The organism is Bacillus sp. FSL E2-8887, assembly GCF_038007205.1.
Classification (GTDB): Bacteria; Bacillota; Bacilli; order Bacillales; family Bacillaceae_G; genus Bacillus_A; species Bacillus_A mycoides.
Genome location: NZ_JBBOWS010000002.1, coordinates 288,358 through 403,700 on the forward strand (window position 1 = coordinate 288,358; position 115,343 = coordinate 403,700).

Annotated in this window: 78 protein-coding genes, 11 pseudogenes and 1 riboswitch (1 of these 90 running past the window's edge); of the genes and pseudogenes, 62 read left to right on the forward strand and 27 right to left on the reverse strand. The window is 34.7% G+C overall.

What is annotated here, in order from left to right; genetic code table 11:
- Nucleotides 1-674: 674 nt before the first annotated feature.
- The 3 genes from NSQ08_RS29995 (at nt 675) to mgtA (ending at nt 6,216) form a co-directional block, all read left to right on the forward strand.
- The gene (locus tag NSQ08_RS29995) at nt 675-731 is read left to right on the forward strand and encodes a helix-turn-helix domain-containing protein (RefSeq protein ID WP_445686763.1); all 57 of its coding nucleotides are present in this window, start codon (nt 675-677) and stop codon (nt 729-731) included.
- 634 nt (nt 732-1,365) lie between these two features.
- Nucleotides 1,366-1,542, forward strand: a riboswitch (M-box (ykoK) riboswitch).
- A gap of 214 nt (nt 1,543-1,756) precedes the next feature.
- Nucleotides 1,757-3,085, forward strand: a complete 1,329-nt coding sequence (gene mgtE / locus NSQ08_RS28690) for a magnesium transporter (RefSeq protein ID WP_340780518.1) — start codon at nt 1,757-1,759, stop codon at nt 3,083-3,085.
- A gap of 437 nt (nt 3,086-3,522) precedes the next feature.
- Entirely contained in the window at nt 3,523-6,216 is a 2,694-nt protein-coding gene (gene mgtA, locus NSQ08_RS28695) for a magnesium-translocating P-type ATPase (protein ID WP_340780519.1), read from the forward strand.
- A 296-nt stretch (nt 6,217-6,512) separates the two neighbouring features.
- Here the strand turns inward: mgtA and NSQ08_RS28700 are convergent, their stop codons facing one another.
- The 3 genes from NSQ08_RS28700 to NSQ08_RS28710 are packed head-to-tail and all read right to left on the reverse strand — an operon-like array spanning nt 6,513 to nt 10,235.
- Nucleotides 6,513-7,640 (reverse strand): Ger(x)C family spore germination protein, encoded by a 1,128-nt coding sequence (locus NSQ08_RS28700; protein ID WP_002203957.1) that lies wholly within the window; start codon nt 7,638-7,640, stop codon nt 6,513-6,515.
- Entirely contained in the window at nt 7,637-8,740 is a 1,104-nt protein-coding gene (locus NSQ08_RS28705) for a GerAB/ArcD/ProY family transporter (protein ID WP_340780520.1), read from the reverse strand. The genes NSQ08_RS28700 and NSQ08_RS28705 overlap by 4 nt, the downstream gene beginning before the upstream one ends.
- Nucleotides 8,727-10,235, reverse strand: coding sequence for a spore germination protein (locus tag NSQ08_RS28710; protein ID WP_002191461.1), 1,509 nt, complete (start codon nt 10,233-10,235; stop codon nt 8,727-8,729). Before NSQ08_RS28710 ends, NSQ08_RS28705 begins: the two co-directional genes overlap by 14 nt.
- Nucleotides 10,236-10,609: 374 nt before the next feature.
- On the opposite strand from NSQ08_RS28710, the pseudogene NSQ08_RS28715 reads away from it, so the two are divergent.
- Nucleotides 10,610-10,978, forward strand: a pseudogene (locus tag NSQ08_RS28715) (PTS transporter subunit EIIC); the annotation flags it as partial.
- Between the two features lie 360 nt (nt 10,979-11,338).
- Nucleotides 11,339-12,047, forward strand: a pseudogene (locus NSQ08_RS28725) (IS6 family transposase).
- 278 nt (nt 12,048-12,325) lie between these two features.
- Here NSQ08_RS28725 and NSQ08_RS28730 read toward each other — a convergent pair.
- A complete protein-coding gene (locus tag NSQ08_RS28730) occupies nt 12,326-13,615 on the reverse strand; it encodes a glycosyltransferase family 2 protein (protein WP_340780521.1) in 1,290 nt (429 codons plus the stop codon).
- Between the two features lie 307 nt (nt 13,616-13,922).
- Between NSQ08_RS28730 and NSQ08_RS28735 the strand changes: the two genes are divergently transcribed.
- Genes NSQ08_RS28735 through pseI form a run of 9 tightly spaced genes read left to right on the forward strand, consistent with a single transcriptional unit; the run spans nt 13,923 to nt 23,061 of the window.
- On the forward strand, nt 13,923-14,690 hold the full coding sequence (locus tag NSQ08_RS28735; RefSeq protein WP_340780522.1) for a glycosyltransferase family 2 protein: 768 nt from the start codon (nt 13,923-13,925) through the stop codon (nt 14,688-14,690).
- 4 nt (nt 14,691-14,694) lie between these two features.
- On the forward strand, nt 14,695-16,098 hold the full coding sequence (locus NSQ08_RS28740) for a CDP-glycerol glycerophosphotransferase family protein (RefSeq protein WP_340780557.1): 1,404 nt from the start codon (nt 14,695-14,697) through the stop codon (nt 16,096-16,098).
- 33 nt (nt 16,099-16,131) lie between these two features.
- Nucleotides 16,132-17,157 (forward strand): SDR family NAD(P)-dependent oxidoreductase, encoded by a 1,026-nt coding sequence (locus tag NSQ08_RS28745; RefSeq protein WP_340780523.1) that lies wholly within the window; start codon nt 16,132-16,134, stop codon nt 17,155-17,157.
- Entirely contained in the window at nt 17,154-18,116 is a 963-nt protein-coding gene (locus tag NSQ08_RS28750; RefSeq protein WP_340780524.1) for a dTDP-glucose 4,6-dehydratase, read from the forward strand. The genes NSQ08_RS28745 and NSQ08_RS28750 overlap by 4 nt, the downstream gene beginning before the upstream one ends.
- Complete coding sequence (gene pseC / locus NSQ08_RS28755; protein ID WP_340780525.1) at nt 18,116-19,321, forward strand: UDP-4-amino-4,6-dideoxy-N-acetyl-beta-L-altrosamine transaminase; 1,206 nt, start codon at nt 18,116-18,118, stop codon at nt 19,319-19,321. The genes NSQ08_RS28750 and pseC overlap by 1 nt, the downstream gene beginning before the upstream one ends.
- On the forward strand, nt 19,322-20,317 hold the full coding sequence (locus tag NSQ08_RS28760; protein WP_063226553.1) for a cytidylyltransferase domain-containing protein: 996 nt from the start codon (nt 19,322-19,324) through the stop codon (nt 20,315-20,317).
- A gap of 39 nt (nt 20,318-20,356) precedes the next feature.
- A complete protein-coding gene (gene pseG / locus NSQ08_RS28765) occupies nt 20,357-21,457 on the forward strand; it encodes a UDP-2,4-diacetamido-2,4,6-trideoxy-beta-L-altropyranose hydrolase (protein WP_340780526.1) in 1,101 nt (366 codons plus the stop codon).
- A 1-nt stretch (nt 21,458) separates the two neighbouring features.
- On the forward strand, nt 21,459-22,019 hold the full coding sequence (gene pseH / locus NSQ08_RS28770) for a UDP-4-amino-4,6-dideoxy-N-acetyl-beta-L-altrosamine N-acetyltransferase (protein ID WP_002016604.1): 561 nt from the start codon (nt 21,459-21,461) through the stop codon (nt 22,017-22,019).
- Nucleotides 22,012-23,061, forward strand: coding sequence for a pseudaminic acid synthase (gene pseI, locus NSQ08_RS28775; RefSeq protein WP_002169371.1), 1,050 nt, complete (start codon nt 22,012-22,014; stop codon nt 23,059-23,061). Before pseH ends, pseI begins: the two co-directional genes overlap by 8 nt.
- A 125-nt stretch (nt 23,062-23,186) precedes the next feature.
- On the opposite strand, the gene NSQ08_RS28780 is transcribed toward pseI, so the two are convergent.
- From NSQ08_RS28780 to NSQ08_RS28790, 3 genes are all read right to left on the reverse strand, one after another.
- The gene (locus NSQ08_RS28780; RefSeq protein ID WP_199627644.1) at nt 23,187-24,164 is read right to left on the reverse strand and encodes a CgeB family protein; all 978 of its coding nucleotides are present in this window, start codon (nt 24,162-24,164) and stop codon (nt 23,187-23,189) included.
- Between the two features lie 31 nt (nt 24,165-24,195).
- The gene (locus NSQ08_RS28785; protein WP_002169373.1) at nt 24,196-24,441 is read right to left on the reverse strand and encodes a hypothetical protein; all 246 of its coding nucleotides are present in this window, start codon (nt 24,439-24,441) and stop codon (nt 24,196-24,198) included.
- A 224-nt stretch (nt 24,442-24,665) separates the two neighbouring features.
- A complete protein-coding gene (locus tag NSQ08_RS28790; protein WP_002191474.1) occupies nt 24,666-24,899 on the reverse strand; it encodes a hypothetical protein in 234 nt (77 codons plus the stop codon).
- A 143-nt stretch (nt 24,900-25,042) separates the two neighbouring features.
- Here NSQ08_RS28790 and NSQ08_RS28795 point away from each other — a divergent pair.
- From NSQ08_RS28795 to NSQ08_RS28805, 3 genes and pseudogenes are all read left to right on the forward strand, one after another.
- A pseudogene (locus NSQ08_RS28795) lies at nt 25,043-25,213 on the forward strand (ABC transporter permease); the annotation flags it as partial.
- 911 nt (nt 25,214-26,124) lie between these two features.
- Complete coding sequence (locus NSQ08_RS30000) at nt 26,125-26,355, forward strand: DNA cytosine methyltransferase (protein WP_445686765.1); 231 nt, start codon at nt 26,125-26,127, stop codon at nt 26,353-26,355.
- 1,901 nt (nt 26,356-28,256) lie between these two features.
- Nucleotides 28,257-28,589: a siphovirus Gp157 family protein gene (locus NSQ08_RS28805; protein WP_240381177.1), complete on the forward strand. Its 333-nt coding sequence runs from the start codon at nt 28,257-28,259 to the stop codon at nt 28,587-28,589.
- 220 nt (nt 28,590-28,809) lie between these two features.
- On the opposite strand, the gene NSQ08_RS28810 is transcribed toward NSQ08_RS28805, so the two are convergent.
- Both NSQ08_RS28810 and NSQ08_RS28815 read right to left on the reverse strand, forming a co-directional pair.
- The gene (locus NSQ08_RS28810; RefSeq protein WP_340780558.1) at nt 28,810-29,454 is read right to left on the reverse strand and encodes a WYL domain-containing protein; all 645 of its coding nucleotides are present in this window, start codon (nt 29,452-29,454) and stop codon (nt 28,810-28,812) included.
- A complete protein-coding gene (locus tag NSQ08_RS28815) occupies nt 29,355-29,774 on the reverse strand; it encodes a helix-turn-helix transcriptional regulator (protein WP_240381178.1) in 420 nt (139 codons plus the stop codon). The genes NSQ08_RS28810 and NSQ08_RS28815 overlap by 100 nt, the downstream gene beginning before the upstream one ends.
- A gap of 80 nt (nt 29,775-29,854) precedes the next feature.
- Here NSQ08_RS28815 and NSQ08_RS28820 point away from each other — a divergent pair, with 80 nt between their 5' ends.
- The gene (locus NSQ08_RS28820) at nt 29,855-30,364 is read left to right on the forward strand and encodes a ClbS/DfsB family four-helix bundle protein (RefSeq protein ID WP_002191562.1); all 510 of its coding nucleotides are present in this window, start codon (nt 29,855-29,857) and stop codon (nt 30,362-30,364) included.
- 253 nt (nt 30,365-30,617) lie between these two features.
- On the opposite strand, the gene NSQ08_RS28825 is transcribed toward NSQ08_RS28820, so the two are convergent.
- Entirely contained in the window at nt 30,618-31,475 is an 858-nt protein-coding gene (locus tag NSQ08_RS28825) for a glycine betaine ABC transporter substrate-binding protein (protein WP_002187328.1), read from the reverse strand.
- Nucleotides 31,476-31,722: 247 nt separating this feature from the next.
- Here NSQ08_RS28825 and NSQ08_RS28830 point away from each other — a divergent pair, with 247 nt between their 5' ends.
- Together NSQ08_RS28830 and NSQ08_RS28835 are read left to right on the forward strand one after the other, a co-directional pair.
- Entirely contained in the window at nt 31,723-32,928 is a 1,206-nt protein-coding gene (locus tag NSQ08_RS28830) for a quaternary amine ABC transporter ATP-binding protein (protein ID WP_002144231.1), read from the forward strand.
- Nucleotides 32,921-33,751 carry an ABC transporter permease gene (locus NSQ08_RS28835; protein WP_002144230.1) on the forward strand — a complete coding sequence of 277 codons (831 nt, stop codon included), beginning with the start codon at nt 32,921-32,923 and terminating at the stop codon, nt 33,749-33,751. Before NSQ08_RS28830 ends, NSQ08_RS28835 begins: the two co-directional genes overlap by 8 nt.
- A 252-nt stretch (nt 33,752-34,003) precedes the next feature.
- On the opposite strand, the gene NSQ08_RS28840 is transcribed toward NSQ08_RS28835, so the two are convergent.
- The gene (locus NSQ08_RS28840; protein ID WP_002169661.1) at nt 34,004-34,234 is read right to left on the reverse strand and encodes a transposase; all 231 of its coding nucleotides are present in this window, start codon (nt 34,232-34,234) and stop codon (nt 34,004-34,006) included.
- Nucleotides 34,235-34,296: 62 nt separating this feature from the next.
- Nucleotides 34,297-34,492, reverse strand: a pseudogene (locus NSQ08_RS28845) (IS3 family transposase); the annotation flags it as partial.
- A 745-nt stretch (nt 34,493-35,237) separates the two neighbouring features.
- Here NSQ08_RS28845 and NSQ08_RS28850 point away from each other — a divergent pair.
- Nucleotides 35,238-36,203 (forward strand): hypothetical protein, encoded by a 966-nt coding sequence (locus NSQ08_RS28850; RefSeq protein WP_340780529.1) that lies wholly within the window; start codon nt 35,238-35,240, stop codon nt 36,201-36,203.
- 661 nt (nt 36,204-36,864) lie between these two features.
- Here the strand turns inward: NSQ08_RS28850 and NSQ08_RS28855 are convergent.
- Complete coding sequence (locus tag NSQ08_RS28855; RefSeq protein ID WP_002144227.1) at nt 36,865-37,239, reverse strand: hypothetical protein; 375 nt, start codon at nt 37,237-37,239, stop codon at nt 36,865-36,867.
- A gap of 203 nt (nt 37,240-37,442) precedes the next feature.
- Here NSQ08_RS28855 and NSQ08_RS28860 point away from each other — a divergent pair.
- Both NSQ08_RS28860 and NSQ08_RS28865 read left to right on the forward strand, forming a co-directional pair.
- Nucleotides 37,443-38,000: pseudogene (locus NSQ08_RS28860) on the forward strand (recombinase family protein); the annotation flags it as partial.
- 84 nt (nt 38,001-38,084) lie between these two features.
- A pseudogene (locus tag NSQ08_RS28865) lies at nt 38,085-38,965 on the forward strand (Rpn family recombination-promoting nuclease/putative transposase).
- A gap of 567 nt (nt 38,966-39,532) precedes the next feature.
- On the opposite strand, the gene NSQ08_RS28870 reads toward NSQ08_RS28865, so the two are convergent.
- The gene (locus NSQ08_RS28870) at nt 39,533-39,832 is read right to left on the reverse strand and encodes a hypothetical protein (RefSeq protein WP_033706798.1); all 300 of its coding nucleotides are present in this window, start codon (nt 39,830-39,832) and stop codon (nt 39,533-39,535) included.
- Between the two features lie 518 nt (nt 39,833-40,350).
- Here NSQ08_RS28870 and NSQ08_RS28875 point away from each other — a divergent pair.
- The 4 genes from NSQ08_RS28875 (at nt 40,351) to NSQ08_RS28890 (ending at nt 43,169) form a co-directional block, all read left to right on the forward strand.
- A complete protein-coding gene (locus NSQ08_RS28875) occupies nt 40,351-41,259 on the forward strand; it encodes an acyl-ACP desaturase (RefSeq protein ID WP_002065481.1) in 909 nt (302 codons plus the stop codon).
- Between the two features lie 217 nt (nt 41,260-41,476).
- The gene (locus NSQ08_RS28880; protein ID WP_002130368.1) at nt 41,477-41,938 is read left to right on the forward strand and encodes a CarD family transcriptional regulator; all 462 of its coding nucleotides are present in this window, start codon (nt 41,477-41,479) and stop codon (nt 41,936-41,938) included.
- A 556-nt stretch (nt 41,939-42,494) separates the two neighbouring features.
- On the forward strand, nt 42,495-42,659 hold the full coding sequence (locus NSQ08_RS28885) for a BC1881 family protein (protein WP_002187312.1): 165 nt from the start codon (nt 42,495-42,497) through the stop codon (nt 42,657-42,659).
- Between the two features lie 276 nt (nt 42,660-42,935).
- A complete protein-coding gene (locus tag NSQ08_RS28890; protein ID WP_016095018.1) occupies nt 42,936-43,169 on the forward strand; it encodes a hypothetical protein in 234 nt (77 codons plus the stop codon).
- A gap of 112 nt (nt 43,170-43,281) precedes the next feature.
- Here the strand turns inward: NSQ08_RS28890 and NSQ08_RS28895 are convergent, their stop codons facing one another.
- The gene (locus tag NSQ08_RS28895; RefSeq protein WP_016095019.1) at nt 43,282-43,557 is read right to left on the reverse strand and encodes a hypothetical protein; all 276 of its coding nucleotides are present in this window, start codon (nt 43,555-43,557) and stop codon (nt 43,282-43,284) included.
- Between the two features lie 405 nt (nt 43,558-43,962).
- Here NSQ08_RS28895 and NSQ08_RS28900 point away from each other — a divergent pair, with 405 nt between their 5' ends.
- The 5 genes from NSQ08_RS28900 (at nt 43,963) to NSQ08_RS28920 (ending at nt 48,676) form a co-directional block, all read left to right on the forward strand.
- Nucleotides 43,963-44,514: a GNAT family N-acetyltransferase gene (locus tag NSQ08_RS28900; RefSeq protein ID WP_340780531.1), complete on the forward strand. Its 552-nt coding sequence runs from the start codon at nt 43,963-43,965 to the stop codon at nt 44,512-44,514.
- Between the two features lie 526 nt (nt 44,515-45,040).
- Entirely contained in the window at nt 45,041-45,184 is a 144-nt protein-coding gene (locus NSQ08_RS28905; protein ID WP_340780532.1) for a hypothetical protein, read from the forward strand.
- Between the two features lie 111 nt (nt 45,185-45,295).
- Nucleotides 45,296-46,054, forward strand: coding sequence for a MerR family transcriptional regulator (locus NSQ08_RS28910; RefSeq protein ID WP_340780533.1), 759 nt, complete (start codon nt 45,296-45,298; stop codon nt 46,052-46,054).
- A gap of 13 nt (nt 46,055-46,067) precedes the next feature.
- Nucleotides 46,068-46,724, forward strand: a complete 657-nt coding sequence (locus NSQ08_RS28915; protein ID WP_172852259.1) for a GAP family protein — start codon at nt 46,068-46,070, stop codon at nt 46,722-46,724.
- A gap of 524 nt (nt 46,725-47,248) precedes the next feature.
- Nucleotides 47,249-48,676 carry a serine hydrolase domain-containing protein gene (locus tag NSQ08_RS28920; RefSeq protein WP_016119338.1) on the forward strand — a complete coding sequence of 476 codons (1,428 nt, stop codon included), beginning with the start codon at nt 47,249-47,251 and terminating at the stop codon, nt 48,674-48,676.
- 747 nt (nt 48,677-49,423) lie between these two features.
- On the opposite strand, the gene NSQ08_RS28925 is transcribed toward NSQ08_RS28920, so the two are convergent.
- The 4 genes and pseudogenes from NSQ08_RS28925 to NSQ08_RS28940 all read right to left on the reverse strand — a co-directional run bounded on the left by NSQ08_RS28925 (nt 49,424) and on the right by NSQ08_RS28940 (nt 52,955).
- A complete protein-coding gene (locus tag NSQ08_RS28925; RefSeq protein ID WP_328026438.1) occupies nt 49,424-50,332 on the reverse strand; it encodes a VanZ family protein in 909 nt (302 codons plus the stop codon).
- A 137-nt stretch (nt 50,333-50,469) separates the two neighbouring features.
- A pseudogene (locus tag NSQ08_RS28930) lies at nt 50,470-50,550 on the reverse strand (bacitracin ABC transporter ATP-binding protein); the annotation flags it as partial.
- A 1,321-nt stretch (nt 50,551-51,871) separates the two neighbouring features.
- On the reverse strand, nt 51,872-52,402 hold the full coding sequence (locus NSQ08_RS28935) for a YsnF/AvaK domain-containing protein (RefSeq protein WP_328026422.1): 531 nt from the start codon (nt 52,400-52,402) through the stop codon (nt 51,872-51,874).
- A gap of 76 nt (nt 52,403-52,478) precedes the next feature.
- Nucleotides 52,479-52,955, reverse strand: coding sequence for a YsnF/AvaK domain-containing protein (locus tag NSQ08_RS28940; RefSeq protein ID WP_159146853.1), 477 nt, complete (start codon nt 52,953-52,955; stop codon nt 52,479-52,481).
- Between the two features lie 410 nt (nt 52,956-53,365).
- Between NSQ08_RS28940 and NSQ08_RS28945 the strand changes: the two are divergent.
- The 3 genes and pseudogenes from NSQ08_RS28945 to NSQ08_RS28955 form a co-directional block, all read left to right on the forward strand.
- Nucleotides 53,366-53,494, forward strand: a pseudogene (locus tag NSQ08_RS28945) (recombinase family protein); the annotation flags it as partial.
- A gap of 235 nt (nt 53,495-53,729) precedes the next feature.
- A complete protein-coding gene (locus tag NSQ08_RS28950; protein WP_340780535.1) occupies nt 53,730-54,314 on the forward strand; it encodes a hypothetical protein in 585 nt (194 codons plus the stop codon).
- Nucleotides 54,315-55,351: 1,037 nt separating this feature from the next.
- Nucleotides 55,352-56,131 carry a DUF2935 domain-containing protein gene (locus tag NSQ08_RS28955; RefSeq protein ID WP_340780536.1) on the forward strand — a complete coding sequence of 260 codons (780 nt, stop codon included), beginning with the start codon at nt 55,352-55,354 and terminating at the stop codon, nt 56,129-56,131.
- A 21-nt stretch (nt 56,132-56,152) separates the two neighbouring features.
- Here NSQ08_RS28955 and ku read toward each other — a convergent pair whose 3' ends face one another.
- The gene (gene ku, locus NSQ08_RS28960) at nt 56,153-56,977 is read right to left on the reverse strand and encodes a non-homologous end joining protein Ku (RefSeq protein ID WP_159146851.1); all 825 of its coding nucleotides are present in this window, start codon (nt 56,975-56,977) and stop codon (nt 56,153-56,155) included.
- Between the two features lie 129 nt (nt 56,978-57,106).
- Between ku and NSQ08_RS28965 the strand changes: the two genes are divergently transcribed.
- The 3 genes from NSQ08_RS28965 to NSQ08_RS28975 all read left to right on the forward strand — a co-directional run bounded on the left by NSQ08_RS28965 (nt 57,107) and on the right by NSQ08_RS28975 (nt 58,928).
- Entirely contained in the window at nt 57,107-57,670 is a 564-nt protein-coding gene (locus NSQ08_RS28965; RefSeq protein ID WP_199627528.1) for a spore coat protein, read from the forward strand.
- Between the two features lie 226 nt (nt 57,671-57,896).
- On the forward strand, nt 57,897-58,109 hold the full coding sequence (locus NSQ08_RS28970; RefSeq protein ID WP_061655165.1) for an alpha/beta-type small acid-soluble spore protein: 213 nt from the start codon (nt 57,897-57,899) through the stop codon (nt 58,107-58,109).
- Nucleotides 58,110-58,412: 303 nt separating this feature from the next.
- Complete coding sequence (locus NSQ08_RS28975) at nt 58,413-58,928, forward strand: DUF3231 family protein (RefSeq protein ID WP_159146848.1); 516 nt, start codon at nt 58,413-58,415, stop codon at nt 58,926-58,928.
- A 28-nt stretch (nt 58,929-58,956) separates the two neighbouring features.
- Here the strand turns inward: NSQ08_RS28975 and NSQ08_RS28980 are convergent, their stop codons facing one another.
- The gene (locus tag NSQ08_RS28980; RefSeq protein WP_340780537.1) at nt 58,957-59,451 is read right to left on the reverse strand and encodes a YndM family protein; all 495 of its coding nucleotides are present in this window, start codon (nt 59,449-59,451) and stop codon (nt 58,957-58,959) included.
- Nucleotides 59,452-59,724: 273 nt separating this feature from the next.
- Here NSQ08_RS28980 and NSQ08_RS28985 point away from each other — a divergent pair, with 273 nt between their 5' ends.
- The gene (locus tag NSQ08_RS28985; RefSeq protein WP_088004665.1) at nt 59,725-59,937 is read left to right on the forward strand and encodes an alpha/beta-type small acid-soluble spore protein; all 213 of its coding nucleotides are present in this window, start codon (nt 59,725-59,727) and stop codon (nt 59,935-59,937) included.
- A 131-nt stretch (nt 59,938-60,068) separates the two neighbouring features.
- On the opposite strand, the gene NSQ08_RS28990 is transcribed toward NSQ08_RS28985, so the two are convergent.
- Both NSQ08_RS28990 and NSQ08_RS28995 read right to left on the reverse strand, forming a co-directional pair.
- A complete protein-coding gene (locus tag NSQ08_RS28990) occupies nt 60,069-60,836 on the reverse strand; it encodes a polysaccharide deacetylase family protein (RefSeq protein ID WP_340780538.1) in 768 nt (255 codons plus the stop codon).
- Nucleotides 60,837-61,351: 515 nt separating this feature from the next.
- A complete protein-coding gene (locus NSQ08_RS28995; protein ID WP_097809064.1) occupies nt 61,352-61,546 on the reverse strand; it encodes a hypothetical protein in 195 nt (64 codons plus the stop codon).
- A 152-nt stretch (nt 61,547-61,698) separates the two neighbouring features.
- Here NSQ08_RS28995 and NSQ08_RS29000 point away from each other — a divergent pair, with 152 nt between their 5' ends.
- Nucleotides 61,699-61,902 carry a hypothetical protein gene (locus NSQ08_RS29000; RefSeq protein WP_340780539.1) on the forward strand — a complete coding sequence of 68 codons (204 nt, stop codon included), beginning with the start codon at nt 61,699-61,701 and terminating at the stop codon, nt 61,900-61,902.
- Between the two features lie 708 nt (nt 61,903-62,610).
- On the opposite strand, the pseudogene NSQ08_RS29005 reads toward NSQ08_RS29000, so the two are convergent.
- A pseudogene (locus NSQ08_RS29005) lies at nt 62,611-63,319 on the reverse strand (IS6 family transposase).
- A gap of 405 nt (nt 63,320-63,724) precedes the next feature.
- Between NSQ08_RS29005 and NSQ08_RS30005 the strand changes: the two are divergent.
- The 7 genes from NSQ08_RS30005 to NSQ08_RS29035 all read left to right on the forward strand — a co-directional run bounded on the left by NSQ08_RS30005 (nt 63,725) and on the right by NSQ08_RS29035 (nt 92,919).
- Nucleotides 63,725-63,856, forward strand: coding sequence for a DnaB-like helicase N-terminal domain-containing protein (locus NSQ08_RS30005; RefSeq protein ID WP_002035044.1), 132 nt, complete (start codon nt 63,725-63,727; stop codon nt 63,854-63,856).
- Between the two features lie 22 nt (nt 63,857-63,878).
- A complete protein-coding gene (locus NSQ08_RS29010) occupies nt 63,879-65,141 on the forward strand; it encodes an MFS transporter (protein ID WP_016119225.1) in 1,263 nt (420 codons plus the stop codon).
- Between the two features lie 14 nt (nt 65,142-65,155).
- Complete coding sequence (locus NSQ08_RS29015) at nt 65,156-69,712, forward strand: amino acid adenylation domain-containing protein (RefSeq protein ID WP_340780540.1); 4,557 nt, start codon at nt 65,156-65,158, stop codon at nt 69,710-69,712.
- Nucleotides 69,713-69,714: 2 nt separating this feature from the next.
- Nucleotides 69,715-76,185, forward strand: a complete 6,471-nt coding sequence (locus NSQ08_RS29020; RefSeq protein WP_340780541.1) for an amino acid adenylation domain-containing protein — start codon at nt 69,715-69,717, stop codon at nt 76,183-76,185.
- Entirely contained in the window at nt 76,182-91,088 is a 14,907-nt protein-coding gene (locus tag NSQ08_RS29025; RefSeq protein ID WP_340780542.1) for a non-ribosomal peptide synthetase, read from the forward strand. Before NSQ08_RS29020 ends, NSQ08_RS29025 begins: the two co-directional genes overlap by 4 nt.
- 417 nt (nt 91,089-91,505) lie before the next feature.
- Nucleotides 91,506-92,180, forward strand: a complete 675-nt coding sequence (locus tag NSQ08_RS29030) for a 4'-phosphopantetheinyl transferase family protein (RefSeq protein ID WP_043314397.1) — start codon at nt 91,506-91,508, stop codon at nt 92,178-92,180.
- 16 nt (nt 92,181-92,196) lie between these two features.
- Entirely contained in the window at nt 92,197-92,919 is a 723-nt protein-coding gene (locus NSQ08_RS29035) for a thioesterase II family protein (protein ID WP_340780543.1), read from the forward strand.
- A gap of 675 nt (nt 92,920-93,594) precedes the next feature.
- Here NSQ08_RS29035 and NSQ08_RS29040 read toward each other — a convergent pair.
- Nucleotides 93,595-96,574: pseudogene (locus NSQ08_RS29040) on the reverse strand (Tn3 family transposase).
- A gap of 11 nt (nt 96,575-96,585) precedes the next feature.
- Complete coding sequence (locus tag NSQ08_RS29045; protein WP_340780544.1) at nt 96,586-97,137, reverse strand: recombinase family protein; 552 nt, start codon at nt 97,135-97,137, stop codon at nt 96,586-96,588.
- A gap of 301 nt (nt 97,138-97,438) precedes the next feature.
- Between NSQ08_RS29045 and NSQ08_RS29050 the strand changes: the two genes are divergently transcribed.
- Together NSQ08_RS29050 and NSQ08_RS29055 are read left to right on the forward strand one after the other, a co-directional pair.
- Nucleotides 97,439-99,769 (forward strand): glycoside hydrolase, encoded by a 2,331-nt coding sequence (locus NSQ08_RS29050; protein ID WP_002144024.1) that lies wholly within the window; start codon nt 97,439-97,441, stop codon nt 99,767-99,769.
- 680 nt (nt 99,770-100,449) lie between these two features.
- Nucleotides 100,450-102,060, forward strand: a complete 1,611-nt coding sequence (locus NSQ08_RS29055) for an S-layer homology domain-containing protein (protein ID WP_340780545.1) — start codon at nt 100,450-100,452, stop codon at nt 102,058-102,060.
- A 306-nt stretch (nt 102,061-102,366) separates the two neighbouring features.
- Here the strand turns inward: NSQ08_RS29055 and NSQ08_RS29060 are convergent.
- Nucleotides 102,367-102,573, reverse strand: a pseudogene (locus tag NSQ08_RS29060) (Tn3 family transposase); the annotation flags it as partial.
- A 150-nt stretch (nt 102,574-102,723) separates the two neighbouring features.
- On the opposite strand from NSQ08_RS29060, the gene NSQ08_RS29065 reads away from it, so the two are divergent.
- From NSQ08_RS29065 to NSQ08_RS29125, 13 genes are all read left to right on the forward strand, one after another.
- Complete coding sequence (locus NSQ08_RS29065) at nt 102,724-103,572, forward strand: HesA/MoeB/ThiF family protein (protein WP_002144027.1); 849 nt, start codon at nt 102,724-102,726, stop codon at nt 103,570-103,572.
- A gap of 13 nt (nt 103,573-103,585) precedes the next feature.
- Nucleotides 103,586-104,452, forward strand: coding sequence for a HesA/MoeB/ThiF family protein (locus tag NSQ08_RS29070; RefSeq protein WP_002107139.1), 867 nt, complete (start codon nt 103,586-103,588; stop codon nt 104,450-104,452).
- A 15-nt stretch (nt 104,453-104,467) separates the two neighbouring features.
- Complete coding sequence (locus tag NSQ08_RS29075; RefSeq protein ID WP_002144029.1) at nt 104,468-104,905, forward strand: DUF441 family protein; 438 nt, start codon at nt 104,468-104,470, stop codon at nt 104,903-104,905.
- 14 nt (nt 104,906-104,919) lie between these two features.
- Nucleotides 104,920-105,984, forward strand: coding sequence for an alpha/beta hydrolase (locus NSQ08_RS29080; protein WP_340780546.1), 1,065 nt, complete (start codon nt 104,920-104,922; stop codon nt 105,982-105,984).
- Entirely contained in the window at nt 105,981-107,399 is a 1,419-nt protein-coding gene (locus NSQ08_RS29085; RefSeq protein WP_002144032.1) for a homocitrate synthase/isopropylmalate synthase family protein, read from the forward strand. The genes NSQ08_RS29080 and NSQ08_RS29085 overlap by 4 nt, the downstream gene beginning before the upstream one ends.
- Nucleotides 107,400-107,802: 403 nt before the next feature.
- A complete protein-coding gene (locus NSQ08_RS29090; RefSeq protein ID WP_340780547.1) occupies nt 107,803-108,816 on the forward strand; it encodes an LCP family protein in 1,014 nt (337 codons plus the stop codon).
- Nucleotides 108,817-109,063: 247 nt separating this feature from the next.
- Complete coding sequence (locus NSQ08_RS29095) at nt 109,064-110,050, forward strand: UDP-N-acetylglucosamine 4,6-dehydratase family protein (RefSeq protein WP_340780548.1); 987 nt, start codon at nt 109,064-109,066, stop codon at nt 110,048-110,050.
- Nucleotides 110,047-110,949 carry an NAD-dependent epimerase/dehydratase family protein gene (locus NSQ08_RS29100; RefSeq protein WP_340780549.1) on the forward strand — a complete coding sequence of 301 codons (903 nt, stop codon included), beginning with the start codon at nt 110,047-110,049 and terminating at the stop codon, nt 110,947-110,949. The genes NSQ08_RS29095 and NSQ08_RS29100 overlap by 4 nt, the downstream gene beginning before the upstream one ends.
- Nucleotides 110,950-110,963: 14 nt before the next feature.
- Entirely contained in the window at nt 110,964-111,314 is a 351-nt protein-coding gene (locus NSQ08_RS29105) for a DUF6572 domain-containing protein (protein WP_002144039.1), read from the forward strand.
- Between the two features lie 78 nt (nt 111,315-111,392).
- The gene (locus tag NSQ08_RS29110; RefSeq protein ID WP_002144041.1) at nt 111,393-111,851 is read left to right on the forward strand and encodes an NUDIX hydrolase; all 459 of its coding nucleotides are present in this window, start codon (nt 111,393-111,395) and stop codon (nt 111,849-111,851) included.
- 72 nt (nt 111,852-111,923) lie between these two features.
- Nucleotides 111,924-112,994 carry an undecaprenyldiphospho-muramoylpentapeptide beta-N-acetylglucosaminyltransferase gene (locus NSQ08_RS29115; RefSeq protein ID WP_002144043.1) on the forward strand — a complete coding sequence of 357 codons (1,071 nt, stop codon included), beginning with the start codon at nt 111,924-111,926 and terminating at the stop codon, nt 112,992-112,994.
- 66 nt (nt 112,995-113,060) lie between these two features.
- Nucleotides 113,061-114,137 carry a phosphodiester glycosidase family protein gene (locus NSQ08_RS29120; protein WP_033716523.1) on the forward strand — a complete coding sequence of 359 codons (1,077 nt, stop codon included), beginning with the start codon at nt 113,061-113,063 and terminating at the stop codon, nt 114,135-114,137.
- Nucleotides 114,138-114,505: 368 nt separating this feature from the next.
- Nucleotides 114,506-115,343, forward strand: partial view of a HAMP domain-containing sensor histidine kinase gene (locus NSQ08_RS29125; protein WP_340780550.1) — the 5' portion only. 545 nt of this gene lie beyond the right edge of the window; the window shows 838 of its 1,383 coding nt (coding positions 1-838); its start codon is at nt 114,506-114,508; the stop codon falls past the right edge of the window.

A 115,343-nucleotide genomic window follows, 5' to 3' on the forward strand; every position in this document is an offset into this window, starting at 1 on the left:
GCCTAGTTGATATTTTTGATGGAGGAATTTTAATGTTACATCAGTATTTATTAAATCTAAAAATTAATACAGATGGATATTTAAATTTAATTTTTAAATGAATTTTAAAAAAGTGATTGAGGTATATAAAGTGAAAAATTCTTATAAAGTGTTTATATGTATTTGGATAATTATTTTATTATTTTTTGTAATTTATTTTGGATACAAAATGACATCTGATAATAATCAGATATCAATACAAGAAAAACAGGTAAAACAAGAAGTTCAAAATATGTCAGAAGAATCAAATGAGAAAGAAATAGAATCTTTTGAAATACTCTAAAAGAAACCAGTAATAAAAGTGAATTGAGGGGTTCTGGTGCAAAAAGATAATAAATAAAAAAAAGAATAATAGATTCCTAACGGAATCTCCAGTTATGCCGTTACTCCAAACAGCTGGTTGATAAAGATATTCTGCTTTTGAACGGACTGATCCCGTAAATTTATCATTTTAGCCAAGAAGACTCCTTCCTCAAGGAGCGCGAAGTAAGTAGGTGGGAGATGAATTGGCTTCGGACAAGGGATGGTAGGAAGCCATCTTAATTGTTCGACATACATAAAGTGTTACTTCACTACCTATCGAATGTATGTTCGTTGTATAATAGACGCATACCGAAATGGAGGTGAAATGAATGATGATTAATAAAGCATATAAATTTCGTATCTATCCAAATAAAGAAAGCAACAAATAACCCAATGTTTAAAAGTAGCTTTTTTGTTATTTGGGGAGAGAAAGATGAAATTGTTTCTCCGGCAGAAGGTATAAATTTTATTAAAGTTTTGAAGGAATATAATGTTAATACTGAATCTTTTTCTGTACCTGATCAGGGGAATTTTTGGTTATGTGTCGATAATATACGAGGTTCTTGCTCGATAGATGAATATCCAAATACAATAGTGTCCCCTGAAATTTTGAAGTTCTTAAAGGCAGAACTAACCTATTAGAGATAATTATAAGTAGGAGCTTCTTGGGAGGTAGATGATTGTTTATAGCCATCTAAGTTTACCAACCTATAAGGGGAGTTCCTACCCTAAAAAACAATGCCAATTACATTGTTAATTTCAGTGAATTAATACTGGTATTTACATCTCTATCATTATGCGTGTGGCACATTAAGCAATCCACTCACGAAGGTTTAGATATTGTATAACTTAGAAAATCAAATGCATAAATTGTGAAATTTGTTGTATAAATATAAAATGTTAATATCTAGCATTTGGTATTGGATTGACACCGAAAAGTGGAATAATAAGTTTTATATGTACTTGACAAGTCTAAAAATAGTGGATATTCTTTAACATGAAACAAGCAAAAAAATTTTAATATTTATAACCTGTTAGGTGAGGCTCCTATACAAACACAGGCTATTGCCCAAAAATATCGAAAGATGCCAATGGGTAGAACAGGAATTGTCGGATTAAGGCTCTTCTTAAGATAGCTAAGTGATGAATGATTCATCCTTTACGTTGTATAGTGCCAAAACTCAACTAGGGGGGAATGAGCTTTATTTAGCTATGTCTTTTTTAAATCAACCTCCTTTAGTTGAATCACTAGGGGAGGTTTTTTATATGCAAAATTTTATTTGTAATAAATCTCTTAAAAAAAGGGGGGGAAACTAATGATTGATGATATTGATCCCATATTTATTAAGAAATCTGTTTTCCCAGAAGTGGGAAAATGAATAAATAGTACTACTGTCCTTAAGGAGGAATTACGATGAAAAAATGTTTACAACAATTATTAACGACAAAAGACATACACCTAGTGCGAGAACTTTTAAAAACTCAGTCCTATGATATTGCAATGGGAATGAAAGATTTTCATCATGAAGATCAGATATCTTTAATGAAATGTTTTCCTATTGAAAAAGGAGCGAAAATTCTTAGTTACCTTACTCCAGAGGAGCAATATAATATTTGCACCAACTTGTCTGTGGATAAAGGGGAAAAGCTATTAGCTAGGCAATCCATTGATGACCTCGTTGATGTAATTCTTTCAATTCATCCACTTCAGGCTGAAAAATTGATACAACTTTTATCTGAAGAATCTCAACAAAAAATTAGAGATCTGCTGGTTTTTCAACCTGGAACAGCGGGCAGCCTGATGACAATTGACTATATCGCTGCCAGGGAAAATTGGAAAGTGAAAGATACGCTGTCGCATATTAGGAAAATTGGGGCAGGGGTAGAATCTATATCGTATATTTATGTTCTTGATACACGTGGCCAGCTTAATGGAATTGTTTCTATTCGTGAATTATTGCTAGCATCAGATGATAAGACTTTATCATCAATAATGGCATCAGATGTTATTTCAGTTTCAGTAGACTCAGACCAACAGGAAGCTGTACAAAAGCTAATGGATTATGATTTATCCGCTATACCTGTAACAACGATGGAAAATCGGATGATAGGTATTATAACCTTTGATGATGCAATGGATGTTTTCGAAGAAGAAGCAACCGAAGATATTCAAAAATTAGGAGGAAGTACCCCATTAGATAAGCCATATTTCGAAACCTCTATTTGGCATATATACCGTAAACGTATAGGTTGGTTATTACTTCTGTTTGTAGCAGAAGCATATACTGGTTCTGTACTTCGACATTATGAAGAAACTTTGACTCATGTAGTTGCACTGGCTTTCTTTATTCCATTGTTAATCGGAACTGGTGGAAATACAGGTACACAAGTTGTAACTACATTGGTGCGTGCTGTAGCTCTAAATGAGGTGAAATTTAAAGATATATTTCGTGTCATGAAAAAAGAGGCATTAGTAGGTGTTTTACTTGGGCTTACATTAGCCGTGGCAGCATTAATTCGTGCATACACTTTAGGCGTAGGTACTGAAGTCGCACAAGTTGTAGCTATTACAGGATTATTCATTGTTATTTGGTCGTCTATTGTTTCATCTGTATTACCTTTGATTCTAAATAAGTTAAAGCTGGATCCAGCTGTTATCTCGGGTCCGTTCATTACGACGTTAGTCGATGGGACGGGGTTAGTTCTGTACTTTACCATTGCAAAAATGCTATTAGGTTTATAAAAAATTTATTTTTCGTTTTTATACCTAAGTTAGTTTCCACAAAGTTTGCAAACAAGCATGTTGGAAGTTTAGAGAAAGAGAGAATAGAAATGAAAAAAGTATTAAAGTTAATAGATTATCCGTTGGATGTATTAATAGGAACTGTTTAAGGATTTTTATGGGCCTTAATAACTCATTATATAGTTAAAACTAACTTCAAAAAAAATAAATAAAGCGTCTACACTATACTAGCGACAGACCACATTATATTCTAAAGTTTTGCTGCTAATAAAAGTAAAACTTATAAATAAATATTACTTTTTATGGTGAAAATAATACTATTTAAGTGCAATAGCGCTTCTAAATTTGATTAAAAATTCATGGTAGTTAAAAAAATGTAGTTTTAAAATTATATTTTGAAAAACAGGGGAATTTTATTAAATGGATAGGAGGTAAAGTTGTTGCGAATTAATAAAAAAAAATCTTTTTATAATCAGGAAGTACTAAGCAAAAATTATAAAATGCTAAGTGAGATTGCAAAATGTGATGTTGAGTCGACGCTAGCTTTTTTTAAAACAACGTCTCATGGACTTTCTCAGGAGGAAGCTACTAAGCGGCTTGGAGTATACGGAAAAAATAAAGTGGTTTATCAACAAAGAATCAAATGGTATATAACATTATTTAATTCTTTTAGAAGTCCATTTATTTTTCTTTTAATCATATTAGGAATATTATCTTTTCTTACTAATGATAAAATAGGTACTATTATTGTAGGTATTATGGTGGCTTTAAGTGTGTTAATTCGGTTCATACAAGAAATTCGTTCTCAAAAGTCTATAGAAAAATTAAAAAATCTTGTATATGAAAAGGTAACTGTTCTCAGGGGAAAAAATGTTTCGTATAGGGAAAATAAGAGGGCGTTATTAGAAGAAAGTGAAAAGGTAAAAGTTATTCTTGAGGATCTTGTACCAGGAGATATTATAGAATTATCTGCTGGGAACATTGTACCTGCAGATGTACGAATTATCTCATCAGAAAATTTACTTGTAAATCAATCTTCTCTAACAGGGGAAGCATTACCCATTGAAAAATCAAATCAATATTTCCATATGTACAAAAAACGTAAAATTAGAAAAATCCAGAATTTAATTGAATTAGAAAATCTTTGTTTTATGGGAACACATATTATAAGTGGTACCGCAACAGCGATAGTTGTATGTACTGGAACAGATACTTACTTTGGTTCAATAGCAAAGAATCAGTTTAAACTGAACAAGAAATCTGATTCTAGATTCGATAAAGGGGTAAGCAAAGTTAGCTGGCTATTAATTAAATTTATGATTATCATGACACCTATTGTTATGATGATACATGGAGTTATAAATGGGAATTGGTATGAGGCATTTTTATTCGCTTTAGCTGTAGCGATTGGACTTACTCCAGAGATGCTTCCAATGATTGTAACCGCTAATTTGGCTAAAGGTTCTATTAATATGAGTAAAAAGAAGGTACTTGTAAAACAACTATCTTCTATCCATAATCTCGGAGCTATGGATATTCTCTGTACCGATAAAACAGGCACATTGACAGAAGATAAAATGGACCTGGTATGCCATACAGATACTAATGGAGAGAAGTCGGATGAGGTTTTGAAATTAGCGTATTTAAATGGTTACTTTCATACAGCATATAAAAATGAAATTGATCTATCGGTTATGCGTTATGTAAGAGATAGTAGTAAATTTGATATATCTCAATACTCAAAAATAGATGAATGCCCATTTGATTTTGATCGAAGACGAGTTTCTATTGTAATAGAAAAAAATGCTAACGAACGAATATTGTTATGTAAAGGTGCTGTTAGAGAAGTTACATCATTTTGTAGTTATATAAAAGAAAATAATAAGATAATTCCTATTACAGATGACATTCAACGTAAAAATAAACACTTAATTGAGCTCTGGCATGAACGGGGGATGCGTGTTGTTGCAGTTGCATATAAGGAGTTAAAGAGTGATAAAGTAGGGGGTTACTCTATTAATGATGAATCAGATATGACACTTGTTGGATATGTAGGTTTTTTAAATTCACCCAAACAATCTGCTATCGCTGCACTTCATACTCTACAAAAGAAAGGAGTACAAGTAAAAATTTTAACTGGTGATAATGAGTCCGTTACAAGAAATATATGTAGGAAAATGGGCTTGTATATAGGAGAACCAGTACTTGGTTATGAAATTGATAGTCTTCCTGATAAGGTATTAGTAAAACTTGCAAGTAATACGAGTGTGTTTGCAAAATTAAATCCTAGTCAAAAATTCCGTATTATAAAGGCACTACAAATGAATGGGCATACAGTTGGGTTTATGGGAGATGGAATTAACGATGTGTTTGCTTTAAAGCAGTCTGACGTTGGTATATCTATCCATACAGCAGATGATATTGTTAAAGAGTGTTCAGATATTATACTTATAGAAAAGAACTTATATGTATTAGAAGATGCTATTGTGGAAGGTCGTACAACGTTTGGGAATATATTAAAGTATATTAAGATGACAGCAAGTTCAAATTTTGGAAATGTATTAAGTTTATTAATTGCTAGTGCCTTTATTCCTTTTCTTCCAATGCTACCAATTCAGATATTATGTCAGAACTTACTATATAATCTATCCCAACTTTCAATTCCATGGGATAAAGTAGACAATGAATTTTTAGTAAAACCAAGAAGTTGGGATAAGAAAGATTTATTTCGCTTTATCATTTTTATTGGGCCGGTAAGTAGTATTTTTGATATAACCATTTTTATTGTAATGTGGAATATATTTGGTGCAAATATTCCTGAAATGCAATCCTTATTTCAAACGGGTTGGTTCTTAGTAGGATTATTAACACAATTATTGATTGTGCATATGATTCGTACTCAACATATTCCTTTCCTACAAAGTAGGGCTGCTAGACCTGTTTTGATACTTACAGGTTTAGTTATGATTATAGGAATTTCCCTTCCATTTACCAGGTTAAGTACCCAAATTGGCTTAACTCCACTTCCGTTGTATTATTTCCCGTGGTTATTTGGAATTTTAACAATATATGCTCTAGTTACTGAAATTATAAAGAGAATATACATCAGGAAGTTTAATCGCTGGCTTTAAAACTAAAACATTTTGTTGAAGTTCATTGTACGTTGAAAAGGCGGAGTCTCTTTGGAGACTTCGCCTTTTCGGTATATCATGAATTACAGGAATTACTAGTAGCCTCATAATATTTCCTCATATATTCATGCCTCTGTTTATCTCTTGAGAAACTTTGCACCAGAACCATATATACCCTAGAAACACATGTTTCCCTACAGAAAAGGTGGATTCATCTTCCACTTAACTTATTGGTGCTATGCACCTTCACACAAATTGAGGGGTAAGTTTTCTTGGCTAAAAATAATCTAGATAGTTTAATTTCTAATTGTTCCTGTATCTTTTATTTTAACATGTGTATTCACACGTATTTTAGCTTTTGAAAAAGCGCGCAACCAATCTTCTTTTACCTTTTTCCATTCTTTATATTGAAAAGCTCTAGCGTGTAATGATAAACCAATTGGATCAATTTTATTTCTCTGCATATCCTGTAACATGCCTTGTAATTTTTTATTGAACTCTTCCTGGATTTCATGTTCCAATCTACCTATATTCTTATTACCATGTAAACGAGTTTTAGTTAAGTTTCCGTTGGTTTTTTCAATTAAGGATACATTCATACTTACATCTATATTAAAAATAAATTTACCTTTTTGAAAATCAACACTAATTTTTCTCTTTGCATTTTGTACGAAAACAGACGTATTTGGCTTTTTATCAGATTTTTTTGGAGAAAGAACAAGGTGTAGTATCATCCGACCTGTATTTTTTGACTTATTAATAAGGTTGAAAAACTTCACATCGGTTTTAGGAATCTTCGTTAAGTACTTTCCTTGATGATTTAAAAATGCAATTCCTACCGTATCAATTTCATTATTTGTTTTCTTGATAATGGGAACAGTTTGCGTCATTCCCTGTTCATTTTTTTCTCTCATTAATTGTTGAATCGTGGAAGAGACGGATTGATTATTTTGAATAGACGATTCGATTACACCATTTATATAAGATGGAAGTGATGGCTTATCAGGCCTATTAACTTTAAACATATCTTCTGCCGGTCCATCAACAAGCACCACTTTAGCATTGATGGTAGCGTAAGGATCACGGTAAGAGGAATCGAGCGCCTGTATCCAATTTTCTTCTTGTGCTAATTTATCCCCAATTAAAATAACTTCAGCTTTGGATGATGTCACATACCCTGTTAATTTCGTATCCATTTTGCTAAATCCATCATATATGGTTGACGCCTGAACCCAATGCTCTACAGTACTGCTTTGCTGTTTATGATGAAAGAGTGGTATGCTTGTGCCCACTTTTATGTTTCCATTAGAAGTACTATCTAAGCCGATTAAAAGGATTAAAGAAACTTTTTCAAGAGGAATTCTCTGACCACAACCAATTAAACATACACAACAGATTACAATCCATATCCATTTTCGAATCAAAGCTGTTTCCTCCTAGTAAACCAAGTAAAAACAATGCTGTAAGCGAAAAAGAAGATTGGTAATAGAATAAAGAAAATGATATTTAAGATATCCATAAGAGAATATATAAATAAATATTGATCCACATCGGGATTTAGAAAAACGAATAAGCCGACTATTAATAGCATAAAACCAACCAGCACCCAATTGCGAACGGTTTTTTGAAATAAAATGGTCACAGATTCGAAACTGAAAAATAAATACGGATATATTGTAGTGGAAAATACAATCAAATAGTAAGCAATATATATAATTTCTAATCGTTCTATGAAAGAAAAACGAACCCCTTTTAACAGATGAAATACTGGCCAAATCACTTCCTTTATACCTTCAGGGCTAAAATATATATAAGAAAGAATAGTAGCATATAGGTAGAAAAACATGGTTCCTGTATTCGCTATAAGTATTCCTTTTATCGCTTTATGTTTTTTTTGTAAAAACGGATAAATAAAATATGCAATTTCTAAGCCGGCATAAGGGGTAATTGTTTCTTTAGTTGCCTTTACAATAGGATATATACCATCTTTTAAAATGGGTAGTAGGTGTATTGGATTGTAATTACTCTGTAATGAGAAAAGGAGAAAGATTGGCATCCAAGTAGTGAAGAGGAAAACAAGCATAGAGTAACTAGTAAGAGCCCTTATCCCACTCAGTGATAAAATAATAAAAGGCAATAGTAATAATATGGCAATTTGATAAGCAGGAGTGGAAGGGAATATCCACACTTTTACAATATCAGTTGCCTTTAATAAAGTATTAAATCCAGCAAAAAATAGATAAAAGGCATATAAAAGAATAAATATTGTCCCCAGCCATTTACCAAAATAAGTTGTTAAAATCTGTGAGAAATTTTTGTTAGGGTTTTTTTGTAACATTAATATAATAAATACGCCAATTATAGAAGTGATTATCCATCCCAGAATGATAGAAATCCAGCCATCTGTGCCAGCGGTAGTGGCAAGTGGACTTGGCATAATTAACATACCTGATGCTAGTTGTAGTGAATGGATAAAAATAATATATTCGAATAAAGTTATGTTTTGGAATTTAAGATTCCCCATGCGAACCACCTTCTTTTTTCTTTCTTTGTTTCGGTTGTCCTGTACTAGAACGGGTGGTGATCATAGAAATAGGAAATCTTACAAAAGAATCTTTTAATTCTTGGAAACGAAAAGGTGCAATTGGCAATCCATATGGTGAACCATAGGAAGTTAGTGAAACAAAATGAGCAAATAAGAGCATTAATCCACTAACAATACCTACAATTCCAAAAAAGTAGGCAAATAACATCATTGGAAAACGAATAAGCCGAATACAACTTGATAAATCATAATTAGAAACAACAAATGATGCAATGGCAGTAATAGATACGATAATAACCATAACATTACTCACAAGCCCTGCTTGAACAGCCGCTTGCCCAATTACAATACCTCCAACAATTCCAATTGTTTGTCCAATTGGTTGTGGTAGACGAATACCAGCTTCACGAAGCATTTCTAATGTGATTTCCATAATAAATGCTTCTAGTAAAGGCGAGAAAGGGACTTTAATTCTTGACGTTGCAATAGAAGTATATAGATCTAAAGGAATGATTTCAAAGTGGAATGAAACCATTGCAATATATATTGCGGGTAAAAATATAGCTATAATAAATCCTAAAAATCGTAATAAGCGAAAAGATGATGCAATCAGCCAATGTACATTATAATCATCGGGAGTCTGAAAAAATCCAATTAAATTCATTGGAACGATCATTGCACCAGGAGATCTATCAATTAACACTGCTACTTTACCATCAAGAATATGATTAGAAATAGCATCTGGGCGTTCACTTAAATAAGCCTGTGGAAAGGGAGTCCAATTTTGATCTTTTGTAAAGTTGGACAATTCTCCTATGCTCAATACTGTATCAGTTTTAATTTTACAGATTCTTGTCTCCACTTCCTGTACCACATCTTCGTTAGCTACATCGCCTAAGTAAAGTAAATATACAAAAGTAGTGGCCCGTTCTCCGATTGTCAATTTTTTGATTTTTAACTCAGTAGAAGGAATATATCTACGAATGAGACCTATGTTTTTAGTGGCATTCTCAATAAACCCATCATGAGAACCTTTAATGGTAACTTCTGAAATAGGTTCCTGAATCGATCTTTCTGCCCATCCCTTTGTATTTATGAGAAGGGCTTTCTTTTCTCCTTCCATAAACAGTACACATTGTCCCTCGAGCAGCCCTTTTTTAATTTCATTCCATGTATATACTGTTTTTGTATAAGTAGCAATAATATTAGAATTAAATACTTGCCTGTCTTCATTTACTTCTTGTAATAATGGTGTAACGACATTTCCTTTTAGTGCAAAACCATCTGTCAGACCTTCAAAATAATATAGTAAAACATTCGTTTTTGTTTTTAATTGTAATGGATGTTCAACTAAATCGGCACAAATATCAAAGATCTGTTCTAATGTATTCTTAAGTTCTTGTAAATTATTTGTCTGGATAGTTTCAACAATGGTATTTTCCATGGTTTCTAAGGTCTTTTCATTTAAAGACATGATTTACACCTCTTTACGTATAACAGTCGTGTTTTTATTATTTTTATATAATCAAATTTTATTCATGGGGATAGCAACACATCGCTATCAACTTGAAATTTTGTGGCACCCCCAGAACGAAATTTTAAAGCCTTCTTGAAACAAAGAATTTCATTTTATCATTATTTTTGTGGTGACCTGTTTGCTTGGTTTGATGGCCCCGTATATAAAAGTTTAAAGAACATTAATTTTACATATTACAAAATCGTACAAGCATATTAGCATATAGAACAATTCGATATTGTTGTAGCACAAGGGAAAGAGAAGTATGTTGGCTCAGCAGCACCTTCCGCTGAAGATTTACAAGCAAAAGGTGCAGAAATGAAGGCTGAACAAAAGAAAGAAATAATACACCTTTTAAAACATTTTTAAGAAAAATCGGGAATATATTCACCCCTTTAATTCCAGCTTTTGTTGGGGCTGGTTTAATCGCGGGTATTGCAGTAATTTTGTCAAACAATATTACTGCAGGAAATTTAGACAGTGCTACATGGCAGCAGTATGTAACTATTTTTAATGTTATTAAAAATGAGATATTTAGTTATTTGGTTATTTATGTAGGGATTAATGCTGCAAAAGAATTTGGAGCAACACCATCTCTTAGTGGATTCATTGGTGGTGTAACCCTTTTAACAGGAGTAACAGCTGATCTACCAATAAACAATATATTCAACAGTGAACCATTATCACCAGGTCAAGGAGGGGGAAACAAATTTAATTCATATTCTAATCTAGGTCTAAATTAAGGTAGTAACCAAATAAGAAATGGAGAAGATTTTATTATGAAAATAAAAAAACAAAAACCTAGAGGAGCATGGAAAAAATTCTTATATCTTTCCTCATAGTTTTTGGATTAAAAAAGCATTCGAAGGGGGAACGTTCATTCCGTCACTGGGTTATGAAAAAGCCCTACAAGAAACAAAAATCGTTAAGGATATAAGTTATAAATCTAACTTTCCAGATGGCACATTAGACATCGTTTATCCGAAAGAGGTTCTGGTGCAAAAAATCTATAAAACTTGGACATACTGATATTACTACTCTAGAAAAGGTGTGTGATCAGTATGAAAAAGGAAAATTTGTTCAAATGGAAGCATTATCAGCCTGATATAATTTTGTTAACGGTAAGATGGTACCTAAGGTATAACCTCAGTTTTCGTGATTTGGTGGAAATGATGAAGGAACGGGGCTTATCTATTTCTCATACCACGATTATGCGTTGGGTTCATCAGTATGGCCCGGAATTGGACAAACGAATTCGTCGTCACCTCAAGCAAACCAATGACTCTTGGAGAGTTGATGAAACATATATAAAAGTTAAAGGGCAATGGATGTACCTGTACCGGTGCTGTTGATTCGAAAGGAAACACAATCGATTTTTGTCTAAGCAAAACAAGAGACCGAAAGGCTGCAAAGCGCTTTTTCAAGAAAGCTTTGCGGTCTTTTCATGTATCAAAGCCACGTGTGATGACAGTCGATAAGAATCCGGCTTATCCTATAGCAATTGAACTGTTGAAAAAAGAAAAAAGCATACCTGATGGTATGCAACTTAGACAACAAAAGTACTTGAATAATATAGTAGAACAAGATCATCGCTTTATAAAGAAGCGTATCCGTTCTATGCTAGGGCTCAAATCTTTTGACACAGCTATATCCATTCTTTCTGGAGTAGAAGCCATGCATATGATTAAAAAAGAACAGATTAATTTACGGAACCAGTCTATCCAAAATCAGAAAGAATTCGTCCATCAATTGTTTGGACTTGTAGCATAAGATACGATTCCGTTAGGAATATATATGCTTTATTCTCTTTTACTTTATTTTTGCACCAGAACCGTTTTATTCGATAGGATGATGTTATCTGCATTACTAATATTGATAGATAGTGACCCCTACTAGTAAGCTAAGGTTTTGAAGTACCCCCTAAATGAAAACTTTCTTTCTCTACAGGTAGATATTTTGAGAAAACAGCTCATTTTTTTGTTTTGGGGTGTTTACTTTTCTTAAGTTGATGGGCATGGGGATAGTCCTTCTTGGCACAATCTCGTTTGTCAGTCTTCTTGGTACTCTTCAGCTAAGTGAGATGGATATGATGAAATAGGAGGACCAATTTTAAAGTAGGATAAGCTAGTTTTTGAAATCGGTATACAGTTCTTTAATAGATACAGTTTTTGTAACATGTCTTTATCTATTGGGTGAAGCATGCGATCTGTCATAATGAAATAATTGTGATGATAGATAAATACTTTCCCTTCAGGTAGAATCGTGTAATTAGATAAATTCGGGTAAATAGGTGGTCCATCTGAAAATTCATCTAAACTACGTTGCGAAACTTTAATAATTTCTTGAGCTGAAAATTTAAACTTGCGAAATGCTGTAGTGTTAATAAATGGACGTTTTTGATTATTTTCTATATAAAATAATTCTCCTTTTTCATTTTTTACAACACGTAAATTTGGAATGGGTTCTGTAAGAGATATAGGTGGTCCTTCTGTGTATTTGTAAATAAATGGTTCAGGAATTGGGACAATTTGATTTTGATTATATTTGAAGTAAGAAAGCATTTCTTTTGATAGGGACCTACGTTTATAATTATCAACTAAAAATACGTCACCTTGTGAATTTCTAAGCAATATACCATTTAAATCTTTAGATGGGAGGTTGGCATATAGATTTTGGAAGGAAAAAGGTGTTTTGAAAGTAATATCGAGCACTTTGTTAATAGGATAGAAAGGTTGGAATGTATTTAGACGTTTCCAAAACATTGCATCTCCGTTAAACCAATATAGAGAATCGGTCTCCCAATAATTACTGTATTTTTGATAAACCTTTAATAAAATTCTTCTTGTATGCATAACTGAACAGTGATCCACAACATTTGCAGCTGTATATAAAATTTCCGAGGCTTTTCTTACATATTCATGAGTAGGTTGTAGATTATAATCAACACATTTTACGTGCTGAGAAGAATACACCACATCTATTTCAGGACTTTTTTGTAAGAAAGATAACATTTCAGCTAATCTATTTGGAACGTACATAGTATCATCGGTTAAATAGCAAATAAAATCTCCGCATGTTAATGGAAGCGCCTCATTAATGAGCGTTGCATATCTTGTGGTTTTATATCTTTCATTACCTTGTATAAAACTATTCTTATAATAAATTCGAGGGTCATCTAAATACTTTTTTATGATATTTATAGTATCTGGATAAGAGTTATCATCCATAATGAAAAGTTCCCATTCTTTAAAAGTTTGCATCTGAACACTTTCAATAACTTGATTAATTAAAGAAGGTTTATTATAGCTAGTGAGGATAATTGAAATTAGGGGTTTCAAAGTTGTCACCTCTTGTGAGAATTTTGGATAGCTTAATATTTTCAGGTGGATATTAATTGAATCTTTGGAGTTAGTTGTTTCTAACTATTGATATTTTCTTTTTTGTACTTAAATAGATTATTACTTGTTCATAGATATGGTATAGACTATAGCGGATTATAAAAAAGATGCATGGACAAATAAAATAGCTACTTTATCATTTTATTACATATATAAATCTTTTTTAAAATTATCGGAACGGTTCGTCCTTTCTCTTTATATAATAACGTAACTATTTTTTATTTAATGATAAGGAGGAGAGTAATATTTGCCTAAAATTACAGTTATTATGACGAGTTATAATAAGCCCACATTTGTAGAAAAATCGATATTAAGTGTATTAAACCAAACTTTCCAAGATTTTGAACTTTTTATTATGGATGATGATTCTAACGAAATGACTCAGAAAGTGATTCAACCATTCATAAACAAGAAAAATGTACACTTTTATAAAAGTAATGTAGCCCATATTTCTGAACGAACAAAAAAAGTCAGATATGCTGCTTTAATTAACGAGGCACTTAAACATGCAAAAGGGGAGTATATTACTTATATTACAGATGATAATCAATACGAAAAAGAGCGACTTAAAATGATGTCTAGTTATCTTGATGAGAATAAAGATGTTCAAATTGTATATTCTGCATCAAAAACGATCCATCTAGATGAATCAGATTTACCTATCAAAACTGTTGAAAGGCCTGCAAAAAAAGTCACTAATAATGCGCCATGCGCAATTGATCATTGTTCTATAATGCATAGAGCATCTGTTTTGCCGATTCTTGAAAAAAGGTGGAGTTCTTACTGGGATGAAGATCCTCAGTTTTATCGTATTGGAGATGCACGCTTTTTTTGGAGATTAAATCATTATTGGGATTTTCATCCTTTAGATGAAGTTTTAGATATCAATTATATAACTTCACATTCAATCCATGCGCAGATATTTGCGGAAGAAAAAAATGAATTTGTACAATTATTACCACCACAAAGAACATGTAAAGAATTAAGAGAAGACTTAAGAAAAAAAAGAGGGTGAAATGTTGAGTGACATCTATTTGAAAAATTATTGGTTATTAAATCTAGAATATATAAATGTTTTTTCAGAATTAAAGCATTATAATGTTGCTTTACCATTACTGAGTAATTTCTATCAATATTTGGACGAAGATGTAAAAAATAAAATGAAAGAAAAAGATTTTTATAAACAACTGTTAATTGAACCTATAGAGGAAACACAGTTGCAGTTAGAGTTTGAAAAAAGAATGTCTTCATTTCAATCAAAGATAAAAAGAATAAATCAAAATGGAGTGATTCTCCTGAATTCAGATTATCTCCGTTTTTCAGTAAGTAATTTTACTCACTTTAATCCAAATCATACAAAGATATTAACTAGATCAAAAAAGACAGAACTTTATGGTCTTCCTACAATTTGTGCACCAGATTATATAAATAAAGCCCCTAATACGGCACATGTTTTCATCGAAAAGGCTAAAAAAATCTATTCAAAGTTTAATAAACATCCACTATTTTCAAACATGTTTTTTCAAAAAAAATTACTCAGCGACCTCCCTATTATGATTGAGAAACTTAATATGGCATATTTCATTTTTAAAGAACAAGTTATTTCGGGTGTGATTGTTGGCACAACGGAGGATATAGCAAGCAGAGCTCTTACTTTTCTATCTAAAAGTGAAGGGATACCGAGTTATTGTCTTCAGCATGGTGCGATAATGGGTGAAGAAGCATACTTTCCAGTTTTCGCTACAAAACAGGTTGTATATGGAAGATATGAACGAGATTGGTACCTTCAAAAAGGGGTCAGTGAATCTCAAATTGAGATTATAGGGCATCCCAGGTATGATGATATCTTTGATATGGTATATATGGATAAAAAGAATCTTTTTAAACAATTAAAAATAGACCCCTCTACAAAAGTGGTTTTTATTGCAACCCAGCCATTTAAAACTTCATTTTATATTGAATTGACAGAAAAATTAGTGAAAGACAAAAATATCACAGTTATTATAAAGCCTCATCCTTGGGAAAAAGGGCGTAACCTAGTGGGAGAATATGTTCGGTTAAGTAACGTATATCCTAATGTTAAATATATAACAAATGAAGTGAACATGTATGATGTTATTTTACATGCGAATCTTGTGGTTATTTCTAATTCAACAGTAGGGTTAGAGGCAATGTTATTAGATATACCTGTAGTTGTTTATAAATCGTTATTAGAGGATAGAGATTATAAGTATTATGATAAATTAGATTGGCTTGTAAATCAATCTATTGAAGATATGGTGAGCACGATTGAAAAGGTCCTAAACGATTCTTTGCAGTCAAGTCTAGCAAAAGAATTAAGACAACAATTTATTAGTGAAAATTATCCACAAGAAGTAAGCACCAAAAAGTTGCAAGGCTTAATTCAAAGCGCACAAGGATAAACATTATTTTAAAAAGAGGAGGTATTCATATCTATGTTTTTTAAAAATAAAAACGTTTTAATTATTGGTGGAACAGGAACAATTGGAAAAAGCATTCTTTCTAATGTTTTAGAGGGAAAGCCAAAAGTTATAAGAATTTTTAGTAGAAGTGAATATAATCAATTTTTATTACAAGAAGAGTTTAGGGGTGAAAATCAAAATATTCGCTATTTAATTGGGGATATTCGAAATTATGATCGCCTATATAGCGCAATGGAAAATATTGATTATGTGTTCCATGTTGCGGCGATGAAGCATGTTTCATTTTGTGAATATAATCCGTTTGAAGCGGTATTGACCAACATTTTTGGAACACAAAATGTAATAAAAGCAGCAATTGCCCAGAAAGTAAAAAAGGTGATTTTCACAAGCTCTGATAAAGCAATTTCACCAACAAATAATTACGGTGCAACAAAACTAACAGCTGAAAGATTGATAACATCAGCGGAATATTCAAAAGGATCTAGTGAAACAATATTTGCAAGTGTACGTTTCGGAAATGTTATGGGATCGAGAGGTTCTGTTATTCCCTTATTTGAAAATCAAATTAAAGAAAATCACAAAATAACTGTAACTGATCTTAGTATGAGCAGATTTATGATGACACTGAAACAAGCAACGATGTTAACCATTGAAGCAATGAAAATAGCAAAGGGCGGTGAAACTTTCATATTGAAAATGCCAGTTATTTCATTAAAAGATTTAAGTGAAGTGATGATAGAAGAAGTTACAAAGTTGTATAGTTTGTCCAAGGATAGTATTAAGATTGAAGAAATTGGATTAAAACCTGGTGAAAAAATGTATGAAGAACTTATGACACATGATGAATCTTTACAGGCTTTTGAATTACCGGATATGTTTATCATACCAAGTCCACTAAAAAAGGGTGCTCAATATGAAAATGCCAATAGAGCGAAGCCAGGATTTTATCGCTCTGATCATCAAGATGCGATTTCAAAAGAAGAACTTAGAAATTTGATTATAAACCAGCAACTACTAGCAGGAGGGGGGAAATTATGAAAATATTAGTAACTGGTGGTGCAGGATTTATTGGTAGGTGGGTTGTAAAGCGATTATTGCAAGATAAGCATGAAGTATGGATATTAGACAATTTAGCGAATTCAACTACAGCAAATATTATCGAGTTCGTTCATGATTTAAACTTGAAGCAATGTATACAAGGAGATATTAAAGATAAAAAATTGGTTGACCAATTATTTGAAAATCATTCATTTGACCTTTGTTATCATTTAGCAGCAAGTATTAATGTTCAAGATAGTATAGATGATGCTAGAACGACTTTTGAAAATGATACAATAGGTACTTTTAATTTGTTAGAACAATGTCATAAGCATAATGTCAAAATGGTCTTTATGAGTACTTGTATGGTATATGATAAAGCTACTAATACACAAGGAATATCAGAATTAGACCCCATTAAACCAGCTTCTCCATATGCTGGATCAAAAATAGCTGCTGAAAATATGGTTCTATCTTACTATTATGCTTATAAGCTTCCAGTTGTGGTAATTCGTCCATTTAATACGTACGGACCATTCCAGAAAACTGGAGGTGAAGGTGGGGTTGTTGCCATTTTTATAAATAATAAATTAGATAAAATACCAGTAAATATTTATGGAGATGGGAAACAAACGAGAGACCTTTTATACGTTGAAGATTGTGCAGATTTCGTTGTGAAAGCAGGCTATTCTTCTAAAGCAAATGGTCATATTATCAACGCAGGAACAGGACAAGATATATCAATTAATAAATTAGCAGAATTGATTTCGGGAAATAAAGTAAGGATTCAACATGTAACTCATATCCATCCACAAAGTGAAATTCAAAAATTATTATGTAACTATGAAAAAGCAAAAACAATATTAAATTGGGAACCGAAAGTTTCTTTAGAAGATGGAGTTATTAAAACAGAAGAGTGGATTAAATCTTTAAAAATTAACCCTAAGGAGAAAGAATAATGGCCAGGGAAATTCTCGGTATACATGGGGGAAATCCTGTTAGAGGAACATATTTGCCTTATGGTCAACAACAAATTGATGACCATGATATTCAGGCAGTTATAGATATATTAAAAGGAGACTTTTTAACGACAGGACCAACGATTCAACAGTTTGAGGAGGCTATAGCAAAATACGTTGGGGCAAATTACGCTGTTTCTTTTTCAAGTGGTACAGCTGCTTTGCATGCTGCCTGCTATGCAGCTGGAATCACAGAGGGAGACGAAGTAATTACAACCTCAATGACATTTGTAGCAAGTGCAAATTGTATTTTATACCAGGGTGGAAAGCCAGTTTTCGCTGATATAGACTATGAAACATACAATATCAGTACTAAGTCTATAGAGGAAAAGATTACAAACAAAACAAAGGCTATTATTCCCGTACACTTTACTGGGCAGCCTGTAGAATTAGATAAAATAAAAAAAATAGCAAATGAGAATAACTTGATTATCATTGAAGATGCAGCACATGCATTAGGAGCCACTTATAAAAACCAAAAGATTGGTTCAATTGGTGATATGACAATGTTTAGCTTTCATCCTGTGAAACATATTACAACAGGAGAGGGTGGAGTAATTACTACAAATAATACTTTGCTTTATGAAAAGCTTGTTCAATTTCGTACACATGGAATTGAAAGGAATCCTCAAAAACTTCTTGATAATCATGGGCCTTGGTATTATGAAATGCAATTTTTGGGTTACAATTACAGGATGACTGATATACAGGCTGCTCTTGGCTTATCACAGTTAAGTAAATTAGATTCTTTTATTAAGATTAGAAAGAAATATGTAGACATTTATAATAAAGAATTTAATAGTTTACCTGAAATCATCATACCAAAGCAATTGCCCCAAACCCACTCAAGTTGGCACCTTTATATCATTCGGTTAAATACTAAATTATTAAAGGGTAATCGAAAAGAAATTTATGAGGCATTACAAAAAGAAAATATTGGTGTGAATGTGCACTATATACCGGTTCATTTACAGCCGTTTTATCAAAATTTAGGTTATGGAAAGGGCCTTTGTCCAGAAGCAGAAAATTTATACGAGGAAATTATTACTCTTCCTCTATTTCCTAAAATGGCAGAGGATGATGTATGGGATGTAATAAAAGCAGTAAGAAAAGTTCTTTCGTTTTATAGAGTTGCTAAACATTAAATGAAAGGGGTGTTATTAGAATTGCGAAACAAAAAGTTGTTAAGAGCAGTAACAAAAGTTGATATAAAAAAAGGAGAAATCATTACAGCTAATAAAGTTGATATGGAACTAGGTATCGTTGAAAATGCACTGAACCAGCTTCAGTTTGAGGAATTATTACCTCAAGTAGCTTTATATAATTTGCAAGCAGGAACTCCATTAACGAATGAGGTTATTGAACCTCCTAAAGTAGTAATTATTGTACTTTGTAGATTAAAATCTACTAGGTTGCCTTTAAAAGCAATATTGCCAATACATGGAATCCCTTCTATTGAACGCTGTCTTATAAATGCATTAGCTATTCCTGGGGGACACCAAGTCATTCTTGCTACTTCAGATGTAGCACAAGATGATCCTTTAGAAAAATTTGATCTAGGTGGGAAGGTTAAAATTTTCAGAGGTGATCCAGAAAATACCGCAGATCGCATACTCCAAGCTGCAAAACAAGAAAATGCAAACATTGTTATGCGGATTACAGGAGATTGCCCAGTTGTATCACCAGAAATCAATAATTATTTACTAGAGCAACATTTGAAAAGTGGAGCAGATTATACACAAGCACAGCTAAGTACGTTACCTGTCGGAACAGCAGGCGATATTTTCACATTAGAAGCAATTGAACGTTTGCTACAAACCCCGAAAACCTTAACCTATACAGAATACCTTCCATTTTATTTTACAAATAATCCTCATTTATTCCGGGTCAATATAGTAAAACTCCCTCCTTCATTTTGTTATCCTTCTTGGAGGTTAACATTAGATGAACAACCAGATTTAGATTTGTTCAATGAACTTTATAAAAATCTTAATGTAAAAACCAAACCTATATATTTTCACCAAATAAAAGATTACATCCTTCGAAACCCTGAACTCATTCGAATCAATAGTCATGTGAAATTGAAATGGGCAAATCAACAATCATTAGTAGATGAGCTAAATAGAGAAACAAAATTATAAATCAATAAATTGTATTACTTTTAACGAGGAGGGAGTAACTTGGATAAGAAAAAAATTGTCTTTCGCGCTGATGCATCTATTGAAATAGGGACCGGCCATATTATGCGTTGTTTAACACTGGCTCAGGAGTTACAGAATAAAGGTGCGCAAATTTATTTCATTTGTCGTAAGCTACAAGGTGATCTTCAGCAATATATTTTAAGTAAGGGATTCCACGTATTTTTATTAGATACAAATGATGAAAATACTGAATACTCAAATGCAGTATATGGAAGTTATTTAAATTGGCTAAAATGTCATTGGTTTGTTGATGCACAACAAACCAATGATATATTGTCACAACTCCCACGATTTGATTGGTTAATAGTTGATCATTATGGATTAGATAAAAAATGGGAAACTGTTTTAAGAAAAACTGTAAAAAAGATTATGGTAATTGATGATCTTGCAGATCGAGTACATGATTGTGAGTTGTTACTAGATCAAAATCTATACGAAAGCCTTAATGAACGCTATAAAGAATTAATACCAGAGCACTCTTTAATAAAATTAGGACCTAAATATGCCATATTACGGCCAGAGTTCCATTCTGCTAAGAAATTTTTACGAAAAAGAACGGGTGCGGTTGAACATATTTTTATATTTTTTGGTGGGCACGATGTAACGAATGAGACATTAAAAACGTTAAGAGCTATACAAAATATTAATAGTGATACTTTAAAAATAGATGTAGTGGTAGGAAGCCAAAATCCTCATAAGAAAGATATTCAAAATTATTGCAAGAGCATTTCAAACGCTTCATTTTATTGTCAAATAGAGAATATTGAAGAGTTTATGATACGAGCGGATTTAGGGATAGGAGCTGGGGGAACAACAACATGGGAGCGCTGTTTTCTTGGATTACCTTCTATAACAATTACAACTGCACAAAATCAAATAGAAGTAACCAAAGCTGTGGCGGAGGCCGGAGCTACATGGAATATCGGTACAGCTGAAAGTGTTTCAGATGAAACCATTACGAAATGTCTAAACAAACTTTTAACAGATTCAGATAAAGTGAGAGAAATGTCTAATAAAGCTCTTGCCATAAAGTGTGCCAGTAATTCGGATGAAATAACAAAAATTATTTTAGGAGGATAGTATGTTAAACATTGAAAAATTCCATTTGAAATGTATAGAAAAGAAAGATTTAAATCTTATTTTAAAGTGGAGGAATACAGAAGAAATTCGTTCTGTTATGTACGAAGATCATAAAATAACAATAGACGAACACTATAAATGGTTTGAAAAACTAAAATATGATGAAACAATGATTGCAAGATTACTAATATATAAAGAAAAGCCAATTGGATTTGTTAATTTTACAAAAATAAATAAAATAGATCGAACTTGTAATTGGGGATTTTATATAGGAGACAAACAGAGTGTAAGGCGTGCTGGAACTGTATTAGGTATAGTAGCATTAGACTATATTTTTGAAACAAATGGCATACAAAAAGTATGTGCAGAAATATTAGAATCAAATCGTATTAGTTTAAACTTTCATCAGAAACTCGGCTTCCAGGAAGATGGAAGATATGTGAACCATATTTTCAGGGATAATGAATTTATCGACGTTATTACAATGACCCTTTTTTATGAACAATGGATGGAAAGGAAAGAAGCTATAAAAAAAGAAATTGAAGGTGAAAAATATGAGTAATTTATATATCGGGGGTAGAGAGATTGGCAATAGCTCGCCACCATTTATTATTGCAGAAATGTCAGGGAATCATAATCAATCATTAGATAGAGCCTTGCAAATTGTAGAGGCAGCAGCAGAGGCTGGAGCACAAGGATTTAAAATTCAAACATATACACCAGATACAATGACTTTAAATATAGAAAATGGTGATTTTTTAATTCAGGATACGAAAAGCTTATGGAAAGGTAAAACACTTTATCATTTATATAAAGAAGCATATACACCATGGGAGTGGCATAAACCCATTTTTGATCGCTGTATAGAATTAGGAATGATACCATTTAGTACTCCATTTGATGAAACTGCTGTAGATTTTCTAGAATCATTGAATGTTTCTTGTTATAAAATCGCATCTTTTGAAAATACTGATATTCCCCTCATACGTAAAGTAGCAACGACAGGAAAACCAATAATCATTTCGACAGGTATGGCTTCTATTGCTGAATTAGATGAAACAGTAAGAGCTGCGAGAGAAGAGGGATGTAAAGAATTAATTCTATTAAAATGTACAAGTACGTATCCTGCATCTCCGAAATCTACAAATATAGCTACGATACCTCATATGAAGGAGTTATTTAAATGTGAAGTAGGTTTGTCTGATCATACACTTGGGGTAGGAGTATCTGTAGCGAGTGTCGCCTTGGGAGCCACAGTAATTGAGAAACATTTAACGCTTTCGAGATCGGATGGAGGAGTTGACGCTGATTTTTCAATGGAACCTGCTGAATTTAAATTATTAGTAAGCGAAACTGAAAAAGCATGGGAATCTTTGGGGAAAGTATATTATGGCCCTACTGATTTAGAAAAAGATTCTTTAAAATTTAGAAGGTCATTATATGTTGTAGAAAACATAAAAGCGGGAGAGGCTTTCACGATAGAAAATATTAAAGCTATTAGACCAGGTAATGGCTTATTACCAAAACACCTATCCAAAATTATCGGAAAGAAAGCGAATAAGGACATTGAAAAAGGAACGCCTGTTTCGTGGGATCTTATTTGATAGGGTACAATTAGATACTACTAGGAATTCGTTGAATAAATTAAAATGCCTTTTCAATTTAATGAAAAGGCATTTTAATTTATTCAGAATGATTATAGAAGAAAAGATATTTTTAATTTAATAACCTAATGAAGTTGTGATTGTAAAATAGTCGTAATAAAATGGATTCTCTCATGAAAAGTATGTTGTGTAATAACTTTTGTATGAATTTTTTCGACCATTAATCTTTTCGAAATCGTATCATTCAAATGAAAAGATACTTTATTTAAACAGTCCTCAAAGCTATTATAGGATATAATTTCATCTTTATTGAAGAAAGATGAAAGGTCAGATTTTTCTTCTATAATTTGAAAGCCTTGGCAAGCTGCAATATCAAACGTACGATTATTAATGGTACTATTTTTCACTTTATTTTTATTTTTATTCTGTGAAAATAGATGACTACGATGAGGGTTTAATATAAGACTAGCGTTATTATAATAGAGTGCAACTTCTTGAGGTGGAATCCATTCTTCTATAATTTTAATTCTTCGGTGATTCCGCCATTTTTTAATTAACTTATTTCTCCAGTGTTGACCAATAACAGTATAGTGATAAGGGGTTTTTTCCAAAAGAAACTGCATCAATTTTACTCGGGTTGGATAAGGATATCCAATGAACAATATTTCACTTTTATATTTCGAATTTCTTAGACCAGGCTTAAATACATCTATATTAGTTGCTAATGGTAAGTGGTATACATTGGTATATCCTAAACCTGAATAATATTTAAGTGCTTCACTATCAATAGTAAATATAAAATCAAAGTTATTTAATAGAAGAAGAGAGGTATCTATATAAAATGGGTCCTCTGTTAACCAGACAGCTAATTTAATGTTCCTTTTTTTAAAATATTGAATTGCTTTTTGTGGTAGATGATTACCTAATAAGGTGAAAACAATATCAGGATGAAACGTTGCCGTAATGAAATCCAATTGCTCTATTAATTCACTCGGCTGTACTGCTAACAATTCGAAATTTTGATCGATAAGTGTTCTCTGTATGCTTTGATCTAGATATTGATAGATTTTTGAGTAACCAGAAGTAATGTATAAGAGTTTCATATTTCAATCCCTGCTTTAGGTTTAAAATATATTATGAGATAAATGTAACACTTTCTATTTCTTTACAACTGATCTTAGTAATACTTGTAGTAGGAGGAGTAACTGAATTTTCCTCTTCTAATGTGACGATACAAGTATTAGGGTTAAAATTTGTAAAAATAGCAGGTCCAATAATATTTCCAGATTTACCAGTCACAGTAACGACTTCGCCTGGTTGTAAATTTTTAAAAATACTACATACTCCACCTGAACAACGAAATAAATTACATAAGAACAAATTTATCCCTCCTTTAAACAATATACTATATCATATGAAAGTATGTAGAGGGATGTGTAGACAAGTAACCTTTAGAAGGGAAAAAATTCAGTTTAAAGCAACTTATTGAAATGATAGATACAATGGAATAATACATTTTGGAGCATTTTGATTAGATTATCCATAGTTAAGACATTCATTAGAATGTCTTAACTATGGATTGAACTTTAACCACCTGAAGCATCTTAAGGGGTGGTTAAAGTAACACTTTCAATATCTTCACAACTTATGAATATAGTATTGGTAGAAGAGGGGGTTATCACATCTTCTTCAACTAATACAACCGCACAAGTATTCGCAATGAACTGTGAAAAAGTAGCAGGACCAATAATTTGACCTGATCTAGTGGTAATTGTAACAACTGTTCCCTTTGGCCATGAAGAGAATATAACACAAGCTAAACCTGTACATGCTGCCATATTAAACCCTCCTAACTTTAAGTTTTGATTGATATAATACAGTCCAAACATTTTATATTGTATGTGGTAGCAATATGAACTGTTTGGACTAATAAAAAACTAGAATTATATAAAAACGTAAAAACAGTAAGTGGTATCACTAATATGAAAAATGTAATAAAAAACATGAGGAAGAACCTTGTGTTAATCTAAAAGTGGATTATTGTGATGATAAAAAAAATAAGCTTGTAAGAGCATCTGCTTTTAGAGCTGTGAGTAAAGTTAATCAAAATGTACCAGCAAATACTTTTGTTAAAGTCTTATTCCAAAATGAGTTCCTTCTTAAAGAAATGGGATAAAACAGGGAAATGGACAGGGCCGACTGATATGCGAGAAATATATAGGCTAGGAAGAGAAGTTTGGGATGCAACTCATTTACAGCAAAAAGAAAACTAAACAGAAGTGTTATCTGAAAACAAAAAAAGAGCGCATAGATGAGCGCTCTTAGTAAAGTAGACTATATGAGTCTTGGATTAGTATATAATAATATACGCTAATTTCGTTTAAGTGTGTAAACAAAATTAAATAAAAAGAGCACATATTTGAACTACTCACCACTTCAAATAGTCCGTTAGGACGTTAAGTGGTGAGTAGTTCAAGGATTTGGGCAGATTCTTATGTGAGATAGCATAAGAGCCTGTTTGCATGCTCTACCTTTCTTTATGTACAATAAGGATAATAGAACGTATTTTGAAATTAAAGTAAATATATATAAATATACAAAACTTATGTTAAATACAAATTTGTATTCTATTCATGAGCAAACATATAGAAGAAAGTAGACGCTCATTATCGTAGTACGTCTAATCGAAAAGCATTGCTAAAGATTTTGGCAGTGCTTTTTCTAAATCAACTTTTTGATATTTTTCATTCTGCTCACAATATATACAAGTTAACGAAAATTCAGATAGTTTTCAAGTGTAATCATTAATATTACTTTGTTCCATTCATATTCTTAGTCCTATCTTTTAAATGCTAAACTTCCATATCATTTAGATTTTAGCATTTCATTGTCATACGCAAACACTGTATATCGTAAATTGTCTTCCTCATTCCATCGATGCTAAATAAAATTAAAGAATTTAATCCCAATCCAACGGGAAGTTATAAACGGTAGCTAGATGTAATTGATGAATATTGTTATACCATAACCGAAAGACAAGATCGTTGTCCAAATGCAGGAATTATTCGATTAAACGAACCACATTATCGTTATTTAACACAACGTGAGTGTTGGAGATTACTAGGATTCAATGATGAAGATTATGAACTTATGCTAAAGGAGTTTCCAACAAAGCCAGGAAAGCGAAATGCAACGTTATATGCATTAGCTGGCAATAGTATTGTAGTTGATGTTCTAGAAGCGATATTTGAAGAGTTGCTTGATATGCTGCAGGGTCAATTGATAGCTAGTTAATTATAAAAATTCATTTTGTATGTAATAAAAAAGCCCTCTTTTAATGAGAGGGTATATGAGTGAACGTGCCTTATTAAAAGGTGACAAGCTAATAAAAAATAAGAGAGCAGCTAGCAAAAGCTACCTGCTCAACCCTCAGAGAAAGGGAAAAAGAACATTACAGAGGTCACTGTGAATTCAAGCTGTATCAGACCATTTATAGTATAGGACATAATTCAGAATTTTATTCGGACGAATAGAAAAGAGCACCTTCGAACAGTGCTCTTTCATGAAGGTTATGCGGAAATAAAATGAAGAGCTTACTCATAAAAAGGATGGCATAAAATAATATATGAACGTTTATCTAATGGGTGACAGTGAAATAAAAAGAGCAGCTAGCAAAAGCTAACTGCTCGCCTCCAAGGAAAGAGAGAAAGAGTTTGGGTTCTACAAATCGATTATAGCTGTTTAACAGCCTATCTATAGAGTGGCCGGGATTTATAATTTTATTCAGACAAACAAAAAGAGCAGTGAGTTTTCACTAACTGCTCGGTATCTCCAAAGGGGAACAAGGAGAAAATCAAGTGTCATATACAGTATTGACAGTATATTGAGTTTTATCCAAGTGGAGCTTATTTTTTGAATGTAATTTAGGGTTGGTTCCAGAAAAGTGACATACCGCCAAAATAGAAAATTATTAAAAGGACAATTACTATGAAAGCAATTAAAGAAACTTTCCTCCATAAATTTTTCATTAGTAGACCTCCTTTATGAAGAATATTAACACTTTTCCAGAATCTGAACAAAATAATCCTTTGTGCGACACGTTTCCTCATAAGTGTGCAAACACGAAGTAGGAGGGTTATTAATTTGATAACAACAACTGTTTGACTGAAAGTAGGAATGAAAGCCGTCAGGTTGAGCTGAAACTACTTATCTAATACTCCTACATGCAAGGCGTGATAGTAGTCACAAATTGTATGAAGCTAGGTGAAGTCGGCTGAACAAAACCTAAGTGAGAAATCATATGGTAATGGATAGGTCGGGATGCTACAAAATATCTATGGTGAGAATGTCTAAAATAACGGACTGGCGAACTTGCGAATGTACGGGTCTAAATTATTAATACAATAGAAATTTGTATGTCGTCAATGATGACGTTATCTACCGAAAAGTAAGAGTAAAGGATACGAAATTCGGAACATCTAACGATGAGGGTGTAAAGATAACAGGCTTAAAGCAAGCACCTAAGGATATATGTATAGCTAAGTCAATCGGAACGTGGTAAGCAAGAAACTGTCACCAACGCCTACTAGCGGACAGATGCATATAAGGTTCTAACGAACCGAAATTGCTTCATTCTTGTGAAGGTGGGGACAAAGTACCGACGAAGCATGTAACGAATGTGGAGGGATAGTCCCTAGTCTTGTTCTTTGAAAACTAAATTAACTAGATGTAACTCACAGGATCGAGTAAGATGATGGGACTTTTCGTAAGAAAGGGGAAATAATACATCGTTGAGTACAATATTACAACATGCAGAATATTACGATATACAAAAAGTGTTCGATGATTTATACCAACGTAGTGAAAATAACGCTACTAAAGGTGTAAATCTATATAAATACATCATATCAAAAGAAAATATTCTATTGGCATATAGAATTATAAACACCTTAGTTTCGAATATAATACAGCCGATTTACCCCTAAGGGATTAACTTAGCTGTTTTGTCTTAAATTTAACTAAATGTGTGTTGTTATGTTGTTTGCACTCTAATAGTAAACGTACAATAAACAAAGATATGTAAAAGCGGACAGATCTGGAACCAAAAAATTTTACTTACTGATGAAAAGGGAATAATGAGTTCTGTTGGATGAACATAAAAGAATTGAAAAGAGGATGGCGTAGATCCATCAGCATTGGAAGATACATTACAAGCAATTGAAGAAAGCATTCAAGATAAGGCGCAAAATATCGCTCTATTAATCCGCAACCTTGAAGCAGATACAGAAGCTATCAAGTTAGAAGAAAAACGATTAGCAGACCGTAGAAGAGCGGTAGAAAACAACTGTAAGAGCTTAAAAGATTACTTATATCAGCAAATGATCTTATTAGGGGTCACCATACATGCCCATCAAGTTAAAAATAAAAAGTACCCCCAAAACGATAAAAATGAATCTTGTTGCTATAAAAGACAAAAAAAATTTCGTTCTGGGGTCATTATAAATATTAACTTGATAACGTTGGACTAGTGAATATTCTTAAGTTGAAGGTGCAATTTCTTTCTAATTAAATCGGTATTCTCCTAGGAAATTACTATGTTTCCATCCTAATGAAGAAATATGTTTTAATAGTTCTTCATCAAAAATCAAGTCATTTCACTTCCGTCTAAATATATCTATTAAAATGGCATCAAAAACCTAATTGAAATTAAATAAGGAATGTTATTTTATTTTGTGCGAGTTTGACCTACTATTTTGTATGTGATCTACTTTCTATCTTATAACAATCCGCCAATATATCTTTTAAATATTCCTTATATTTGGAGCGTAGCATTTCTGGAGAAATGATTTTAATTTCTTTACCGAAAGACAAAAAATACTGAACTAGAAAATCTATCTCCTTTTCTCCAAAAGTCCCAATAATGTATTTATTTTGTTGTTCTTCTTCTTGAAGAGATATGTTATCGTAAATGCGTTTATAGAACTGTTCGACCCCTTTATCACTAAGTTTGACTTTAAAAGAAAAAGGGCGTTGTGTATTGAATTGTTTTCTAAATAAAGAACTAATTGTCTCTTCAGTAAAAGGAATGCTTTCTTTATCTTTATACTTTACGGATTGAATATAGTCACAACGAAAATTTCGAAATTCATTTTTGTCTAAATCCCAACTAAAGCAATACCAATTTCCATCCGTGATTAATAATCTTAGGTGTTGAATGACTCTTTGATTGTTGCCATAGCGACAATAACTGATTTTTATTACCTTTTTATTGAATATTGCAGAGAAAAGTTCTCCTAAAAAGGGAGACTCTTTTTTTGATTTGTTCCTACAAATTGGATGACTTGATCCGCCTGTTGAACCATTTCTTTTTGCTTCTTTGGCAGTATAGCTAATAGTTTTTCTTTAATTTCTTTGTAGTCTTTATCAAATGGAGTTTTTAGCAATGTTTTTAATAGTTGTAGCGAAAATAATATAGAATGTAATTCATTATTACTAAAATAAATTGGTGGTAGAAGTTGATTTTCTAACACGTGATATCCACCATGACTTCCCTTTTCAGAATAAAGAGGAACACCTAATTCTTCTAAGGAAGAAATGTCTCGTAAGGCGGTACTTCTAGAAATATCGAATTCTCCAATCAAGTCGTTAAGGTTAAAATTCTTTTTTGAATTGATATAGATCATTTCTTGAATGAGTCGCTCGTCTTTTTTCATAAAAAGCTCCTAATGGTATCATGTTTTGATACCATTCTATCATATACTGAAGGTATCAAAAATAAAGGTGTGAAAGTATTATGAAACAGTACTCTAATGCTGAAGAATTAATTGAATCAATCGATAAAGCCTATAAGAAATTTATTGAAGAATTTAAGGTGATTCCTGAAGAGTTGAGAGATAAACATATCTCTGAAGTGGATAAATCTCCTTCTGAAATACTTTCTTATCAATTGGGGTGGATCAACTTGTTGTTATCGTGGGAAAAAGACGAACAATGTGGACTTGACGTACAAACGCCCACTCCAGACTACAAATGGAATAACTTAGGTAAACTTTATCAATCTTTTTATGAGCAGTACGGTGTTTTAACTTTAAAACAGCAGGAGGAAGAATTGACAAAGTTAGTTCGAAAGTTAGTCGATTGGATAAATGATCTTTCTGAAAAAGAATTATTCCAATCAGAACAAAGAAAATGGGCCACAACAAAAGCAATGTGGCCTGTTTGGAAATGGGTGCATATCAATACAGTTGCTCCATTTACGAATTTCAGAACTAAAATTCGTAAATGGAAAAAAATAGTTTTATAAGTAATTTAAGAAAAGTAAGTATCCAGAAAGTTAGACAAAAGACAATAAAGTCCATTTCTTATACACTAAAAGAAATGGACTTTATTTATTTGGATTTTCTTAGTGTACGAAATTCGCGCTTTGTTGAAGGAACCTCATCGCTATCAAGCTAATAAAAAGAAAGAGAAATGATTATATGAAAACATCACTTCTCTTTCTTTGTATTTACGAGTGGCTCCAAAAAGAAGGAATGGTTGCCGTACCCCATAAATGATTACTTTTTCATCCATGTATCTACTAATTTTTTATTCTTTTTTATCCATTTTTCAGCGGCCTGTTCAGGGTCATTCGATTCATTAATCATGGTCATCAACGTTCCGAGTTGCTCATCGGTCATGTTCCAGTTATCAAAATACTTTATAAGCTCTGGATAATCTTTTTCAAATCCTTTACGAACAGAGTAATAAATATCATCTTTTTCTCCATACACCTTTTTAGGATCTTTTAAATATTTAAGATCAAACTCTGAAAAAGCCCAATGTGGATTCCATAATGTTACTGCAATGGGTTTCTTTTGATTATATGCTTTTTTTAATTCACTCATCATAGCGGCTTCTGAAGATTGAACAAGATTTAGCTCTATCCCATATTTGTGTATCGCTTTATCTGTTAAGCCCATTAAACTGCTACCAGGTTCAATACCAATGATTTTATTGTTAAATTTATCCTTATTTGCATTCAAATCCTCAATACTATTGATATCTGTCATGTATGAAGGAACAACTAAACCAAGACCAGTACCTTTATACCACGCTGATTTTATTACAACATCATCCTTATATTTTTCATATAATGGCTTATCAGTAATTGGTAGCCAGACCTCTAAGTTGGCGTCCACATCTCCTCGTGCTACCCCGGTCCAAACGGCTGCCTTTTCTAAATATAACAATTCAACTTTATAACCTTTTTCCTCAAGTAATACTTTCCACATATTTGCGGTAGCTATGTTTTCTTTCCAACTCGTTACACCAATTTTAATTTTTCCCTTTGCATTACTGTTCGCGCCACTACAAGAAGTAGTAATTATGCTAATTAATAATAGTATGCACAGAAGCCATATTTTTTTCTTCATCAAGCTCCTCCTAGTCTCTATGATTAGATATTTCTTCTTTAACTAACGTAGAAAATTATTTCAGTAAAGCTAAATACTTTATAATTATAAATAAATATTTTATAATTATAACTATGAATAATATAAACTAACTATTAATAGCTTAACAAAAAAATAAAAAAAAGTCTTTGATGAACTATTGTAATGTACTATTTGGTTTAGAAATAGTTACAGTATTTGTATAGAGTCAAAGAAAAGGAGTGAAAGAATGAAAGAAACGAAATTACGTGTTGAAAACGTTACAAAAGTATTTGGAAAGAATCCTTCTAAAGGAATCGCTTTACTAGAAGAGGGAAAAAGCAAAGCTGCTATATTAAAAGAAACTGGTATGAATATTGGCGTGAAGCAGGCAAAATTCGATGTTTATGCTGGTGAAATATTTGTCATTATGGGATTATCCGGTAGTGGGAAATCTACACTTGTTCGTATGTTAAATCAGTTAATCAAACCGACTTCTGGCCATATATATATTGATGGTGAAGATATCGCAACAATGGGAAAAGAATCTCTTCGAAAAGTAAGAAGAAACAAAATGAGTATGGTATTTCAAAAATTCGCCTTATTCCCTCATCGAACGGTTTTACAAAATGTTGCATATGGTTTAGAAATACAAAAAGTATCAAAAGAAGAACGAGAAACAAAAGCGTTAGAATCTCTAAAATTAGTAGGTTTAGAAAACAATAAAGATAGTTATCCGGAACAACTTAGCGGTGGTATGCAGCAGCGTGTTGGTATCGCAAGAGCACTAACAAATAATCCAGATGTCCTACTGATGGATGAATCATTTAGTGCGTTAGATCCGATTATTCGAAAAGAAATGCAAAATGAATTATTAGAACTGCAAGATAAAATGAAAAAAACGATTATTTTTATTACACACGATCTAGATGAAGCACTCCGAATTGGTGATCGTATTGCTTTAATGAAAGACGGAGAAATTGTTCAAATTGGAACACCAGAAGAAATTATGGTGAGCCCTGCAAATGAATTTGTAGAGCAATTTGTTGCTGATGTAAATTTAGGAAAAGTTTTAACCTCTGAATCCATTATGAAAAGACCGGAAACCTTATTAATTGATCGCGGTCCACGTGTTGCACTCCAAATCATGAAAAATGCTAGTGTTTCTAGCGTATATGTAGTGAATAAGAAACATGAGTTTTTAGGTGTCTTAACTGCTGATAATGCTAGTAAAGCTGTTAAAAGACAGGTTCCGATAGCGGATTTATTAGTAACAGACATTCCTCCTGTTTATTTAGATACTCTATTAGAAGAAATGTATATAAAAATGGTTAAGGCAAAGTTACCTCTTCCTGTTCTAGATGATAAACATAGATTACGAGGGATAATAAAGCGTGAAAGTATTATTCAAGCTTTAGCAGGAAATGTAGAGGAAGAGGTGAATGATAATGAATAGTATTCCACGTATTCCTTTAGGAGAATGGGTTGATACACTTGTTACAAGTTTGTATCAGCATTTCGAAGGGTTTTTCAAAGGATTTTCTTTTATTATCGGAGGATTTGTTGATTTATTAACAAATCTATTAATATTTATCCCAGCCATTATTTTTATTACAATCACATGCCTATTAGTTTGGTACACCTCCCGTAAAATTTCACTTATAGTATTTTCTTTAATTGGATTTCTGTTTATCCTTAACGTTAACTATTGGGAACAGACCATGCAAACACTAGCGCTTGTCTTGACGTCTGTTATTATCTCTATCATTATAGGTATACCAATTGGGATTTTGGCATCTCAGAACGAAAGGTTTTCCAAATTTTTAAAACCAACTCTTGATTTTATGCAAACAATGCCTGCATTTGTTTATCTTATTCCGGCAATTACATTCTTTGGTGTTGGAGTAGTACCAGGTATTATTGCATCTGTTATTTTTGCAATGCCACCTACTATTCGCTTTACTGAGTTAGGGATTAGGCAAGTACCAGAAGATTTAATTGAAGCAGCTAATGCCTTTGGTTCAACATCGTCACAGAAACTATTCAAAGTACAGCTTCCACTTGCAACGGGAACAATCATGGCTGGTGTAAATCAGAGTATTATGCTTTCTCTATCAATGGTTGTCACTGCATCTCTTGTCGGTGCACCAGGTCTTGGCGTAGACGTTTATCGGTCGGTTACACAAGTTAATATAGGTATGGGCTTTGAAGCAGGCCTTGCTATTGTAGTAATTGCAATTATATTAGATCGAATTACACAAGGTTTTCATAAAAAATAATTATAATGTACATACTAAAAGTTATCATTTGAAACCGCGAGAAATTTATTGATTAAAGCTGGTGCAAGTAAGGTAATATTAGTTGGTATTATCCCTTTTAAGTAGACAGTGTAAAAAGACTACATTCTTAATGTGGAATGTTACACTATACTTGAAGGGATATTTTAATGGCAAAAAAAGAACAACATTTCAAAAATATGCAGAGACATTTAAATTGAAAGCTGTACATTTGTATAAAAATGATGGACGGAGCTATGATGCGATTGCTAAAGAACTAAGAATGCCAATTGCTACTCCATTGAAAATGTGGGTAAAACAAATTCCCAATGGTAACGCACTTTCTCCATATTCACTTATCCAATGATAAAGAGTATTCGAATGGATAGATAATTCTTTTGAAACCTCTTTCACAAACATATTCTCTTCCAATAGTAATTGGACTGCAGCCAATTTAAATTGACGATTATAGACTTTTCTACTCATAAACTGAATCACCTTTTTCTTTTAACTTAGTGTGCAATTTATTGTAGCATCTCCAATCCTTTTTAATTCCAGTGATATCTATAATGATTAAGGTATGTCATATATTTCTTTATCTCTTGTTTCAACTCAGTAAAACACTCGTAAGGTTTTATATATGCTTTATCTTTCAGATGGCCAAAAAACGATTCTTGTGGTGCTTTATCCCAACAGTTTCCTCTTTTTGACTAATTTCTGGTAGGTAGGACTTGTGTAGTGGGAATCTTAATCAGATTACCATATTCATGAACAGATACATCCGATTATTAATATATTAATGAATACGAGATAGACGAAGAGTAATTTCAATTTCTATTAATGTTTCATGAAGTACTGGATATCTAACCACATTAGTATGGCGAGGATTTAATTTTTAAAAGTTAAGAATAGTCAGTCTTAATTCTATTAATTTACTATATATTACATTTATGTAAGTATTGTTATAAGGGCGTTTTTTAAAACTTTCCCCTAATAAAGTTTTGTGTGATATAAACCATAAGTTTGCCGTTTTGGCAAGCTTATGGTTCTTTTTGTTTGCGGCAAACTTATGCTTCCAGGATTTGAAGAATATTTTTAATGTCGCTTTTAAATAAAGTCACGGTGTTTATAAAAAAGACGCGATGTTTTGTCCCTTTGGATCTGTTTATCTAAGGGGATGTTTTTATAGTGAAAAGAAAATCTGAACTGAAAGGCGGATTAAGGAACTGTTGAGCGGCAATAAAGTTACTCCACTAAAAGGCCATCTAATGGAATTAAGGAAAGGTTTATTCAAAGGGAAATCGAAGTTAAGTTATGGCATTTTATTCGATAATCTAGAGTAACTATCTTATGTAAGGAAGGCACTAATATGAGTCTTGGAAATATAAGTACTTGAAAGTTGTACAAAGAAGGTTTAAAGGCATTAGGATAGTTGTGAATATATAATTATGAAACAAAGTGAGTTAGAACTTGTAGAGGAGATGAGAAGATGGCAATTAGTGCAGAGAGGAAGGCCTTAAGATTGATGAGGTTGCGTAGAATCTGCGGTTATAGTGCGGCAATAGCAGTAACACCTTACCTGCTGATCAAAATTGTATGGACTTTTGGTTTCTTCCTTCCAACCGAGCAAATGGGTGACGCCAGCTGGCGCATTATAAACGCAGTAACCGCCGTTCTCGCTGCGATTGGCATCCTTCTTGCAATGGCGTTTTGCAGGCCATGGGGGGAGCGGCTACCTGCGTGGTTGGTCGCTCTACCCATTTGGGTTGGTACCGGTTTGCTCGTTCCCATTTTGTTGATTGCACCGATTCTGGGCCCTGCAGCTATGATCCGGGATCAAGAAGCAGGTGCCGCCGACTTCTGGGTATACGAGCAGATCTTCGTCATGATCTCACTTTTCGGGATTGGCATCTTCCTGCCGCTTGCATTAGCGGGGTATGCAATGGCACGTTGGCCAGAGGCGCTGAGTGGCACAACCGACTACAAGGAGTTGCCGGGCAATACTTTACAACTACAGATCATCTTAGCTAGGATTGTCGCTGCCGGTTGCATTCTGCTCGGTGTCATCAAGGTGTTTTGGGCAGTTGGTGGCTCTTTTGGCATCAACCAGGCAACTATGGAGGGACGCGATGTATGGTGGTACCTGCTGTCATTGAGTACAGGTGTGTGGTCCTTTGCTGGTGCGTGGGGCATACTGGTGGTATCATCCCGCCGTGGATCAAGGTGGTTTCTACCTCCTATGGCAGCGACATGGATTTCATCGGGAGCGTTGTTCTCCAACAACCTCTATTCCGCCTTATCTTCAGTTCGACTCGATGCGCCACCCTCCCCAGAGTACCCATTGGCATGGTTGTTGACCACACAGGCCGGCATCGTCTTAGGTGTAATAATGGGGATGATTATCCTGCTGGTGCTGCACGAACGCCGTCGAGCCCTTCGAGATGAGTCCAACTGAAGTTGATTACACAGAACCACGGACTATTAAAATTGTGCAAGAGCTCATTTCGCGTGGAGAAGAGTTAGTGTACTTTACAATCGAAGATTTTCGAGAGCAAAAATAATTAGTGGTTTATTCGATTAAAGGGCGCAATTGTGGAGCAAACACAGGTAGAAAAATGATTAAATTTTTTATAAAAAATTATTCACTAGCAACAAATAACCCAAGCATTTTGATCAAACTTTTTTCAAAATGTTTGGGTTTCTTCTGTTGAAAAATCACTTTTTGTAGCATGCTTTTGATCAAACTTTATTACAAACCAACAGCATTCACGGCAAGCTTATGAGTTAATAATTTATCCACGGCAAAGATATGCTTCCTTTTCCCTCGAACAATCAACTAAATCTCCTCAAAAACATGTAATTTCCGGCAAAGATATGCTTCCTTTAGCGGCAACTTTATGGGTAAAGTCACATTTTGAAAGAGTTGTCTCAGTATTTTCCATGTTGTAAATATGCCAAGAAAAGAGAATCCATTTGGGTTCTTTTTTTCTTTTTAATTTGAGTCCTTAACCTCAAATTTAAAAGACGCATTAATAATTGTGATAATTTAACAGAAAAATCACCTTAACATACAGCAAATACAAAAAAGACCGGATATAATATCCGGTCTTTACTTATTATTGATTAACTGGATTTTCACAATATTTCTTTGCAATTGCACTTGCCATATCAATTGCCCTTTGTAGAGTAGCGTGTTTAGAACTAAAATCATAAGGCTCAAATCCAAATTCTTCATAAATTTCAAAGGAGATGCTTGTTACAAGTCTATACTTTGAAGGGATAGCTTCATTATCAATTGTTAAATGGAAATCATAACGATCATCAAAACATAATAGTTCAACTTTGAATGTATTATGTGTGCTTGCTTGGCGAAATTGATAATACTCAACTGGATATAAATAATCACCTTCATTTTTGTAGTTAAAGTCTTTAAAAAAAATCTTAATCAACGCCCCTCGTGTTTTTTTGGGGATATTCCCTATTTTTATCATAAACTCTTACCTATTACAAAGTACATAATTATTAGATTTATTATTTATAGGTGTTTCAAAAACGATGGTTTTTGATAAATGTAAAATGAACAAAATTTAATCTTTATAAATCGCTTAACTGTGTTATCAAAACTATTGTCAAAATCAAATTAACTTTAACTACCCTTTATGATAAAATTATCTTGTAAAGGTTAGGTGATTTCATGAATTCATACATTTATGGCTACGCAAGGGTAAGTACTCAACAACAAGATTTGATTCGTCAACTAGACATGCTTCAAAATTATAACTGTACTGAAATTTTAACTGAAAAAGTAACAGGTACGAAAAGTGATCGTCCAGAGCTTGCTCGATTAAAAGATAAAATTAGACCAGGTGATACATTAGTTGTTGAAAGCTTTTCTAGATTAGGAAGAAGTAACAAAGATTTAATTGAACTTGTTGATTTTTTTGAGAATAAGGGAGTTAAGCTAATTAGTATCAAAGAGCAATTTGATACTAATACACCTCAAGGAAAATTGATGTTAACAGTATTTCAAGCATTCAGCCAGTTTGAAAGAGACTTAATTTCTCAACGTACTCAAGAGGGACTTGAAAGTGCAAGAGCAAGGGGGAGAGTCGGTGGACGTCCTCGTGTTAAGGATAGCTTCATTCAAAGGGCATTAAAGTTATATGATTCTAAAGAATATAGCATACAAGAAATTGTAAACATGACAGGTATTAGTCAGGCTACGCTTTACCGATACATACGAAAAAATAAATAAACTGAAAAAGATGAATTTACTTATATAAAGAATTACATTATAAAATAGTAAGAAGAATAGAAAGACAGGGAGAGGAAACCCATGTCCACAAAATTAGTAAATTTACGTATTGATTTCGCTTTTAAACAGTTATTCGGAACGAAGCGATTTTAACTGGATTTCTAAACGCTATCCTAGAAGAATCTTTAGATGTACCTATTGTATCTCTACAACTAGAAGATCCACATCTTCATAAATCTTATGAAGATGATAAGTTATCCATATTAGACTTATTAGCAACATTAGACAATGGCACGCAAGTGAATATAGAGATACAGCTTCGAAATACACATGATATGGTGAAGCGATTTTATATTACTGGAGTAAACTCTATACGTCCCAAATGCAAGAAGGGATGCCGTATCGTTCGCTTCGCAAAACAATTACCATTAACTTATTAGATTTTATATTATTCTCGCAGGATGATTCATTTCATACCGTAGGACAATTATGGAATCCCAAAAAGAAACAGATACTAAGTGATGATATTGAAATTCATTTTGTAGAAATTCCAAAATTGGTCAAACAATGGCATGAAGAAAAAGTAAATCCATGGGAAAATGCATTTGTTCGCTGGATGTTACTATTACCAGCACATGAAGATGAACATTTAACTCAAACATTGGAGGAGATTGCGATGAATCAAGATCCAATTTTACAAAAGGCAATGAATAAATGGGAAAATATGAGCCATGACTCTTCTTTCCGAACAGCTTATGAAGCTCGTGAAAAGTTACTTCTAAGATGAGCAAGCTAAGTTAGCACATGCTCGAGAAGAGGGCTTAGAGGAAGGCATTGAAAAAGGTATTGAGAAAGGGAAAATTCAATTAATTCGTGGTATGCATAAAAATGGTATGCCATTAGAAGACATTGCAAAATTCACAGGTCTAAGTACAGAAGAAATACGAAAATTACTATTATAATACGTATTATTACAAAAACTTTACGAAAAATATCGCAAAGTTTTTTATTTAATCCTTTAAACATCAACTCCTTAAAATGTTTTTTCCTTTTTTAGACAGTTTACTTTTAATTTATATTAGTGTGATTTTAGAAGTAAGTTGTACCGTTTGTAAAAAGTTTGATTAAAAATCCTATATAAGGCCTCACCATACATGTCCATCAACTTAAGAAATGTATACACCCCAATGTTGATTTGAAATAAAGTCGTACCGTTTATATGAAAAATCCAACTTTTCCCTAGCTGTAAGAATCCTGGGATTTTTGCACTAGAACAGTATTATATATCGAGAAAAATAAAAGACAACTCTAATGAAGAGCTGTCTTTTTGTGTAATAAATTTTAAAAAATCTGAATATATACAAACGACTATAATGCGTTATGGTTATTATTATAACATGAACGAATAGTATTTTGAATAAAAAATATTTGAATGAGTTTTTGAGCTTTTTGTTAACAATGTTCAAAAATAAACTTTTTGTAAAGGTTTTCTTTGAATATAATTATTTATTTTAAAAATATAATCATGGTTATTGTATTTCAATGGTTTCCTTATAAACCTTAGCTATATATTTTACAAAATCAATAACGGGATAGTGTATGAGTGAACGGTGCTGCGCAAAACGAATCCCTTCTTTTTCTATTTCCGAAATAATTTGTTCGATTTCCAACTCTTTTTGTTGTATTCTATTATAATTTTGATATACAATGTTTTTCCATTGATAGGAAGAACCATGAAAATAACTCTCTCCTTTTACCGTGTGGCTGAATATTATTTCTATTTTTTCTCTACGTTGTTTTTCCTTCATATGCGCTTCCGTTGACTGCATGTTTATCGCCTCTTCCCTTTGTGTTGTATACTGTTTCACAAAATACGGTCTAAATTATCATAGTCAATGTACATTGTTCTTGTTGGGAATTGTCGTTTAAGGCTATCTCATCAACTGTATTTGTTTTTCAAGCGCTTAATCTAATAAATTGGATCTTATGTCTAAATAAGTTGATAGTGTGTATAAAATATTATCAATCTTTATTATAAAACGATTCTTTATAGGCATGCACCTTTTTACACTCACCAAGATTTACAACATGACGAGTATCTTCATCTATGAATGTTATTCTCTATTTACTGAAGATAGTTTTTTTATTTAGGCTAAGTAACATATCGCATGCCTCAGAACCCCTTTTTATATTATAAAATCATATAAAAATATAGCGCTCTTAAAAAGTTTTGTTACAAATTTGTTATGATTGACTTAAAAAAAGGAAAGTAATATTTATTTGTAGAAAATTTTTAAGGGTAAAAATAGAATGACTATTTATGATAAGAAAAGGGGGGCACTTATATATGCTAACAAATGATTTAGATTTCCGATTAGAACCACGTTTAAAAGAACTGTATGAACAACATAAAATAAGAGCGCAGAAGATAGACTGGGGTTATCATGAGTTTTTACCATGGGATAAGGGAATGGACTTTAAAAGAGTTCCTTGGGATGAAAGTCAAGTTACTCTTCCTTCTGGTGTAATTACGGCCATTGAAACAGCTTTATTAACAGAAGTGAATTTACCATGGTTTACAACGTATTTATCTGCGACTTTTAAAGGGTCCCTTTCTGTTATTACAGACTTTATTCATACTTGGACTTCAGAAGAGGATCAACATTCGAATTTATTGGAGACATATTTACTACTCACTCGAAGTGTGAACCCTAAACGATTACATGAATTAAGAAAGTCAGTCGTTGAGGGTGGATTTGAGCCCGATTTTCACACACCAATCGAAGCAATGACATATACGACGCTACAAGAACTTGCAACGATGGTGTTTTACAATAATGTAGCTAAGGTTGCAAGTAAGCATGATCCAGATCTTGCTACATTATTACGCCGTCTTGCAAAAGATGAAACTCTTCATTATGCGTTTTATCGAGACGTCATTCGAACACATTTGGAATTGGAACCTAATTATTGCTATCATATTGCCAATGTGATTAGGAATTTTAAAATGCCAGGTGCTGTCATGCCTGATTTTGAAAATAGAATGACTGTTATTGCAAAAGAAGCTAACTATGGGCCGCTGCAATATTTTGATCAAGTACTTGATGTAGTAGTTGATTATTGGGGGTTAAAAGACTTACGACCAATTGCACCTTTAGCTGAAAAAGCAAGAATTGAGATTTTGGAGTACCACATAAGATTGAAAAAAATACGGGATCGATTTGGTCGTTTTCAAGGGAAAACTGATCTATGTTAATTAATCGATATTTTAGGATGTATATGGGCAAATTGACCGTCCCTTTATTGAGAATCTGACACACTCCCTATTGTTTTGGGGGTGTTTTTTACTTAATTTAATTTTTATCAAAAAAGTAGTTGACTCCAAAAATAAATTTGTGATATTATAAAATATTTGATAAAAAATCACATATATGTTAAGGTTAAGAAGGTTACCATATATGGAGGTGGATTATATGTTTCAAATTGGCGATAACATTGTTTATCCAATGCACGGAGCAGGTATAATTGAAGCCATAGAAGAAAAAGAATTCTCAGGGAAAAAACAACAGTATTTTGTTATAAAAATGTCAATCAGTAATATGCAAGTCATGATTCCTATGGGTAAAATATTAAGTTCGAGTATACGCCCAGTTACTGATATACTTGCATTAAAACACATTATACACATTTTTCAGCATGGAGAATCAGATAAATTATTGCCGTGGAAACAAAGGTATAAAGTGAACACGGACAAAATAAAAACGGGTGAAATACAAGAAGGTGCTGAAGTTGTACGTGATTTAATGCGTATGAAGAAAGAAAAGGCACTTAATACAAGCGAAAAAAAAATGTTGGATAACGCACATGAATTTTTGATTAGTGAACTGGGTTTAATTAAAGGGATCACTGAAAATCAATTAAAAAGTTTCTGTTAAGGTTCATTATAGATAATGTATTACATCCCCCGAAAATATCCTGAATTTTTCGGGAATATGATTATTATTAAAAGTAAATCATTTCAAAGACATTCAACTTCTTCAACTCACTTTTAGAGTAGGAACCTCTTTTGTTATTACTTCAATCTAATCCATTTTTATTTTTAAATTTCTTTTACAAACGTTCGAAGTTTCATCAAATAACTCGATCAAATAGTCACTTGATTTTTGCAATCCTGATTCACACTGGCACGGACAAGGAGCCGTAAGGATGAAAGAGAGGTAGGGCTTTCATTGTTTTAGGTATATATATCTAAGTCATTATTTCTAGAAGAAAAAATAATCAATCTCATCTCTATCTTTAAGAATTTTCTACATTTACTGAGACAGTGAATAGTAATTGTTTATCTTCTTTTCATAAAAGAGATACGCGAGTTGGTAACATCTAAATATATGGTCAACGATAAAAATTGATGGAATTTCTAGAACTAGAAACCATTTTTATAATTCATTTAACATAATAAGATGAAATGAAACAATAAGAAGGAGTGAAGATATGAAACACATGCCGACGCAAGAATTAAGTAACGAGTTAAAGAAGCGGAAAGGGATTACTTCTATTAAGATTGAGGCCTATGAAAAAATTGAAGTTGGTGGAATTCTTGTAGATGGACCGGCTGTTATTTTAATTAATCAAGAATACCTAAAAATTGTTGAATGAACGAAGAAAAGGATGATCCTTTACGAAAAGGGATGATCCTTTTTGTTTTCTGTTGATAATAATAGGATATACATATCATCTGATGCGATGGGATTAAAAGAAAGGAGAGGGTCGGGATTATCATAGCGGAAAGCTTAATATTGGTAGTATTTCTTTTTACGTTATATAAATTAGTTGCTAAAAAAACAAACTAATTATTTGAAACGATAGATTGTTTTCTTTTTAAGGGCGAGATTTATTTTATAGTGAAATGGATAATTTAAAGGAGGAATTTAGATGGATACAAGGAAAGAACGCATAAAATACGAGAAGATGTCAAAGAACTATAACCATATTTATTTAGTTTCGTTTCTCCTATTAATTGTACTTGTTTGTAGTAGTGTGCTTATCATAGGAGCTACAGGGGGAAAATATGGAGTGTTTTTATTGTTAGCAATTTTACTTAACGCACGTATTACGAAAGAATCTCAAAAAAAGTATGAGCAGTATTCTAATAAAGGGCGTATTTAAAATGATACATATCTTGAAAGGAACAACATGGATATACATGCAAAATATCCCTATATCATTGCCTATTAATAACAGATTGGCGTCATAGACGCACAAATAAAAACACAGGGTTTTATCTCTGTGTTTCTTCAAATTTTCGTTTTTGAATATATGCTTGAGCATGAATAATTTCTTCCTGAAGCTCTTTTAATTCTTTCATAGATTCTGATTCAATAGCCATGTAAGTAGTAACTAAACTGATCATCATATCCATCTTCTCTACTATATTTTGAATGACTTGTTCAGATTGCTCTTTTTTAGGGTGTTGTATTGCTATTAATCCATTTTCCATATAATTGTTCTTTCTTTGCTGGATATCATAAATAAACTGTTTTGTGTTTGAGTTCATTTGTTGTTCCTCCATTTTGGATATATTTCCATTCTATCATATTTGAATAGGAAATATTGGATTCCCCTAAATTTACACCTGTCTCGTACATCTCCTCAAATATACAAACTAATTCCTTAACGTACAGGGAACCAGTTTAGATGTGTCTAAAAGTACAATTTCCCCGAAATGATATAGTGAGACCAGATAGGTGTTTATGAACCAAAATCTATATGTATTTCGATTTTTTCTTATTAAACTAACGGAACAGATTAGCATCAAAACAATATTTTGTGTTATTGCAGTAAAAGAACGTTGATTAATGGTTTAAATTAAGTAATGATTGAACCAGTTAAAGAGTAGATAATGGGTTTCAATGTTATTTTTATGTTTAAGGCTATTAAAACTTGAGAGGAGGGAAATTCAATGGAAAAGGAATTTCCTATAATTGAAACAAGAAGATTAATTTTAAGAGCAGTAACAACAGAAGATGCTAATGATATGCTTAAATATCTATCTGATAAAGATGTTGTGAAATCTATGGGGTTAATACCTTTCCAAATTGTAAAAGATGTATGGGATGAAATAGGGTGGTATAAATCTATATACGAAGAAGGTACAGGAATTAGATGGGGAATTACACTAAAAGATTCTGGTAAGGTTATAGGAAGTTGTGGTTTTCTTAATATGCTTACCAAACATTATCGAGCTGAAGTTGGATATGAATTAAGCAAAGATTACTGGGGAAAAGGGATAGCTAGTGAAGCATTGGAGGCCGTTGTTAAGTATGGCTATCATCACCTTCAGTTAGAAAGAATTGAGGCTTTAATTGAACCTGCTAATCTCCCATCACAAAAACTAGTAGAAAAGCAAGGCTTTAGAAGAGAGGGGTTGCTGAGACATTATGAATTTACTTGTGGTAAATTCGATGATTTATATATGTATTCAACCATAAGAGAAGATCATAATATTATTTAAAGTATAGTTTTGGCGAAAGAGACTTTTAATAAGGTCAAATATGGGTTTAAAATAAAGTTTAACTGTTTGTAATAAAGTTGCACCGTTTATAAATATGATAAACCGAAATTACAGATAGATTTCGGTATGCTACGAACAATAAAGTTCTTAAATGTTAGTTTGAAACAAAGAAGAACTGTTCATAAAAAGACTGATTAAAAGCCTGTATTATCAATACGGGCTTTTAATCAGTCTTTTTTCAAAACTCCTCTTTCTATTTTCTTTTAGATCAAAGTTATTAACATTACTTTGATCAATCTTAATTTTAAAGTTACAGAAAGTATTTCTTCATTTTTCACTACTCCTTTCGTTGGATATCTTTGTAGAAGATGATGTTATATCAATTACTAATTTTATATAAATTGATTTATAAAAGCGAAAGAGGATAAAAAAAGCTTGAAGCTGACGCTAGGTCATTTTATATACTGTTTAGTAACTACTTCGTGTTCTCGAGATAAATTAGATTAAAAAATTAGGAGGTTTTTAGATGAAAATGAGAGATATTATTATTTATGGGTGTGTCATTATAGGAGCAGGTATTGGATTGATAATGGATCATGGATTTCCAGGTGTACTAATTGGTTTGGGTGCAGGATACTTACTTCAGATTTTTTTTCGTAAAGAAGAATAAATGCATAAAGACTTGTGGTAAGAACAAGAGAGAAAAGAAGATGATAAGTTAGAATGGAGAAAACGGTTGTTAACGATAGAGTCTTAACGTAAAGGAAGGTAGGTTTATCAGTTGATACACATTAATAAGGTTGGAGAGCTGACAGGTGTTACAGTAAGAACACTGCGTTACTACGATAAAATTGGCTTATTAAAACCAGCATCTAAAACAGAGGGCGGCCATCGTTTATATACGAATGAAGAAATAAAAAAACTACAGCAGGTTCAATTTTTAAAAAAGATTGGATTTTCGTTACACGAGATTAAGAATATGCTTGCTTCCAGTGAGTGGGATTGGTCGGAGAGTTTAAAGAGTCAATTATCTTTTGTAATAAAAGAACAGGAAAATTTAAAGAAAATAGAGTTATCCATACGGGAATTGATACATGGAATTGCGATAGAAGGGACAGAAAACTGGACCGCGATTCAGAAGATTATGCAATTATCCAATAAAGATAAAGAAATACAGCAGTATTATCGTGAATCTTTATTTAAAGACAGAGATATAAAATTATGGGAAAAGGTTCCCAGTATGACGAGTGACAACCCTCAGTCGCTCGAATGGATTGCTCTGATAGGTCAGTTAAAGCATTATATGGGGGACGGCCCAAAAGCACCCAAAGTCCAAAATATCATTAGAAGAATGGATGAAAAACGCTTAGAGGAGTTTGAAGGTGAGGATGAATTTTTAGATAAGCTGTGGGAAATAAGGATGTCGCCAAAGCAATCAGAGAAACTGGGATTATATCCAATTGAACAGGATGTGCTTGAGTTTATGGATCAGGCATATGCCATTTTTATGGCTGAAAAGAATAATCTCCAACCGGAATAAGGGGGAAAGAATGATGAGTACAGAACTACTTCTCCTAATAGGGGGATTGGCCCTATTGGACACGCTAAGCCCTGCCACATTAGGGGTAACAGTATATTTGCTTTTAACAGATAAAGAGAGACTTACCAAACGTTTATTGGTTTATTTATTGACGATAGCAGGATTTTATTTTGCTGTTGGAGTTTCACTCATGTTAGGATTAGATTTCTTGCTTGAGATTATTTCTGGCGTATTTCAAAATCGAATCGTAAGCTGGACGTTCTTTATTATTGGGGTGATATTGTTCATAGCAAGTTTTTATGTTCCAACAAAGAAAAGTTCAGACCTACCTGCACCAAAATCAAAAAGCATTCTTTCAATGGTTGCGCTGGGATTCACTACCTCACTAATTGAAGTAGGTACTGCTTTTCCGTATTTTGTAGCAATTGGCATAATGACTACTTCTAATCTATCGTGGGTGGAATGGTCTTCTATTTTAGCTGGATACAACTTTATCATGGTGTTGCCTTCCCTCGTGCTGTTTCTCTTCTATCTCCTGTTTGGGCGGTGGATGCAAACATCTCTCGAGAAGCTTCGAGTGAAAATCGCTAATAATACAGGATCGGCTCTTTCGTGGATTATGTGTATAGTTGGACTCATCCTGATTTATAATAGCCAGGATTATTTGTAGGATGTTTGACCAGAGTATTAGATAAAAGTAGAATTATTCAACAATCGGGTACGATTTTTGAATAACAAAGGCAAAAAATGATTAAACTTTTTTATAAAAACCAATTTTAATTCTACTGAAGAAGAATCCATTTTGATCAAACTTTTTTCAAAATGGATTTTATTGATTTATCGTAAAAAATGGATTTATGAGGCATTTTTGATCAAACTTTATTTCAAAGTGTCACTTTAGGAGGTAATTTGCGCTTATTTTAAGCGTTATTTTGCACTATAAGTAAACATAAATAAGCCCAATTTCTCGCATTAAAATTGAGGAATTGGGCTTTTATCGTTACTCCGGAAAAGCGCCCGATTGTTGAAGATCGTTTTTCTTATTGAACTAACGCATCTGTTCGTTAAGTATAACTCTTCACAATTACTTGATATTATATAGGTGAATAGAAAGATAAATTAAAATTTAGTTTAGTAGTTGTAAAAGTAGGTTATTTATATTATTCTATTATATTTTTTCAAAAAGGAGAGTTTATGAAAAAGATTATTGTTTTTGTATTAACGATATTTATATTATTCTCAGGATTCGCAACACAAAGTTATGCGTTGTCTGATTCGAAATCTGCGGCAATACAAGCGTTGCTAGATGATGCCTCTCGTATATCAGGTGTGCCGGGAATGTCAATCTCAATACTTGCTGATGATGAAGTGTTCTACTTTTCTTCAGGGTATGCTGACCGTGATAAGGGGTTGTCTGCAAGTGAAAATACACTCTATGAGTTAGCCTCGGTCAGTAAAGCTTTTACCGGTATGGGTATTATGCTGTTGGAAGAGCAAGGGCTGCTCTCAATGACTGATCCTGTCCAAAAATATTTACCTTGGTTTACGTTAAAGTATCAAGGGAAACCTGTTGATATGCAAAGCCTTACACTAAATAACTTTCTTCACCATACCAGTGGTCTAACAAATATTAGGCATACTCAAAGTATTCCACAAGGCAATACACCGGATATGTTACAAAAGACTGTGGAAATGCTCGTAGATGCTGAATTGGCGTTCCCTCCCGGTGAACAGTATAACTATGGAACCGTTAATTATGACGTATTGGGTTTGGTTATTGAGATTGTGTCGCGACAAAGCTATGAAGACTTTATGAGGGAACAGGTATTTCAGCCGTTAGGTCTTCACCAGACGTATGTTTATAAAGAAGATGCTCAAGCCACTGGACAGTTGGCACAGGGCTACCGTTCTTCCTTTTTTATGACAACTCCATTTAAAGCTCCGGATTATGCTGGGAATAAGCCCGCAGGCTACATCATTTCTAATACAAAAGATATGGCGCGTTGGATGGGCATACAGATGGGTATTGTGCAGGACATACCCGAAATATTTCACACGGTTATCGAAAAATCACATAGGGGTGATATGTCTGTTTCGGCTGTCAACGATATGTATTATGCGGCAGGCTGGTCGGTAAACGCCGACCAAACGATTATAGAACACACTGGGGGCAATCCAAATTTCAGAACCGAAGTAGTCATACTGCTAAATGAACGAACAGCCGTCTGCTTGCTGAGCAACGGCGCAAATACCAATATAAACCTGGTACTAAAAGTTAAAGATATATTAGACGGCAATCTAACTCAGTCATATGAAATAAGCGGCACACAGCTTTTGGATATCATTTTGTCGTCTATCACTATTATTCTTTGCCTATTGGCCGTTCTCCTATTTCTCTTAGGATTACGCAGAAGGAAAACGAATGAACGGCAGCCAATGACAAAAAAGAGAATAATCGTAACAGTTATTTTCCTGATCGCTACGATTGCCCTGGGTATACTGTGCTGTGCTTTCGATTGGTCAACGATACTTATTTGGCAAACATATAGTGTTCTTACAGCTTTGATTTCGTCAGCATTATTAACAGCAAGCATTACATGGTTTGTATACACTCACCGATAAAATACCTAGCTCCCAAGATAAACATAATGTTAAGTAATTAAATTTCAATTTATCGGTATGCTTAATTTGAAAAACATAAGACACTTCGGTGTCTTTTTTAATATCATCGACAATTTTCCCAGTCAAACCTAATTACTATTGCTTTCACTAACCTGCTCCGTTCGTGGAATAAGGATTTTTAAACAACTAATATTATTTTTCAAATGACTTTATTGTAAATTAAACAACAATATTATTTTTGCACAAGCGTCGTTAGATAACATTTCTTAAAAGACTGTTATTCAAAAATCTGGCCCGATTGCTGAACAAAGTTAAAAAAGCACACATATTATTATTTGTTCCAAAACTCGTCGTTTAAGGAACTTTATTTACATCTATCAAAACTGACTGAATTATGTTTGAAATCTAGTTCTAAAACTCATTACCAAAAACAAAGTATCATACTAAACAATAAATATCGTTTCTGGAACCTTCTTAACGTACGGAGAAATCAAGTTTTTTTAATATAAAATTCCTAAGCGTACGAAATTCGCGTTATGTTGGCGGGACCCCATGCCCATCAACTTAAGAATTCAGAATTACCCCAAAACGAAAAATGAGCTTTTTTGTTACAAGTTAGCACAAAATTTCGTTCTGGGGGTACTATAAAATTTTAGCTTGATGACGATAGGGGGTACCCCTATATAAGAAAAAACTAACATCGACGGCAACCCTGATGATCACATATAAAAAATAAGAAAATTCGCATTATTCCCTTGCGGAAATAGGTGGAGCCGTAAGAACTACGTCATTATCTTTTAACTCTACGCGAAAAATATATACAGGTTGAGAAAAACCTTTTGTATCAGTGGCGTGCTCTAAATTATACTCTGTAATGACTAATGTCTCACCCTCAAATTCTTCACCCGCTCCGAAAGGTCCCATAGGATAAATGTCTCCATGTTTCAGTTTTTGAAATGCTTCTTTTGGAGAAATAATTTCGACGTCTCGCACTTTTTGACCTTTTGAATCGTAAACAGGCATTTTTTTACCTTCATTACTTAACTCTAGTGATGTTTTTATAGTGACATGAGACATATCTGTTTTTCCATAAGGATCAAATGGCATATTACCAAATTCCTTCATTTGATATGAAACAATTATTCCAAGTGCGACGAAGCTTACTGCAGTGGGTAAGATTAAATATTTGACTATTTGTTTGTGTGATTCCTTTTTTTCAAAAAAAATAAGAACTATATTTACTATACAATACCCTAGCATCATTCCTATGGTATTGTGAAGTAAATCTTCTAGTTCCGCACTTCCACGAAGTGTTATAAATTGAAGAGTTTCAATAAATAAAGATGTTGTAATTGAACTGATTAACATCCATTTTGCTTTTAAAAAAACTTCACTAAATAGAGGTAATAAAATCCCTAGCGGAAATAGCATACCTATATTAACAATGATATGAAAAAAAGAATTAAATGAAAATTGATTCCATGCTTGTTGATACTGGCTCAGTACATCGAAATCAATTGTTCTTACAAAGATATTCTCAGCTGAACGGCCAAATGTGGTAGCTATTATTACAAGGGAATAATAGCCTATTATTAATATAAGTAATATAATTTGTCTTTTAGTAAGTTTTTTTTCTCGTTCATTAATAAAATTCATTTTACACCTCTCTAGAATAATATATATTTTATCTGCCATGGAAATCCCCTTGATCGGGAACTCCATAATTAAAGGAGAGATATATCTCCTCCTTATTGCCCCACATATACGTGTACAATAGCAAATGTACTACTTAAAAAATGGGCCAAATCATTGGATGAAAGTTGATAAGGATTTTTACTATTAATGAATACACTGCCTGATATTGGCGAGTCAATGTTTCCTTATTTAAACTGTAATACTTGGTCGAATGTTTTAAGGACTAAAAAACTTGATATCGCACCACAAGTTTTTCATGAGTGTTTCTGTTACTTATTGTAATAGTAAGATGATTTTTCTCATATTGAATTACCTTTCATTTTACTTACATGTTTGTAATGATTCTGAAAATACAGTTTATAAGGTCCGCAGTAATGATTCTTTTTTTGGGAGATAGCAAAGAGGGATTTTTTATATGCACTTTACTATACCGAACTAGGGGTTACCATACATGCCCATCAACTTAAGAGATTTTAATACACTCAAATACAAAAAAACGTTATTCTTTTTGTAGAAATATACAGAAAGGATGATGTTTTTTATGAATCTTTCGATTCAAAATGAACTACAATTATTTGCTGAAGAATTATATGAACACCTTACTCCAGAAGAATGGTCGGAAATCTCATCGATACAATAAGAAAACAGTCTTTGATATTTTAGGTGTTATCTATGAATATAATGGATTGAGAAAGCCAAAGAAAACTACATAATTTTTAAAAAGGGCGCCTATCTGGGTTTGTTTGGTATGCTCATTTTTAAGGGCACAAAATATTTTAAGAGTTTTTTCGTTTTATATGAACGAAAGTTCACTTTGTTTCCGCTCTTAAGTTGATGGATGTGTGGTGCTACCCAATTGCCATCAAGTTAAGAAGTTCATTGTTCCCCAAAACGAAAAAAATGAGTTGAATCCTCATAGACAAGTGTGGAGAGATAAAATTTTCGTTTTAGGGTTACTCCAAAATATTAGGTTGATGGGCATGGGGTTCAGCCGAGATACGTGTAAAAATGGGTCATATACTGGATTTTATTTCCATGATATGACCCATTTATTTTTTATACAGGTATATTCTCTTCTATGGGGTACGGCAAGAATTCTTACTTTTTGGAGCCATTCAAGAATAAATTGAGAAAACCACCAATTTAAATGATATTTGCTGGGATTTTTTAACGTTAAATTCATTTAATCGAGTTATACGACACTTTTTCTTGATGTTAATCATTGTTAATTCATCATTTTTCATCAAATTAAAATGAAAAATGACACAGAACACTAATTCTACGTCATTTTTATTTGAGTGGCTCAAAAAAGAACGAATTCTTGCCGTGCCCCAACCATGAGTTACCTCCTCATTCGATTGTGATGCAGTTGACTGCAATAGTGTTATCAATGCAGCGCTGTTGATTGTTGGAGGCGAAGATGGTCTCGAAGGTTACGTAAAAGGAGCAGGGGTTGGTTAGCGCCTTCACCTATCCTACCCGAATAAAGCGGGAAATGGTTTAGTCCTTTGTTACAGAAGGCGGCTTTTTTATGACATCCGCATCATCACCTGTAACGTAAACTTGTGCTGTTTCTTTTTTCAGCTTTTCCTTTATTTGTTTTATTTCTTCTATTTGACGTTTTGTAACCAATACTTTATTTACTTGCACGGTGTGTTTGTTTATTTCAATTTCTTCTTCTTTTAGAGGAATTCGAAGTTCCTCCTCATTTCCTGCTTCTATTACTAATACTTCACGCTTAATAGGAACAGTAAACGTTTTCTGTTCTTCGACGACTTCTTTATGAACCTTTACCTCCCCCGTTTGTACTCGTTTTTTTTTTATTTCCAGCTGCTCTTCTCTTAATTGAAGCGTTTTTTCTTTAATTTCACTTGTTTTTTTAGTCGGTTTGTCGATGTTCCTTCTTGAATTCATTGTATAACTAATACCGCCTACGATTGCTCCTATAACGAGTCCTGTTACGATTGTAAAACCTGTTACCCAACCGATTATGCTACCGATTATCGCACCAATAGTAATATACTTTCCCATAGGACCTCCTGAAGTTCTTTTATATATATGAATGGAAAGAAACCTACTTAACTAGAAGTTAAGTAGGTAGGCACAATTAGTCCTCTTTGATAATATCTGTATTACCATGCGATTCAACATCTGCAACTTCTTTACGAAGTACGTCGCGTACTTGTTCTGTTTCCTGAACCGAACGTTTATGAGCAGAGACTTCACCAGTGACGACCGTATGTTTTTCTACATCAATTTTTTCAGCAGTTACTGGAATGTGAACCGTTTCTTCTTCTGTAATTGGTTCATCTGTTGGTTCGTGATTAACGGCTCTTTGTTCAATAACGACTTGATCATGTAAAACAGGGACATTCACTGACTGTTCTTCCTCAACAATGTCCTTATGAAGCGTCACATCACCAGTCTCCACACGGTGTTTGTCAATCTCCAATTCTTCAGCACGAAGATCAAGATGTACGTCTTCTGCTGCAAATTCTGTATCGGCAGTGCGGTCTACTTCACGTACCTTTTTTCGAGTTTCCTTTTGAGTTCCTTCTTCGTTAAATAAATCAAAAAAGCCCATGATGAAAACCTCCTAAGGGATGTGTTTGAATCGTACAAGTACTAATGTTACCTGTGTGAGTGAAAATATGCGCTTGATTTGGTGCTTGTTTCTAAAAAGGCTTTATTTAGCCATTTGGTATTTACATCCAATTTTTTATTAGGGATATTTAAAAAACCTCAGAGTCGTTAGCCTTCATCCTCGATTAACGCGCCCTATCGTACTATAAGGTCAATCGCTAGACCAGTTCAAGAAGACACCCAATTTCATGTAGCATCTGAAAGGAAAAGCTATATTGGGGTTCAGCCGAGATACGTGTAAAAATGGGTCACAGGCTGTATTTTATTTCCATTATCAGATTTCGTTGTAACAAAAAGGCGTTTTATTAATAATGTTACGGATTATTTTTGATACAGTATTTTGTTACAACTAATCCAATAGAAGAAACTCATTCAAAATGGAAAAGTGGAGAAATAACTGCTGTTATATTTATGGAAATGTTAGAACTTAAGAAAAATACGTTTTATAAAATAATGAAAGAATATACAGAAGCAAATTAGCCTCTCATTTATAGAGAATGTTAATTTTTCATCGGTTATCAGAAAGCTGGTATTCCCCTTTGTTAAAACAACAGTCATTGGGAATTGCGATAGAAGTAGATCAATGGTATTCGTAGTCAAATCTGAGTAGAAAATACCCTATGTTAATATTACACTTTTAGGTATTAAAAACTAAATTTTGTACATGATAAAAATGTTCCTGCTTACAATGTGGGTACAAAAGGAGGATTTTTAAGTGGACAAAAAAACAGAAAAGAAAATTGAAGCTGTAGCACGTAAGGCAGCGGATACAGAAATTTCTCAAGAATTAAGTGCAATCCAACACCAAGTGCAACATTTACAACAAGCTTTATCTCAGGTGTCCCAATCTTCACAAGGACAGCAACAACAAGGACAGCAAAATCAGCAAGGTCTTCAACAGGCCAATCAATTAATGCAACAACTGCAACAATTTAGTCAACAGTCTCAACAACAAATGCAACAAGCTGATCAGCAATTACAACAAACTATTCAACAAGCCATCCAAACTTTAAATCAAGGCTTACAGCACCTTCAATCAAATCAAACATTAAATCAAATCAATCAAGCTATATCTCAAGCTCAGCAACAAATTAAACAAATGGGTAACCAACAAGGGCAACAAATGGGTGGCCAACAAGGGCAACAAATGGGTGGCCAACAAGGACAACAAATGGGTAACCAACAAGGGCAACAAATGGGTGGCCAACAAGGACAACAAATGGGTGGCCAACAAGGACAGCAAATGGGTAACCAACAAGGGCAACAAATAGATGGTCAACAGGGACAACAATTTCATTAAAAGCATTTCAAACAAGCCAAAAAACAACCAATTTTATGTGACTTATATAACAATAAGCAAACTCCAATTTCTTTTCGTAAGTTATTATTAACATTAAAAAGATTTTGTCTTATCTTTTCACATTACAATCAATCAAACATATTAACTTATAGAATGTTTATACTTACAGCGCTTATTTAAAGCAGAGCACTTTTATAAAGTGCTCTGCTTTATTTGTGAATGATGATTCTTCTTTTTTTTACATATTTTTATAATCTTTACACAAACTATTTCTAAGCCGGTTGAACTAGCGGCTTCACTCTTGGAAAACAATTAGTTTTCCAATCAAGCTCATGAAACCCACAGGCAGACAATCTAAAGTATTGTCTGCCAAATCTTTAACTTTTTAAATAATGAATGAAATTTTTGTACATATCCTTTATAGGTTAACAGTAATGGGATTTCCCTCCAGTATACAATTGCTGTAATAGCAAGGCATTAATAAAGTTACTTGCTTTTTTTGTATAATTACATTGATTTTACACAAACTATCAATGATTCATTTTACCAATGTGAGTCATTTGGACATTTTAAAAATCCTCATGAATTGCTCCTTATGGGACAAGCTATTTAGCTTGTCCTATTTTTCATGTTTAGAATATGCCTCTTTTATTAACATTATCTTAAAATATAGGTACAGTGAAATAGCTATTAGCGTAGGTTTTTAATCTATTCCTAAAGAGGAAGAATTAAATATCACGCACAAGGCTTAGTTGCTTGATATATAGATTAACCAACAGGTTGTAAGTACCATCATTCATGCAATTATTTGGACATATGGAAGTATCTCAGATATCTTGATGATTAACTAACGATCTAGTACGGGTAGCATAGCTCTTGAACAAGTTTCATCTAATTAATAGTAAACATTAAGTATTCATACACTACAATTAAATCATTTACCTTCTTGAATAAAAAAACTAGCTCAAATTCATATTTTACACCTTTCATTAGTATTAATCAGTATGAAAGCCAAGTTAGTAAGGAGGAGACGTAGAATGAATCAAACTTATGAAGAAAGTGCATTGTTTGAACATAAATTTTGGCTGAGAGTTCTTGAGGATCATGCACAGTTTCTTTTAGATGCTTTAGCCCCAAAAGAGACTGAAGACATTCAGAGAGCCAAATATTTTGTAGGAAAATTTAATAAATATTTAAGTCTTATTAATACAGTTAGTTTAATCGAATTCGCAAAAGATGCTAAACAATCGGCAGAGGAGATCCGAAAATTCAAGTTGAGTATTATACAAAAGCAATTGGAAGGAAAGATTGTTATCCACTTTACCCCAACTTTCATTAATCATATGGTAAATGAAGTAGAAGAGTATATAACAGTATTAGAATATTTAATAAAAGGAGAGGTGCCACCTGTTTTTCATGAATTACATTATCATCTGGTTTGGTTAACAGATGCGGCCGGTCATGCTGGTTCAATTTCAGGTGAATTAGATCTTGTAGAGAAACGATTGAAAGAGAAGAGTGAGATGTACGCGAAACATTTTGAGCAGTTCTATTTAAAAGCTTTTGAAATGACGGGATATTTACGTACAGAGCTCAACCATTTTCCAGCATTGAAGAGATTTACGAAAGATGTTTCATTAGAACTGAAATTATTTTCGCATTTTCTTCATGAAGTAGAAGAATTAGAATTATCTGAGCAAATTTTAAGTTCGTTATCTGCGAGAATGGCAGACCACATGGCAAGAGAGGAATGCTATTATTTATTAAAATTAGCACAATCATCTGGTTTGGAGATGCCAAAGTGTAATCCTCTTTAAGAGTAGATAAAAAAGCCACAATTATGTGGCTTTTTGTTCGTTTATTTCTTCTTTTTTCTTGTCTTTTTGCTGTTTTACTTGTTCAATGCTAGCATTTAATGTCTCTATAATATTTATGATATTTGGATTAGGGTATATAGTTTCATTCTTTTCTTGTTGTTCGATTTTTTCTTCTATAAAATCAGTAAGTGCTTCTTTATATTCATCTACATATTCTTCTGGTTCAAACGGGGTGGTTAGATGATGAATTAGATTTATTGCTGTAGTTAATTCTTGTTTGTGAATAGGGTGCTCTTCATTATTTGGAAGATCGGGCATGTTTTTTATATTCCGAATCTCATCAGGATAATGGAGGGTCTGTAGAATAAGGCCTTCTTGAAAGCTACGAATAATAGCTAGATGTGGTTTCTTACGGATAGTAATATGAATAAGACCAAGTTTATTTGTTCTCTCTAAAGCTTCTTTTAATAACAAATAGGGCTTTTCATTCCCATGGGTAGGACCAACAAAATAGGAACGATCGAAAGAAATTGAATCAATCTCATCACTTTGAATAAAAGATGAAATGCCAATGATTCGCGGCTCATGTTTTTTTTGTAGTGCTTCTAATTCTTTATCTTCAACAATTATATATTTATGCGGCGCATATTCATAAGCTTTCACAATTTCTTCATCGCTTACTTCGGTATCGGTACAATCAGGAGCAATCTTTTTATATTTAATAGGAGTAAGACATTCCTTATGAAGACTTAAAAATTTAATATCTTTCTCTTCTACAGCACTATATAGCCTAATGCCGATATTTAATAATCCAAGTGAAAGAGAGCCTTTCCATACCGTGTGCATTTGAAACTTCTCCTTTCATAAAAAGAAAATGAATAGTTTTAGTATGAGTAATAAGAAAATTCATATGCACTTCTTATATTTTTTATATTTTGGGAGAGACTAAAAAAACTTTGAAAAGGAGGGTCAAAAATGCAATTAGCTACGCATGAGTTACGTGATTTAAGTGAATTAATTGCTGGTTGTTACAATACAATTAATACGATGAGTACATACATTCAGCAAGCACAAGATTTAGAATTAAAACAATTATTACAGCAACATTTTCCGCTCCATGTGGAAGACTATAATTTAAAAGTAGAATTTGTCCAAAGCCAGAGTACGCCCGATATTGAGCGTTTTCAGCCCTCTAAGTTAAATCCAGTATTGGTTTCTTATTTAAAAGCACCTAGTGAACAATATCCCCCTGTTGCACCTAGTATAAATGGAGCACCTCCAAACGATCGAGCAATTGCTACGGGATATCTTTTAAATCAAAAATCAGCTGCACTAAATTATGCTGGGGCTGTATTAGAGTGTGCAAATCCAAATTTGAGGTCATTTTTAGAAAAAGCTTTTTTAAATAGTAGTAGACATGCATATGATATTTGGCAATACATGGTGAAAAAGGGTTACTATCCTCTATCTCCAGCACCAGACTCTGAAATGCAAGCTATAGCAAGTATTTATCAGCCTGTTAATCAACCATTACAATAATATAAGAAATAGTAAGCGGCAAATTTTAAAAATATATATTAATTAGATGGTACCGGATAAAGCTGAACAGATTAATTATTCTTACTCTGCTCAGCTTTATTTTTTATTCGTCTTTTAGGAAGAGATTCAATAATTTATACATAATTACAGTGGTTTTTTACCATAAAAAGGAATAACTATTTTTCCATGATTCGTAGCATATTAAAAACATAGGAGGTGATACAATATGGCAAACAATAATAGTGGAAGTCGTAATGAACTATTAGTTAGAGGCGCTGAGAGTGCAATTGATCAAATGAAATATGAGATTGCACAAGAGTTTGGTGTACAACTTGGTGCAGACACAACAGCTCGTGCAAACGGTTCTGTTGGTGGCGAAATCACAAAACGTTTAGTTGCAATGGCTGAACAACAACTTGGCGGTGGAGTTAATCGCTAAGTTCAATTAATAAATGAGTGTAAAATATAGCAGATATTAAAATTAATTTCCTTTGTTCATTCATTAAAAAATAAACCCTTATAGTAAACGATTTCTCACTCAAAGATTATTGATAACCTTACTTAATAATCTTTGAGTATTTTATTTGCAAATTTCTTTACTAGACTACAAACATACATTGTTGGGAAGGTGTTTCCCATGCATGATAAAAAATATTTTGTAGGAAAAAATATACTTAAAAATTTATTTTCAATATTGAAAAATATACTTATGATGATATTTTCGAAAGGGAGGCTTTTTAAAATGGGTGTATTAAGTGGAAACCCTCAAAATGAACCTTTACATTATGGAGAGGTATTTGATATTTGGAGTTATCTTCTTGCCACACAAGGAGCTGTTGCCGGACATCAAGTGTTTATGAATCACACAGGTGATGAAGATTTAAAGAAGTTTTTACAAAACTTAATTGAGAATGATATGACCCCTGAAATAGAAGAGCTAAAAACCCTTTTAAAGGTAAATGGAGTGGCTTTACCACCAGCACCTCCAGAAAGGCCGGTTGCTTCTATTGAAGACATTCCTCCTGGCGCACGCATCAACGATGCAGAAATCGCAGCAGCCGTTGCAGCAGCTCTTGCAGCAGGACTAGTAACTTGTAGCCAAGTTATGGGAAAATGCCTTCGAGAAGATGTAGGCATGCTTTTTGGACAAATTCACATGAAGAAAGCACAAGCAGGAGTAACATTACTACGTTTAAGCAAGAAGAAGGGGTGGATAGTTCCTCCACCATTACATGTTCGAAATTCTGAACAAGCTTAAAGATAAAAAAGTGGCCAAGGGCCACTCTTTATTTCAATTTATCAGTTCCATCTTCTACTTTTCTAGATGTACTTTCTCTTTTTATTCTAGAATAATCTACATACTCGTCAGAAATCTCCATAGCATATTTATCGTGACCAATAGTAGTGGATTCTCGTGAACCCTCATTCGCATGTAAAACAACTTTCTTCATATAGATATGAAAGAATATTTCTGCCACACCAATTAGCAAAGCTGCAAAAAAAGCAGATGCTCCAATATTACGAGTTAAATTTATATTTGTTAAAAAGTATGTTAATGCCCAAACTCCTACAAAACTCAAACCAAAATCAGCAATGGTAGCCACCATGTTTCCATACTTAGGTAAAATAAATAAATCTCCTATTAAATAGGATAATCCAGTAATTAATAATGAAATAAACAATATTCTAGGAATCGAAATACCTTGAAAAATCCCTAGTATCATCAATAATACAGCACTAATAGCGGTATATTTAATTAATAAGGCAACAATATGTTTCATCTGTATTCCTCCAATTCTTTAATCAGTATGTAAGAAAAAACGCCTTAATAAAAACGGGCTGTGCCTTCATAAAGCACAACCCGTTTCATCGTGTTCTGGAGGTCTGTGATACTCCTATGGCAAGCACTTTTTATTTCGCTCTCCTACACAATACTATTTTGTGAAATATATGTATTATTTATGCTTTAGTAAGCTGAAAAAACAATACCCAAAAAAGGAATATATATTTTTAGTTGCTTTTTAGCATATTAAAAACATAGGAGGTGATACAATATGGCAAACAATAATAGCGGAAGTCGTAATGAACTATTAGTTCACGGTGCAGAGAATGCAATCGATCAAATGAAATATGAAATCGCTCAAGAATTTGGTGTACAACTTGGTGCAGACGCAACAGCTCGTGCAAACGGTTCTGTTGGTGGTGAAATCACAAAACGTCTAGTAGCAATGGCTGAACAACAACTTGGCGGTGGAGTTAATCGCTAACTTTAAATATGCATGGATAAAAAGGAGAGACACATCGTCTCTCCTTTTTCATTATAATCTCTAGTATGTAAAGTTACTAAAAATATTATCCTCTAGAAAATTCTCATAAATTTTCGTAAATAAGCCTAGATTCATTGATAAAAAGGATCAAAGGGGGAGGGAATTATTTTTATGGAACGATAGAGCATTTCAGATACCGTTACACATTTATAATCATTATTTTTTAAATACCTCATGATACTTTCTAATGATTTAACTGTCTGAGATAACTGAGAAAATTCACTACCATTCCAATCATGGAGTAGAATGATATTACCAGGTTTAATACCTTTGGTTATATATTTAGAAATTTTGCTAGCTGCTGGATTTCTCCTATCTTGAGGATCCTGATGCCATGACCATAGAATAACAAGTTTCCCATTTTGTATAGCTGTATTAATAATTAAATCGTTGTGAAGGCCTCCGACTGGACGATAGAGAGTTGGTTTATAGCCAGTAATTTGCTTGATAATTTCATCTGTCTGATCTAATTCTGCTGTTAATTTAGCGGTAGTAATATTTTTATCATATATATGATTATAAGTATGATTAGCAATTTCGTGTCCCTCTTTTACTTGCCTTTTTAAAATAGCAGGAAACCTTTTAACTTTATTACCTGCTACAAAAAAGGTTGCTTTCGCATTGTATTTAGTTAAAATATCAAGTATTTGAGGGGTAAAAACAGGATGAGGACCATCATCAAATGTTATTGCAACTATTTTTTCCTTTGTGTTTACTTCCCAAATTACTTTCCCTGTTTTTTCATACTCCTTACGACTATCTGTAAAAGCATATATGGGTATTTGTGTGGAACAAAAAGAAATGATTAAAAGAATGAGGACTATCCAATTTTTTTTCATGAATAATACACTCCCATGAGATACAAGTGTGTTTAGTTTATGTAGTTATTATCAAATTATTTGGGGTAGCACCACATCCATCAACTTAAGAATTTTATAAAACCCAAAAAATGAAAAAATTGAGCTGAATGGTCATAAATAATTGTAGGAAGATAAAAATTTTGGTTCTGGTGCAAAAAAATAATGAAGAGTAAAAAGATTGAGTCATTCCTAACGTAATGACTGTTTATGCGGTAAGACCAAAGAGAATATTAATCAGTTGTATCTGCTTTTGGACAGACTTTTTCCCATGGAAAGTCTGTCCTTTTCTAAGTTCAATTTAGAGCTAATCTTGAATATATACCTTTTGAGTTTGCGCATTTTGATTGGTATCAAGGTACATCATTAGACGATGAAGATGCATTTCTTGCGAAGAAGTATCCAAGTGCAGCTGTAAGATTTTCAAACGAAACGTTTGTGAGATTACAAGAGGAATTGAAAGCTGAATTATTAACAATTGCTTTATAACAAAAGCGTTATTTTATAAGGACTGGCATTCTTTTAGTTTCAAATCTTTCGAATTCTATAGGACAATATGCAAACGTTGCTATAGGTTCTGAAGTTTCGTTTGTAAAAAAAGTGTGGTTAATTACTTCACCAGAAGAAGAATAAAAAGTAATTTTGGTTTTTGATATAGGAGGAAGCGTTATTACTAGTGGTTTACTTGTCATACTGATCAGCTCCTAAATTATTTGGTTTTATATGAACTTAATATGTATTCAATACATGTATATGAATTCATTTTATAAAGTTAGTACTTTGTGAATTGAGAAATTCAACAAAATAGTTATTTGAATACGGAAGAATAGATGATTTTGAAGAGATGGCCAGTCGATTAATTGACTTAGGTTATGAAGATGCAGCTAAAGAAGTGCTTCATATGAAATACACTATCCAACAATCACTTGTGCGAGTTGGTGTAATGAAAGTGAGACTGGATGGAGTAATGAAGGCTGTTGAATGGTATGAAAGTGGTATTGAGAATGTTGAGTTGGCGATAAAGAAATACAGGGGAGAAACTGAATAAAATCCTTATCTTGCATAAAAAAAGGCTAGGATTTCTCCTAGCAATCAACAAAAGGCTATGTCGCATGGGAAATAAGAAAAGATAATAAGCGTACTTACTCGCTTATTTCAAATGTAGTATATAACGTTTTTAAGGGGAAAAGTAAAAAATACAGCAATGTTTACAAATGTTTTACAGGGGCATGAAGATTTTGATAAATAATAAAATCTTAATTTGAAAATTAAAGAGCGCCTTGGAAGAAAGGCGCCCTATGACCAAGGAGTGTATCGAAAATGATACTAAATGATTAATAATGAGATGATCATGATTATTGTATATATGTTTCTAATGTATGTGCAGTCTTTATATACAATCAAAAAGAGCACGCATATAAGCATGCTCTTTGACAAGAAAGGTAGATTTCTATGAGTGGAGAGTCTCCATACAATAACGTATGCTTGTCCGGTTAAAAGGTGAAATTTTTTTTAATAAAACCTTTATTTAAATAAAAAGAGCGCTTTTTAAGGCGCTCTATGATCAAGATTTATATAAAAAGGTGACTATGATTATTGTATGTATGTGTTTAATATATGTGCAGTTTTCAAATAAAATCGTTATTTGAGAGAAAGGGAGAATGAGGATGGGATTAAGGCAGGCATATGAAATGGTTCTGGTGCAAAGATTGCATTTATTTGAAAGAGGTATATAGATTCCTAATGAAATCTATTCTTATGCAGCCATTCCGAATAGTTGATGAATAAACTTCATTTCATTTTGGACAGACTTGTCCCGTAAAATAAGTTGGCCTTTTTTAATGATATGCATGGCTTCTACTCCAGAAAGAATGGATGTAGCTGTGGAGAAAGATTTAAGACCTAGCATAGAACGGATTCGCTTCTTTATAAAGCGATGATCTTGTTCTACAATGTTATTAAGGTATTTTACCTGCCTTATTTGGATGTCCACAGGCATCTTTTTCTCTTTCTTCAACTCTTCAATCGCTATAGGGTAGGCTGGGTTTTTGTCTACTGTAATCACACGGGGCTTTGAAACATGAAAAGACTGCAAAGCTTTCTTGAAAAAACGCTTTGCAGCCCTATGATCTCTTGTTTTGCTTAAATGAAAATCAATTGTATTTCCTTTTGAATCAACAGCATGATATAGGTACATCCATTGACCTTTGACTTTCACATACGTCTCATCGACTCGCCAAGAATCATTGGTTGACTTAAGATGAACGTCGTACGCGCTTATCTAATTCGGGACCATATTGATGAACCCATCGCATGATAGTTGTATGAGCAAGGGATAGCCGGCGTTCTTCCATCATTTCGACTAAATCACGAAAACTGAGGTTGTACCGTAAATACCATCTCACGGTTAATAAAATAATATCCGGTTGATAATGTTTCAATTTAAATAGATTTTGCTTTTCCATACCAATCACATCCTTTTTTAGAGTACTAGTATCAGTATGTCCAAGTTTAGGAGGTTACTTACAAGCGTTTTGGAGTGTTTGCACCAGAAATGTTTTTCATATAAAAGTCATATCTGTTCCGCCTTTCACGCCTCGTAATATTTTTATCCTATACAATGAAACTCTCTTTTTCCTTACCCATTCCTTACAAATTTCTTACGTTCAAAATAGATTCTATTTATTAATATTATTTAAAATCTGCGATAAGATTTAATCTTAATTTAGTTGTTTTATAGAAATATTTCTGGTTTTTAGAAAATAATAATCGGAATATTCATTGTTTTCTATATTATTTTTAGAAAATAATCCCATTAATAGGAGTGTTATGATTTAATTGTTAGTCAATATCTCACTTTTAGAGCGTTAGTGTCTTTGAGAAAGTCTAAGCAAGCTATTGATTTCATTACCATCACAAACGAACTGCAAAAAAAGAATAGGATTGAAGAGGCGGGAGAAGTCTCGTATCCCACTCAATTAGTTTCTATCGTCCCTATTTAGTAAACTTAAGGAGCTCGTTTTTATGAAAACTACCGAATCAAAAAGTCTATGGGGAAATACAATTTATTTACAAGTTTTCTCTGCGTATTCACTGCTTATGCTCGGAGTATTTATTGACATGTTAGCCATTATGACCATTGTTAGTTTTGAATGGGAAGTAGACCCCACCATGATTGGATTAATTCCCGTTGCGTATGCACTTCCTGGGATTATATTTAGTTCATGGGCAGGCGTGATTGCTGATCGCTTTAGAAAAATTCCAATTATGATGTTTTGTAATCTAATGGTTGGTTTATTAACAATTGTTCTTTTATTTGTCCAAACTATTCATTGGCTTTTGTTAGCATTAATGGTTCGTTCCATTTTCACCGTTTTTTATTATCCTGCACAGCAAACACTAACACGACAGATTGTTTCTCCTGATCTGCTTACCAAAGCGGTAAGTATCAATGGGATAGTTGAGCAAGGAACCAAGATACTGGGCCCACTTATAGGAGGAATGTTACTGAGCTGGTTTCAGCCAGAGTTTTGTCTGATTATAAGGGCAATATGCTGCTTACTAGCTGCTTTGGTTCTGTTGCCCACAATAAGGTTACAGGAATCTCTGTCAAGAGAACATATAGAAAAGAAACAGCAAAGTACTTGGACTGCTTGGTTACAAGGCTGGGGTTATGTATTATCCAATCGGATGATATTATCAACCATGATTTTCTTTACAATAGCTATGGCAGTATTACAATTAGTAGACTCACAGTTCCCTACTTTATTTAAAAGCTTGTTCCCAAATGATAAGAGTAAAATGGGATACATCATTTCTATTATTGGTCTTGGGGGAATAATTGGCGCATTCTTAACTCAGAAATTAAAACATTTTCAATATGGTTGGGTAATATGTGGAGGTATTGCTTTAATGGGAATTGGCTTCGGGGGTATTAGTCTGATAACTCTGATAAATCCTGGTGCATCCCTCATTTTTGCCTATCTGATTAGTTTTATAGCTGGTATTGGAAGTGGACTTATGCTTGTATCCAATCAAGTCATTCTACAAATAGAATCTCATCAAGAACAGGTCGGAAGAGTATTTGGGATTCAAAGCAGTTTAGCAAATGCAGTCCTCATTATTTCTCCTGCTATGAGCGGTCCACTGGTTCACTTTTTCGGAGTAATTGAACTCTATTTTTATGTGGGTATTGGGCTCATCATCATTGGAGTAATTGGGGTTTCACTACAGAAATATATATGGGTTAAACATAAACAAGAACCTATAAGAGTAAATAATTTTTGAAGGGAAGATTTTTTATGGCCAATGAAGAATGTTATCCGTTAAGTCATCCACAGAGGAGAATATGGTATACAGAAGTTATTCATTCCGGTAAAGGGATATGTAATTTAAGGTTTTTGTTTAAACTTCATAGAAAAATGGATTATTCAAAATTAAATCGAGTTGTGAATCGTGTTATTAGTGAAAATGATGGTCTTTGCATCAGATTAAAAGAAAATGGGCATCAGGAACCTGAACAATATTTTATTAAACATGAAGAACAAGAATTTGAGTTTTTCGATTTCAGTTCCGTGGAGGATTCAGATTTGCTTGAGAAATGGATTGAGCAGAAAACAAAAGAAACGTTTACATTATTTAATTCGGATTTATACTATTTCGCTTTAATAAAATTAAACGATAATGAATGTGCAGTCTTTGGGAATGTTCATCATATTATCATGGATGGTTTATCAATCCAAATATTTACCAGTCAGATTGCAAAATATTATTATGAGATGCATAACAAGACTGAGGAAGGCGAAATTAGAAATTCATATGTTCAATTTCTGGCCAATGAACAAACATACTTGAATAGTATTCGCTTTCAAAAAGATCAAAAATTCTGGTTAGAGGAATTTAAAACAATTCCATCTGTGACGGGATTGAAGCCTTATAATACGTACCAAGTTAGTACCAAAGCATCACGTGAAACGTTTATATTATCGGAGCATTTGAAGAGAAAGATAGAGTTATTTTCTGACGATTATAAATTAAGTGTATATTCTCTTTTTGTTGCTGCTTTCTCATTGTCTATGTGTCGGTGGACCTCATCGCTTGATATTGCATTAGGAATGGCTTATGGCAATCGTATGACTAAAATGGAACGGGAATTAATTGGAATGATGGTGAGTACGGTTCCTCTAAGAATGGATATCGATCCAGAAGAAGAAGTACTTTCATTTATTGGTAGGGTGTCCAGAAAACAAAGTAAATCATTACGACATCAGAAATACCCATTTGATTTGTTATTAAAGCAGATTAATAAAGAGAATAACAGCAATGTTAGACTTTTCGGAACTACGATTGATTATAGAGATCGTGATGAAAGTGGTGACTCACTTTGGATTCCAAATGGTGAAGAAATGCAAGATTTTGCAGTACATATTGAGAATTTGACTGATATAGACTCTTTACAAGTACATATTGACTATCGTAAAGAGCTATTTTCTAAAGAAGAGATAAACCGCTTTTTTAAAACCATGTTAGCAGTAATAGAAAATACATTTAAAAACCCAAAGCAAAAGGTTTCTGAGATTGAAATTATTTCAGAAGAAGATAAAAGAAAAAGTTTAGTAGAGTTCAACAATCCTAAGCTTGATTTTCCACCTCAAGTAACTATTCATGAATTGTTCGAACAGCAAGCGATGATTTATCCAAATTCTATTGCAGTTACGTATGAAAAAGGAAAAGTTACTTATAGGGAGCTAAATGAACATGCAAATCAGTTAGCTCATTATCTGCAGAAAAAAGGAGTAGGACCTGATACTTTAGTTGGGCTGTGCGTTGAACGTTCTCTAGAAATGATTGTAGGTATTTTAGGGATTTTGAAGGCTGGTGGAGCCTATGTTCCACTTGATCCAACATATCCAGAGCAGCGACTTCAATATATTTTAGAGGATGCTGGCATTCAGTTATTCGTAACGCAAGAAAGTTTAAAAGAATTGAAATGGTTACCAGAAAATATTAAATCGATTTGCCTGGATCGTGATAGAGATGAGATTGGGCAAGAAAGTAAGACCTTCCCGTTTTCTGATGTAAGTTCTCAAAACCTAGCTTACGTAATCTATACTTCGGGATCAACAGGGAATCCAAAGGGCGTTATGATAGAGCATCACAATGTCATTCGTTTATTTAAATCGACGGATTGTTGGTATCAGTTTAATGAAAAAGACACTTGGACGCTTTTTCATTCTTATGCATTTGATTTCTCAGTATGGGAAATTTGGGGAGCATTATTATATGGTGGGAAATTAGTTGTTGTTCCGTACTTGATTAGTCGATCGCCCAAAGATTTTTATCAATTATTGGTGGAGGAAGAAGTCACAGTTCTAAATCAGACGCCTTCCGCATTTCGACAATTAATACAGGTGTGTGAACAAGAAGATGAGAATAAAAACTTGAATCTACGTTATGTAATATTTGGTGGGGAAGCGTTAGATCCTAGTAACTTGTTACCGTGGTTTCAAAGATATGGAGATAAGGACCCACAGTTAATTAATATGTATGGAATTACAGAAACTACCGTTCATGTTACTTATTCTCCGATTACTCAAGATGAGGTCCGGCACTCTTCACGAAGTAATATCGGAAAACGGCTTCCAGATTTAGAAGTGTATGTGCTAGATGCCAGTCAACAGCCTGTGCCTATTGGTGTAGCTGGTGAACTATATATTGGTGGAGCAGGACTTGCACGTGGGTATTTAAATAGACAGGAATTAACTGCAGAGCGCTTCATCCCTCATCCATTTAATAGTGAACCGGAAGCAAGGTTATATCGGACAGGAGACTTAGCGAGATTCTTGCCAGATGGGAATCTGGATTATCGTGGGCGAATTGATCACCAGGTGAAAATCCGTGGCTTCCGAATTGAGATAGGGGAAATTGAATCTACTTTAAACGTACATGCATCTATAAAAGAAGCTGTTGTGATTGTTCGAGAAGATCAGCCGGGTGATAAACGATTGGTGGCATATGTTGTAGGGAATGGGAATGTAGGTGCGTGGAGAGAGTATCTTAAAGCAAAACTACCGAGCTATATGGTCCCTTCAGGATTTGTAATGATGGAAGCTATTCCACTAACTGCTAACGGTAAAGTTGATCGTGAGGCCTTACCTATGCCGGAGGAAAAGCAGATTAACAGTGAAGCTGTTGCCCCTCGGAATAGTAACGAAAAGATACTGGCTACCATCTGGAAGCAAGTATTAGGTGTTAAAAATGTGGGGATCTATGATAATTTCTTTGAAATTGGTGGCGACTCAATTCTCAGTATTCAAATCATATCTCAAGCAAGTCAAGTGGGATTAAAACTTACTCCAAAGCAAATGTTTGAATGCCCAACCATTGCCGAGTTGGCACAAGTGGCTATAGAAACTCAGGGAGTACAAGCGGAGCAGGGAATTGTGACAGGAGAAGTGCCCCTTACTCCAATTCAGTACTGGTTCTTCGAGCAAGAACATTCACGTCCGGAGCATTGGAATCAATCGATGCTTTTAAGAGTAAAAGAGAGAGTGGACGTGAAGTTACTAGAAGGAGCGATCTTATACTTACTAAAACATCATGATGCTTTACGTTTCCGGTACGAACAGTTACCAAATGGAACGTGGAGGCAGAGAAATGAAGGGACTGATGAGCATTCTGTACTTCATGTGGTAAAACGGAACAAAGCTAATGAACAAGCGTGGAATAAAGTAATACAAGAAGAGATGAACATTACTCAAACTAGTTTCAATTTAGTTACAGGTCCGTTAATGAGAGTAGTTTACTTTGAGGACACCTTGTCTGGAAATGATCGAATATTCTGGGCGATTCATCATTTAGTAGTAGATGGAGTATCGTGGAGAATTCTATTGGAAGATTTACAGGCGGTATATAACCAGATGAAACAAGGTCAAGGAGTTCGCCTACCTGCGAAAAGTACATCTTTTAAAGAGTGGTCGGAAAGACTGCAGGCATACAGTGATTCGGGTATTTCAAAAGAAGTACAAGATTATTGGAATGAACGGGTAGAAAAAGAAACGATGAAAATTCCAATGGACTATCCAATGCAAGAAACAACAGAAGAATCGATTGATCAAGTGACGAGGACTTTAGGAGTAGAAGAAACACATGCATTGTTACAAGAAGTTCCGGTGACTCATAAAACAAGGATTAATGAGGTACTATTGGCGGCATTAGGACAAGCTATCGTCGATTTTACAAATCAGCAAACGGTTTCTATTCATCTAGAAGGACACGGGAGAGAAGAGATGGTTGAAGGTATTGATCTATCACGGACAGTGGGCTGGTTCACGAGTATTTATCCTGTTCATCTGAATTTTCAAGGAACTAAAACACCTATTGAAGGATTAAAGGCTGTAAAAGATCAATTGCGTCAAATTCCGAATCGTGGAGTTGACTATGGTATTTTACGTTACTTGAAAAAAGAATTACTTCCGTTTTATCAGCAAAAGCCTTCAATAAGCTTTAACTATTTGGGCCAATTTGATCAAGTTTTTTCAAAGGAATCTTTGTTTATGCAAGAGACAGGGTTTACATTTTTAGATCATGCTCCAGATTCCAAGCCATCTCATCTAATTGAGGTTATCGGTATGGTAAAAGATGAGAAGTTACATTTTGTTTGGATATATAGTAGAGAACAATTTTCTAGATTAACAATTCAAGCGATAGCAGATGGTATGTTGAGGCATCTTCGTCAACTTATAAATAAACCAACAACAGAGTCAGCTTTTACAGTATCAGATTTTGCTGATGCTGAGGATCTTACGGAAGAAAGCTTGAGCAAAGTATTACTTAAATTAACAAAGAAGAGGGTGTAAAGATGGGAGACGTTATAGATATATATGGATTATCACCTTTGCAAAAAGGAATACTGTTTCATACTTTATACGATCAAGATGATGAACATTCTTTTTCCTACATTGTACAAGTAGGCTTCTTGCTCGGGGGGCAATTGGATGTTGCTACTTTTGAAAAGGCTTGGGAATATGTTATTCATCGACATGAGGCTCTACGTTCAGTATTTGTGTGGGAGGAAGTAGAAAAACCTCTGCAAGCAGTTTACCAACGTCTTCCTTTTACTATTCATCAAGAGGATTGGAGTGCTCATTCATATGAGGAGAGGGAGAAGAAATTACACCAGTTTTTGACTGCAGATCGTAGAAAAGGATTTTTATTGGATGAAGCACCATTGATGAGAGTCACTGCGATTAAAGAAGCAGAAGAGGAAACGAGAATCATTTGGACACATCATCATATTTTGCTAGATGGGTGGAGTTTGTCATTGGTCTTTAGTGAAGTGATGGAAGTTTATCTCAAGATGATAAAGGGAGAATTGTTGAATCTACCTAAATCTCTTCCTTATAAAAAATATATACAGTGGATAAATAAACAAGATCAAAGCGAAGCAGAGGAATTTTGGACAGAAGAATTAAAGGGGTTTTATGCACCTACGCCATTAGCGATGGAAAGAAAGGATCAAGAACAGGAGAAGGGCTATGGAGAGTGTGTTTATCAGGTGTCTGAGGAACTCACTGAGAATTTACAAGAGTGGGTACGAAATAGTCGATTAACATTGAATACGTTAATACAAGGTGCATGGGCCTATTTGCTGAGTAGGTATAGCGGTGAAAGTGATATCGTATTTGGCGTAACTAGCTCTGGACGTCCTACTGATTTGATAGGAGCAGAGAATATGGTAGGTCTATTTATTAACACATTACCTACTAGAATTCGATTAACGGATGATACATCAGTAGTAGATTGGCTTCGTAAAATACAGATGAAAGAAATGGAACGAAGACAATTTGAGCATAATTCATTGGTTGATATTCAAGGGTGGAGTGAGGTTCCGCGGAATAGCTCCTTATTTCATACCTTGTATGTGTTTGAAAATTATCCAATTCAAGGTGAGAGAAATGATGATTTAAGATTACTAGATGTTAAAAGCGCGGAACAAACAAATTATCCTTTAACACTCATTGTAATGCCTGGTAAGAAAATTACTTTAAAGTTGATGTATGATCAAGGCTATTTTAATGAAGAAACAATAAATCGGATTCAGGGTCACTTATTGCAAATATTAATTCAGATGACAAAGAGCCTAGATTCAAAACTCTTTGAAATTACTCATTTAACAGTGGAAGAACAGACACAGTTACTAGAGGAATGGAATAATACTCAAGTAAAATATTCAGCTGAAGGCATGATTCATACGGTGTTTGAGGATCAAGTTAAAAAAAAGCCAGAAGCAATCGCAGCTATTTACGAAAATGAACAAATTACTTATAGAGAGTTGGATGAGCGTGCAAATCAGCTAGCACATTATTTACAAAAGCGTGGTGTAGGTCCAGAGTCTCTAGTCGGGGTATATATGGAACGTTCATTACAAATGATGATAGCGTTATTAGGTATTCTAAAATCAGGAGGGGCGTATGTTCCACTTGATCCTACTTATCCAGAGAGTCGGCTTCGTTATATATTAGAGGATGCTGGAATCGAGGTACTAGTGACGGAAGAAAATTCGGAAAATTTATATATATCTGAAGATGTTGAAGCGATTTGTATGAATAAAGATTATACTGCAATTGAAAAAGAAGAATCAATCCCATGTATAAGTGGTGTAACAGGGAGAAGTTTAGCGTATGTTATGTATACTTCAGGATCTACAGGGAATCCAAAGGGAGTGATGATTGAGCATCATTCAGTAATCAATTACCTAGAATGGATGCAACATAAATATCCACTTTCTGAAAAAGATGTGGTCTTGCAGAAAACCCCATTCTCATTTGATGTATCTGTTTGGGAGTTGTTTTGGGGTATTCACGTTGGAGCAAGTGTATCTTTCTTGCCTCCAGGTGGAGAAAAAGATCCTTCCATAATAGCTGAAGTGATTGAAAAACATCAGGTTACTATTGTTCAATTTGTTCCTTCGATGTTATCTGTTTTCTTAGATCACTTCAATCATATTGAATTGAACATGAATTGTTCGTCCGTGCGTCATGTATTTTCTGGTGGAGAAGAACTAAGTTCAGGGCTGGTTAGACGATTTCAACAGCAATGGAATCAGAGCGGGCAAGTAAAATTAACCAACTTTTATGGACCAACTGAAGCAACTATTTACGTAAATGCATTTGACATTCAACCTAATCAAGAATTTGTTTCTATTGGGCAGCCGATACAGAACACGCAATTATATGTATTAGACCAAAATCAACGCTTGCAATCAATAGGGATAGAGGGTGAGTTATATATTGGTGGTGCCGGTTTAGCTCGTGGATACTTAAATCGTCCGAATCTCACTGCCGAAAAATTCGTTTCGCATCCATTTCGATTGGGAGAACAACTATATCGAACAGGAGATTCAGTAAGATATCTAACTGATGGGAATTTAGAATTTATAGGGAGAATGGACCATCAAGTTAAGATGCGTGGCTTTCGGATTGAGCTTGGAGAAATTGAAGCGACTTTAGAAAAGTATTCGTTTATTAAAGAGGCTGTCGTATTAGTTAGGGAAGATCGCCCGGGTGATCAGCGATTGGTTGCATATGTAATAAGCGACGGAAATACTCAAAAGTGGCGAGAGTATCTACAAAATCAATTGCCGAATCATATGATTCCAGCGCATCTTGTAGAGTTAGAACAGTTTCCGCTTACTCCGAATGGAAAAATTGATCGAAAAGCTTTGCCAGCACCTGATGAGCAACCTATGGGAGATTTTAATGTTTTACCTCGGACACCAACGGAAGAGCTTATTGCCTCTGTTTGGAGTCAAGTGTTAGGAATAGAAAATATCGGTATTCAGGATTCCTTCTTTGAACAGGGTGGACACTCACTGCTCGCTACTCAAATCGTCTCTCGATTACAAGAATTGTTCCAGATTAAAATCCCGCTACGTGAACTGTTCAAGCACGATACAGTGGAATCATTAGCGGAACGAGTAGATCAGTTGCGCAAAGAAGATAAAAAGCGAGAGGTTCCACCCCTTGTACCTATGAAGCGGGAAGAATCTATTCCACTTTCCTATGCACAGAAACGCCTATGGTTTATTGACCAATTAATGCCAAATAATGCGATGTACAATATTCATGCAGCGTGTCGCTTAACAGGAAAGTGGTCAATTGAAGCATTGGAGGCCGGATGGAATCAGTTGTTGGAACGTCATGAATCATTAAGGACGATAATTCTAGAACAAGAGGGTGAACCTTTTCAACAGGTTCAATCTCATGTATTCAGACATATCCCTCAAACAGATCTAACAGACCTTTCTTTGGAAGATAGGAAAAGGGAAATGAAACGGCTCATTCAAAACGAAGCGGAGGAAACATTTCATTTTGGGCAAGGTCCTCTGATTCGAACACGAATATTGAAAGTGGACAGGGAAGAATGGGTTCTCCTTTGTACGATGCATCATATTATTTCAGATGGGTGGTCAATGGGAATCTTACTTGAAGAATGGATGGCTTTTTATGGAGGAGCACTAAGCGAAAAACCGCCGGAATTAAAGGAGTTATCTATTCAATATGCAGACTTTGTCATGTGGCAGAAGGAATGGCAAAAAGAAGAGAATTTGGATCAGCACCTCCAATATTGGAAGGAAGAATTGTCTGGGGAGCTACCGGTTTTACAATTACCGATGGATCGTCCTCGACCTGCGGTTCAAACCCACCGTGGTGCGAGTCAGTCCTTAATGGTGGCGAATTCCCTACAGGAAAAGCTCAAAGGTTTAAGTCTGCAAGAAGGATCCACTTTATTTATGACATTGATGGCAGCGTATCAAAGCTTCCTTTCTCGTTATTCAGGACAAGACGACATCTTGGTTGGGAGCCCAATTGCAAATCGAAATGTTAAAGAGATTGAAGGATTAATAGGTTTCTTTGCAAATACGTTGGTTTATCGAGCTGATTTCAGTGGAAATCCGACGTTCCAAGAACTTTTGTCGCAGATACGAAAAAAAGCACTAAAAGCATACGAGTATCAGGACATTCCATTTGAGAAAGTGGTAGAATCTGTAAAACCGGAACGAAATACAAGTCATTCACCGATATTTCAAACCATGTTTACTTTACAGAATACGAAACAAGAGTTTCCTCAGCTATCTGAAAGACACATGGAACTCATGGAAAGTCATACTTCTGTGGCGAAATTTGATTTGAGTTTATTTGCTTCTGAGACGGAAGAAGGATTATCGCTAACCTTTGAATATAATACTGATTTGTTTAATGATACAACCATTGAACGTATGGCAAGTCATTTTGAACATTGGTTATATCAAATTGTATCTCATCCAAAAGATTTATTATCGGAAATGAATATGTTATCAAAAGTGGAATATAAGCAACTACTAGAGGAATGGAATGAAACAGGTGTTGTAGATATACGAGAAAGCACAATTCATACATTATTTGAAGAACAAGTGGAAAAAACACCAGAAGCAATTGCAGTAGTGTGCGAAGATGAAGAACTAACATATCGAGAGTTGGACGAACGCTCGAATCAACTGGCACATTATTTACAGAAAAATGGTGTAGTATGCGAATCATTGGTTGGGATTTGCGTTACACGTTCATCCGTGATGATTGTCGGCCTCTTAGGAATTATGAAGGCAGGAGGAGCATATGTCCCAATTGATCCAGCGTATCCGGAAAGTCGACTGAAATACATTTTAGAGGACGCTCAAATAAAGGTACTGGTGACACAGGAAAAGTTAAAACAAAAGATGGTTATACCTAAATCCGTTGACGTGATTTGTATTGATCGTGATCGAGAAGAAATAGAACAAGAAGCAACTACGGTGTGTACGAGTGAAGCGACGGGAGATAACTTAGCCTATATTATCTATACTTCAGGTTCAACTGGAAATCCAAAGGGAGTAATGATTGAGCACAGGAATACAGTAACAATGATTCATTGGGCGCATCACACATATTCCCGAAGGGATTTAGCGGGAGTGTTGGCTTCAACTTCTCTATCCTTTGATCTATCCGTTTTTGAAGTGTTTGTTCCCTTAACGATGGGTGGTAAGGTAATTGTCGCTGAAAATGCTCTACATCTAGACAAGTTGTCTACCAAGGGTGTGACTTTGGTCAATACTGTGCCATCGGCAGCGAAGGAACTGGTTCGAGCAAAAACAATTCCTTCTTCGGTAAAGGTGATGAATTTGGCTGGAGAACCATTACCATATTCACTTGTTCAAGATTTATACGAGAGAAGTACGATTGAGAAGGTGTACAACCTATATGGACCGTCCGAAGATACTACGTATTCCACATATATGGAATTAGAAAAGGGTGTCATGCATAGGGTACCACCAATTGGTAAACCAGTCTTCAATACAGAAGTATATGTACTGAGTGCTGAACAAAAAATGGTTCCAATTGGTGTAGTTGGTGAGCTTTACATTGGTGGATCAGGATTAGCACGTGGATACTTAAACCGTCCTGACTTAACGCAAGATCGTTTTATACCGCATCCGTTTAAAGAAGGAGAGCGAGTATACCGGACTGGAGACCTAGTAAGGTATCTGCCAGATGGAAATTTGGAGTATCTTTGCCGAATCGATCATCAGGTAAAAATTCGTGGGTTCCGGATTGAACTAGGAGAAATTGAAGCGACATTGCAAAAGCATGCATTAGTTAACGAAGTTCTTGTGATGGTGCGGGAAGATTATCCTGGTGATCCACGTTTGATTGCCTATGTTCTGGGAGATGGGGATGCTCATAAGTGGCGTGATTATCTCAAGGACCAGCTACCAAATTACATGATTCCAGCCTATTTTGTCGGATTGAATGCATTTCCACTCACTCCAAATGGAAAGATTGATAGGAAGGCCTTACCAGTACCAGAGAGACAGGAGATAGTGAGGGGTTATATTGCTCCCCGTACACCTACGGAAAAAACAATCGTTTCAATATGGCATCAAGTTTTAGGTGTAGAAAATATTGGAGTGCAGGATTCGTTTTTTGAAATAGGTGGGCATTCATTACTTGCTACACAAGCTGTTTCCAATCTTAAAGAGGCTTTTGGAATCGAGTTACCATTGCATGATCTATTTACGTTTCATACGGTGCAACAATTGGCAAAACGGATTGATCAATTGTTCTATAACAAAAATCAAGAAATACAGAATGATAGTAAGGAGAATGTAAGTCTTCAAGACTATATTCAAAAAGAAGCAGAAGTGAGTAATGATGAAGAATTACTTGAACTACTTAAGCAATTAGAAGAGCTATCAGAGGAAGAAGCACAAGGAATATTCGAGAGTAATTTAGTTGAGGAAGGGGTAAAAAAATGAGAAGTGATTTACATGCAAAGCTGAGTTCACTTTCTCCTGAGAAAAGAGCTTGGCTTCAGAAGCAAATGCAAAAAAAGGAGAATAAAGAAGCACTTCCGTTGTCTTATGCACAACAACGTTTGTGGTTTATGGACAGATTTAACCCAAACAGTTCTTTATATAATATTCCAACGGTATGGCATCTAAAAGGAAATTGGATTCCTGAAGCATTAGAAAAGGGATTCAATCGAATCATTGAACGTCATGAATCATTACGAACCGTTTTTAAAGAAGTAGGAGAACAACCTGTACAACAAATTGTCGAATTCCTTCCTAGAGCATTACCTGTAAGGGATTACTCGCAACTTCCTCTAGAAGTAAAAGAAAAAGAGGTAGATAGTTTAATTGCGAGAGAAGCGCAAGAACCATTTGATTTAATGAATGGCCCTTTAATTCGTAATCAGCTTGTTCAATTAGGAAAGGATGAATGGTTATTACTATGTACGATGCATCATATTATTTCTGATGCTTGGTCCATCGGTATACTCATGAATGAATTACTTACTTTCTATGAAGAAGAAACGGGCGGGAATCCTGCTAAATTAAGTTCACTATCCATTCAATATGCAGACTTTGCGAAGTGGCAAAAGGAGTGGTTGCAAGGTGATGTGTTAAATCGTCAACTTACGTATTGGGAGGAAGAATTGTCTGGGGAGCTTCCTATATTACAACTGCCAGTGGACCGACCTCGACCGGTTACGCAAACTTACGCTGGGGATACGCATCACGTGATTTTTCCTTATAGATTACTCAATCAATTAAAGGATATAAGTCGACAAGAAGGATCTACCTTATTTATGACTTTAATGGCTGCATACCAGAGCTTTCTTGCTCGTTATACGGGGCAAAAAGATATTCTAGTCGGAAGTCCGATTGCAAATCGGAATCATAAGGGAGTAGAAGGATTAATCGGTTTCTTTGTTAATACGTTGGTTTACCGATCAGATTTGAGTGGCACCCCTACTTTTCGGGAGATTTTGAACCAAACAAAGAAAAAGGCGTTAAAAGCTTACGAATATCAAGATATACCATTTGAAAAAGTGGTAGAAGCTGTACAACCTGAACGAAGTATGAGTCATTCTCCTATCTTTCAGACCATGTTTACACTACAGAATATAAAACAAGAACGACTAGATTTGTCTGGTAGAAGTATCGAAATGGTAGAAAGTAATATGTCTATTGTAAAATTTGATCTGAGTTTAACTGCCTACGAAGTGGAAGAAGGCCTATTTGTCTCATTTGAATACAACACGGATTTATTTGATAGTAGTACCGTTGCACGTATGGCAGGCCATTTTGAGAACTGGTTAAATGAAATCGCGTATCATCCAGATGAATCATATACAAAGCTGTCAATGTTATCGGACACAGAGCAGAAACAACTCCTAGAAGAATGGAATGATACTGACGTAGTTTATGGTCATGAGTGTATGATTCATGAGCTATTTGAGCAGCAAGTTGCACGTACACCTGATGCAGTGGCGGTAGTTTATGAGGGTGGAAAGCTAACGTATCAAGAACTCAATGAAAAATCGAATCAATTGGCACATTATCTACAAAAACGAGGTATAGGACCTGAATCATTGGTCGGTATATGTGTTGAACGTTCTCCTGAAATGATTATTGGTCTCTTTGGGATTTTGAAAGCAGGTGGGGCTTATGTCCCACTGGATCCAAGTTATCCCGAAAACCGCCTGAGATACATTTTAGAGAATTCACAAATTCAAGTGCTGTTAACAAAAGAGGCACTACAGGACTGGTTACCTAAAGATATTCAAGCAATTTGTTTAGACCGGGATCAAGTAATGATTTCTAAAGAGAGTAATTTGGCTCCGGTGAGTGGAGTAACAGCAAATAACTTAGCCTATATCATATACACTTCGGGTTCGACGGGAAATCCGAAGGGAGTAATGATTGAACATCATTCGGTTATCAACCGCCTACAGTGGATGCAGAAAAAGTATCCATTATCTGAGGAGGATACAATCCTACAAAAGACACCGTTTTCATTTGATGTTTCTGTCTGGGAATTATTTTGGTGGTCATTTGTAGGAGCACGTGTTTGTTTGCTTCAACCAGGAGGAGAGAAAGATCCTGCGGTGATTGAGGAGTATATCGAACGATATCGTGCGACCACCATGCACTTTGTTCCGTCGATGTTATCTACTTTCTTGGATTATATGGAACAATATAATTCGAAAAGGGATGTATCGTCTTTAAATCAGGTTTTTACTAGTGGAGAAGCATTAAATACTGAACAGGTTCGCCGGTTTAAGGGGGTATTTTACGATGTTCAGCAAACAAAGTTAATTAACTTGTATGGCCCTACCGAAGCGACTGTGGATGTGACTTATTATGATTGTGATTTAGAAAAAGAACCTATGCTTATTCCAATTGGTCGTCCAATTGATAATACAGAGTTGTATGTGTTGGATCAATATCAACAGGTGGTACCGATTGGTGTGGCGGGGGAACTTTACCTTGGAGGAGTAGGCTTGGCACGTGGCTACTTCAATCGACCAGAGTTAACTACTGAACGTTTTATTCCGCATCCCTTTAAGGAAGGGGAACGATTATATCGAACGGGTGACCTGGTGAGATATATGAATGATCGTAACTTGGAGTATATTGGAAGAATAGATAACCAAGTCAAAATCAGAGGATTCCGAATTGAACTGGGAGAAATCGAAGCAGCTTTACATGATCACTCATCTGTAAAAGAGGCTGTCGTGTTGGTGAAGGAAGATCGACCAGGAGATAAGCAGTTAGTAGCTTATGTAGTGGGTGAAGGGGATACTGGAGAGTGGCGTGAATATCTGAAGAAGCAATTGCCAAATTATATGGTTCCGGCATACTTTTTCCAAGTTGAATCGATGCCACTCACTCCAAATGGTAAGGTGGATCGGAAAGCTTTACTGGAATTGGAGGCACAGTTCATAAGTGAAGATATTACTTCATCAAGAACACCAGTGGAGGAGCTCATCGTTTCTGTATGGAGTAAAGTATTAGGTATAAGAAATATTAGTGTTCAGGATTCTTTTTTTGAAATCGGTGGTCACTCGCTACTAGCTACTCAAGTAGTGTCACGCTTACAAGAAATCTTTCAAATCGAATTACCGGTACGCGAACTATTTGAGTATGCAACGGTGGAGTCACTGGCAAAGCGATTAGATCAGTTACGTAAAGGAGATAGAAAACGAGATATTCCGCCACTAATGCCGATGGAACGAGGGGAAACTATTCCACTATCTTATGCCCAACAGCGCTTATGGTTTATCGATCAATTTACACCTAATAGTGCACTTTACAATATGCCAATAGTATGCCGCCTTACAGGGAGTTGGCTACCTGAGGCATTGGAAACGGGATGGAATCAGCTAATAGAGCGTCATGAATCATTGCGGACGGTCTTTCATGAAGTGAACGGTCAACCCGTACAGCAAATTGAACCGTATGCTTTTCGATTAATTCCGAAAACGGATTTAACTATGTTTTCTCCAGAAGACCGAGAAGAAGAAGTTAAACGTTTGATTCAACAAGAAACAGAAGTGCCATTTGATTTAGGCGAGGGTCCACTGATCAGGACAAGTATTTTGCAAGTGGGAGAGGAAGAATGGATTCTCCTTTGTACTCTACATCATATCATTTCAGATGGATGGTCAATGGGAGTCCTACTTGAAGAATGGATGGCATTCTATGAGAAAACTACGGATGGAAAGGTAGCAGAACTTGAACCATTACCGGTTCAGTATGCCGACTTCGCTCAGTGGCAAAAAGGATGGTTGAAGGCGGAAGTGCTTGATCAACAACTCCAATATTGGAAGGAAGAATTGTCTGGGGAGCTTCCTGTACTCCAACTTCCTATGGATCGCCCGCGTCCCGCAATACAAACTCATGACGGGTCGACATACACTCTGGTTCTGCCAAGCGCGCTACATGACAAATTGAACGAATTTAGTCGCCAAGAAGGGGCTACACTCTTCATGACGCTGTTGGCTGCATATCAAAGTTTTCTATCACGTTATACGGGACAAGAAGATATTCTGGTCGGAAGTCCAATTGCTAATCGAAATTATAGAGAAATTGAAGGACTTATTGGTTTCTTTGTCAACACGTTGGTTTATCGGGCTAATCTGAGTGGTAGACCGACATTTCAGGATGTTCTGTCTCAGGTTCGTCAAAAGGCATTGAAGGCGTATGAATATCAAGATATCCCTTTTGAAAAAATTGTAGAAGTTGTACAACCAGAGCGGAGTACAAGTCATTCGCCAATCTTCCAGACTATGTTCATCTTGCAAAATATGAAACAAGAGTTCCCGGTGTTATCTGGTAGAAGTATTGAAATGATAGAAAGCCATAGTCCAATCGCAAAGTTTGATTTAAGTGTAATGGTAGCTGAGACGGAAGAGGGAGTACGTTTTACTTTTGAATACAATAAGGATTTATTCAATGCCACAACTATTGAACGGATGGCAGGGCACTTTGAGAAATGGCTACACGAAGTTTCCCATTACCCGCAAAATCCGTTGCATAGTCTGAGCATGCTATCGGAACCTGAGCGTACTTTGTTATTAGAAACATGGAATGACACTGTAATGGAAATGCCCCCACAGGGTCTTATTTGCGACAGATTTGAGGAACAAGTAGCAAAGCGTCCTGAAGCGATTGCGGTAGTTGATCAAACAAAAGATTGGACTTACGGTGAACTTGATGCACAAGCAAATCAGTTGGCAAATGTTTTACAGCGAAAAGGAGTTGCTCCAGAGTCAGTCGTGGGAGTTTATCTTCCGAGGTCGGCTGAGCTCATGGTAAGTTTACTAGGCATATTAAAAGCTGGTGGAGCTTATGTCGTTTTAGATCCGTTGTATCCAAAATCAAGGTTAGAATACATGATTGAAGATGCAGGAATTCAATTTGTAGTGACGGCGGAAGGACAAGAAGGCCTTTTCGAACAGGTCGAAATGGTGAGGTTAGAAGAGTTAACAGTGGAAAGCGTAATCGCACCTACACGGCAGATAAATCCAGAGAACTTAGCTTACATTGTCTATACCTCTGGTTCTACAGGAAAGCCAAAGGGTGTCATGATTGAATATCGCTCATTAATGAATATGGTTTCTTGGCATCAAGAAGTTTATCGTATTACAGCAGAGGATCGTGCGACTCAGATTGCAGGGATTGCTTTTGATTCGGCTGTTCAGGAGATTTGGCCGTATCTAACTGCTGGTGCAGCACTCTACTTGTCAACAGAGGAACTGAGAATTAATCCAGAAGCACTAAGAGACTGGCTCATTGATTCGCGAATAACAGCTAGTTTTGCACCTACGCCTATTCTGGAAAGACTCTTGAAATTATCTTGGCCAGGTAAAACGGATCTTCGTTTTATCATTACCGGCGGGGATCAATTAACGCAGTATCCATCTAACGATATTCCTTTTGCGGTAATCAATCAGTATGGTCCATCGGAAAATACCGTTGTTACCACGGATTGTTATGTACCTGTAGGAGTGACAACAGGTACGCCATCGATTGGTCGACCGATTGCGAATACAGAAGTTTATGTGTTAGATTCTCATCTTCAGCTAGTACCAAGTGGTGTGATTGGAGATCTCTATATTGGAGGGAAGAGTCTTGCTCGTGGATATGCTAATCGTCCGGACCTTACAAAGGAAAAATTTATTTCGCATCCATTCAAGTCAGGAGAACGTCTCTATTACACCGGAGACAAAGCAAGTTATCTTTCTGATGGTGCTCTCCAGTTCCATGGTCGTATAGATGACCAAGTGAAAATTCGTGGTTTCCGGATTGAATTGGGAGAAATAGAAGCAGTCTTGCAGGCACATTCTTCTGTGAAAGAAGCGGTTGTATTGGTACGAGAGGATGATCCAGGCGACAAGAGATTAGTAGCTTATGTAGTTGGTGAAGGAAGTGTCCAAGAATGGCGAGAGCATCTACAAACACATTTACCAAATTATATGGTCCCAACAAACTTTATTGAGATGGAATTTTTACCACTTACACCGAATGGAAAACTTGATTTAAAGGCATTGCCAATACCTAGCAAATTATCTACGGAAAATACCGTTCACGCACGAACTCCGCTAGAAGAACTTATCGCTTCAGTGTGGAGTCAAGTGCTAGGAATAGAAAATATAGGTGTTCAGGATTCTTTCTTTGAACTTGGTGGTCATTCTCTACTTGCTACACAAGTGGTCTCACGCTTGCAAGAAGTCTTTCAAATCAAATTACCGGTACGTGAACTGTTCGAATATTCAACGGTCGAGGCACTGGCGAAGCGATTAGATCAGTTACGTAAGGGAGGCAAAAAACGAGAAATTCCACCATTGATGCCGATGGAACGAGGAAATGCCATTCCACTTTCTTATGCTCAACAGCGCTTATGGTTTATCGATCAATTTACACCTAATAGTGCAATTTATAATATGCCGATGGTATGCCGTCTTACAGGAAATTGGTTACTAGAAGCATTGGAGGTGGGATGGAATCAGTTGATAGAGCGTCATGAATCATTGCGGACAGTATTTCATGAAGTGGACGGTCATCCTGTGCAGAAGATTCAACCGTATACTTTCCGTTCCCTTCCACAAATTGACTTAACTAAGATTTCTCCAGAAGAGAGAGAAAGAGAAGTGGAGCAATGGATTCAAACTGAAGTCGAATCCCCATTTGACTTAGAGCAAGGGCCATTGTTCCGTGGACAAATCGTGAAAATTTCAGAAGAAGAATGGGTTCTTCTGTGTAATATGCATCATATTATCTCGGATGGATGGTCGATGGAAATCTTGCTCCAAGAATGGATGGCATTTTATGAGGAGGCGATTGGTGAAAAACCAGCAGACCTTGTACCACTACCAGTTCAATATGCCGATTTTGCTCAGTGGCAAAGAGAATGGTTGATAGATGAAGTACTAAACCAACAGCTTGCATATTGGAAGGAAGAACTGTCTGGTGAGTTACCAGTCTTAATGTTGCCGATGGATCGTCCCCGACCTCCGGTGCAAACCCACCATGGATTAACTCATAATGTGTTGTTGTCACGCTCATTACTGGATAAATTAAACGAACTTAGTCGTCAAGAAGGGGCCACGCTTTTCATGACCTTATTGGCATCGTATCAAAGTTTCCTTGCCCGTTATACAGGACAATCAGATATTCTTGTTGGAAGCCCAATTGCGAATCGAAATTATCGAGAAATTGAAGGGTTGATTGGTTTCTTTGTCAACACGTTGGTTTATCGAGCTGATTTAAGTGGCGCACCGGCATTTCAAGAGTTGTTGTCTCAAGTGCGGATAAAAGCATTGAAGGCATATGAGTACCAAGATGTTCCGTTTGAGAAAATTGTGGAGGTTATTCAACCTGAACGAAGTACAAGTTATTCTCCGATTTTCCAAACCATGTTTACTTTGCAAAATACGGGACAAGAGCTACCACAGCTACATGGACGAAGTATAGAAGTAGTGGACAGCCACGCTTCAATCGCCAAATTTGATTTAAGTTTAACTGCCGCAGAAGTGGAAGAGGGCTTATTGCTTACTTTTGTTTATAGGACTGATTTATTTGACAGTTTAACTATTGAATCCATAGCCGAGAATTTTGGAAACTGGTTGAATTTAATCGTGGAACATCCTGATAAATCATTAGCTAAGTTGCCGATACTGTCAGGATTACAGCAAAAACAGTTAGAAGAGTGGAATAATAATGCTGTAGCATATCCACAGGAATTTGGGATTCATCAGCTGTATGAAGAGCAAGTAAATCGTACACCTGACGCGGTGGCAGTGGTAGATGAAAAACAGCAGTTAACCTATCGAGAGCTGAATGAAAAAGCAAACCAATTGGCACATTATCTCCAGAAATGTGGGATTGGGAGCGAGTCATTGGTTGGTCTCTGCTTCCAGCGTTCAGTTGAGATGATTGTCGGTCTCATGGGGATCTTGAAAGCTGGGGCAGCCTATGTCCCGTTGGATCCATCGTATCCAGAAAGTCGCCTACGATATATTCTGGAGGACACAGGGATTCAAGTATTGGTCACGAACGAAGCATTAGAAGGTTGGATAACTGAAGAAATCAAAACAGTTTGTTTGGATCGGGATAAAGCGATGATTTCGCGAGAAAGCACCCTTTCACCAATATGTGAAGTGACAGGAGAAAACTTGGCGTATGTAATCTATACTTCGGGATCAACAGGGAATCCGAAGGGAGTTATGGTAGAGCATCACAATGTGATTCGTTTATTTAAATCGACGGAATGTTGGTATCAGTTTGATGAAAAAGATACTTGGACGCTTTTCCATTCTTATGCGTTTGACTTCTCGGTATGGGAGATTTGGGGGGCATTACTCCATGGCGGAAGATTGATTGTTGTTCCTTACTGGATTAGTCGATCGCCCAAGGATTTCTATCAACTGTTAGTAAAGGAAAAGGTTACGGTTCTTAATCAGACACCATCCGCATTTCGACAATTGATACAAGTGTGTGAACAAGAAGATGAGAAGAAAGACTTGCATCTGCGCTATGTCATATTTGGTGGGGAAGCACTCGATCCTACCAGCTTGGTACCATGGTTTCAAAGGTATGGAGAGCAGGAACCACAGTTAATTAATATGTATGGAATTACAGAAACTACCGTTCATGTTACGTATTATCCAATTACTCAAGATGATGTGCAGCATGCTTCAAGAAGTAATATAGGAAAACAGATTCCAGATTTAGAAGTGTATGTACTAGACACTTGTCAACAACCTGTGCCTATTGGCGTAGCTGGCGAACTATATATTGGTGGAGCAGGACTTGCACGTGGATATTTAAACAGACCCGAATTGACTGCAGAGCGTTTCATTCCTCATCCATTCAGTAGTGACCCAGGAGCGCGATTATATCGGACAGGAGACTTAGCGAGATACTTACCTGATGGAAATCTGGATTATCTTGGGCGGATTGATCACCAGGTGAAAATCCGTGGTTTCCGAATTGAGCTCGGAGAAATTGAATCTGCTTTAAACGCACATGTCTCCATAAAAGAGGCTGTTGTAATTGTTCGAGAAGATCAGCCGGGTGATAAACGGTTGGTGGCATATGTCGTGGGTGACGGGAATGTAGGTGAGTGGAGAGATTATCTCAAGGCGGAACTACCAAGCCATATGGTTCCTTCAGGATTTGTGATGATGGAAGCCATTCCACTAACTGCTAACGGAAAAGTTGATCGTGAGGCCTTACCTGTACCAGAGGAGAGGAAAATCGAAAGTGAATGTGTTGCCACGCGGAATGGTAACGAAGAAACACTGGCCACCATTTGGAAGCAAGTATTAGGGATTAAAAAGGTGGGAATCCATGATAACTTCTTTGAAATTGGTGGAGACTCAATTCTCAGCATTCAGATTGTCTCTCGTGCGAAGCAAGCAGGTTTGCAATTGACGCCAAAGCAAATGTTTGAACACCAAACGATTGCCGAGTTGGCGCAAGTAGTCAATGAAGAACGGGGTGTACAAGCAGAGCAGGGAGTTGTAACTGGAGAACTGATCCTTACACCAATCCAGCAATGGTTTTTTGCACAAGATCATCCAAACCCACACCATTGGAATCAATCCATGTTTTTTAGAACAAAAGAGCGACTGGATATAGTATTACTGGAAAAAGCTGTGAGTACCCTTCTAATCCATCATGATGCTTTGCGTTTAAGATATGAACGGTTACCGAATGGAGCTTGGAAACAGCGGAACGAAGGGATCGAAAAACAATCGACGCTGACCGTTATTTCATTAGACGAAGTGCCACAAGCAGAATGGCATCAAGTGATTCAAACGGAGATTGACGCTGCACAAGCAAGCTTGCACTTACACGCAGGACCGCTAATGAGAATGGTGTATTTTGATGAAGGTGAGAAAAGGGCCGGCCGATTATTCTGGGTGATTCATCACTTAGCAGTGGATGGTGTTTCTTGGCGGATTTTACTGGAGGATCTGCAAACGGCGTATAATCAAGCGAGCAAGGATCAGATGATCCAATTACCTACAAAGAGTACATCCTTTAAAGCGTGGTCGGAGAAATTGCATCATTACGCTGAAGCTGGGATTGTGCAAGAAGTGCGTGATTACTGGGAGCAGCAATCCGAACAAGAAGTGGCTATGCTACCAGTGGATACCACCCTCGAAGTTCCAGAAAACACAGGAAACGAGGAGATTACCGTGGTGCTGGATGAGAAAGAGACCCGTACGTTATTGAAAGAGATTTCAAGCACTCATCGTGTCCAAATCAATGAAGTACTATTGACAGCATTGGTACAGGCTACGGCAGCATGGACAGGTCATCCGACGCTGACCGTGGATTTGGAGGGGCATGGTCGGGAAGAGATTATCGAAGACGTTGACCTATCTAGAACCGTGGGGTGGTTTACAAGTATTTATCCTGTTCACTTAAATATTACCGGTGCCGACACGCCAATTGCAGCATTAAAAGCAGTTAAAGAACAAGTGCGTAAAATTCCTAATAAGGGTGTTGACCATGGAATTTTGCGGTATCTGAACACAACAATGTGTGAGCAATGGGGGTCTCAACATACACCGTCTATTAGTTTTAACTATCTTGGACAATTTGACCAAATGTTTTCTGACGATGCAATACTTATTCCAGAGAACGGATTTAAGCGATTAGATCATGCTTCTGGTTCCAAGCGATTGCATTTAATTGATGTAATTGGAATGGTAACGGATGGGAAACTTCAGTTCACTTGGGTATACAATGTAGGACAATATGCGAAATCAACGATTCAAAGTATTGCAGAGAATATGCTCCATCAACTAAGTAAATTGATTCAATCTGCGGATGGAGAATCTGCACTGACCGTTTCAGATTTTGTGATGGCTAATCTTGACCAAGCCAGTTTGACAAAAGTATTAACCAAGATGAATCGTGGAAATAATTATCCGATTACCGATTTATATCCACTATCGCCTTTGCAAGAAGGAATGATTTTCCATACATTGCATGACCAAGGGGAGGAACATGTAGCGCCGTATATAGTGCAATTAAGTTTCATGATTAGAGGAGAATTGGATATTGCTACTTTCGAACAGGCGTGGAAATCGGTAATTCAGCGGCATGAAATTTTCCGCTCAGCTTTCCTTTGGGATGAAGTTGAAGAGCCTTTACAAGTGGTGTATGAGAGTGTTCCATTTAAGGTGAATGTAGAAGATTGGCGTACGCTGACTGCTGAAGAAAAAGAAGAGAAAAGAAAAGCCTTTTTGGCATTGGATCGAAAACAAGCCTTTCTTTTTGATAAAGCGCCATTGATGCGGGTGACTGTCATTCAAGAAGGTGAGGAAGAATATCGGATTGTTTGGACACATCACCATATTCTGTTGGATGGATGGAGCCTACCACTGGTCTTTAACGAATTGCTTACAGTGTACCAGAAGAGAATGAATGGAGAAGCCGTGCATTTACCTAATTCATCGCCATACAAGAAATATATTCAATGGCTAAGAGAACAGAATCAGGAGCAGGCGGAGCAATTCTGGAGAGAGAAACTTAAAGGTTTTACAGCTCCAACCCTGCTGGGCTTAGAAAGTAAAGAGCAAGAAAAAGGTTACACAGAGAAGGTAACTTATTTATCAGAAGAGCAAACCCAAGCGTTACAAAACTGGGCGAAGCGCAATAGACTCACTTTGAATACAGTAATTCAAGGTGCGTGGGCGTATCTCATGAGCCGGTATAGTGGAGAAGATGAAATTGTCTATGGTGTAACTAGCTCAGGACGCCCTACGGAGATTATTGATGTTGAAAACATTGTAGGTCCTTTTATTACCACATCACCGACGCGAATTCAGTTGATAGATAATATAAAAATAATGGATTGGTTGCAGAAGATACAAGAGGAAGAGATAGAAAGAAGACAATATGAATATGCTTCTTTGACAGAGATTCAAGGATGGAGTGAAGTTCCTAGAGGAACCCCGCTGTTCCATAGCTTGTATGTGTTTGAAAACTACCCAGTGAAAGAGGAGTCCTCAGGAAATCTAGAAATTGGTGGGTTAGAAGGAGTAGAGCAAACTCATTATCCATTAGGATTGACAGTTGTCCCAGAAAGCCAGTTGTTGTTAAAGTTGAAGTATGATCGTAGCAAGTTTAATGGTCTCACTATTGAACGGATGCTGGGGCATTTAAGCCAGGTGTTAAAGCAAATGATCGAGAACGTTGATCAAACTCTGTCGGAGCTGGTGTATGTTACGGAAATAGAACAGAAACAACTACTGGAAGAATGGAATGATAATGCAGCAGCGTATCCACGTGAAAGTGTGATCCACAAACTTTTTGAAGATCAAGTGGATCGTACACCTGATGCGGTGGCAGTGGTGGATGAAAATCAGCGGTTGACGTATCGAGAGCTGAATGAGAAAGCAAACCAATTGGCCCATTATCTTCAGAAAATGGGGATTGGGACGGAGTCATTGGTCGGGCTTTGTTTCCAACGTTCAGTTGAGATGATTGTCGGTCTCATGGGAATCTTGAAAGCTGGATCAGCCTATGTTCCGCTGGATCCATCGTATCCAGAAAGTCACCTACGATATATTCTGGAGGACACAGGAATTCAAATATTGGTTACGAACGAAGTATCACAAGGTTGGATGCCTGAAGAAGTTGAAACAGTTTGTTTGGACCGAGATCAAGCAATGATTTCGCAAGAAAACACTCTTTCACCAATATGTAAAGTAACAGGAGAAAACTTGGCGTATGTTATCTACACTTCAGGTTCGACCGGGAATCCAAAAGGGGTTATGGTGCAGCATCATTCGGTATTAAATCTATCCTATGGTTTACAGAAAGAGGTTTTTTCACATCGGGCACATGATAACATGCGCGTTGGTCTAAATGCCTCAATCGCCTTTGATTCATCCGTTAAACAATTACAAATGCTTTTGTATGGTTCTAGTTTGTATATTATTTCAACAGAAGTTCGCAGTGATCCTCAACAGTTTATATCTTATATTCGGGAGAATAAGTTGGAAATGTTCGATATAACACCTTCACTACTCCAATTACTCATAGATGAGGGGTTGTTAGAAACAAACGATAGTGTTCATGTTCCAAGCAAGGTACTGGTCGGTGGAGAAGCGATTATGCCATCACTGTGGGAACAACTAGTAGAGAATGACCATATCCATTTTTATAATGTATATGGTCCTACGGAATGTACGGTTGATGCGACATGCTATCGTATCAAAAAAGATAGTAAGAGAGTAACCATTGGGCGTCCGTTGCCAAATGTTCAAGCCTATGTATTGGATGAGAAGTTGTTACCTGTTCCAGTTGGTGTAACGGGTGAACTTTATATCGGTGGAGCAGGCCTAGCGAGAGGATACTTGAATCGTCCAGAGTTAACGTTAGAACGTTTTATTCCACATCCATTTAATGAAGGAGAACGGTTATACCGGACGGGAGATCTAGTCCGTTATTTAGCTGATGGCCATTTGGATTATCTGGGAAGAATCGATAATCAAGTGAAAATTCGAGGATTCCGGATTGAGCTTGGAGAGATTGAAGCGAATTTAGAGAGTCATCCATCGGTGAAAGAGGCGGTAGTCTTGATAAGAGAGGACCAACCAGGAGATCAGAGATTGGCTGCCTATGTGGTGGGTAAAGGAAGTATGCATGAATGGCGTGAGCATCTCAAGAGTCAAGTACCGAATTATATGATTCCTGCACACTTTATTGAGGTTGATGCGATTCCCCTTACAACAAATGGGAAGGTTGATCGAAAGGCACTGAACAGCTTAACGATTCAAAGAGAAAGTACCTTTTCTACACCAATCATCCCACGGGATGAAATCGAGTATCAGCTGATTACAATCTGGCAGGGTTTGCTACAGTTAGAAGATATCCATGTAAACGATGATTTCTTCAATATAGGAGGTCACTCTCTCCTTGTAATCAAATTGATTTCAAAGGTCAGAGAGAAATTTGGAAAAGAGATTAAGGTGCCCGCACTAATTAAGAATCCGACAGTGGAAGGAATCGCTTGTCTCATCCGTGAGAATCATCGTATGGAAGAATCATTATCGGTTCTGGTTCCATTACAAGAATCAGAGAAAAGACCTTTCTTCTGTGTTCACCCGTTTATGGGTAATGTACTCTGTTACATTCAGCTAGCAAGGTTACTCAAGGATCACTGCTCATTTTATGGTCTACAGAATCCTCTCGTAGAGAAAGAAGGAATGAACGGGTTGATTTTATCGGAAGTAGTTCAACTCTACATCGAGGAAATGAAGCGGGCTCAGCCAGAGGGGCCGTATCGTCTGGGAGGATGGTCTCTGGGCGGTGCCATCGCCTATGAAATCGCAACTATGCTACGGAACCAGGGAGAAGAAGTTGAGGTGTTGGTACTATTGGATACCAAGGTGCCTTCAGAACGGGATTACAAGACAGAAGATGAAATGCTATCTTATATATTGGAGCATTTCATCAATATAGAGTTAGTGGATCAGGAAGAAGAGCTTGTTCATCAACAGGACATGCTTGTTGAGCAATTAATTGTGGAAGGAGTGCTCCCGCCTGATGCAAATCTTACGAATTTGAAGCAAATTATCAATGCCCACAGGAAATGTCTGAATTTAATGGCAGAGCATGATTTAACACCATATTTTGGGGAAGTCATTTACTTTAGTGCTGAGGAAGGTAAAGAATTGTTTACGGATTGGAAGCCTTTATTAAAAGGAAGAGTGAATATGTATTCGGTACCTGGATCACACGAAGAAATAGTAGCTTCCCCCGCAGTTGAAAAGTTAGCTAAGTATCTACTAAATGAATTAGAAGGAATAAAAGAGACGTCCCTTTCACTAACGGAAAAGTAGAGAGCACAAAATAGGCAACTTTATAAACGAACATTGTTATTATTAAAGTCGTTATTTGTGAGTAGTAGTGTAAATAAAGAGAGCAGTCCAATAACTGCACATCAAGTGTAGGAGATTATGTATAAAGAGCATTACTTTTTAAGGGGCTAATGAAAAATTGCTTGATAGGGACATAGAAACATATATGAGTTGTTCATAGTATGCTGTAAATTATCTGAAGTTTTTGTACCAGAAGCGAATGCTTTGATGATATTGCTGAGGAAAGGTGTATATTTTCATTGATATGTTAATATGCACCTTTTCTATTATATTTGCACTTGAATAGATGCAAGTTAGAAAATGAAATTGATTTCTATAACGTATACATAGGAAGCCATCCTTTTAAAAAGGAAGTGATTTATCATACAAATTCATGCTGTGAAAATACCAAAGAATATTGGAAATCATTTGTTTAATCAATTTAGTAACTTGATTTCAAATGAGAAGAGAGAACGAATGAAGCGGTTATTAAATTTATGTGATATTAATAGGACTTTAATAGGAGATTTGTTAATCCGATCTCTAGTCTGCCAAAAGTATAAAATTAGTAATGAAGAAATTAGATTTATATATAATGAGTATGGAAAACCTTTTGTTGAAAACTTTTCTGACTTTCATTTTAATATTTCACATTCAGGAGAATGGGTGGTTTGTGGCACTGCTAATTCTAATGTAGGGATTGATATAGAGAAAGTTTCAGAAATAGAGGCTCTTAAATTAGCAAATGAGTTTTTTTCAGATGAAGAATTTTATGATATATCTAGTATGAATTCTGATGAACAAATTAATTATTTTTATGATATATGGACATTAAAAGAAAGCTATATAAAAACGATTGGAAAAGGGCTTTATATCCCGTTAAATTCATTTTCTATAAAAAAAGAGTCACGAACTTTAATCTCATATAAGAATATACCTAAAGACTTTTACTTTAGACAATATAGCATTGAGCCGAATTATAAGATATCAGCTTGTGCAACAAGGGAAGAATTTCCGCAGGATATAATAATTAAAGATATTTATACAATTTGCCAAAATATAAACAAATTTTAAAGTAAGGAGAAAATCAATGCAGAAGACTAAACTTTTTTGCTTTCCACATGCTGGGGGATCTGTGTTTAGTTACGCAAAATGGAAAAATTACTTTAATCCATATATTGAAGTAGTCCCAATAGAGTTAGCTGGTAGAGGATATAGAATTGAAGAAAGCTTGTACCAAAGTATGGAAGAGGCCGTAAATGATGTCTACACTAGTATAGTTAAGCAGATAGAGCATTCGCCCTATATTCTATATGGGCATAGCATGGGAAGTTTGATTGCCTATGAAGTAGCCAGAAAAATACAAGATTCTAAAAACGTATTGCCTGAATTTCTTGTTTTGTCCGGTAGAAACCACCCAAATAGTAAAATGAAAAATATCCGACATAATCTTTCTAACGAACAATTTAAAAGAGAAGTTATTGCAATGGGAGGTACACCGTCCGGGGTACTTCAATCAGAAGAATTAATGGGAATTTTCCTCCCAATTCTAAGAGCAGATTTTAAAATTGTTGAGACATATATTCATGACAATAATATGCAAGCATGTGATATTGATTTTCTTATATTTAATGGGGAAAATGATGAATTTACTACATATAATCAAGTAATAAAATGGGAGCAATACACAAGTAAAACGTGTACTTTTCACTCTTTTAAAGGTAATCATTTCTTTCTAAATGAAAATATTGAAGAAATAGCAAATAGAATTATAAGAAAGTTAGATTCTAAAAGATTTTCAACTAGTTTTTAGAGTTTTTCTAAGTACAATCATGGCTGAGAAACCAAAAATTAAAGGTGAAAAATACAGGTACTGCTGGAATATCATTGAATGGAGTCATAGAAGCCTCAACGAAATGTTCAAAGGTAGGTAATGATGGAATTCTAAGCAAAATATATGAATTAACTTTAGTATATTTAGGCTTTACCTGTAGGTGAAGTTTTCTTATCTCATTTTATTTTATCACCAGAAAAATGATCTTCTAAATTAAATTCAAGCATTTTTGAATTTAAACATGTCGTGCTTTCTCATATTGACAGTAATCGACTTACGTGGCTGGAAGAAAGAATTGCTAATTATTTGGGTAATACACCATTATACTTGATACAAGGTACATAACAGTTAGGGAACCTGTATGTAAAGCTACTGTATATGTGAAGTGAAAAGGCCGGCTCTTATACTTATGAGTCGGCCTTTTTGTTTTATGGATATCAAATTAGAGAGCAACATTTCAAAGGGTATCTTGTGATATAACTAAGTAGAATTTTAAACAAGGGGATGATGAGATGAATAAATTGAAGGGGGAAGTTGCATTAGTAACAGGTGCTAGTAGGGGTCACTATATCATTTCGGGAAAATTGTACGTTTAGACATAATTTGGACACATTTTAACCAGTTCCCTGTACGTTAAAGAACTGGTTATTTATTTTACCGCTTTTTTATAGGATTTTTGTCTCGTAATGGTCTTAACTTATTGAAATTTGTTTTTTGGTTTAAGTTCCAAACATAATCACCTGTCAACGTAATATGTTCCCATCCAAGTGGAGATATATGTTGTAAATATTCTTCTGGAATTTCCACTCCTTTTGCACGCAAAGCATCTACTGCACGTGATATGTATACCGTATTCCATAATACAATTGCTGAAATAAGTAGTTGCAAACCGCTCGCTCTATGTAATTGGTCCTCATAAGAACGATCACGAATTTCTCCTAATCGATTGAAAAATATAGCTCTAGCAAGTGCGTGCTTTGCTTCACCTTTATTTAAACCAACATGTACACGTCTTCTAAGTTCGGGACTCTGTAACCATTCTAACGTATATAAAGTTCTTTCAATCCTTCCTATTTCACGTAAAGTTACAGATAAGCTATTCTGCCGTGGATAAGCCGCAAGTTTTTTTAGAATAAGAGAAGCTGTGACGGTTCCATTACGAACAGAGCTAGTTAATCGTAATAAGTCATCCCAATTATCTCTTATTTTCTTTATATTAATTGTTCCACCAATCATAAATTCCAGATGTGGTTGTTTTACGGGCTTGTCAAAAGTATAAATTTTATGTTTACTAAACGTTCTAATTCTAGGTGCAAATCGAAATCCTAACATATGACACATGGCAAAAACATGATCTACAAAGCCTGCTGCATCCGTATAATGTTCTTCAATTTTCAAATCTGTTTCATGATACAGAAGGCCATCAATAATATGTGGCGCTTCTTCTGAAGAACTAATAACTTGTACATAAAATGGGGCGTATTGATCTGAGATATGTGTATAAAAACTTAATCCTGGATCCCCACCATGTTTTGCATTTACTTGTGCTAACGGACTAGACTGACCGCCGGCTCTAAAGAATTGTCCGTCAGAAGATGAAGTCGAGCCATCTCCCCAATAAGAAGAGAACGGGTATTTATGCTGAAAATCAGTGATTGCTCCAAGGGATTTGGAGTAATTTTCATCCCTTATATACCAATCCGATATCCAAGCTAATTGTGTATAAGATATATTTGGACAAGCATCTGCCATTTTAGAGAGACCTAGATTAATACCATCAGCCAAAATAGCTGCGAACAATACGGATTTATCCTTCGGCTCAGTTTGAGTATGAAGATGAACAAAATGTTTGCTAAAATGTGTCCAGCTATCTACTTCTACCAATAGTTCTGTTAATTTAATACGCGGTAATACACTATAAATAAGTCTAGTTAGATCTTCGACCTCATCTGGAATCATTTTCTTTAAAGATGCAATTTGTATTTTATCTGCATAGACTTCAACATCTGGCAATAACTGATTTTGAATTAAATGAGTCACCTTAGAAAGTTGCTCTTCCATTAACTGAAATCGTTCCTGTAAATACTGATCGATATTTGTTGAAATTGTTAAGGGAACTTGTTTTTTATTCTTCAATTCATACCATTTTTCTTGTGGAGAGATACTCTTCAAAATCCTTATATTGTTTACTTCCTACAACCCACATATCCCCGGCACGGAGGTGATTACATAATTCCGAAAAGACACCGAACTCATAGTAATGACGATCAATACCATTATCTTTAATCACATGTTTGAACCATTTCGACTTAAGAAAATCCATCGGAGCTGTTTCAGGAATTTTTCGTTTTCCTGCTAGGTTTATTTCTTTTAACATCTCTAAAGCCTGAAATAAAGTATTACTTGCTTTAGATGCTTTAAATACATACGTTCTTAATAATCTGGGGGCAAATTTCCGAAAATGGCCATAGTGATTATCTAGTAGTTCTAAATAATCAAATTCTGCTGGTCTAGCTAATTCTTCTGCCTGTTCTACTGATTGTTCAAATTGTTCCCATGAAATGATAGATTGTAAAGATTCAAAAGGATCTTGTTCTAATTCTTTTGCTTCAATTAAAACTTTTCCAACTTTTGCGTATAAACGAACCTTTTCATTAATCGCTTTTCCGTCTTTTTGAAAGTGGTCCTTATGTTTTTTTTCTCCACGATTAAACATTCTCCCCATTAGCTTCTCAAGCATCTCTATTCCTTGATCTGTTAAAAAAGCATAAATATGAATGAGAAAGGCCATAAGAGTTGCATGTCGTTTGCGTTCATGAAACCTGGATAAATGTTGATTGGAATAACGTGATCCTTCACGTGCCATCTGTAGCAATCTATTTTGATGTACTTCTTTTCCATTATCTAAAGGTAAATTTAATTTTTGGATAAACTCTATTCGATCCATAATCTTATGAAAATTTTTAACCGAAATGACACCGGGAGGTTGCCGAAGCCATGATATATACGAATATTTATATCCCTTGCCTACGCTTAACATCCTATCGAGTTGCTTACATTGAGAGGGAGTAAGGCCCTTTGTTAATTGTTTAAAAATTTTTCTATGCGCTCGTTCACGTACAGCCCATGCTAAATGTTCAATTGCATATATGGCTGGTAGAATGATTTTTCTTTTCCTCATTTCTATAATAAGAGCCTCCACTAAAAGATGTCCTTTATCTGTTTTCATTGCCATAGGGAGAAGCCAACGTGCTAACTCTCGATATTCTTTTATAGTAAATGTTCGAAATCCGAATGTACCTCTAATTTTAATGAGATGCTCACGACGAGTTGTATCACGCTCACGTGCGTAATTTTGTATAGCTGAAGGTGAAATTCCTAATTGTTTCGCAATCGTATGTACAATAAAATCTGGAACTTTTTCATTTGCAGATAATGGTCTCCCAGGAAAACGTAAGTATGCAATTTGGATGGCAAATCCTAATCTATTAGCGGCTCCACGCTGTTTATTTATAATCTTTAATTCTTCATCAGATATTGTGTAATAACGCAATATCTCTCGTTGATCCATGTATTCAGGAATTTCATAATAATACGCCCTTTGTGATGAAGTGAGAAGCTCCCTTGTTACCATATTATTCCCCCCTATTTATTTAAATATCGATAAACCGTAGTACGAGAAACCCCTAACATTTGAGCTACATCTTTAATAGGGGTTTTATTGGTAACAAGGGTTTGTATCATATCGATTTCCTTGCCTTTTAGTTTCTCTGGTCTACCACCAAATCGACCTCTTGCTCGTGCAGCAACTCTACCGGCTTCAGTTCGTTCACGAATCAAGTTACGTTCAAATTCCGCAAAAGAAGCAAATAAATGGAACATAAGTTGACCAGTAGCACTTGAACGATCCATTGTAATATTTTCATGAACACTATAAAAACTAACCCCTCGTTCATTCAATTCATTAACAATCTGAATAAGATGGTGCATAGTACGAGCTAAGCGATCCAATCGCCAAACTACTAAGGAATCACCAGGGCGTACATATTGAATCGCTTCCTCTAAACCTGGTCTATTATCTTTAACCCCACTCAATTTGTCTTGAAATATTTTATCGCATCCATAAGAGTTCAAAGCATCAATTTGTAAGTCTAAATTTTGATCAATTGTAGATACTCGAACATATCCAACCTTCATTCCTTTTTCTCTCCTTTTGTTCAATAACTTAATTCTATATATTTATCTGAACATAGATAAGTTTACAAGGTTTTTGAACACGAAAAAGGAGAAATCCTATAATTTTTTGTTCAATATTAACGTGTACAGAAACATACAATTTTCTGTACACAAGAGTCCCCAAAAAAGAGTTTGTTGGGACACGGCAAGAATTCGTTTTTTTTTGAGCCACTCATCATGAAGCTAAATAAAAAAATACATTGTCACATTCCTGTCACAATGTATTTGTATCATAGAAATAAAAATAAGGAGGTTTATAAATATGAATAAAAAAATGAAAAAGATAGTTATTCCAATCTTGATGAGTTCAATATGTCTTACATTGCCATCCCTGAGTTATGCGCAACAAAAGGATTTTACAAAAAAGGGACAAAACGTGGTTTCACAATACAAAAATTTCACTTTTGATGTGAATCCTGAAACTGGTGAAATTTTTGTGGAAAAAGATGGTGTAAGAGAAAGTGCTTCCTTACCACTACCGAAGAAAAAAATAACAAATCTAATAAAAAAACATGATTGTATATCTTGGAGTTATCCAGATGACCAAATAGATGTGAAGATTGAAAAGAAAGAATCCTATTTAAGTATTAAGTTAAAATCTACTAAGTCTGAAGGAGCTAATGAATTTACATGGCCTAAAGTAAGTGCAGACAGCTATACGTTACCATTATGGGAAGGAAAAAATATACCTAGCAATGACTCAAACTGGAAAGAATATTTAAAAGATCAAGACATGTCATTCATAGAAAGTTTTTCTATGAGATTCTTTGTGTTGAATAAATCTAAATACTCCGTTATGTATATAGCTGATAATATGTATAACGATAATATTCATTTCACTGCTGATTCCGATATACAGTTTAGTTTTACACATCAATATCCTTCTATTAACAAGAATAAAGAATATGGATTCAGATTGTATCTAACTGATAAAAACCCTGTTTCGATGGCGAATATTTACAAAAAATATATAAAAGAAAAGGGAGAATTTAAGACACTAGAAGAAAAAGCAAAAACAAATCCGAACATTAAAAAATTATATGGTGCTCCTCATATTTATTTTTGGGATCACCCTGGGATATCAGTAGAAAATATCAAGTGGGATAAATTCACACAAAAAATGGATGAGACATTTACAAATTGGATTACACAATTGTTGCAAGCAAATACGGAGGATGGCTCAAAAGATTTTGAAACTGTTATGCAAGATATTAAAAATAAACAAGCTATCGACAAAAGTCAGCAAAAAGTAATAGTTAATGCGATAAATCAGGTATTACAATTAGAACAACTTTATAATAAAGACATTTTTAGTAATCTAGATACTGAAACAAATGAATTGTTGAAAAAAGGAATCCAAAACTTGAGTGAACAAGAACTATATACACTGAATAAAGGATTAATTAAGAGTAAGTTAACAGATGCAGTAGATGAAGTAAGCCGATGGGAACAGAAAGAAACAACAGATGTTTTAGTTGATATGAAGAAATCGAATGTTAAAAAAGCATGGATAGGTTTACCTAATTGGGCTAATGGATTAATGAATCCCAAAATGGTAGAAGAAGCAAATAGAATGGGGTATTTAATCGGCCCTTATGATTCATATCACTCGATTCATGAAGTTGGAAGTAGAGATTGGAATACTGCTTCTTTTAAAGATAAAACTTTATATGAAAATGCAACAATATCTAATGAAAAAGGAGAAAAAATAGGAGGATTCTTAGGAAAAGGAAGAAAGTTAAATCCAACTTTATCCTTACCTAGTGTGAAAGAACGTGTAGGTGATATTTTACAAAATAATATACCGTTTAGTTCTTGGTTTGTCGATTGCGATGCTACAGGAGAAATTTATGATGATTATTCCCCAAATCATATTACTACTCAGGAACAAGATGTAAAAGCAAGATTGCAAAGAATGAAATATATTAGCGAAGAAAAGCATATGGTCGTCGGATCAGAAGGTGGGAATGACTTTGCTAGTAATATAATTGCCTTTGCGCATGGAATAGAAACACCCGGGATTTGGCCCGATTCTGATATGAGGGATAAAAAGAACCCATATTATGTAGGCGGATATAAATCCACTTCACCAGATGGTGCTATTCCAGAATCGAATGCCAAAACAATACCAATCAAACCTATTTATAAAAATATTTATAATAATCCTGTATATTCAATTCCGTTATATAAACTTGTATATAATGATTCAATTATTACGACTCACCAATGGTCATGGGGAAGTTTTAGAATTAAGGATGAGATCGGAAATAGAATGTTATCTGAAATGTTGTATAATGTACCACCTTTATATCATATTGATAAAAATGAATGGGAGAAAAGTAAATCCATCATTACCTCTTATTTGAAAGTATGGTCTCCATTTCATGAGAAAGCCGTAACAAAACCAATGACTAATTTTGAAGTATTGTCTGAAGATCGGCAAGTTCAAAGTACAACATTTGGAAAAAATATGAAAGTGATTGTGAATTTTTCAAACCAAGATTTTATATATAATAATGAGAATATAAAAGCAAAAACAGCTATAGTATATGATGGGAAGAAAAAGAGTATATTAGAAGTTCCTAAATACTAAGATACATGACTTAGTTGTTGCTTTGAAATAAAGTCGTACTGTTTTGAATAAAGTTTAACTGTTTGCAAAAAGGCTGCACCGTTTTACATTATTAAATAAAGCTGTCACGGTAAAACTCTTGAGTTTTGATCCAACTTTATTCAAAACCAACATAAAAAAGGATTTCTGTGTTTTGAAGTCCCTTTTTATTTGTAATCAGGATTTTTGAAAGATTTGTGAATTTCATAGAAAACAAACGGAATATAAAGTAAATGTTATTGTTTTGTACATTAAAGGTTATTTATGTTATTTAAACCATATTTTTACGAAGGCACTAGAGGGAGTACCTTCATGTATAGTGTGGTTGAAGCTGCAAAAGAGAACAATTTAAGTCCTTATCATTCTCTTCGATATTTGTTTGAGACACTCCCCAATATCGATTTAAACAATTATGAAGAAAAATCTGTGTTGGATTCTCTTTTCATTGGTCTTAGTTGTGGGGGAGCCCTAGTGTTGTGTTATAACTTTGGAATATTGACATATCTAGGAGGACCTATAGATTTCAGTTGATTATATGAAATGAAAAATAAAGTCGTTATTTTGGGGATTCAGACTACCATTATTTAAACTATTATTCACACTAAAAGAAGTACAAGGGGGAAGGTATATCTATTAAAATAGTAAGATATACCAAAGTAGAAATGAATATTAAATTAAACAAAAAAGTAGTAGCATTAACAGCAGGATTAACGGTATTATCTTTACCATTGACATCATTTGCAGAGGAACAACAATCAGTAAACAATAAGCAACTTACAAGCATTCAAGAACAAGGTAAAACAGACCAACTTCAAGTATCAGATGAACAGGCTTTAAAAAGTATTGAAGCTAGTTTTGAAGGGGTAGATGGACGTGGTAGAGGTACTGTCGATAATAAGAAAGCAGACAGTCTTCAACGTTCAGAAGGTATTCATGAAGAAACGGGTACATTAACTGTTCCTAATAATTCAAACAGAACAAAACGTAGTCTGCCTTCCGTATCGCCTAGAATCTCTAGCACAATAAACGGTGTTCCATTCACTGAATGGATTGTTCCAGCAGGTAACGATAATATTCGTCCTCAAAACTACATGAGTCCAAAGTACATTACAATTCATGAGACTGATAATACAAGTGTAGGTGCAGGTGCTAGAAACCACGCTCAATATCTATATAATCAAGCAGTAGGAAACACAGACCGGACTGCATCATGGCATTTTACAGTAGACGATAAAGAGATTTATCAACACCTGCCATTAAATGAGAACGGGTGGCACGCGGGAGACGGTGATGGCCCTGGTAATAGAGAATCTATTGCAATTGAAATCGCAGTTAACAGAGACGGTAACTACAGTAAAGCAGTAGATAACGCTAAGAAACTTGTAGCTTATTTAATGAAAGAAACGGGTGTACCGTTAAATAATATCGTAAAACACCAAAGGTGGAGTGGTAAAAACTGTCCCGCTAACATGATTAATAATGGGCAATGGGATTCATTCATAAATGGTGTTGAGGGGAATTATAATAACCTTTCTCAACCAACAGACGACATTACAGGGGGGTGGTATGAGTCAGCTATTCGAGATTTAAATAGAAGGGGGATTATGGTAGGAGAAGGAAACGGAATTTTCGCACCTAACAGAGCGGTAACAAGAGCCGAATTTGCTCAATTAATCTCTAAGTCTCTAAACTTGCCAGCCGGAGAGGGCTCATTTAAAGACTTAAACGATGCAAACCCAACTCTACGAGATAGTATTAAACGCACTGCAAGTGCAGGTATCATTGCAGGTAGAGGTGACGGTTATTTTGACCCGAACACACCTATTACAAGAGAAGAATCAGCAATCATTGTAAACAGGGCTTTACAGTATAAAAATCTATGGGGGCCAGTTGCAAACTTACCATTCGTAGATAAAGACCAAATTATCTATAAAGAAGACGTACAAAGATTGTATGGCTTAGGTATTGTAAAAGGTAAGGGAGACAATCAATACGATCCTAAAGGAACAACAACCCGTGGTGAAACAGCATCATTCATTCTAAACATGCTTCAAGTAATTGAAACTGGTAGTGTTCAAAATGTAATTGGAACGGCTCAAATCAATGGTATTGGGATAAATATTCGAAGCGGAGCAGGTTCAAACTACTCTACTGTTAGAAAGGCAAGTAAAGGCGAAAAAGTTACAGTATATGAAGAAAAAAACGGTTGGCTAAGAATTGGAACAGGTCAATGGGTTTATTATGACTCTAGTTATATCAACTATAACAGATGATAAAAAACTAAAATCTTTAAAGCATCTACACATAGACTTTCGAAAAAAGAAATAATCTCGCTTATAATTAACGTTACATGAGCTTAGCTTGATAGCGAAGTGGTGATACCCCATCGCTATCAAACTAAGGTTTTGAAGTAACCTCAAAATGAAAAGTTTCTTTCTCTACAGTTAGCTGTTTTAAGAAGTTAACTCATTTTTTCTTTTGGGGTGTTTACTTTGCTTGAGGCACGGCAACGATTACTTCTTTTGGGGCCACTTAAAATAGCCACAATCTATTTATAAATAGATTGTGGCTATTTTTGTTTAAATTACAGCTTTTAATCCATTAGGTGAAATGGCCATATCAAATTGGATATTGGGTGGTTGACGATTATCGTCCAATCCATATTTCCCGAATCGACTTATATGAAAGGTAAGGTATGGACTCAAATCAGATAGTACTTCTTCGTATAATTCATTTCCTTCTTGGATGTATTCATGCAGGATACGAGTAAGTTGAAAGACGTTATAAATGGAGTTATATTCATTTGTTGAAAAAATAAGAATTGAAAGTTTTTTATTTTTTTACAAATAGCACACAAAAATGACATACTTCTAGGCTATTTTTATATAGAGGAATTATTTTTTGAAATGGTTACTACATATAAAGGAGACTTCAAAATGGATATGGATTCATATTATTGGGAAATGGTTAAGAAGAATATTGGTGTGTATTCTGAACAGGAACAAGAATGTCTTCGAAATAAGAAGGTCATTATTTTTGGACTAGGGGGAGTAGGTGGATATGAAGCAATTCTGTTTTCGCGAATGGGAATAGGGCATATTACCGGTGTTGATCCCGATGAATTTGAAGTTTCTAATATTAACAGACAAATGTTAGCGCTTTCTAGTGTTATAGGTGAACCAAAAGCAAAAGTTGCAGAACAGGTTGTAAAAGATATACATCCCTATATATCAACAAACTTTATACAAACAAGAGTAGATGAAGATAATGTAATCGAGCTTATAAAAGGGCATGATATTGTAGTAGAAGCCGTAGATGATATGCCTTCAAGAGTTATTATACATAGAACAGCTAGAGAATTAGGCATACCAAGTGTGGGGATGTCAGGTAGCCCCCCAACACGAGGATTTGTTTCTACATTTTTTCCAACCGGAATTCCTTATGAAGAGGCATTAAACATCTCAAGTGTCGGATGCAAATTAACAAATCAAGAATTAAGACAACAGATTGCTGATATAAAGAAAAGTCGAGCTTGGTATTCTGTGGAGAAAGGCGCACCAAAAGAGTGGGCGCAAGATTTTTGTGATGGAAAAGCAGGCTGGATTATCACACCGATGCGTGCTCATCTATTGTCACTATTTAGCTTTCATGAAGCAATACAAGTTTTAACTGGTCGTGAACCTCTAGCTAGAGCGCCTAAAGGCATTGTAATGGATTTAGATAGTCATATCCCGGTTCAAGTAAAAGAAGTCCCAAAGGGTGGATGGGATTATAAAACACTGTAAGGAGGAATATAACTTGTTAACAAAAAATAATGATATGCAAAATATATACGAAGAAAGTTTTACGCGAAATATTGGTGTTATCTCTGTAGCAGAGCAGGAGAAATTAAAAAATTCCCGAGTTACTGTAGTTGGAGCAGGGGGCGTAGGAGGAATTACTCTCATCCAATTGGCGCGAATGGGTGTGGGTTCTTTACATGTTATTGATCAAGATGTATTTGAAGCAAGCAATATCAATCGACAAATGCTAAGTTCCAACAGTAAATTAGGACAGCCGAAGGCAGATGTTGCTTTAGAAGTTTTGCAAGACATTAATCCATTATTACAAATAGAGATAACGAAAGAATTTGTTACCGAGGACAATGCATTAGAACTTCTAACGAATACAGATGTCATTATAGATGCAACTGATAATTTAGTAGCGAGAGTAATTATCCATCGTACAGCTCAAAAATTAGGGATTCCTTCTATTTGGATTGCAGTTACACCTCCCTTTAGAGGTGGCGTCATGTCTTTAACTCCTGACTCTACGCCTTATGAAATCGCGTTAGGATATCCGTCTTATCAACAAGAGCTAACACCAGAAATGCAAAATAAAATTCATAAATTAAAAGATGGACGTGCTCTTCATTCCGTCAAGCATGGTGCGGATGAGAAATGGGCAAATAATTATGTACAAGAAGATCGTCCATGGGCTGTGCTGTCTCCCGTTGCGAATATCGTAGGCATTCTAGCAAGCTTTGAAGCATTTAAATTTATAATAAATCGAGAAGACTTAAAACCTGTAATAAGTCCAAATTTAATACAAATTAACCTTGCAAATCAAAATATGGTACATGTGTCTGTACCTGAAAATGATAGTTGGGATTATACAACATTATAGATGAGGTAAGAGAATATGCTTCCTTTTTTGTTACTGGGGATTATTGTTACACTCGCTCTACTTGTTAAGGATTATGCGCTAGCTGGTGCGGCTTGTTTATTAGGAGTTTTACTTGCTGTTGGACAAAAAACTTTATTACATCTTATTCAACAATATTCTTTTACAATTGGTATTTTCTTTCTGATGCTATTCCTTTTAGTACCAATTACATCTGGAAAGATTACAAGTGAACACGTAATAAAATTAATTACCTCTCCTATCGGATTAGGATCCATTCTAGCAGGTTTTACTGTGTCATACATAGGAGGAAAAGGTGTAGGAGTTCTACCTATGAATCCTACGATATTGTTAGGTGTCTTAATAGGTACTCTTATTGCCGTATTATTTACAAAAGGGTTACCAGCCGGATTAATTATTGCGGCTGGAATCATAGCTATCATTTCTATGAAATGAAAGGAATATTCTAAATGAAGATAAAATGGACACATATTAGTTTAGTAGGGATTTTTTTTATAATACTTATGTCTAGTTGTTCTAATATCAAAGAAACTTCTCAAAATGATCAAACTTCTAAAGTGGTAAAACAAGAATTAGAAATTCAGCAAGGAGAAGAAAATTTATTTTTACTTCATAAAAACTTAAATAATAAAAAACAGTATACATCTGATGAAATCATTTTATTTTTAGAACCATTTAGTGTACCTACAGCTCAAGCATTTGATGTACCAAAATTTTCATGGATGGATGAGTATGCCAGAAAAGGGTATGATACTTGGGCTATGGATTTCAGAGGGTTTGGTCGTTCTTCTCGCCCTAAAGAAATGTCAGATCCTCCTGCCCAAAACCGTCCGGTTATTCATTTGAATGATGCAACTAAGGATCTAGAAACAATTGTAAATTGGATTAAAAAGAAGAGAAACGTAAAAAAAATTCATATTGTTGGATGGTCATATGGAGGTGTTGTGGCTGGAAATTATGCAATATCCCATTCTCAAGATATTAATAAACTTATTTTATATGGATATATGCATGGGTTCACACTTCCTATGATGACACAGCCTTTCGAAAACCCACTACAACCTAATCAGTTTAATCCTAAAGCACCAGCTTATCAAATGGTGGACTTTGATAAAGGAATGCATCATTGGCATATGATGATGGGAAATAAAAAAATTGTTACAAACGAAGCAATGGATGCCGTAAAACAAGTTTTTATTGATTCAGATACTATGAGTAAGAAAAATAATCAAACGATTCGTCGACCAGTCGGTCCACTTGAAGATTTATTTTATATTTGGAAAAATCAGCCCCTATATGATGTATCTAAGATTACCACTCCATTACTTGTCATTTACGGGGAAGATGACATATTTGCAGACCGAAATATGATGTCAAAATTAACAAGTACCAAACAAAAAAAAGAAGTAGTAATCCCTGATGCTACACACTGGGCTGTTTATGAAAAGAATCGTAATACCCTATTCGAACAAACATTAAACTTTATAGAAGCGAAAGAAGGCAAACAGGAATGAAAAAGGGTTTAACAATATTAGATGCTACCTTGCGTGAAGGAGAACAACAATGTGGTATTCGTTTCTCCAAGGAAGACAAAATTACATTACTTCACATGTTAGAGGATTTTGGAGTAAGTCTTATCGAAGTTGGACACCCTGGCATCTCTGAAGAAGAAGAAGAGGTTTGCCGAGAAGTTGCAGCATCTGCAAAGCACGCCGAAATACTTATGCATGCTCGGGCGAAAAAAGAAGAAGTTCATGCGGCTTATCGTGCTGGTGCCGATTGGATAGGAATCTGGGCGTCTATTAATCCTATTTCTTTACAAACAAAGTATACCAATCGATCAAAAGATTATGTTATTAATCAGGTGAAACATGCTATTGAAGAAGCAAAATCTTTAGGAATGAAAATCCGTTTTACTATTGAAGATGCTTCACGAACGGAATGGGAAGATATCGCTTACATTGGACAGATTGCACATATAGCTGGAGCAGATCGAATCAGTTTAGCAGACACTGTAGGAATTTGGGAACCAGGTCAGTGTGCGACAATCGTGAAGAAATCTGTTGAGACATTCCCTTGTGAGATTGAAGTTCATCTTCATAATGATTTAGGATTAGCCACGGCAAATGCTATTGCTGCAATTGATTCAGGGGCATCTGTCATTGATGCTACATTGTGCGGAATAGGTGAACGTGCTGGAATTGTTGATTTGCTAAATTTATCAGTATTTTTATCTCAAAAGCGTAATCTACAGTGCTTTAAACTACAGATGATCCCTGAATTAACGCAATCACTCCAATTAGCTACCGGTTGTCAAGTAGATCATTGGAGACCGATTATTGGAAAGAATATATTTACTCATACTGCATCCTATCATATAAAAGCTGTTCAGCAGGATTACTCAGCATATGAGGGTATTCAACCTGAAATGATAGGAAGAGTAAGGAACATACAACAAAAGCGTATAGAAAGAAAAGGGCCTCGGCTTTCAAAGTCTCTCCGAGTTAGTAAACCATTTGTAAAAGGAGCATCTGAGCTTTTATATCATCGTGATGGTCCAGGAGAGCGTTGGGTACAGATGGATTATAGAACTGATGAACGTGCTTCATTTTATGTAATACAGCGTGTATTTTACGGCGCCAATATGGATGAAAACTTAGAAGGACATGTAGATACCCACGCACATCATTGTGATAGTGCCTTTATTTTCTGGGGGAATAGAATAGATGGTACAGGTCTCATATGTGAAGTGGAAATTGAAGGGGAATTGCAAATGTTTGAAAGCCCAGCATCTGTTTTTATTCCATCGGGGTTAAAACATAGGTACAAATACGTCTCGGGTACAGGGACATATACAAACATCGTACTAGCACCTAATTATAATTCTAGTTTGTTAGAGGAAAACTCATCAAAAGTATTTGTGTATTAATTAAATAAAAAAGTTTTTATTTCTGTTATGATGATGTTTTAGTAAACTATCTGACTGATAAGAGTATAAGCAGCCTCAATGTTCTTTATGTGAAAAAATAAAAAACAGATAGAATTCAATATGTTCTTTGAATTCTATCTGTTTTTTGAATGGCCCTGATTAAGTTGATGGGCGTGGGGGTATAACATTCACTACAATACAAAATAAAAGGAGAAACTATTCAATTAGTTTTTCCTTTTTATTTTGTCAAACAAATGTAACAAACGAACGGTATACTTAGTTAAGTAATTAGGGAAGACAAATATAGGAGTCTGAACTTTACTCTTTCTAAAGAGAGTGCTGAAACCACATTACAATAACTAAACAATCCCTATTTTGTTGATCAATAAAAGGAGAAATTTACATGAATTATAATTCTGAATCCATGGATGAATATTTGAAAAGGCGGAAACAGAAAAAACGTCGACGAAGATTTGTTGTTATACCATTACTCTTTCTCATTTTTTTTGGAAGTTTTTACGGTGTCCATATATTTATGAAAGCTAGGGCTGTTATAAAGGATGCGTATGCAGAATTAGATAGAGGGAACAAATCGGATAAACGTCAAACGGCAGTTGACCCCCTAAAAAATAATATTTCAATTTTAATTATGGGCGTTGATGAAAGTGAAGGGCGAAAAAAGCAATATGGAGAAGCAGTTCGTTCAGATGCCCTATTATTAGCCACTATTAATAAAGATAGTAAGTCAGTGAAGTTATTAAGCATTCCACGCGATTCTAGAGTATTTATTCCCTCAAAGAATATAATGGATAAAATTGGGCATGCACATGCATATGGTGGTATCGATGGTACAATTAATACAATAGAAAATTTTTTAGATGTTCCAGTTGATTACTATATAAAATTCAACTTTGAATCATTTACCAAAATTGTAGATTCTTTAGGTGGTATTGATGTTGATGTTCCAATAACGTTTACTGAACAAGATAGTAAAGATCAAGCAGGTACTATCCATCTTGAAAAGGGTATGCAACATTTGGATGGAGAACAAGCTCTTGCTTTAGCAAGAACAAGAAAAATTGATAGTGATTTTATGAGGGGGAAACGACAACAATTAGTACTTGAAGCCATCGCAAAAAAAGCGTTATCTGTTGGTTCTATTCAAAAATTAGGTGATATATTAGATGCGGCTCATGGTGATATTAAAACAAATTTAACATTTGAGGACATGGGAGTAGTTGCTAAAAATATGATGGGGGGTAATTTAGTATTAGATAAAATGCAAGTAAAATGTGAGGATCAGTATATAAATGGCGTTTATTATGCTGTTCCTAATAAACAAAGTGTTGATGAAATTTCAAATCAATTGAAAAAACATCTTAATGTAACAAACAGTTCAAATCATAAAAGTTTGTAAAAAAACCAACTACTTCATGAAGTAGTTGGTTTTTTAATAGTATATTATCCCCGGAAAATCCAATTTGAGAGAAATATTTAAAAGTTCATTTCAATTAAAATGTCACTTGTTTGTAACAAACTACTATTATTATTGCATTGAGTGAAAGATATATACAAACTTATAAAAAAATTAGAACTTGATATGGCTATCTATTAAATGGATATTTCGCAAGTTTAAGTGAGTTATTTGTTAGGAGGAAAAGCAATTGTATAATAAAACAATTTTGGTTACTGGTGGTACAGGCTCTTGGGGGTACGAACTTATCAAACAATTATTAAAAGAATCCCCTAAAGAAATACGAATCTTTTCAAGAAATGAAACGGTTCAATTTGAAATGCAACAACAATTTAATAATCATGATAATTTTAAATTTATTATTGGGGATATTCGTGATAAAGAGGCGTTAGTTTCTGCTTGTAAAGGTGTTCATTATGTGTTTCACCTTGCCGCTTTGAAACATGTTCCAGTATGCGAATACCAACCTTATGAGGCAATTAAAACGAATATAAATGGTACAGAAAATGTAATTGAAGCATCCATTCAAAATAATGTAGAAAAAGTAATATATGTTTCAACTGATAAAGCTGCTGACCCATCTAACACATATGGAATAACAAAAGCAATTGGAGAAAAACTAATAATCCATGCAAATTTACAATCAAGTAAAACAAAGTTTATTTGTGTCCGAGGTGGAAATGTTTTAGGTTCAAATGGAAGTGTAGTACCTATTTTTAAGAATCAAATTAAGGAATATTCAAAAATAGGTATTACAGATTTTGATATGACTAGATTTTTCTTAACAATTGAAGAGGCAGTGGAATTGTTATTTAAAGCAACAAAAGAAGGAAAAGGTGGAGAAATATTTGTAATGAAAATGCCAGCTTGTAAAATCACTGATTTGGCAGAAGTTTTAATTGAAGATTCTCAGAACGCAGATGTACAAATAAAGGAATTAGGGATTCGTCCCGGTGAGAAATTAAGTGAAATTTTGCTTTCTGAAGTTGAAAGTAAAACGAGTATATGTTTTGGTGAAGATTATTTTGTAGTATTGCCTACTATTCATATAGAAGGTCTTCAGGAACACTATTCCAATTATCCACCTGTTACACTATCGAATTATAGTTCTCAACAGGAGTTTCTACAAAAAAGTGAAGTGAAGAAAATGTTGAAAAAGGGAGGTTTCATATCATGAAAAAAGATGTATGTCTTTTGATTACGGGTGTAAATGGTTTCACCGGACGACACGCGTATCAATATTTTTCAAAGCTGGGTATAAACGTAATTCCCATGTTCCAAACTCATTCTCGTACAATTAAGCTTCCAAATAGTGTTGTGTGTGATTTGACAAAAAAAACAGAAGTGATGAACTTAATTAAGAGAATAAAACCTGATTATGTATTACATCTAGCAGGACGGAATTCTGTTTTAGAATCATGGAAGAATCCTCTTGAGAGCATGGAAGTCAATATAATGGGAACTTCTTATTTATTAGAATCACTGAGACAAGAGGTTCCAAATTGTAAGACGCTTATTTTAGGATCGGCACTGCAGTATGATTTAACAAAAAGTAGCATACCTCCACATCCATATAGTTTAAGTAAAACAATGCAAGCACTGATTGCCGATGCATGGGGAGAATTAATGGGCTCGAATATCGTTATAGCAAAGCCTTCCAATCTAATTGGCCCAGGTGAATCTACAGGGATATGTTCTCTTATTGGAAGGAAACTAGTAGATATTAAGATGGGGAAATGTGAGCCGATCATTGAAGTTAATGATCTTCAAGATACAAGAGATTTTTTAGATGTTCGTGATGCAGTTGCTGCGTATCATGTATTACTATGTGAAGGTGAAAAAGGAAAGAAATATAATATTGGATCGGGTATAAAACGTTCATTATTAGAAGTATTAAATGTGTATAAAGAAATAACGAACTTAGATTTTCGGATACGAGAAACAAATAATGTGAAGAGCAAAGATCAATATGATTTAGTTTTACATGATATTAGAAAACATGGCTGGTCTCCTAAAATTCAATTCATAGATTCATTGCAAGATGTATTGGAATACATGAGGGTAAGTAAAGAATAAAGGAGAATTATTAAATGGCACTCCATCCTATAAATAAGGTAGATATATTTTCTATAGATATGAAAGATAAAGATACCATAAATATATCTATTTTTGATGTATTAGATTGGAAGGAAGAGGAGAAACATGCATCACTTTTACAGAAAAAAATAAATGAATGCGTAACATTTATGGAGAGTAAAGAGATTTATGAAAAAATCCCTGGAGCAGCTGGGGGAAATAAGTTTATCATACAGATATTTGCTAAGTATGAATGTAGTGAATTTGGAAATGACTTTTATGAAATTATAGAGGATCTTTTACAAGATAAAGGTTATAAATTGATGATTTATAAAACTAATCAACTATATAGGAAGTTTATTTGATTAGGAACTTAAATAAAACGCAAAAGAGAAAAATAATCTTTAATGGCTTTTGCATCATTCATTAGGAGCGAATAGATTATGGAATATGTGAGAGAGCTTAGAAAGATTGTAGGACATCGCCCTTTGATTTTAGTCGGAGCTGTTGTCATTTTAATTGATAAAGAAAATCGCATCTTATTACAAGAAAGAAAGGAACCAAAAGGAGTATGGGGGATTCCCGGTGGGCTAATGGAACTAGGAGAATCGATTGAAAATACTGCCAAAAGAGAAGTGTATGAAGAAACAGGGTTGTTAGTAGAGGATCTTACACTATTTAATGTGTTTTCTGGGGAGTCATATTTTAGAAAGCTGGAAAATCAAGATGAATTTTATGCGATTACCATTGTGTATAGTTCTAAAAAGTTCAGAGGGAATTTACAAATATCAGATGAAGAATCTTTAAAATTACATTTTTATAAAGTTGATAATTTGCCAGAAGCCATGCTAAGTACACACAAAAATATTCTTTATGACTTTTTGAAAAAAACGGATATTTAATAATTTGGTTTGAGAACTATTGAGATGATAGAAATGGTAAAGAGAAAAAAACAAATAAAGGTGGAATCATTTATGCGTAAAAGAATACTATTCACTGGGGGCGGTACCGCCGGACATGTCATGGTTAATATGGCACTAATCCCTGAATTTATTAAAAAGGAATGGGATATTCAATATATTGGGTCTCACAACGGAATTGAAAAATCGTTAGTTACAAATGTACCGTATCATAGTATTTCAACAGGGAAACTTAGGCGGTATTGGGATTGGAATAATATAAAAGATCCTTTCAAAATTATAAAGGGATGTTTACAGAGTTATAGATTAATTAAAAAAATGAAGCCAGATATTGTGTTTTCAGCGGGCGGATTTGTATCTGTTCCTGTAGTTATAGGGGCACGTTTGAATAAGATACCTATTATTATACGTGAACCAGATAGTACTTTGGGACTTGCTAATAAAATAGCCCTTCCTTTTGCAACGAAATTATGTACAACTTTCCCTGACACAGGGAAGAATTTAAACTCCAAAAAAACGACTTATATTGGTCCAATTGTAAGAGAAGAAATTCTAAGGGGTAATAGATTACGTGGAAAAGCCTATTGTGGATTTCAACTAAATAAACCTATGTTACTAATAATGGGCGGAAGTCAAGGCGCACAGTGGATTAATGATATGGTAAGAAAGAATTTGGATAAATTATTGATGGAATTTAATATTGTTCATATGTGTGGAAAAGGGAAAGTGGACTTATCTATTGAGATGGAAGGATACAAACAATTCGAATATATAGGAGAGGAATTACCTGATATACTCCATCTAGCTAGCATAGTAGTTTCAAGAGCGGGCTCTACCGCTATTTCCGAACTGTTGACTTTGAAAAAGCCAATGCTTCTCATTCCACTTACTAGTGGTTCAAGTAGAGGAGATCAAATAATAAATGCAAAATATTTTGAACGTTCAGGGTACGCTGAAGTATTACTTCAAGAAGACACAAAACATGATACGTTTATTCATACGATAAAAAAATTATATAACAATAAAGAAACGTACATTCAAAATATGAATAACTTCAAAAGGAAAAATAACGAAGGGATACATCAGTTAGTTAATTTAATAAGTGAAACGTGTCAACCTAACTGATGAACTTGAGTTGGAATGTATAGTCTAATTCCTTCATGTAATCAATTGATCGAGGAGGATAAAACTGTGAAACATCTAAGGAAATTCTTAAAAAGGTTTTTAATCCTTTTTTGTATTTTCATTCTTATTGGTATAGGTATATTATTCGGTACCGAATATGGTCGAGGGCTTCGTATAACCGTTGCTGAGAGTATACTGACTTCTCAACACCCACAATACGTAAAATACACCTTCTTATCTCAAAAAGAGTTAGATAAAGTGAGAGAAATTATTAATAATCCTAAATGGGAAAATAGTAATAATGGAATCTATAACAGAATAGCAGAAAAAAGATTAAAAGAATTAAAAAACCAACCCTTAAAAATTGATGTAGAAACCATTAAAAGTAACAAAACCAGTCGCTTTCATTTTGAGGGAAAATTAGTTACCATTAGTAATCCTTTCAATGTCAAACTTGTTACTCATCAAGGTACACAGGGAAAAGACAAGGGAGAAAAAATTAGCGTAATGGCAAAAAGGAATGATGCGATTGTTGCTGTGAATGCGAGTGGGTTTGCTGATGAAACAGGAAGAGGCGGGGGAAGTATGGCAACTGGAATTGTAATAGAAGATGGAAAAATTATCGATACAAATCACGATAAGAATTCTACAGCAATCATTACTGGATTAACAAAATTTGGTCAAATGATAACTGGGAATTACTCTCCACATCAACTATTGGATAAACAAGTTGTTTCTGCAGCAGGATTCATGCCACAGTTAATTGTAAACGGGAAAAAAATGATAACAGAAGGTGACGGAGGTTGGGGGTCTGGACCGCGTAGTATAATGGCTCAGAAAAAAGATGGCTCCATTATGTTTCTAGTTATAGATGGTCGACAGGCGCAAAGTATAGGAGCTACGTTGAAAGAATGTCAAGATATTATGTATGAAAAAGGAGCTATAAATGCAATGGCTATGGATGGAGGGTCTTCTGCTACCCTATATTTAGGAGGGGAAGTTAGAAATTCACCGTCTACTTTATCTCATGAGGATCGATTCTTACCGAATGCTTGGGTAATAACAGCGAATCCAAAACAAAAAGTACAAATAAAAATAGATGGGAAAAGTACGGATCTTAATTCATTAACAGATCTAGACTAAAATATTATAACTAATCAAAACTAATGTATTATGGTGTAAATAGATGAAGAAGAACGTCGATGATAGTAGATTCTTAACGAAGTCGTATTTTATGCTACAAGGCCAAACATTCGATGGATAAACTCTTTCTGATTTTGGACAGACTTCTCCCCTTGGAAAGTTTGTCCTTTTTTATCATATGTATGAATTCGATGTCAGCTAATGCTTCGTTTTCTAGTATTCTACTATACGTCTTATCCGCTTTGAATGGAGTGATGAACTTGTTCCGCCATGATATTGAAATGTTTTTCTTTTTCAACTCAATTTCTATATAAGTAATCAAATCATAAAAATATATCCAAGCATAGGATTTAATGTGGGGGGAATTTATGAGTAAACTTGCTCAAAAATTATTTATAAATATATCAATTATAATCTTTCTTATTTTTACACTGTCATTATTATTGACAAATTATTTTTTACCTAAATATTACTTATATAAAACAAGGGAAAAAGTTAATATTGTGACGATACAAATACAAAATCAATCAAAAGAAGAATTTATAAATAACATTCAAAATATGGAACAAAAGTATAATCTGACTATTGTGTATACACCTATAACAAATATACCAAAAGATTTGAGTGGGTCTTTACATGAGGAACTTTCAAAGAAAGGAGTTACATTAAATCGTTTTTGGATTGGAATAGAAAAATTAAAACAAGTAGAAAATGGCGAGAAAGCTGGTGAACTATATGATCAAGGAAAATTAAAGTCCCAATTCTTTGCTAATTTACTCTCAAAAGAAGATATGTTTATTGTGGTAGGGGTATCTATGGCTCACTCTGATGAAATGATAAATATACTTAATAATTTTAATATTTCTATATTCAGTATAGCTATTGTTATAGTAATCGTATTAGTATGGATACAATCTAAAAAGATTACTGATCCTTTAAAGCAACTGAGTATTGTTACAAAAGATATTTCAAGCTTAGATTTTAAACAAACTAATATAAAAACCAATGATGAAATTCAAGATCTGGCTGAGAGTATAAATATAATGAGTAATAAACTATGCCAAGCCCATCACGACTTAACTCACAGAAATGAAAATTTAAAAAGAGTTATGGGTGATATTACACATGAATTAAAAACGCCTATTGCATTGATTAAAGCATACTCTCTTGGAATCAAAGATGGGTTAGATGATGGAACATATCTAG

What these genes read in the sequence shown, in the direction of transcription:
- NSQ08_RS28850 (WP_340780529.1), top strand. Translation starts at nt 35,238, where the DNA reads ATGGCAATTAGTGCAGAGAGGAAGGCCTTAAGATTGATGAGGTTGCGT.
- NSQ08_RS28855 (WP_002144227.1), bottom strand. Translation starts at nt 37,239, where the DNA reads ATGATAAAAATAGGGAATATCCCCAAAAAAACACGAGGGGCGTTGATT.
- NSQ08_RS28905 (WP_340780532.1), top strand. Translation starts at nt 45,041, where the DNA reads ATGAAAATGAGAGATATTATTATTTATGGGTGTGTCATTATAGGAGCA.
- NSQ08_RS29045 (WP_340780544.1), bottom strand. Translation starts at nt 97,137, where the DNA reads ATGAAGGTTGGATATGTTCGAGTATCTACAATTGATCAAAATTTAGAC.
- NSQ08_RS28975 (WP_159146848.1), top strand. Translation starts at nt 58,413, where the DNA reads ATGGGTGTATTAAGTGGAAACCCTCAAAATGAACCTTTACATTATGGA.
- NSQ08_RS28925 (WP_328026438.1), bottom strand. Translation starts at nt 50,332, where the DNA reads ATGAATTTTATTAATGAACGAGAAAAAAAACTTACTAAAAGACAAATT.
- NSQ08_RS28835 (WP_002144230.1), top strand. Translation starts at nt 32,921, where the DNA reads ATGAATAGTATTCCACGTATTCCTTTAGGAGAATGGGTTGATACACTT.
- NSQ08_RS29015 (WP_340780540.1), top strand. Translation starts at nt 65,156, where the DNA reads ATGGCCAATGAAGAATGTTATCCGTTAAGTCATCCACAGAGGAGAATA.
- NSQ08_RS28820 (WP_002191562.1), top strand. Translation starts at nt 29,855, where the DNA reads ATGAAACAGTACTCTAATGCTGAAGAATTAATTGAATCAATCGATAAA.
- NSQ08_RS28980 (WP_340780537.1), bottom strand. Translation starts at nt 59,451, where the DNA reads ATGAAACATATTGTTGCCTTATTAATTAAATATACCGCTATTAGTGCT.
- NSQ08_RS28915 (WP_172852259.1), top strand. Translation starts at nt 46,068, where the DNA reads ATGAGTACAGAACTACTTCTCCTAATAGGGGGATTGGCCCTATTGGAC.
- NSQ08_RS28985 (WP_088004665.1), top strand. Translation starts at nt 59,725, where the DNA reads ATGGCAAACAATAATAGCGGAAGTCGTAATGAACTATTAGTTCACGGT.
- NSQ08_RS29065 (WP_002144027.1), top strand. Translation starts at nt 102,724, where the DNA reads ATGGATATGGATTCATATTATTGGGAAATGGTTAAGAAGAATATTGGT.
- ku (WP_159146851.1), bottom strand. Translation starts at nt 56,977, where the DNA reads ATGCACACGGTATGGAAAGGCTCTCTTTCACTTGGATTATTAAATATC.
- NSQ08_RS28935 (WP_328026422.1), bottom strand. Translation starts at nt 52,402, where the DNA reads ATGGGAAAGTATATTACTATTGGTGCGATAATCGGTAGCATAATCGGT.
- NSQ08_RS28940 (WP_159146853.1), bottom strand. Translation starts at nt 52,955, where the DNA reads ATGGGCTTTTTTGATTTATTTAACGAAGAAGGAACTCAAAAGGAAACT.
- NSQ08_RS28965 (WP_199627528.1), top strand. Translation starts at nt 57,107, where the DNA reads ATGCAATTAGCTACGCATGAGTTACGTGATTTAAGTGAATTAATTGCT.
- NSQ08_RS29020 (WP_340780541.1), top strand. Translation starts at nt 69,715, where the DNA reads ATGGGAGACGTTATAGATATATATGGATTATCACCTTTGCAAAAAGGA.
- NSQ08_RS28745 (WP_340780523.1), top strand. Translation starts at nt 16,132, where the DNA reads ATGTTTTTTAAAAATAAAAACGTTTTAATTATTGGTGGAACAGGAACA.
- NSQ08_RS28875 (WP_002065481.1), top strand. Translation starts at nt 40,351, where the DNA reads ATGCTAACAAATGATTTAGATTTCCGATTAGAACCACGTTTAAAAGAA.
- NSQ08_RS29080 (WP_340780546.1), top strand. Translation starts at nt 104,920, where the DNA reads ATGAAGATAAAATGGACACATATTAGTTTAGTAGGGATTTTTTTTATA.
- NSQ08_RS29055 (WP_340780545.1), top strand. Translation starts at nt 100,450, where the DNA reads ATGAATATTAAATTAAACAAAAAAGTAGTAGCATTAACAGCAGGATTA.
- NSQ08_RS28760 (WP_063226553.1), top strand. Translation starts at nt 19,322, where the DNA reads ATGAAAGGGGTGTTATTAGAATTGCGAAACAAAAAGTTGTTAAGAGCA.
- NSQ08_RS28750 (WP_340780524.1), top strand. Translation starts at nt 17,154, where the DNA reads ATGAAAATATTAGTAACTGGTGGTGCAGGATTTATTGGTAGGTGGGTT.
- NSQ08_RS29110 (WP_002144041.1), top strand. Translation starts at nt 111,393, where the DNA reads ATGGAATATGTGAGAGAGCTTAGAAAGATTGTAGGACATCGCCCTTTG.
- NSQ08_RS28885 (WP_002187312.1), top strand. Translation starts at nt 42,495, where the DNA reads ATGAAACACATGCCGACGCAAGAATTAAGTAACGAGTTAAAGAAGCGG.
- NSQ08_RS29010 (WP_016119225.1), top strand. Translation starts at nt 63,879, where the DNA reads ATGAAAACTACCGAATCAAAAAGTCTATGGGGAAATACAATTTATTTA.
- NSQ08_RS29115 (WP_002144043.1), top strand. Translation starts at nt 111,924, where the DNA reads ATGCGTAAAAGAATACTATTCACTGGGGGCGGTACCGCCGGACATGTC.
- NSQ08_RS28895 (WP_016095019.1), bottom strand. Translation starts at nt 43,557, where the DNA reads ATGAACTCAAACACAAAACAGTTTATTTATGATATCCAGCAAAGAAAG.
- NSQ08_RS29050 (WP_002144024.1), top strand. Translation starts at nt 97,439, where the DNA reads ATGAATAAAAAAATGAAAAAGATAGTTATTCCAATCTTGATGAGTTCA.
- NSQ08_RS29085 (WP_002144032.1), top strand. Translation starts at nt 105,981, where the DNA reads ATGAAAAAGGGTTTAACAATATTAGATGCTACCTTGCGTGAAGGAGAA.
- NSQ08_RS28870 (WP_033706798.1), bottom strand. Translation starts at nt 39,832, where the DNA reads ATGCAGTCAACGGAAGCGCATATGAAGGAAAAACAACGTAGAGAAAAA.
- NSQ08_RS28995 (WP_097809064.1), bottom strand. Translation starts at nt 61,546, where the DNA reads ATGACAAGTAAACCACTAGTAATAACGCTTCCTCCTATATCAAAAACC.
- NSQ08_RS28825 (WP_002187328.1), bottom strand. Translation starts at nt 31,475, where the DNA reads ATGAAGAAAAAAATATGGCTTCTGTGCATACTATTATTAATTAGCATA.
- NSQ08_RS29025 (WP_340780542.1), top strand. Translation starts at nt 76,182, where the DNA reads ATGAGAAGTGATTTACATGCAAAGCTGAGTTCACTTTCTCCTGAGAAA.
- NSQ08_RS28705 (WP_340780520.1), bottom strand. Translation starts at nt 8,740, where the DNA reads ATGGGGAATCTTAAATTCCAAAACATAACTTTATTCGAATATATTATT.
- NSQ08_RS28880 (WP_002130368.1), top strand. Translation starts at nt 41,477, where the DNA reads ATGTTTCAAATTGGCGATAACATTGTTTATCCAATGCACGGAGCAGGT.
- NSQ08_RS29090 (WP_340780547.1), top strand. Translation starts at nt 107,803, where the DNA reads ATGAATTATAATTCTGAATCCATGGATGAATATTTGAAAAGGCGGAAA.
- NSQ08_RS28900 (WP_340780531.1), top strand. Translation starts at nt 43,963, where the DNA reads ATGGAAAAGGAATTTCCTATAATTGAAACAAGAAGATTAATTTTAAGA.
- pseC (WP_340780525.1), top strand. Translation starts at nt 18,116, where the DNA reads ATGGCCAGGGAAATTCTCGGTATACATGGGGGAAATCCTGTTAGAGGA.
- pseI (WP_002169371.1), top strand. Translation starts at nt 22,012, where the DNA reads ATGAGTAATTTATATATCGGGGGTAGAGAGATTGGCAATAGCTCGCCA.
- NSQ08_RS28790 (WP_002191474.1), bottom strand. Translation starts at nt 24,899, where the DNA reads ATGGCAGCATGTACAGGTTTAGCTTGTGTTATATTCTCTTCATGGCCA.
- mgtE (WP_340780518.1), top strand. Translation starts at nt 1,757, where the DNA reads ATGAAAAAATGTTTACAACAATTATTAACGACAAAAGACATACACCTA.
- NSQ08_RS28780 (WP_199627644.1), bottom strand. Translation starts at nt 24,164, where the DNA reads ATGAAACTCTTATACATTACTTCTGGTTACTCAAAAATCTATCAATAT.
- NSQ08_RS29075 (WP_002144029.1), top strand. Translation starts at nt 104,468, where the DNA reads ATGCTTCCTTTTTTGTTACTGGGGATTATTGTTACACTCGCTCTACTT.
- NSQ08_RS28990 (WP_340780538.1), bottom strand. Translation starts at nt 60,836, where the DNA reads ATGAAAAAAAATTGGATAGTCCTCATTCTTTTAATCATTTCTTTTTGT.
- NSQ08_RS28970 (WP_061655165.1), top strand. Translation starts at nt 57,897, where the DNA reads ATGGCAAACAATAATAGTGGAAGTCGTAATGAACTATTAGTTAGAGGC.
- NSQ08_RS28710 (WP_002191461.1), bottom strand. Translation starts at nt 10,235, where the DNA reads ATGTCTTTAAATGAAAAGACCTTAGAAACCATGGAAAATACCATTGTT.
- NSQ08_RS29035 (WP_340780543.1), top strand. Translation starts at nt 92,197, where the DNA reads ATGCAGAAGACTAAACTTTTTTGCTTTCCACATGCTGGGGGATCTGTG.
- NSQ08_RS28955 (WP_340780536.1), top strand. Translation starts at nt 55,352, where the DNA reads ATGAATCAAACTTATGAAGAAAGTGCATTGTTTGAACATAAATTTTGG.
- pseH (WP_002016604.1), top strand. Translation starts at nt 21,459, where the DNA reads ATGTTAAACATTGAAAAATTCCATTTGAAATGTATAGAAAAGAAAGAT.
- NSQ08_RS28920 (WP_016119338.1), top strand. Translation starts at nt 47,249, where the DNA reads ATGAAAAAGATTATTGTTTTTGTATTAACGATATTTATATTATTCTCA.
- NSQ08_RS28890 (WP_016095018.1), top strand. Translation starts at nt 42,936, where the DNA reads ATGGATACAAGGAAAGAACGCATAAAATACGAGAAGATGTCAAAGAAC.
- NSQ08_RS29000 (WP_340780539.1), top strand. Translation starts at nt 61,699, where the DNA reads ATGGCCAGTCGATTAATTGACTTAGGTTATGAAGATGCAGCTAAAGAA.
- NSQ08_RS28815 (WP_240381178.1), bottom strand. Translation starts at nt 29,774, where the DNA reads ATGAAAAAAGACGAGCGACTCATTCAAGAAATGATCTATATCAATTCA.
- NSQ08_RS28830 (WP_002144231.1), top strand. Translation starts at nt 31,723, where the DNA reads ATGAAAGAAACGAAATTACGTGTTGAAAACGTTACAAAAGTATTTGGA.
- NSQ08_RS28840 (WP_002169661.1), bottom strand. Translation starts at nt 34,234, where the DNA reads ATGAGTAGAAAAGTCTATAATCGTCAATTTAAATTGGCTGCAGTCCAA.
- NSQ08_RS29105 (WP_002144039.1), top strand. Translation starts at nt 110,964, where the DNA reads ATGGCACTCCATCCTATAAATAAGGTAGATATATTTTCTATAGATATG.
- NSQ08_RS29100 (WP_340780549.1), top strand. Translation starts at nt 110,047, where the DNA reads ATGAAAAAAGATGTATGTCTTTTGATTACGGGTGTAAATGGTTTCACC.